At 40.4% G+C, this 115,343-nt stretch carries 110 protein-coding genes (2 of these 110 only partly in view); 88 read left to right on the forward strand and 22 right to left on the reverse strand.

Annotated features, from left to right (window positions below):
- The 10 genes from E4635_RS12770 to E4635_RS12815 form a co-directional block, all read right to left on the reverse strand.
- Window positions 1-679, reverse strand: the 5' portion of a protein-coding gene (locus E4635_RS12770; protein ID WP_135527090.1) for a TIGR01777 family oxidoreductase. Its footprint begins 236 nt before the window's first position; only the first 679 of its 915 coding nucleotides appear in the window; it begins with the start codon at window positions 677-679; its stop codon lies off the left edge, out of view.
- Window positions 676-1,503 (reverse strand): thiol-disulfide oxidoreductase DCC family protein, encoded by an 828-nt coding sequence (locus E4635_RS12775; RefSeq protein ID WP_135527091.1) that lies wholly within the window; start codon window positions 1,501-1,503, stop codon window positions 676-678. Before E4635_RS12775 ends, E4635_RS12770 begins: the two co-directional genes overlap by 4 nt.
- Window positions 1,500-2,201 (reverse strand): YqjF family protein, encoded by a 702-nt coding sequence (locus E4635_RS12780; protein WP_135527092.1) that lies wholly within the window; start codon window positions 2,199-2,201, stop codon window positions 1,500-1,502. The genes E4635_RS12775 and E4635_RS12780 overlap by 4 nt, the downstream gene beginning before the upstream one ends.
- 88 nt (window positions 2,202-2,289) lie before the next feature.
- A complete protein-coding gene (locus tag E4635_RS12785) occupies window positions 2,290-2,793 on the reverse strand; it encodes a GbsR/MarR family transcriptional regulator (protein ID WP_135527093.1) in 504 nt (167 codons plus the stop codon).
- Window positions 2,794-2,889: 96 nt separating this feature from the next.
- The gene (locus tag E4635_RS12790) at window positions 2,890-4,923 is read right to left on the reverse strand and encodes a M3 family metallopeptidase (protein WP_135527094.1); all 2,034 of its coding nucleotides are present in this window, start codon (window positions 4,921-4,923) and stop codon (window positions 2,890-2,892) included.
- A 189-nt stretch (window positions 4,924-5,112) separates the two neighbouring features.
- Window positions 5,113-5,592, reverse strand: coding sequence for a 5-(carboxyamino)imidazole ribonucleotide mutase (gene purE, locus E4635_RS12795; protein ID WP_135527095.1), 480 nt, complete (start codon window positions 5,590-5,592; stop codon window positions 5,113-5,115).
- 69 nt (window positions 5,593-5,661) lie between these two features.
- Entirely contained in the window at window positions 5,662-6,813 is a 1,152-nt protein-coding gene (locus E4635_RS12800) for a 5-(carboxyamino)imidazole ribonucleotide synthase (protein WP_135527096.1), read from the reverse strand.
- A 1,174-nt stretch (window positions 6,814-7,987) separates the two neighbouring features.
- Complete coding sequence (locus tag E4635_RS12805; protein WP_135527097.1) at window positions 7,988-8,698, reverse strand: response regulator transcription factor; 711 nt, start codon at window positions 8,696-8,698, stop codon at window positions 7,988-7,990.
- 141 nt (window positions 8,699-8,839) lie between these two features.
- Window positions 8,840-11,035, reverse strand: coding sequence for a T9SS-dependent choice-of-anchor J family protein (locus E4635_RS12810; protein WP_135527098.1), 2,196 nt, complete (start codon window positions 11,033-11,035; stop codon window positions 8,840-8,842).
- Between the two features lie 105 nt (window positions 11,036-11,140).
- Window positions 11,141-12,808 (reverse strand): tetratricopeptide repeat protein, encoded by a 1,668-nt coding sequence (locus tag E4635_RS12815; RefSeq protein WP_135527099.1) that lies wholly within the window; start codon window positions 12,806-12,808, stop codon window positions 11,141-11,143.
- 276 nt (window positions 12,809-13,084) lie between these two features.
- On the opposite strand from E4635_RS12815, the gene E4635_RS12820 reads away from it, so the two are divergent.
- The 5 genes from E4635_RS12820 (at window position 13,085) to E4635_RS12840 (ending at window position 18,030) form a co-directional block, all read left to right on the forward strand.
- Entirely contained in the window at window positions 13,085-13,453 is a 369-nt protein-coding gene (locus tag E4635_RS12820; protein ID WP_135527100.1) for a hypothetical protein, read from the forward strand.
- A 110-nt stretch (window positions 13,454-13,563) separates the two neighbouring features.
- Complete coding sequence (locus E4635_RS12825; protein ID WP_135527101.1) at window positions 13,564-14,406, forward strand: DUF3347 domain-containing protein; 843 nt, start codon at window positions 13,564-13,566, stop codon at window positions 14,404-14,406.
- Window positions 14,406-14,969, forward strand: a complete 564-nt coding sequence (locus E4635_RS12830) for a helix-turn-helix domain-containing protein (protein ID WP_135527102.1) — start codon at window positions 14,406-14,408, stop codon at window positions 14,967-14,969. Before E4635_RS12825 ends, E4635_RS12830 begins: the two co-directional genes overlap by 1 nt.
- 86 nt (window positions 14,970-15,055) lie before the next feature.
- Window positions 15,056-15,769, forward strand: coding sequence for a heavy-metal-associated domain-containing protein (locus tag E4635_RS12835; RefSeq protein ID WP_135527103.1), 714 nt, complete (start codon window positions 15,056-15,058; stop codon window positions 15,767-15,769).
- 2 nt (window positions 15,770-15,771) lie between these two features.
- The gene (locus tag E4635_RS12840) at window positions 15,772-18,030 is read left to right on the forward strand and encodes a multicopper oxidase domain-containing protein (protein WP_135527104.1); all 2,259 of its coding nucleotides are present in this window, start codon (window positions 15,772-15,774) and stop codon (window positions 18,028-18,030) included.
- Window positions 18,031-18,075: 45 nt separating this feature from the next.
- Here E4635_RS12840 and E4635_RS12845 read toward each other — a convergent pair whose 3' ends face one another.
- Window positions 18,076-19,842, reverse strand: coding sequence for an ABC transporter ATP-binding protein (locus tag E4635_RS12845; RefSeq protein ID WP_135527105.1), 1,767 nt, complete (start codon window positions 19,840-19,842; stop codon window positions 18,076-18,078).
- Window positions 19,843-20,095: 253 nt separating this feature from the next.
- Here E4635_RS12845 and E4635_RS12850 point away from each other — a divergent pair, with 253 nt between their 5' ends.
- The 10 genes from E4635_RS12850 (at window position 20,096) to E4635_RS12890 (ending at window position 31,730) form a co-directional block, all read left to right on the forward strand.
- On the forward strand, window positions 20,096-20,677 hold the full coding sequence (locus tag E4635_RS12850; RefSeq protein WP_135527106.1) for a TetR/AcrR family transcriptional regulator: 582 nt from the start codon (window positions 20,096-20,098) through the stop codon (window positions 20,675-20,677).
- A 281-nt stretch (window positions 20,678-20,958) separates the two neighbouring features.
- Window positions 20,959-22,089 carry an efflux RND transporter periplasmic adaptor subunit gene (locus E4635_RS12855; protein ID WP_135527107.1) on the forward strand — a complete coding sequence of 377 codons (1,131 nt, stop codon included), beginning with the start codon at window positions 20,959-20,961 and terminating at the stop codon, window positions 22,087-22,089.
- Between the two features lie 24 nt (window positions 22,090-22,113).
- Window positions 22,114-25,290: an efflux RND transporter permease subunit gene (locus E4635_RS12860; protein ID WP_135527108.1), complete on the forward strand. Its 3,177-nt coding sequence runs from the start codon at window positions 22,114-22,116 to the stop codon at window positions 25,288-25,290.
- A gap of 39 nt (window positions 25,291-25,329) precedes the next feature.
- Window positions 25,330-26,733, forward strand: coding sequence for an efflux transporter outer membrane subunit (locus E4635_RS12865; RefSeq protein WP_135527109.1), 1,404 nt, complete (start codon window positions 25,330-25,332; stop codon window positions 26,731-26,733).
- A gap of 312 nt (window positions 26,734-27,045) precedes the next feature.
- Window positions 27,046-28,062, forward strand: a complete 1,017-nt coding sequence (locus tag E4635_RS12870; RefSeq protein WP_135527110.1) for a hypothetical protein — start codon at window positions 27,046-27,048, stop codon at window positions 28,060-28,062.
- A gap of 7 nt (window positions 28,063-28,069) precedes the next feature.
- Window positions 28,070-29,707, forward strand: a complete 1,638-nt coding sequence (locus E4635_RS12875) for a thiol protease/hemagglutinin PrtT (RefSeq protein ID WP_135527111.1) — start codon at window positions 28,070-28,072, stop codon at window positions 29,705-29,707.
- A 57-nt stretch (window positions 29,708-29,764) separates the two neighbouring features.
- Window positions 29,765-29,893: a hypothetical protein gene (locus E4635_RS15905; protein ID WP_262710644.1), complete on the forward strand. Its 129-nt coding sequence runs from the start codon at window positions 29,765-29,767 to the stop codon at window positions 29,891-29,893.
- A gap of 17 nt (window positions 29,894-29,910) precedes the next feature.
- The gene (locus E4635_RS12880; RefSeq protein WP_135527112.1) at window positions 29,911-30,759 is read left to right on the forward strand and encodes a bifunctional helix-turn-helix domain-containing protein/methylated-DNA--[protein]-cysteine S-methyltransferase; all 849 of its coding nucleotides are present in this window, start codon (window positions 29,911-29,913) and stop codon (window positions 30,757-30,759) included.
- A gap of 11 nt (window positions 30,760-30,770) precedes the next feature.
- A complete protein-coding gene (locus tag E4635_RS12885; RefSeq protein ID WP_135527113.1) occupies window positions 30,771-31,484 on the forward strand; it encodes a 2OG-Fe(II) oxygenase in 714 nt (237 codons plus the stop codon).
- Window positions 31,485-31,487: 3 nt separating this feature from the next.
- Window positions 31,488-31,730 (forward strand): Ada metal-binding domain-containing protein, encoded by a 243-nt coding sequence (locus tag E4635_RS12890; protein WP_135527114.1) that lies wholly within the window; start codon window positions 31,488-31,490, stop codon window positions 31,728-31,730.
- A gap of 3 nt (window positions 31,731-31,733) precedes the next feature.
- Here E4635_RS12890 and E4635_RS12895 read toward each other — a convergent pair whose 3' ends face one another.
- Entirely contained in the window at window positions 31,734-32,273 is a 540-nt protein-coding gene (locus E4635_RS12895; RefSeq protein ID WP_135527115.1) for a hypothetical protein, read from the reverse strand.
- A gap of 118 nt (window positions 32,274-32,391) precedes the next feature.
- Here E4635_RS12895 and hpt point away from each other — a divergent pair, with 118 nt between their 5' ends.
- From hpt to E4635_RS12930, 7 genes are all read left to right on the forward strand, one after another.
- A complete protein-coding gene (gene hpt / locus E4635_RS12900) occupies window positions 32,392-32,925 on the forward strand; it encodes a hypoxanthine phosphoribosyltransferase (protein WP_135527116.1) in 534 nt (177 codons plus the stop codon).
- Window positions 32,926-32,960: 35 nt separating this feature from the next.
- Entirely contained in the window at window positions 32,961-33,533 is a 573-nt protein-coding gene (locus tag E4635_RS12905; RefSeq protein ID WP_135527117.1) for an adenylate kinase, read from the forward strand.
- Between the two features lie 37 nt (window positions 33,534-33,570).
- Window positions 33,571-34,860: a hemolysin family protein gene (locus tag E4635_RS12910; protein ID WP_135527118.1), complete on the forward strand. Its 1,290-nt coding sequence runs from the start codon at window positions 33,571-33,573 to the stop codon at window positions 34,858-34,860.
- A 201-nt stretch (window positions 34,861-35,061) separates the two neighbouring features.
- Window positions 35,062-36,069 (forward strand): GTPase ObgE, encoded by a 1,008-nt coding sequence (gene obgE / locus E4635_RS12915; protein ID WP_135527119.1) that lies wholly within the window; start codon window positions 35,062-35,064, stop codon window positions 36,067-36,069.
- A 175-nt stretch (window positions 36,070-36,244) separates the two neighbouring features.
- On the forward strand, window positions 36,245-38,395 hold the full coding sequence (locus tag E4635_RS12920; protein WP_135527120.1) for a S46 family peptidase: 2,151 nt from the start codon (window positions 36,245-36,247) through the stop codon (window positions 38,393-38,395).
- A gap of 97 nt (window positions 38,396-38,492) precedes the next feature.
- Window positions 38,493-39,491, forward strand: a complete 999-nt coding sequence (locus tag E4635_RS12925; RefSeq protein ID WP_246020788.1) for a hypothetical protein — start codon at window positions 38,493-38,495, stop codon at window positions 39,489-39,491.
- Window positions 39,454-41,682, forward strand: a complete 2,229-nt coding sequence (locus E4635_RS12930) for a hypothetical protein (RefSeq protein ID WP_135527121.1) — start codon at window positions 39,454-39,456, stop codon at window positions 41,680-41,682. The genes E4635_RS12925 and E4635_RS12930 overlap by 38 nt, the downstream gene beginning before the upstream one ends.
- A gap of 37 nt (window positions 41,683-41,719) precedes the next feature.
- Here E4635_RS12930 and E4635_RS12935 read toward each other — a convergent pair whose 3' ends face one another.
- Window positions 41,720-48,244, reverse strand: coding sequence for an alpha-2-macroglobulin family protein (locus E4635_RS12935; protein ID WP_135527122.1), 6,525 nt, complete (start codon window positions 48,242-48,244; stop codon window positions 41,720-41,722).
- 127 nt (window positions 48,245-48,371) lie between these two features.
- On the opposite strand from E4635_RS12935, the gene E4635_RS12940 reads away from it, so the two are divergent.
- The 7 genes from E4635_RS12940 to E4635_RS12970 all read left to right on the forward strand — a co-directional run bounded on the left by E4635_RS12940 (window position 48,372) and on the right by E4635_RS12970 (window position 53,662).
- Window positions 48,372-49,067, forward strand: coding sequence for a tetratricopeptide repeat protein (locus E4635_RS12940; RefSeq protein WP_135527123.1), 696 nt, complete (start codon window positions 48,372-48,374; stop codon window positions 49,065-49,067).
- 3 nt (window positions 49,068-49,070) lie between these two features.
- Window positions 49,071-50,426 (forward strand): UDP-N-acetylmuramate--L-alanine ligase, encoded by a 1,356-nt coding sequence (locus E4635_RS12945; protein ID WP_135527124.1) that lies wholly within the window; start codon window positions 49,071-49,073, stop codon window positions 50,424-50,426.
- Window positions 50,427-50,566: 140 nt separating this feature from the next.
- Window positions 50,567-51,259, forward strand: a complete 693-nt coding sequence (gene radC / locus E4635_RS12950) for a RadC family protein (RefSeq protein ID WP_135527125.1) — start codon at window positions 50,567-50,569, stop codon at window positions 51,257-51,259.
- 54 nt (window positions 51,260-51,313) lie between these two features.
- Window positions 51,314-51,817, forward strand: a complete 504-nt coding sequence (gene parS / locus E4635_RS12955; protein ID WP_135527126.1) for a type II RES/Xre toxin-antitoxin system antitoxin — start codon at window positions 51,314-51,316, stop codon at window positions 51,815-51,817.
- Window positions 51,817-52,275 (forward strand): RES family NAD+ phosphorylase, encoded by a 459-nt coding sequence (locus E4635_RS12960; RefSeq protein WP_135527127.1) that lies wholly within the window; start codon window positions 51,817-51,819, stop codon window positions 52,273-52,275. Before parS ends, E4635_RS12960 begins: the two co-directional genes overlap by 1 nt.
- Window positions 52,276-52,971 (forward strand): YjjG family noncanonical pyrimidine nucleotidase, encoded by a 696-nt coding sequence (locus E4635_RS12965; protein WP_135527128.1) that lies wholly within the window; start codon window positions 52,276-52,278, stop codon window positions 52,969-52,971.
- Between the two features lies 1 nt (window position 52,972).
- Window positions 52,973-53,662 (forward strand): hypothetical protein, encoded by a 690-nt coding sequence (locus E4635_RS12970; RefSeq protein ID WP_135527129.1) that lies wholly within the window; start codon window positions 52,973-52,975, stop codon window positions 53,660-53,662.
- Here the strand turns inward: E4635_RS12970 and E4635_RS12975 are convergent, their stop codons facing one another.
- Window positions 53,663-54,940: a replication-associated recombination protein A gene (locus tag E4635_RS12975; RefSeq protein WP_135527252.1), complete on the reverse strand. Its 1,278-nt coding sequence runs from the start codon at window positions 54,938-54,940 to the stop codon at window positions 53,663-53,665.
- A gap of 178 nt (window positions 54,941-55,118) precedes the next feature.
- Here E4635_RS12975 and E4635_RS12980 point away from each other — a divergent pair, with 178 nt between their 5' ends.
- Window positions 55,119-55,922, forward strand: a complete 804-nt coding sequence (locus E4635_RS12980; RefSeq protein WP_135527130.1) for a rhomboid family intramembrane serine protease — start codon at window positions 55,119-55,121, stop codon at window positions 55,920-55,922.
- Between the two features lie 76 nt (window positions 55,923-55,998).
- Here the strand turns inward: E4635_RS12980 and rlmB are convergent, their stop codons facing one another.
- The 6 genes from rlmB to E4635_RS13010 all read right to left on the reverse strand — a co-directional run bounded on the left by rlmB (window position 55,999) and on the right by E4635_RS13010 (window position 64,432).
- Window positions 55,999-56,733, reverse strand: coding sequence for a 23S rRNA (guanosine(2251)-2'-O)-methyltransferase RlmB (rlmB, locus tag E4635_RS12985; RefSeq protein WP_135527131.1), 735 nt, complete (start codon window positions 56,731-56,733; stop codon window positions 55,999-56,001).
- A 71-nt stretch (window positions 56,734-56,804) separates the two neighbouring features.
- Entirely contained in the window at window positions 56,805-57,293 is a 489-nt protein-coding gene (locus E4635_RS12990; RefSeq protein WP_135527132.1) for a lipid-binding protein, read from the reverse strand.
- A 12-nt stretch (window positions 57,294-57,305) separates the two neighbouring features.
- Window positions 57,306-58,043, reverse strand: coding sequence for an immunoglobulin-like domain-containing protein (locus E4635_RS12995; RefSeq protein WP_135527133.1), 738 nt, complete (start codon window positions 58,041-58,043; stop codon window positions 57,306-57,308).
- Window positions 58,044-58,054: 11 nt separating this feature from the next.
- Window positions 58,055-59,485 carry a SusD/RagB family nutrient-binding outer membrane lipoprotein gene (locus E4635_RS13000; protein ID WP_135527134.1) on the reverse strand — a complete coding sequence of 477 codons (1,431 nt, stop codon included), beginning with the start codon at window positions 59,483-59,485 and terminating at the stop codon, window positions 58,055-58,057.
- Between the two features lie 11 nt (window positions 59,486-59,496).
- Window positions 59,497-62,697, reverse strand: a complete 3,201-nt coding sequence (locus E4635_RS13005) for a SusC/RagA family TonB-linked outer membrane protein (protein ID WP_135527135.1) — start codon at window positions 62,695-62,697, stop codon at window positions 59,497-59,499.
- Window positions 62,698-62,779: 82 nt separating this feature from the next.
- Complete coding sequence (locus E4635_RS13010; RefSeq protein ID WP_135527136.1) at window positions 62,780-64,432, reverse strand: BamA/TamA family outer membrane protein; 1,653 nt, start codon at window positions 64,430-64,432, stop codon at window positions 62,780-62,782.
- Between the two features lie 177 nt (window positions 64,433-64,609).
- Here E4635_RS13010 and rpsL point away from each other — a divergent pair, with 177 nt between their 5' ends.
- The 40 genes from rpsL (at window position 64,610) to ctlX (ending at window position 93,189) form a co-directional block, all read left to right on the forward strand.
- Window positions 64,610-64,993 (forward strand): 30S ribosomal protein S12, encoded by a 384-nt coding sequence (rpsL, locus tag E4635_RS13015; protein ID WP_022828353.1) that lies wholly within the window; start codon window positions 64,610-64,612, stop codon window positions 64,991-64,993.
- A gap of 26 nt (window positions 64,994-65,019) precedes the next feature.
- On the forward strand, window positions 65,020-65,496 hold the full coding sequence (gene rpsG, locus E4635_RS13020) for a 30S ribosomal protein S7 (protein ID WP_023577312.1): 477 nt from the start codon (window positions 65,020-65,022) through the stop codon (window positions 65,494-65,496).
- A gap of 11 nt (window positions 65,497-65,507) precedes the next feature.
- On the forward strand, window positions 65,508-67,664 hold the full coding sequence (gene fusA / locus E4635_RS13025) for an elongation factor G (RefSeq protein WP_135527137.1): 2,157 nt from the start codon (window positions 65,508-65,510) through the stop codon (window positions 67,662-67,664).
- Window positions 67,665-67,674: 10 nt separating this feature from the next.
- Window positions 67,675-67,980, forward strand: coding sequence for a 30S ribosomal protein S10 (gene rpsJ / locus E4635_RS13030; protein WP_135527138.1), 306 nt, complete (start codon window positions 67,675-67,677; stop codon window positions 67,978-67,980).
- Window positions 67,981-68,091: 111 nt separating this feature from the next.
- On the forward strand, window positions 68,092-68,709 hold the full coding sequence (gene rplC, locus E4635_RS13035) for a 50S ribosomal protein L3 (protein WP_135527139.1): 618 nt from the start codon (window positions 68,092-68,094) through the stop codon (window positions 68,707-68,709).
- The gene (rplD, locus tag E4635_RS13040; protein WP_135527140.1) at window positions 68,709-69,338 is read left to right on the forward strand and encodes a 50S ribosomal protein L4; all 630 of its coding nucleotides are present in this window, start codon (window positions 68,709-68,711) and stop codon (window positions 69,336-69,338) included. Before rplC ends, rplD begins: the two co-directional genes overlap by 1 nt.
- A gap of 6 nt (window positions 69,339-69,344) precedes the next feature.
- A complete protein-coding gene (gene rplW, locus E4635_RS13045; RefSeq protein ID WP_135527141.1) occupies window positions 69,345-69,635 on the forward strand; it encodes a 50S ribosomal protein L23 in 291 nt (96 codons plus the stop codon).
- Between the two features lie 9 nt (window positions 69,636-69,644).
- Window positions 69,645-70,469 (forward strand): 50S ribosomal protein L2, encoded by an 825-nt coding sequence (gene rplB, locus E4635_RS13050; protein WP_135527142.1) that lies wholly within the window; start codon window positions 69,645-69,647, stop codon window positions 70,467-70,469.
- A gap of 6 nt (window positions 70,470-70,475) precedes the next feature.
- Window positions 70,476-70,754, forward strand: coding sequence for a 30S ribosomal protein S19 (gene rpsS, locus E4635_RS13055; RefSeq protein ID WP_073311710.1), 279 nt, complete (start codon window positions 70,476-70,478; stop codon window positions 70,752-70,754).
- 6 nt (window positions 70,755-70,760) lie between these two features.
- Window positions 70,761-71,171: a 50S ribosomal protein L22 gene (gene rplV / locus E4635_RS13060; protein WP_135527143.1), complete on the forward strand. Its 411-nt coding sequence runs from the start codon at window positions 70,761-70,763 to the stop codon at window positions 71,169-71,171.
- A gap of 5 nt (window positions 71,172-71,176) precedes the next feature.
- Window positions 71,177-71,920, forward strand: a complete 744-nt coding sequence (gene rpsC / locus E4635_RS13065) for a 30S ribosomal protein S3 (protein WP_135527144.1) — start codon at window positions 71,177-71,179, stop codon at window positions 71,918-71,920.
- Window positions 71,921-71,938: 18 nt separating this feature from the next.
- On the forward strand, window positions 71,939-72,364 hold the full coding sequence (gene rplP, locus E4635_RS13070) for a 50S ribosomal protein L16 (protein WP_135527145.1): 426 nt from the start codon (window positions 71,939-71,941) through the stop codon (window positions 72,362-72,364).
- Between the two features lie 11 nt (window positions 72,365-72,375).
- The gene (rpmC, locus tag E4635_RS13075) at window positions 72,376-72,567 is read left to right on the forward strand and encodes a 50S ribosomal protein L29 (protein ID WP_135527146.1); all 192 of its coding nucleotides are present in this window, start codon (window positions 72,376-72,378) and stop codon (window positions 72,565-72,567) included.
- 18 nt (window positions 72,568-72,585) lie between these two features.
- Complete coding sequence (gene rpsQ / locus E4635_RS13080; RefSeq protein WP_135527147.1) at window positions 72,586-72,843, forward strand: 30S ribosomal protein S17; 258 nt, start codon at window positions 72,586-72,588, stop codon at window positions 72,841-72,843.
- Window positions 72,844-72,845: 2 nt separating this feature from the next.
- On the forward strand, window positions 72,846-73,214 hold the full coding sequence (rplN, locus tag E4635_RS13085; RefSeq protein WP_129436249.1) for a 50S ribosomal protein L14: 369 nt from the start codon (window positions 72,846-72,848) through the stop codon (window positions 73,212-73,214).
- 12 nt (window positions 73,215-73,226) lie between these two features.
- Window positions 73,227-73,541 carry a 50S ribosomal protein L24 gene (rplX, locus tag E4635_RS13090; RefSeq protein WP_135527148.1) on the forward strand — a complete coding sequence of 105 codons (315 nt, stop codon included), beginning with the start codon at window positions 73,227-73,229 and terminating at the stop codon, window positions 73,539-73,541.
- Window positions 73,542-73,543: 2 nt separating this feature from the next.
- A complete protein-coding gene (gene rplE / locus E4635_RS13095; protein WP_135527149.1) occupies window positions 73,544-74,095 on the forward strand; it encodes a 50S ribosomal protein L5 in 552 nt (183 codons plus the stop codon).
- Window positions 74,096-74,098: 3 nt separating this feature from the next.
- On the forward strand, window positions 74,099-74,368 hold the full coding sequence (gene rpsN / locus E4635_RS13100; RefSeq protein ID WP_135527150.1) for a 30S ribosomal protein S14: 270 nt from the start codon (window positions 74,099-74,101) through the stop codon (window positions 74,366-74,368).
- 79 nt (window positions 74,369-74,447) lie between these two features.
- Window positions 74,448-74,846: a 30S ribosomal protein S8 gene (rpsH, locus tag E4635_RS13105; RefSeq protein ID WP_135527151.1), complete on the forward strand. Its 399-nt coding sequence runs from the start codon at window positions 74,448-74,450 to the stop codon at window positions 74,844-74,846.
- A 15-nt stretch (window positions 74,847-74,861) separates the two neighbouring features.
- Entirely contained in the window at window positions 74,862-75,407 is a 546-nt protein-coding gene (rplF, locus tag E4635_RS13110; RefSeq protein WP_135527152.1) for a 50S ribosomal protein L6, read from the forward strand.
- A gap of 11 nt (window positions 75,408-75,418) precedes the next feature.
- A complete protein-coding gene (rplR, locus tag E4635_RS13115) occupies window positions 75,419-75,772 on the forward strand; it encodes a 50S ribosomal protein L18 (protein ID WP_135527153.1) in 354 nt (117 codons plus the stop codon).
- 6 nt (window positions 75,773-75,778) lie between these two features.
- Window positions 75,779-76,303 (forward strand): 30S ribosomal protein S5, encoded by a 525-nt coding sequence (gene rpsE / locus E4635_RS13120; protein ID WP_091476826.1) that lies wholly within the window; start codon window positions 75,779-75,781, stop codon window positions 76,301-76,303.
- Between the two features lie 12 nt (window positions 76,304-76,315).
- Window positions 76,316-76,498 carry a 50S ribosomal protein L30 gene (rpmD, locus tag E4635_RS13125; protein ID WP_135527154.1) on the forward strand — a complete coding sequence of 61 codons (183 nt, stop codon included), beginning with the start codon at window positions 76,316-76,318 and terminating at the stop codon, window positions 76,496-76,498.
- Window positions 76,499-76,509: 11 nt separating this feature from the next.
- A complete protein-coding gene (gene rplO, locus E4635_RS13130) occupies window positions 76,510-76,962 on the forward strand; it encodes a 50S ribosomal protein L15 (RefSeq protein ID WP_135527155.1) in 453 nt (150 codons plus the stop codon).
- Between the two features lie 13 nt (window positions 76,963-76,975).
- The gene (gene secY / locus E4635_RS13135; RefSeq protein WP_135527156.1) at window positions 76,976-78,322 is read left to right on the forward strand and encodes a preprotein translocase subunit SecY; all 1,347 of its coding nucleotides are present in this window, start codon (window positions 76,976-76,978) and stop codon (window positions 78,320-78,322) included.
- A gap of 1 nt (window position 78,323) precedes the next feature.
- Window positions 78,324-78,539, forward strand: a complete 216-nt coding sequence (gene infA / locus E4635_RS13140; protein WP_007136545.1) for a translation initiation factor IF-1 — start codon at window positions 78,324-78,326, stop codon at window positions 78,537-78,539.
- A gap of 6 nt (window positions 78,540-78,545) precedes the next feature.
- Window positions 78,546-78,662 carry a type B 50S ribosomal protein L36 gene (gene ykgO, locus E4635_RS13145; RefSeq protein WP_084139925.1) on the forward strand — a complete coding sequence of 39 codons (117 nt, stop codon included), beginning with the start codon at window positions 78,546-78,548 and terminating at the stop codon, window positions 78,660-78,662.
- Between the two features lie 2 nt (window positions 78,663-78,664).
- Window positions 78,665-79,039 carry a 30S ribosomal protein S13 gene (rpsM, locus tag E4635_RS13150; protein ID WP_135527157.1) on the forward strand — a complete coding sequence of 125 codons (375 nt, stop codon included), beginning with the start codon at window positions 78,665-78,667 and terminating at the stop codon, window positions 79,037-79,039.
- Window positions 79,040-79,050: 11 nt separating this feature from the next.
- Complete coding sequence (gene rpsK / locus E4635_RS13155; RefSeq protein ID WP_135527158.1) at window positions 79,051-79,434, forward strand: 30S ribosomal protein S11; 384 nt, start codon at window positions 79,051-79,053, stop codon at window positions 79,432-79,434.
- Window positions 79,435-79,523: 89 nt separating this feature from the next.
- Window positions 79,524-80,129 carry a 30S ribosomal protein S4 gene (rpsD, locus tag E4635_RS13160; protein ID WP_135527159.1) on the forward strand — a complete coding sequence of 202 codons (606 nt, stop codon included), beginning with the start codon at window positions 79,524-79,526 and terminating at the stop codon, window positions 80,127-80,129.
- A gap of 22 nt (window positions 80,130-80,151) precedes the next feature.
- Window positions 80,152-81,144: a DNA-directed RNA polymerase subunit alpha gene (locus E4635_RS13165; RefSeq protein ID WP_135527160.1), complete on the forward strand. Its 993-nt coding sequence runs from the start codon at window positions 80,152-80,154 to the stop codon at window positions 81,142-81,144.
- A 62-nt stretch (window positions 81,145-81,206) separates the two neighbouring features.
- A complete protein-coding gene (gene rplQ / locus E4635_RS13170) occupies window positions 81,207-81,713 on the forward strand; it encodes a 50S ribosomal protein L17 (protein WP_135527161.1) in 507 nt (168 codons plus the stop codon).
- Window positions 81,714-81,801: 88 nt separating this feature from the next.
- A complete protein-coding gene (carA, locus tag E4635_RS13175) occupies window positions 81,802-82,911 on the forward strand; it encodes a glutamine-hydrolyzing carbamoyl-phosphate synthase small subunit (RefSeq protein ID WP_135527162.1) in 1,110 nt (369 codons plus the stop codon).
- 46 nt (window positions 82,912-82,957) lie between these two features.
- Complete coding sequence (eno, locus tag E4635_RS13180; RefSeq protein ID WP_135527163.1) at window positions 82,958-84,250, forward strand: phosphopyruvate hydratase; 1,293 nt, start codon at window positions 82,958-82,960, stop codon at window positions 84,248-84,250.
- Window positions 84,251-84,446: 196 nt separating this feature from the next.
- Window positions 84,447-86,435 (forward strand): tetratricopeptide repeat protein, encoded by a 1,989-nt coding sequence (locus E4635_RS13185; RefSeq protein ID WP_169630267.1) that lies wholly within the window; start codon window positions 84,447-84,449, stop codon window positions 86,433-86,435.
- A gap of 58 nt (window positions 86,436-86,493) precedes the next feature.
- A complete protein-coding gene (locus E4635_RS13190; protein WP_135527165.1) occupies window positions 86,494-87,255 on the forward strand; it encodes a LytR/AlgR family response regulator transcription factor in 762 nt (253 codons plus the stop codon).
- A 122-nt stretch (window positions 87,256-87,377) separates the two neighbouring features.
- A complete protein-coding gene (locus E4635_RS13195; RefSeq protein ID WP_135527166.1) occupies window positions 87,378-89,705 on the forward strand; it encodes a DUF7619 domain-containing protein in 2,328 nt (775 codons plus the stop codon).
- Window positions 89,706-89,897: 192 nt separating this feature from the next.
- Entirely contained in the window at window positions 89,898-91,181 is a 1,284-nt protein-coding gene (locus tag E4635_RS13200) for a citrate synthase (RefSeq protein ID WP_135527167.1), read from the forward strand.
- 110 nt (window positions 91,182-91,291) lie between these two features.
- On the forward strand, window positions 91,292-92,206 hold the full coding sequence (locus tag E4635_RS13205; protein WP_135527168.1) for a dimethylarginine dimethylaminohydrolase family protein: 915 nt from the start codon (window positions 91,292-91,294) through the stop codon (window positions 92,204-92,206).
- A gap of 38 nt (window positions 92,207-92,244) precedes the next feature.
- Window positions 92,245-93,189: a citrulline utilization hydrolase CtlX gene (ctlX, locus tag E4635_RS13210; RefSeq protein WP_135527169.1), complete on the forward strand. Its 945-nt coding sequence runs from the start codon at window positions 92,245-92,247 to the stop codon at window positions 93,187-93,189.
- A gap of 63 nt (window positions 93,190-93,252) precedes the next feature.
- Here ctlX and E4635_RS13215 read toward each other — a convergent pair whose 3' ends face one another.
- The gene (locus E4635_RS13215; protein WP_135527170.1) at window positions 93,253-93,876 is read right to left on the reverse strand and encodes a MarC family NAAT transporter; all 624 of its coding nucleotides are present in this window, start codon (window positions 93,874-93,876) and stop codon (window positions 93,253-93,255) included.
- Between the two features lie 124 nt (window positions 93,877-94,000).
- Between E4635_RS13215 and E4635_RS13220 the strand changes: the two genes are divergently transcribed.
- Complete coding sequence (locus E4635_RS13220; protein ID WP_135527171.1) at window positions 94,001-94,366, forward strand: CoA-binding protein; 366 nt, start codon at window positions 94,001-94,003, stop codon at window positions 94,364-94,366.
- 134 nt (window positions 94,367-94,500) lie between these two features.
- Here E4635_RS13220 and E4635_RS13225 read toward each other — a convergent pair whose 3' ends face one another.
- Window positions 94,501-96,003 (reverse strand): sodium:solute symporter, encoded by a 1,503-nt coding sequence (locus E4635_RS13225; RefSeq protein ID WP_135527253.1) that lies wholly within the window; start codon window positions 96,001-96,003, stop codon window positions 94,501-94,503.
- Between the two features lie 150 nt (window positions 96,004-96,153).
- On the opposite strand from E4635_RS13225, the gene recR reads away from it, so the two are divergent.
- From recR to E4635_RS13310, 17 genes are all read left to right on the forward strand, one after another.
- Window positions 96,154-96,774 (forward strand): recombination mediator RecR, encoded by a 621-nt coding sequence (gene recR, locus E4635_RS13230; protein WP_135527172.1) that lies wholly within the window; start codon window positions 96,154-96,156, stop codon window positions 96,772-96,774.
- Between the two features lie 75 nt (window positions 96,775-96,849).
- Complete coding sequence (locus tag E4635_RS13235; protein ID WP_135527173.1) at window positions 96,850-97,641, forward strand: polysaccharide biosynthesis/export family protein; 792 nt, start codon at window positions 96,850-96,852, stop codon at window positions 97,639-97,641.
- 9 nt (window positions 97,642-97,650) lie between these two features.
- A complete protein-coding gene (locus E4635_RS13240) occupies window positions 97,651-100,101 on the forward strand; it encodes a polysaccharide biosynthesis tyrosine autokinase (RefSeq protein WP_135527174.1) in 2,451 nt (816 codons plus the stop codon).
- Window positions 100,101-101,081 carry an SDR family oxidoreductase gene (locus tag E4635_RS13245; protein WP_135527175.1) on the forward strand — a complete coding sequence of 327 codons (981 nt, stop codon included), beginning with the start codon at window positions 100,101-100,103 and terminating at the stop codon, window positions 101,079-101,081. Before E4635_RS13240 ends, E4635_RS13245 begins: the two co-directional genes overlap by 1 nt.
- A gap of 4 nt (window positions 101,082-101,085) precedes the next feature.
- Window positions 101,086-102,357, forward strand: coding sequence for a nucleotide sugar dehydrogenase (locus E4635_RS13250; RefSeq protein ID WP_135527176.1), 1,272 nt, complete (start codon window positions 101,086-101,088; stop codon window positions 102,355-102,357).
- A 54-nt stretch (window positions 102,358-102,411) separates the two neighbouring features.
- The gene (locus tag E4635_RS13255; RefSeq protein WP_135527177.1) at window positions 102,412-103,797 is read left to right on the forward strand and encodes a UDP-glucose 6-dehydrogenase; all 1,386 of its coding nucleotides are present in this window, start codon (window positions 102,412-102,414) and stop codon (window positions 103,795-103,797) included.
- Window positions 103,798-103,809: 12 nt separating this feature from the next.
- Complete coding sequence (gene rfbB / locus E4635_RS13260; RefSeq protein ID WP_135527254.1) at window positions 103,810-104,856, forward strand: dTDP-glucose 4,6-dehydratase; 1,047 nt, start codon at window positions 103,810-103,812, stop codon at window positions 104,854-104,856.
- Between the two features lie 3 nt (window positions 104,857-104,859).
- Window positions 104,860-105,738 (forward strand): glucose-1-phosphate thymidylyltransferase RfbA, encoded by an 879-nt coding sequence (gene rfbA / locus E4635_RS13265; RefSeq protein WP_135527178.1) that lies wholly within the window; start codon window positions 104,860-104,862, stop codon window positions 105,736-105,738.
- Window positions 105,739-106,044: 306 nt separating this feature from the next.
- Window positions 106,045-106,527, forward strand: coding sequence for a hypothetical protein (locus E4635_RS13270; protein ID WP_135527179.1), 483 nt, complete (start codon window positions 106,045-106,047; stop codon window positions 106,525-106,527).
- A gap of 104 nt (window positions 106,528-106,631) precedes the next feature.
- Entirely contained in the window at window positions 106,632-108,527 is a 1,896-nt protein-coding gene (gene asnB / locus E4635_RS13275) for an asparagine synthase (glutamine-hydrolyzing) (RefSeq protein WP_135527180.1), read from the forward strand.
- Window positions 108,528-108,548: 21 nt separating this feature from the next.
- The gene (locus E4635_RS13280) at window positions 108,549-109,685 is read left to right on the forward strand and encodes a hypothetical protein (protein WP_135527181.1); all 1,137 of its coding nucleotides are present in this window, start codon (window positions 108,549-108,551) and stop codon (window positions 109,683-109,685) included.
- Window positions 109,686-109,730: 45 nt separating this feature from the next.
- On the forward strand, window positions 109,731-111,098 hold the full coding sequence (gene wzx / locus E4635_RS13285) for an O-unit flippase-like protein (protein WP_135527182.1): 1,368 nt from the start codon (window positions 109,731-109,733) through the stop codon (window positions 111,096-111,098).
- A gap of 5 nt (window positions 111,099-111,103) precedes the next feature.
- A complete protein-coding gene (locus tag E4635_RS13290; RefSeq protein WP_135527183.1) occupies window positions 111,104-111,745 on the forward strand; it encodes a CatB-related O-acetyltransferase in 642 nt (213 codons plus the stop codon).
- On the forward strand, window positions 111,745-112,911 hold the full coding sequence (locus tag E4635_RS13295; RefSeq protein WP_135527184.1) for a hypothetical protein: 1,167 nt from the start codon (window positions 111,745-111,747) through the stop codon (window positions 112,909-112,911). The genes E4635_RS13290 and E4635_RS13295 overlap by 1 nt, the downstream gene beginning before the upstream one ends.
- Window positions 112,886-113,983: a glycosyltransferase gene (locus E4635_RS13300; RefSeq protein ID WP_135527185.1), complete on the forward strand. Its 1,098-nt coding sequence runs from the start codon at window positions 112,886-112,888 to the stop codon at window positions 113,981-113,983. The genes E4635_RS13295 and E4635_RS13300 overlap by 26 nt, the downstream gene beginning before the upstream one ends.
- A 20-nt stretch (window positions 113,984-114,003) precedes the next feature.
- A complete protein-coding gene (locus E4635_RS13305) occupies window positions 114,004-115,095 on the forward strand; it encodes a right-handed parallel beta-helix repeat-containing protein (RefSeq protein ID WP_135527186.1) in 1,092 nt (363 codons plus the stop codon).
- A 1-nt stretch (window position 115,096) separates the two neighbouring features.
- Window positions 115,097-115,343: the 5' end (the start) of a glycosyltransferase family 2 protein gene (locus E4635_RS13310; RefSeq protein WP_169630268.1), read on the forward strand. Its footprint extends 647 nt past the window's final position; the window shows 247 of its 894 coding nt (coding positions 1-247); its start codon is at window positions 115,097-115,099; its stop codon lies off the right edge, out of view.

The following is a 115,343-nucleotide window of genomic DNA, read 5'->3' on the forward strand; positions in this document are numbered from 1 at the left end:
GTGAAACAATATTCAGGATTCCGGCAATCTTTTTTTCGATAATGAAATGGATGGCCCGGGCAAAATCTTTTTCATGTATCCAGCTGATAAATTGATTTCCGTTTCCCTGTTTTCCCCCAAACCCTAGCCTTGTCAGGTTTTTTATAGGTAAAAAAGCACCTCCGTTTTTGCCTAAAACAATAGAAGTCCGCAAAGCTGTTTTTATTGTTTGAGGTGTTTCGGTCCCAAAAAAGGCTTCTTCCCATGCTTTGGCCACATTCATAGAAAAATCATCGCCTATTTCTCCATTGGTTTCATCCATTTGCTGGTCTTCAGAATGCCTGTATATGGTTGAGGTAGAGGTGTTCAGCCACTGTTTTGGCGGGTTTTTGCAGCCGATGACAGCCTGGTTCAGGATTTGGGTACTTTGTATCCTGGAAGCGAGGATTTCGGCTTTGTTCTCCTCCGTATAACGGCAATCCACAGATTTTCCTGCAAGATTGATTAATACGTCGGCATTTTCCAGCTCGGTTTCCCATCCGGTCATGGTTTGGGCATCCCAGTTTACATATCTTACCCCGCCGATTGTTTTTGATTTCCCTCTGGTAAGGATGACTATTTGGTCAAAAGCATTTTTGAAATGATCGGTGAGGACCTGGCCCAGGAAGCCTGTGCCTGCAGCAATTATCAGTTTGTTCATAGTGATGTGTTTAAGATGAAAAATAAAGCGATTAGACGGTACAGTATCCAGGTCAGGGAAAGGTATTTCGGAAGGTTAAGAAGCCCTATTCTTCTGTAATGTTCTTTTAGCATGAGCAAAACCGTTATTCCAAACCAAGCCAGGACAACATATTCGTTAACGGCGATTATGGTATTTAGCAGGAGAATAGGGAGCAATAACAATGATCCGAAAAGAGAGACGGTCATTAAATTGCCCCAATAGGCCACAATTGTTTTTTTGTCTTTTTTAAGCAGGAAAACGCCTTGGAAAATGAGTTGCCCAGCGGCCAGGATACATTCCCTTATATAATTGCCGTGAGGGAGCAACGGAAGCATTTTAAAATACTGGAATAAGGCAACACTGGTCATAACCAGGGCAAAAACAATATAAAGAAACCTGTACCCGAAATGGAAAGTTGGCTCACACTTCAATTTTGTATTTGTTGCATAAGGCCCCGGAATAATGGCTTTTCGGTTATAGGAAATAAAAGAATAGAATTTCCGTAAAGCCAGGTGAACAGGTTTTGTTTTCCCGATGGTTTCTACCAGCGGAAACGAATTGCCTATTACTTTCAATAAGCTGTCAATCCCGTAAAGGGCTGTTTTGTTTTGGGTGTCGATCAAGGCAATTTCATTGGCAGCCCTTTCAATATCAATAAAAAGGGATTCTTCCTGAGTAATTTCTGTGAACGGTTTTTTACCGTTTTTATCCAGCATCCCGGTTTTTATAAAACCAGAAGTATAGGCCTGGCAAAGAGGGCAGTCCTGGTCATACAGCAAGGTTTGGTGTTTGAGCGTTTTCATAGCGTTATTTTTCGTTTGTTTTCAACTGAAATTTCAGAACCGTCGACCAGAAAGACCGAATTGGGTTGCATTTGATTCAAAAATTCAAAATCACGGCCGTAAACAGCGCTGAAATCAACATTGATAGCATAATTCTTGATATGGTATTGATTCCATTTGGGATGTTTCACTTCGTATTCGTAAGTTGTTTTTGAATCGTATCGGGTGTACCCGAAATAATGTTCTGCGATGAATTCTGCTTCAGGATCTGCATCGATTGCCGTAGCGAAATCATATGCATTTACGCCGATGGAATAGTTTTCCCAATGATAGATAACCGTTCGTATTTCCGCTTCCAGCTTGTTTGTATGTTCCATGGAAAATGTCTGGTAATTTTCTTTGTAAAACGTATTGGCTATAAAAGTGACCGCTGCTTTGGGAACAATCTCCTTGATAAAGACAACGCCGCGTCTCCAGGTGCCGTTTTCAAATCGTTTTACATAAAACCGAAGGTTTACTTCTTCAAAATCAGTATGTTTTGGGATTTTAAACCCTAAAACTTTTGTGTCTTCAAACCTAAAACCGACTAAACTGACATAACATTTATTTTCCCATAAATCGATTTCAGTGCCGGCGGGCAGGTATTTTGTTACATGATCAGGATTGATGACATAATTTGCCATAATCAGGTTTTTCCATTTTGCAGATAAGAAACTCATGGTTTTAAATTTTATTGTTTATTTTAAACTTTCAGAAAAAAATGAAAGTTTGATTTAAATTTTTTTAGCAATAAGTTGTCAATACGAACTATTTCATGATTTTTACAACCAGCTTGGTCAGCCAATTGTCTTTGTATTCCGTGATTTTGTCCAGGACATTGTCGGCTTTTAAAACAAAATCATACAATTTTGTGGTTTGGGCTACAAAATGCCTTTCTTCTTCCGTTTGGTTGGCTTCAATGGAGGAAACTTCCTTGAGCACCTTAAGTGCCGGTTTGATTTCCCTTTTGCTCCTTTCCCGCGAAATTTTCACCGCCAGTTCATCCAAATCTTTTTCAGCTGTAAAAAACTCCCTGCGTTCGCCGGCTTTGTATTCTTTGTAAACAATGCCCCAATCCATCAAAGCCCGGATATTCATACTGGCATTTCCCCTTGAAATCTGTAATTCTTCCATGATATCTTCCATAGAAACCGGTTCGTTGGAAATCATGAGCAGGGCATGGATCTGGGCCATCGTTTTATTGATGCCCCATTGTGAACCTAGAGCGCCCCATGTTTGTACAAATTTATTTTTGGCTTCGTTGAATTGCATAAGTCAAAGGTAAATAAAAGTTTTTAAACTTTCAAAAAAAAATGAAAGTTAATTTGAAAAAATAAAGCCAAAGCACTAATGCCTTGGCTTTGAGTGTTATGAAGCGATCAGTCCAGCCCGTTTCAATAAGGCTTCCGGCTTAGGTTCCTGGCCCCTGAAGCGTTTGTATAATGTCATAGGATGGTCTGTGCCGCCTTGCGAAAGCACATTGTCTTTAAATTTGTCTGCTACTTCTTTATTGAAAATTCCCTTCTCCTGAAAATAAGCAAAAGCATCAGCATCAAGGACTTCTGCCCATTTGTAGCTGTAATAGCCAGACGAATAGCCTCCTTGGAAAATATGGGAGAAAGAGACGCTCATGCAGTTTTCTGCTACATCTGGGTATAATGCGGTATCTTCCATGGTGGTTTTCTCAAATGTTTTGACATTTTGAATGCCACTCGGGTCTTTGCTGTGGAAAGCCATGTCCAACAACCCGAAACTCAATTGGCGCAATGTGGCCATGCCTTCCAGGAAACTGGCGCTTTCCTTGATTTTTTCGACATATTCCTGCGGGATAATTTCGCCTGTCTGGTAATGTGTTGCGAACAAGGCCAAAGCTTCAGGTTCGTAACACCAGTTTTCCATAACCTGGCTTGGCAGTTCCACAAAGTCCCAATATACGGAAGTGCCCGACAAGCTTGGGTAAGTCGTGTTGGCCAGCATACCGTGGAGCGCGTGCCCGAATTCGTGGAATAAAGTGGTGACTTCGTTAAAAGTCAGAAGGGAAGGCTTGGTTTCTGTTGGTTTGGTAAAATTGCAAACAATAGAAACATGTGGCCTTTCGTTATGGTTGCCTTTTTTGTATTGAGGTTTGAAAGAAGTCATCCAGGCGCCGTTGCGTTTTCCTTTTCTGGGGAAGAAATCGGAATAGAAAACCGCTACCAGGCCTCCATTGGCATCGGTTACTTCAAAAGTATGCACATCTTCGTGGTATTTGTCAATATCGAAAACCTCGGTAAAGGTAAGCCCGAAGAGTTTGTTGGCAATGGTAAAAGCTCCATTCTGGACATTCTCCAGCTTGAAATATGGTTTTAGTTTCTCATCATCGAGGTTGAAAAGCTCCTGTTTGAGTTTTTCGGCATAATAAGCGCCGTCCCATTTCTGCAGCTGATCGATATTGTCAAGTTTTTGGGCAAAAGCGGTGAGTTGGGAGAATTCCTTTTCGGCAGCCGGTTTGGCCTTGGTTAACAAATCATTCAAAAAAGAGGTTACTTTTCCGGATGTCTGTGCCATGCGTTCTTCTAAAACAAAATGGGCGTGGGTCTCGTAACCTAATAAATTGGCGCGTTCGTGGCGAAGATTGGCAATCTTTAAGACATTTTCCTGGTTGTCATAAGCATTCCCCTGGAAGGCTTTGCTGCCAAAAGCAATGGCTATTTCCTTGCGCAGTTCCCGCTGGTCGGCGTAGGTAACAAAGGGTAGGTAACTTGGATGGTCCAGGGTAAAGATCCAGCCTTCTTTTTCGTGGCTTTTGGCCAAAGAACGGGCGGCTTCTACAGTTCCTTCGGGCAAACCTTTCAAATCGGCCTCGTTGGTAATGTGAAGTTGGTAATTATTGGTTTCAGCCAAAACATTTTCGCCAAAAGTCAGCATTAGTTTTGCCAATTCGGTATCGATTTCGCGCAGGCGGGACTTTTTTTCTTCCGCCAGGAGCGCCCCGTTCCGGGAGAAACTTTTGTAACTTTTGTCCAAGAGCATGTTTTGTTCGGTATTCAGGCCTAGGCCGTCTTTTTGGTTGTAGACTGATTTTATACGTTCGAATAAGGCGCTGTTTAAAGTAATGTCATTGCTCAATTCTGTTAGCAAGGGAGAAATGTCCTGGGCTATTTTCTGCATTTCATCACTGGTTTCGGCCGAATTCAGGTTAAAGAAAATGCTGTTTATCCTGTCCAGGGTTTGCCCTGAGAACTCCAGGGCTTCCACCGTATTTTCAAAAGTAGGCGCTTCAGGATTGCTGGTAATAGCGTCTATATCCTTTCGCGTCATTTGGATGGCTTCTGTAATGGCAGGGGCAAAATGTTCGGTTTTGATCTTTGAGAAAGGCGCCGTATTGTGCTTTGTATCAAAGTATTTGGTAAGAATATTCATAATTTTACGTATTTCATCGATTTTATTTGTGGCATGTCGAAAGTAATTTTATATTTGAATAATGATAGTCAATTCGTTACTATTTAATTACATACGAATCTAAAAAGACGAGTAGATACCGATTTAACCCATCGATATTTAGTTTGTGTTTCCTAAAAAGCTCCAATACCACTTTAGGAGCTTTTTTTATTATTTAAGGTTGGCAGAAGCCGTAATCACAGCTTGCTTGAGCTCTTCCTTATAACTGATGATCTTGTTTAAAACGGATGCTTCATGGCTGCCGATAATCTGTGCGGCCAATATGCCGGCATTCTTCGCGCCGTTCAGGGCCACTGTGGCTACAGGAACACCACCGGGCATTTGCAGGATAGACAGGACGCTATCCCAGCCGTCAATGGAATTGCTTGATTTTACCGGTACGCCAATAACAGGAAGTGGGCTCATCGAAGCGACCATTCCGGGAAGATGCGCTGCTCCTCCGGCTCCGGCAATAATTACCGAAATGCCACGTGTATGTGCGTTTTTACTGAAATCAAACAGTTTTTCAGGTGTACGGTGTGCTGAAACGATGTCAACTTCGGTTTCGATGTTGAAATTTTTAAGGATGTCGATGGCTTCCTGCATGACAGGCATGTCGGAAATACTGCCCATTATTATGGCTACTTTCATTGGCTTGTTTTTGAATTATAAATTTTTGAATGTAAAGATTCATTTAAAATTTAAAATGGATACTGGTTTTTAAGAAATGACTCTTATGGTGTTTTTTACTTCTTCGGCAATCTGCCTTGCTTCTGCCATATTTTGATTGACAATGGTTACATGCCCCATTTTCCGGAAAGGACGCGTTTCCCTTTTCCCGTAAATATGGGGCGTTACTCCGTCTATGGCCATGATCTTTTCGATATTCTCATAAATAACCTGGCCGGAAAACCCTTCGGCACCGACCAAATTTACCATAATTCCGGCAACTTTGCTATCGGTATTTCCTAACGGAAGGTTCAATATGGAACGCAAATGGTTCTCGAATTGAGATGTATAACTGGCTTCAATGCTGTAATGGCCTGAGTTATGCGGGCGCGGGGCCACTTCATTGACCAGGATGGCATCGTCTTTTGTCTGGAACATTTCGACTGCCAAAAGGCCAACATGCTGGAATGCTTCAGCGGTTTGCAAGGCTACTTTTTGCGCTTTTTCGGCGATTTCGGTACTAATCCTGGCCGGACAGATGACATATTCGACCTGATTGGCTTCGGGATGGAATTCCATTTCCACCACCGGATATGTTTTGATTTCCCCTGAAACGTTCCTGACTACGATAACTGCCAGCTCGTTTTTGAAAGGGACCATTTCTTCTGCAATGCACTCCACTTCCGGGAGATTGCTTAAATCGGCTGCGGTGCGGACAATTTTTACACCATTGCCATCATACCCGAACCGGGCACATTTCCAAACAAAAGGAAATGCCAAAAGGTTTTTATCAAGGGATGTTTTGAGATGGGATAAGCTCTCAAACCGCTGGTGTGGTGCGGTAGGAATGTTATGTTGGACATAAAAATCCTTCTGGGTGCCTTTGTTTTGGATCAGGCGCAGTGTTTTGGGAGATGGAAAAACCGGCAATCCTTCTTTTTCCAGCTGGTCTAAAGCGTCGAGGTTTACATTTTCAATTTCGATAGTAAGCAAGCTGGCTTTTTTGCCGAACTCGTAGACGGTATCGTAATCCATTAGGCTGCCTTGTTGGAAAAGGGTACAGCTAAAGCGGGAAGGAGCTTCATTACTGGGATCAAGGACAAGGGTTTGAATGTCCAGTTTCTGTGTTTCCGCCAGGAGCATTTTGCCTAACTGCCCACCGCCGAGTATGCCTAATTTGAAATCGGAAGAGAAATAATTCATTGTGTTGTTGTTTAGGCAAAGATACTTACTCCATTGATAATTAACAATTGTACCGGGATAATTTAGGAACATATTTGGATTTGGCTGATTGTTGGGGCTATTGGAAAAGCAGTTGGTTGGCAGTATGGATGCACTTAGGGATACTACATCCATACTAGATCCATACTACATCCTGCACTCTAAGTGTGCTTTAGCTGCATTCAAACGGCATTCTAGTTGCGCTTTAAGTGTAAGTTGTAATGTATGGTAAAAACGATGTGGGATTGTGCTGTTAGGGCGAAGTGGAGTGTTTGGAAAGATTGGGGAGTATTGTAAACTAAACTATCCATAATCTTGTGATGTTGATGAAGGAAACATCTCTTTACACTTGTCATTCCGACGAAGGAGGAATCTCTTAAAACTTATTGTTTCTTAATGATGTCCTCTTTCTTCTTGACTCTTTCTTCTTGACTCTTTCTTCTTGACTCTTTCTTCTTGTACTTTGTCTTGATACAAAGTACCAAAAATCAAGCCTGATTGTTTTTTATTTTTCTTTTGTCTTGACACAAAAGAAACAAAAGGTCAAGTCTTGCATTCTCGGCGGTCAGATACGTCTTGCATCCTAAAAGAAATGAACTCGCTTCGCTCAGACAGCATTTCTTTTTACGGATACTTCGACTTTCTGACGCTCGCCTACGAATGCGAGGACGAAAGGAGGACTTGGAAAGATTGGGGAGGTTTACCTCGTCAGTTCTTTACGCTCGTGCCTCCTTCGTCGGAATGACAAGATTACGCAACGTTTGTCATTCCGACGAAGGAGGAATCTCTGTAAACCTTTACTTTCTTGTACTTTGTCTTGATACAAAGTACCAAAAATCAAGCCTGCACAGCACAATCCTGAAAACTACCGCGTCATTGCGCTCCACGTCCCGAACCGCTCGTCGTTCCGACTCGACTATGCGGAACGCTGCCGCTTCATGACTTGTTGTTTTCTACGGATTATGCTGTGAGGGCGGGATGGAGGACTTGGAAAGATTAAGGAAGGAGCTATGTCTTTGTTCTTTGTTCTTTGTTCTTTCTTCTTCTTAAATGAAGAAAGGCAGGACCACCCCCATTAAGTGGCCCTACCTTCTGTTAAACACCAAAAATTATTTGTTAAACTACCCGGTGTTTTAGGGATTATCGTGAATGTCTGTCAGACAAGGACATTTTCGGTTGCAAGGCAGAATCCTTCTCCGTGGATGTTAAGGATTTCTACATTTTGGTCTGCTTTAAGGTGCTTGCGTAATTTGGCTATGTACACGTCCATGGACCTGGAAGTGAAATAATTGTTGTCTCTCCAGATTTTGATTAGTGCCAATTCCCGTACCATCAGGCTGTTTTCGTGAAGGGCGAGCATTTTTAGCAATTCGTTCTCTTTTGGAGATAATTTTACGGGTTCTTTTCCTGTAAAATGCAAAAGCCTGTTGCTTGTATTTAATACGAATTCACCAATCTTAAATTCAACATTATTCAATTTCCTCCTGGATTCCAAAAGTTTATATTGTATGATGGTTTTGATTTTTGTGACTAACACGTCAGAATCAAAAGGTTTGTTGATAAAATCATCGGCATCAGCCTTGTATCCTTTCAGGACATCTTCCTGTACCGATTTCCCCAAAAGGAAAATAATTGGCACTTCCTTGTTTTTTTCATGAACTTCCCGGGCTAATGTAAAGCCGTCTTTATAAGGCATCATCATATCGATAATGCATAAATCATATTTGTTTTTCCGAAACATTTCGAATCCATCCATTCCGTTTTTGGTTAAGGTAACGTCAAAACCTTTTGCTAAAAGATAATCTTGTAATGCTGAGCCAAAAATTGTGTCATCCATTACCACTAATAGTTTTTTGCTTATTTCCATGCTATTCTGTTTGATTTAATCCTGCAGGGTGTTTTTCTTAAGAAACCTGCAGGATTGGTCATTATATTTTAAAATGAGAAGCATCAGGAAAATAAGAATCTTCATTGATGCCCATCATTTTAGACACTAAAAAAAAATAAATTAATTTGATTTTACGATTTTCAGGGTTTTCTGCAAACCATCTGCTTCCGCTTTTACTAAATAGGTGCCGCTGGCCAGTTTCGATACATCGACCTGCGATTGAGCTGCATTAATGTCCTGCCTTAAAACTTCCTGGCCCAACAAATTGTATATGGCAATTTTTGAAATGGTGGAAGAATAGGATAGGTTCAACACGTCTTTCACAGGATTTGGATAAGAAGATAAACCAGGAGCATTGGTAAAGTCTGGAGTGCTTAAAGAAGCATCGTAGGCGGCAATCCCGAATTCTGCTACGTTATCGTTGAAGTATTCGAAGACACGGATATATAAAGTCGATCCGGGAGTTTGGCCTGTAAGTGATTTTAAGGAATACGATCCTGTATCGGCACCGTCATCGTCACAATCTATATGGGTTAACGATCCGCAAGTTCCGGAATATATTGAAATTACAGAATCAAATGCCGGGGCACCTCCTGCTGTGGTATCACCTGTTTCAATGGTAATATTGCCGCTTGGCGGAACAACAACGCTATACCAGAGATCTCCTCCGAACAATCCAAAACATGTAGTGCTTGCTTCTGAAGAGGCTGTCGCTGCCGCGTTGGATCCGTTTACGATATGGTCCAGGTAATTGGCGCCAGGAGTAAGGGCTATGGCATTGGAACATTCGTCATTTGTCGGAGGGCAAGCCTCGTAGCTGATTGTTCCCAAAGGGATATTGCAAACCGCATTGCTGCCATGTTGTAATGTTAATGTAACCGGTGTCCCGAAAGGGAAAGGACCTACCTGCATGTTGCCGGTTGCTGTTACCGGCCAGTTGGTGGTACCGTCGGTTATGGAAGGCGTGCCGCTTCCCAGTGCTGTGATATTTGCCTGAACAAAGAATTGATTGTTAGGGCAATCGAAAGTAACTGTTTTGGTTGCAGCGGGTGGAGTACAAGTGGCTACGGTTACATTGATGGTATAATCTTCAAAAGAACCGTAACTTTCATCATAGCAAGGGATTACCGGACCGCTGTCCTGGCCTCCAATCCTCATCCTGTGGTGGCCTAAAGGAGCTGAAGCAGGAATGATGTAAGGGACAGTCAGTGTGGTCGGGATATCTGCGGAAGAAGTGCCGGAATAGACTTCTTCACCGGCATCTTCAAAATCATAATCATTGTTCCAGTCAATCCAGATTTTTGTTTCATAGGTGTAGCCGGTCTCGTAAGTAATAGCGATTGGCATGCTTAAACCTTGGTATGCATCGGTAATCATGGCACTGTAATCCCCGTAATTATTGGTTTCTGTCGTAGTGGTGTTGTTTATGGTCCCCATGGTCACATTGGTTATCCCTGAACCGTCTACGGAACTTGGATTAGGAGCACAATAGCAAGGTGCTGCGGCTGTAGTAAAACTGTTGGCAGGGCATCCTGTTGACGGGCCGATAATGTTGTAAGGAACCGCTTTCCAATAATAGGTGGTATTGGGAGTTTGGTTGTTTAGTGTGTAGGTAGTGCTTAAACCCACGTCCTGGCTGTTTACAATATCCGTTCCTCCCGGAGTAGTACCGATAGTCAGGTAATATCCGTCTGCATCGGTTGACGCGTCCCATGCAATCGAAGAGGCAAAATTTCCACAAGTAGGATTTATGGTTGAAACCGGATTGGTAATGCAGGCAGGAGGGGCTAAAGGTATAGCATTGACCGTAATGTCGTCCAGGTACAGTTCATTCAGGTTGGTCGTAGTGGAACGAAAGGCGATATACACTGTTTGCCCTAAGTAAGCATTCAGGTTATAGGTGTATTTTTGCCATGTTTGTGTAGGAGGAGTAACTCCTGAGGTGATAATCCCGGCAAAATTAGCAGGGCTCGTTCCTGTTGTTGAAATCAGGATGTCGAAATTTTCAGGAAACGTATCGGAAAGATTACTGCCCCATAACGACAATTGGTTGCTTGCCGCCGTTACTGTAAATTGAGGCGTGATCAAATAATCATCGTGTGCGTCTGAAGAATAGCTTATCCGTACAATATGGCTCCCGGTATGGGCGCTAATTGGCAGTGTGTCATCTTCCCAGGCTTCCCATCCGTTTGCATCGCCACCGTTGATGACGGTCCAGGAGGAAAGGATCCCAGCCTCGAAGCTGTCGCTGAATTGTGCATAGCCATGATAGGCAAACGCCAAAAATGACGTCAACAATAAAGTAATTTTTTTCATAGTCTAGTTGGTTTCGGTTATAGTTGCCCAAATATTGAAATAACCAAACAAACAACCTTAACTTAGAGCAGTATAATTTGTGACACAAGGCCGGATAAATTGTGACTAATGTAGCGAAGCCAAGTAATCATAAAGGTTTACGCTGTCCGGCAATTCCATTTTTGAGGTGATCCTTTCCTTCCTTTTTCGGGAAGAATCCTGGGAAATATTAAGCATGGAAGCAATTTCCTTGTTGTTCAGGTTCATATAAATATACGAAATATAGCGGATATCATTTACGGAAAGATTGGTGTGTTTTGTTTTTAGGGCAGTGAGGAAACCTTGGTTGACTTCTTCAAAATGCGTTACAAAATCATTCCAGTCATTGTTAAGGTCAAGATGGCTCCTTAATGATTCCATTTGCGTAATCAGTACGTTGTTTTTGGAAACCTGTGCCAATCGTGAAAGCTCGGAGAGAATGTTCTCGATCATTTGGTTCCTTCCGGATAAATATAACGCTTTAACAGATAATTTCCTATTTTTTAGCTCTATTTCTTTTTTCAGCCGTTCTTGTTCAGACAGCAAAATGGTTTTGTTTTCGCTGCATTCTTTTTCAAATTGCAGGGATTCGTTGTTCTTTTTTATGAGTTCCAGTTCGAGAATCTTGCGGTCCCTTTCGGCAATGATTTTCCGCTGTTTGTATTTGATGGATAAACTTCTCAAAACCCAAATAACGGAAATCACGATAATTAAGATACCTGCAATGATAGAGTAGAATATTTTCCGTTCGTTGATCCGCCTGTTTTCATTAACGGTCAATTGGTTTTTATAATTGATGATCCCCAGCTTTACTTTGCTGTTTTCATAGAATTTGCTGTTTTTGGCCTTGTCGAGGTTTTTATTGGTCTTGATAATGGAATCTTTGTACTGAAAAGCAGTCTGGTAGTTCTTTTTCCGGAAATGGATTTCAGACATCACCCCAAACGCATCCAGTTTCATTTTAGGGCTTGGGTTAAGGGAGAGTACTTTGGCTACATAGGCCTGGGCTTTGTCAAGTTTGTTTTCATTAAGGTATGCTCTTGCGATGACTGTGTACAGTAAAATTCCGGTTTCATTGAAATCCAGGCTTTTGGCCGTTTTGAGTAATTCTTCCGCAGATTTCCTGGCCTGTTCCGACTTGCCGTCATTGAGGTCACAGGCGCAGAGCCCTATTTTTGCCAGGGTGAGGAATTCTTCTTTTCCGGTCAAAAGAGGCAATGCTTCATTAAAATAAGCCCTACCCAGTTTGTAATTGCCGGTACCGTTGGCCGAATTTCCCAGGTTTACGGCATACAACCCTATTTTTACAAAGTCTTTGCGTTCTTTGGCGATTTTGTATGCTCTTTTAAAATAATCATTGGCTTTGGGGTAATCTTCTTCTTCAAAATAAAGAATGGCAATATTGTTCAATACGGTCATTTCTTCTTTTGTCCCTAATTTTTTTATGGCCAAAGTATAGGCCTCCAGATAATAATTTAGCGCTTCGCCATGTTCGAGCAGCATATAATAATTTGCTCCAATATTGTTTAATGCCAGGAATTGCTGCCTGCCCCAATCGTTCTTTTTGGCCAGGTTAAGCGCATCTGTCAGTAATTGCAGTGAGCGGGAATACTGGTTTTTGTTAAGCGCTTCCTTGCCTTTTTCGATTAAAGCCTCGCATACTATTTTCGAATTTCCCTGCGCTATGGATATAGTGGGGAGCAATAGCAGGAAAACGAAGGTTAAGAACCTGAATTTGCATTTGTTTTTGAACATGACTTTGGGGTTGTAATGTTTCAGCCAAAGATACGGATAATTGAAAAAAAACAATAGTATTGAATAAAATGTTATTGTTATTTTAAAGAAAGAGCAATTTGGTTGCTAATTTACTTTTGTCAACAAAGTGTTTTGGAGTGTGTTTTGCCAGGATTTTTAGTACTAGGAGAAACCAGGATGTTTTTTCAGTGCGTGGGAAAAGCCTTGTTTTTTTTAACTCATTTTTAAGGCTCTATTGGTATAATTTTTCTAATTTTGTGTCGTTATTGGTACCAAATGAAAAAGTTTCACACCTTAGTATTGCTGTTGCTGCTGGCTGTTTTTTTGCTGCCCGGCGTGAGTTATGCGTGTGGGGCAAAAATCGAAAAATCCTGTTGCAAAAAAGAACAGAAAGCCACACCACAGAAAAAAGACTGCTGTAAAAAAAGCAAAGAATCCGGCCAAGGCCAGAAAGGCTGTGAAGGAAAATGTGGGCAGTCAAATTGCACAACTTCCACAATGCAGTATAGCGTACTATCTTTTAATGATATAGAAATCAAAGGCAATTTCTTTGGTTTCGTTACTGAGAAAAAAGTATTTTACCACCACGAAGCCACTCTTTCTTCCGGTTTCCATTCTCTTTGGCTTCTGCCAAAAATAGCGTAATTTTATTCCTGTACAGCCATAAGTCTGTCGTATTGAAGGTAAAACCTTTCAGAAAAACAATTACAAATAAAGTACGGAGCAGAAACAACTCCTTTCAAAAATTAAAAATAATGTATAGATCAATATCAAAAATATTGGTGGCAATGGTTGTATTGCTATCATTCACGGCATGCGAAGCCCAAATTAAAGATGCAAAAACAGCTACTGTAAAGATTTACGGCAACTGTGATATGTGTAAAGAAACGATCGAAAAGGCTGGGAATAGCAAAAAACTGGCTAAAGTAGATTGGAATACCGATACTAAAATGGCAACATTTACATACGATGCACAAAAGACTAACCCCGATGAAATCTTAAAACGGATTGCCTTGGCGGGGTATGACAGCGACAAATTCCTGGCTCCGGATGAGGCCTATTCGAAACTTCCGGAATGCTGCCAGTATAAAAGAGAAGTAAAGCCGGTAACCGCTACAGCGCAGCAACCAGTAAATCCTGAAACTCCAAAACCACAAATGCAGGAAAAAAATGAGTTGCAGCCTGTTTTTGAACGTTATTTTTCTCTGAAAGACGCTTTGGTAAAAACCGACGGGAACAATGCTTCCGAAAGGGCGAAAGAGCTGGTCAAAGCAATAGGTGCCGTAAAGATGGGGCAATTGGAAACAGATACCCACATGGTTTGGATGAAAGTAATGGCCAGCCTGAAAGAACATGCGGAGCACATTGCCGATACCAAAGATATCCAGCACCAAAGAGACCATTTTATGGACCTGTCCCAAAACATCCATGACCTGGTAAAAGCCTCAAAACTGCAGGCGCCGGTCTATTACCAATTTTGCCCTATGGCCAATAATGGCAAAGGCGCCCATTGGTTAAGCAAAGAAAATGCCATCAAAAACCCGTATTACGGAGCCAAAATGATGACATGCGGCAAAACCGTGGAAACGATCCGGTAATGAAGACGCTTTATATCAAAAATATGGTATGCGGCCGTTGTAAAATGGTAGTAAAGTCCGAGTTTGAACAACTCGGGCTTCCCGTTGTTTCGGTTGGTTTAGGCGAAGTCGAACTGGAAGAAGAGCTAACAGGAGAACAGAAACAGGCCTTACTGCAAAGGTTGCATGTATTGGGTTTTGACCTGATTGACGACAAGAAAAGCAAAACGATTGAAAAGATAAAAACGCTGATAATTGATTTGGTCTACCATCAAAACAACGAACTCAAGACCAACCTGTCCGATTATTTATCCAAAAACCTGCTGCAGGACTACAATTCGCTGAGCAATCTTTTTTCGGAAGTGGAAAATACCACCATTGAAAAATATTTCATCCACCAGAAGATCGAAAAGGTAAAAGAACTCATTATGTACAACGAGCTGACATTGAGCGAAATTGCTGATTTGCTGAACTACAGTAATGTGGCCCACCTGAGCAACCAGTTCAAGAAAATAACGGGTTTTACGCCTACTTATTTTAAACAGCTCAAGGACAAAAAACGCCAGCAGATCGAGCTTTTGTAAATCTTGTAAATCATTCCCAAAATTGTACAACACAAAAATAAGGGAGCTTCGGACATTTGCATTGTATAATTTAAAAACACAAAACAATGACTCACCGATATCAAATAACAGGAATGACATGCGGCAGCTGCGAAGCAAAAGTAAAATCAGCTTTAGTAATGGTTGAACATGTAACGGACGTGCAGGTTTCAAAAGAAACCCATTCGGCAACCATTACTATGGACAGGCATATTCCGCTATCGGATTTCCAGAAAGCACTGGACAGCAAATACCAAATTTCGGCTGACGGCCATAATGAAACTACCGAGCAGGCAAGGTCATGGCTGGAAACGTATGCGCCTATATTGCTGATATTTTTTTACATCAGTTTGGTCACCGTCCTGATCCAATATAAAAATGAAAGTTTTAACGGCATGGAATGGATGCGCCACTTTATGGCAGGCTTTTTCCTGGTGTTTTCTTTTTTCAAGATGCTGAACCTAAAGGGTTTTGCGGAAAGTTATGTCATGTACGATGTACTGGCCAAAAAACTTCCGGCCTGGGCCTATGCCTATGCTTTTGTGGAATTGGGCCTGGGTATTGCAAACCTTGTCAATTTCAATCCTATAGCGACCAACAGCATTACGTTTGTTGTGATGTCTATCAGTATCATCGGCGTATTGCAATCGGTACTGAACAAAAAGAAAATACAATGTGCGTGCCTTGGTGCTGTCTTTAATTTGCCTATGAGTACCGTCACTATTATTGAAGACGCTTTGATGATCGCCATGAGCGGTATCATGCTCTTAACACTACTTTAAAAATGAATAGTACAGAAAATAAAAATATAAGAAATAGTATTTTGATCGTCGTGCTGTTTTTGGTCCTGCCGGAATTGCACGCCCAAAAAACAGTACGGTACGATTTGTATGTCAGGGATACGATTGTCACTTTTTCTGGTGAAGCCAAAAGAGCGATTGCCGTCAACGGGCAAATACCCATGCCGACACTTACTTTTACCGAAGGTGATACCACAGAAATCTACGTCCATAACGAATTGGACGAAGAAACGGCAATGCATTGGCACGGTTTGTTCCTGCCCAATAAAGAAGATGGTGTGCCGAACCTGACACAAATGCCGATCATGCCGCATACGACACACAAGTACACTTTTCCGATTATCCAGCACGGCACTCATTGGTATCATAGCCATTCGGGTTTGCAGGAACAAATCGGGATGTACGGCTCTTTTATCATGAATAAAAAACCGGGCAGCCCGGATTTCAGGAAAGGTATCGATGATGTGCCTTCCATCCCGGTAATTTTGAGTGAATGGACCGATATCAATCCCGAAAATGTACACCGGATGCTCCATAACGCCACGGATTGGTTTGCTATCAAAAAAGGGACCACGCAAAGTTATGCCGAAGCCCTGCAGCAAGGGCATTTCAAAACCAAACTGACCAACGAATGGAAGCGCATGAACGCCATGGATGTGAGCGATGTGTATTATGATAAGTTCCTGGTTAACGGTCAGGCCGAAAGCCAACTCTTCCAATTTAAAGGTGGGGACAAGGTCAGGCTCCGGATCTCGAATGGCGGGGCGTCTTCCTATTTTTGGCTCACCTATGCAGGCGGTAAAATAACGGTCGTGGCCAATGACGGCAACGATGTAGAACCTGTAGTGGTAGACAGGCTGCTTATTGCTGTTTCCGAAACCTATGATGTCATCGTGACCCTTCCGGCTGATAAAACCGCTTATGAATTTTTGGCTACCGCCGAAGACCGCACCAAATCAGCCTCTTTATATATAGGAGCCGGCATTAAGCAATTGGCCCAACCGCTTCCTAAATTGAAATATTTTGAAGGGATGAAAATGATGAACGATATGATGAAAATGAACGGTGAACTGGATGATATGGGCATGCAGATGTCCCTGAACCAGATGGATATGAATGTGGTCATGTATCCTGAAATTACTGGAGAAGAAAAAAAGCAAGCCCATCAGCATACGGCAGATGCCATGAAAGCGGGAGCATCACAATACGACAGCAACGGCCTTTCGGACATGGTTACCCTGAATTATGCCATGCTCAAATCGGTAACAAAAACAAACCTTCCGGAAAATGTGCCCGTAAAAGAACTGCGTTTTGAATTATCGGGAAATATGAACCGTTATGTGTGGAGCCTGGATAATAAAGTGGTTTCCGAAACGGATAAGATCCTTATTAAAAAAGGCGAAAATGTCAGGATCGTACTCTACAACGGATCGATGATGCGCCATCCGATGCATTTGCACGGGCATGATTTTAGGGTGATTAACGGCCAGGGAGAGTATGCGCCGTTGAAAAACATCATTGATATTATGCCAATGGAAACCGACACGATCGAATTTAACGCTAATGCAGAAGGCGACTGGTTTTTCCATTGCCACATCCTTTACCATATGATGGCTGGGATGGGCAGGATTTTTACCTATGAAAACCAGGCGCCCAATCCTTTGATCCCGAATCCTAAAATAGCGCGTCGCAAGTTGTTTGCCGATGACAGGGAATTTCATTTTATGGCCGAAAACGATTTTGCCACCAACGGGAATGACGGAGAAGCCATGCTGGGCAATACCAGATGGAGTATCGGAACCGAATGGCGGTTGGGCTATAACGAAATGCACGGTTATGAAACGGAAACCCATATCGGGCGATATTTGGGGAAAATGCAGTGGATTATGCCTTTTGTCGGTTTTGACTGGCGGTACCGGAAAATGGACGAAGAGGAAATGGAGAAAAACCTGTTTAACCAATCCAATACCAAAGACAATAGGGCCGTGTTCAGCGCCGGTATCGAATATACGCTTCCGATGCTGCTTAAGGCCCAGGCTGAAGTATTTACAGACGGGAATGCCAGGATACAGTTCGAACGTATGGACATACCTATTTCCAAACGGCTGCGCATGGACCTTATGTGGAATACCGACAAGGAATATATGGCGGGGCTTCGGTATATTGTGCGGAGGAATTTCGGGATAACCACCCATTATGACAGTGACATGGGGCTTGGTTTTGGCATCAACCTCAATTATTAGGCATAAAAAAACCAGCTATTGTTCAGCTGGTTTTTTTATATACTATTATCCTGCAATTTCTTCCAGGTCCTTTTCGCCAATTTGCTGCCTCCACATGGCATAATACAAGCCTCGGAGTTTTACTAATTCCTCGTGGGAACCGTTTTCTACGATTTGGCCTTTTTCCAATACGAAAATATTGGTGGCATGCATAATGGTGCTCAAACGGTGTGCGATGACAATGGTCAGGTGGGTTTTGTCTACCGATACCTCGCGGATAGTTTCCGAAATTTCTTCTTCCGTTAAGGAATCTAAAGAAGAAGTAGCTTCATCAAAAACCAAAAGGTTCGGATTGCGCAACAAGGCCCTGGCAATGCTCAAACGCTGTTTTTCTCCTCCGGATACTTTTACGCCGCCTTCTCCAATGAGTGTGTCCAGGCCTTTATCGGCACGGTCCAAAAGCGTATGGCAGGCTGCTTTTCTCAATACATCCAGGCATTGTTCGTCGGTAGCGGCAGGATTTACGAATAGAAGGTTTTCCCGGATGGAACCCGAAAAGAGTTGTGTATCCTGTGTTACAAAGCCTAAACGTTTGCGGAACTGATCGAAATCGATTTCGTCAAAATTATGCTCATTGTACAATATTTTTCCTTCTTTAGGTTTGTAAAGCCCTACCAGCAGTTTTACCAGAGTGGATTTCCCGGAGCCTGAAGGTCCTACAAAAGCAATGGTTTCGCCCCTGCTTGCCTTAAAGGTAATGTTGCGCAGAGCATCTTTGGTCGCCGATTGGTGTTTGAATTTGACATCCTGGAATTCAAGAGTGTCGATATTGATGATAGGATACGGATTTTCCGGTTTGACTTCAACAGGGATTTTGAAAAGATTCTCGAAATTCTGAAGCGATACTTCTGCCTCGCGGTACGTATTGACCACATTCCCGATTTCCTGTAACGGCCCGAAGAGGAAAAAAGAGTAGATATTTAATGAATAAAATTCACCAAGCGTTATTTTTCCTTGGTAGATCAGGTAAATCAGGACCAAAACCATCAGCGTCCTCAATAGGTTCACACAAGTGCCCTGCACGAATGACATCGAACGGATGTACTTGACTTTTTTGAGTTCGAGTTTCAGGATTTTTTGGGTGGTGGCATTCAATTGTGCAATTTCCTGCTTTGCCAAACCTAAGGATTTAACCAGCTCGATGTTTCGGAGCGATTCGGTTGTGGTTCCTGCCAGGCCTGTTGATTCTTTTACGATCTGGATTTGTATGGTTTTGATTTTCCGGCTCAATACCGAACTGATCCAGGCAATCAGCGGGCCCGTAGCCAAAAATAAAGGCAGGATCGACCAATGCACAGAATAGGCATAAATCGAAATGAAAATCAAGGCGATGATAGACTGGAACAGGATATTGATCCCGACAGCGATTAATTTCTCAACATCTGTCCTTACTTTTTGAAGTATGCCCAAAGTTTCCCCGGAACGCTGGTCTTCAAAAGATTCATAAGGCAATTCCAGCGAATGGCTAATCCCGTCCGCATATATCTGTGCTCCAACACGCTGGGTTATCGTATTGATGTAATAGTCCTGGAAATTCTTGGCGATCCTACTAACAAAAGCAACCCCTACGGAAGCTGCCGAAAGAGGCAAAATGGCCCGGAAAAATTGGTCAGGGGTATGGATGCCAGCCTTGTATACGGTTGCCACATCATCGATGATTTTCCGGAAAATGAAAGGATCCAGCAAGGAGAAGATTTGGTTAATGGCAGCCAAAGCCAATGTCAGCAAAACGGTTGACTGGTATTTTTTGAGGTAACGGAGTAATATTTTCATAGTTTTTAAAGAGAAAAAATTCAGGGTTAACTGTTTTAGCGTAATGCATTATGCTGAAATAAAGATACTGTTTTGCCACTTTATCCCGACATGTCTGGAACATAAACCAATCAACCGGAAAAAATAATTGTATTGAAACCCTTTGATTTTATTGGGTTTTGAAAAAATCTGATGCAAATATAAATAAAAAAACATCTTTTTGAAACAATCGTTTCAAAAAATAATATATCTTTGTCCCAGAAATATCCATACCATGGGGCGCAGTGTAGAATTTAATGAATGTGAGATTATAGAGAAAGCGATGAATGTCTTTTGGGAAAAAGGCTATCATGCGACTTCTATGCAGGATTTAGTCGATGCTATGCAGATCAACAGAAGCAGTTTGTACAATACCATTGGTGACAAGCACTGCCTGTTTATAAAATGCGTCACTACATATGCCGAAGCAGGATTGCGTGAAACCAGGGAAAAAGTAGCTAAGGAAAAATCGGCGTTGCAGGCTTTGGTGAATATTATCAGGGATAAAGCTGCCTGGGTCGTGGATTGTGAAAAAGGCTGCCTCGGGGTGAAAACCATATTCGAAATCGCACCTGAAGATGTTGAGGTACGAAAAGTCCTGAGCCGAAACAACGAGATGTACCTGGAACTGTTTTCCGGGATCATTCAAAAAGCGATTAATGATGGCGAACTGGATGCTTCGGAAGATGCTTCCCTGATGGCCGAATATATCCTGACCACTTTTACCGGTTGGAAACAAGCATACATCCTGCACCAGGATCCTATCAAGATTAAAAAAATGTCAGAATACCTGATTAAGAATATTACGCGCAAGTAGTATTTTTTTTACCGAATTCTGGAATAAACATTTCAAAAAAACATACCGATAATTTTTATAACCAGTTCAAAATCAGCTTTAATTCTGAAATGAACGTTTCAAAAAAATAAAAACAAATGAGAAACCATCAAAATCTATCTTATTATATGTTAAAGTCATTTTTAATTCAAAACCAGCTCTAATTCTGAAACGTTCATTTCAAAAAAACAACAAAAACCATGGAAAAAACAGCAACAATCTCATTACAGCAACAATCAATAATTAACAACAAATCAAACATCATGAAAATTTTTATCACTTTAAGTCTCATCACAGTGTTATTAACGGGCTGCGGCAACAGTAACACAAACGCTCCAGCGCCTGTAGCGGCAACGCTTCCGGTATTAAGCATCAACGAAACCACAGCGCACACCGAGTCAGAATTCCCGGCAGCCATAGCAGGAACCACCGACGTGGAAATCAGGCCGCAGGTAAGCGGGACATTGGATAAGATATTTGTAGACGAAGGCGCTTATGTGACCAAAGGACAACCTTTGTTTAAGATTAACGACCGGCCTTACCGCGAACAGCTCAACAATGCCCTGGCCAGTCTCAATGCTGCAGAAGCAGCCGCTATAAACGCGCACCTTGAGGTAGAAAAACTTACGCCTTTGGTACAAAATAAAGTCGTTTCCGATTATCAGCTTAAAACTGCCAAGGCAAGCCTTGCCATCGCTAAAGCCAATGTGGCCCAATCCAAAGCATTGGTTGGAACAGCGCGGATCAGCCTTGGGTATACTGTAATCCAGGCTCCGGTAAATGGTTACATCGGAAGGTTGCCTAAAAAACAAGGAAGCCAGGTCAATCCTGCAGATCCTGAAGCACTAACCCAATTGTCGGATATCAAAGAAGTGCATGCTTATTTTTCTTTGGGAGAAAATGATTTTATTGCTTTCAAATCCCAATACGAAGGGAATACCATTCAGGATAAACTTAAAAAACTACCGCCGGTATCTTTAGTGCTAGCTGACAATTCGGTATACGCAGAACCGGGAAGAGTAGATATGGTTGACGGGCAGTTTGACAAAACAACCGGGGCCATTACCTTAAGAGCAACCTTTCCCAATTCAAAAGGATTGCTGCGTTCCGGGAATACGGGGAAAATAAAACTCAGCATGCAACACAAAAACAGTTTGCTGGTACCTCAGGAAGCCACTATGGAAATCCAGGACAAGATATTCGTATTCCTTTTAGACCAAAAAAATGCGGTAACCAAACAACCCGTTTCAGTAGGAGGAAAAAGCGGAAGCAATTACCTGATTACAGAAGGGATCAAAACCGGGGACAGGATCGTGGCCAAAGGGTTTGAAAGCCTTGCCGACGGCGCAGTCATCATTCCTGAAAAAGAGAAAAAGGCCATTGCCAAAATCTAATTACACTAATCACATACAAAAATTATGTTACAAAAATTTATTGACAGGCCCGTACTGTCAACAGTTATCGCTATAATCATAGTCATCCTCGGGACCATCGGGCTGACAACCCTTCCGTTGCAGCAATTCCCTGATATTGCACCGCCGGCTGTACAAGTTACCGCTTTTTATCCCGGTGCCAATGCCGAAACCGTTTTGCGTTCGGTAGCTCCTTCGCTTGAAGAAGCAATCAACGGGGTGGAAAACATGAGCTATATGAGTTCTACGGCCAGTAATGATGGTTCTTTAGTCATCACTGTAAACTTTAAGCTCGGTACCAATCCGGATCAGGCGGCCGTAAATGTGCAAAACAGGGTGTCCCAGGCAACCAGCCAGCTTCCGGTAGAAGTGGTACAGGCCGGTATTTCCACTGTGAAACAACAGAACAGCCTTTTAATGGTTGTGGATTTGTATACCGAAAATGAAAAACAATACGACCAGACTTTTTTGGCCAATTACGCACAGATCAACCTTGTTCCTGATATCAAAAGGATTCCGGGCGTAGGCCAGGCCTTGATTTTCGGAAGCAGTAAGGATTACTCCATGCGCGTTTGGCTGAATCCTTCTAAAATGGCCAGTTACAATCTGACACCAAGAGAAGTCATGGCGGCCATCCAGGACAAAAACCTGGAAGCGGCACCCGGGAAATTCGGCGAAAGCAGCAAAGAAGCCTTTGAATATGTAATCAAATATAAAGGGAAGCTCAACAAACCAGGAGAATATGAGAATATTATCATCCGTTCCAACAGCGACGGTTCTGTGTTGCGCCTGAAAGATATCGCCAGGATCGAATTCGGTTCCTATACCTATGGAAGTACCACACAAGTAAACGGTAAATCAGGACTGAATATCGCAGTATACCAATTACCAGGCTCCAATTCGAGCGATGTACAGATTGCCGTAAAGGAAATGATGGAAAAAGCTTCTAAAGATTTTCCGAAAGATGTCAAACACCTGATTTTATACAATACCAAAGATTCACTCGATTTATCGATCCAGCAGGTTAAATCTACGCTGATTGAAGCTTTCATCCTGGTATTTATCGTAGTGTTCCTTTTCCTTCAGGACATTCGTTCTACCTTGATTCCGGCTATTGCGGTACCGGTTTCCATTTTAGGGACTTTCTTTTTCATGGATATTTTCGGGTTTTCGATTAACCTGCTTACGCTTTTCGCATTGGTACTTGCCATCGGGATTGTTGTGGATGATGCCATTGTCGTGGTCGAGGCGGTACATGAGAAAATGCACAGCAAAAAGCTTTCGCCAAAATCAGCCACTACATCTGCCATGAGCGAAATAACAGGTGCGATTATCTCGATTACGCTTGTCATGTCGGCCGTTTTCCTTCCGGTTGGTTTTATGGAAGGTTCCACAGGTGTTTTTTACAGGCAATTTGCTTTTACACTGGCTATTGCCATCGTGATCTCGGCAGTAAACGCCTTAACCTTGAGCCCAGCTTTGGCGGCTTTGTTCCTGAAAGATACCCATAACGAAGAGCATGGAAAAAGTGAAGCATCCAAACCTAAAAATTTCAAGGAGAAGTTCTTTGTCGGGTTCAACAGCGGATTTGAAAAATTAACCAATAAATATGTCAACAGTGTCCGTTACCTGATAAAATTCAGATGGATCAGCCTTGGCGGATTGGTAGTAGTCATCCTGGCGACAGCTTATATGGTGAAAACCACACCAACCGGATTTATTCCTTCTGAAGACCAAGGTTTTATAGCTATTTCCTTGTCTATGCCTGCAGGCGCTTCCCTGGACAGGACAAAAACAGTAATGGCAGAAGTAGAAGAGGTACTTGGAAACATGGAGTCCAAAAAAACACTGATGAAACTTTCCGGATTCAATATGCTTACCCAATCGAGCAGCCCGTCTGCCGGAGTGGCGTTTGTTTTGCTGAAACCTTCCAAAGAAAGGGGAGAAATAAAAGACATCAACGACATCATGAATGAAGTACGTGGGAAATTAAGCAGCGTGAAAGGCGCGAATTTCTTTGTCTTTACCTTCCCAACCGTACCCGGATTCAATAATGTCGACGGACTGGATATTGTATTGAAGGATAAAACCGGAGGCAGCATCAGTAAATTCAGTGGCATCAGCAATGCTTTTGTTGGCGAACTGATGAAACAACCGGAAATTGCGGTGGCCTTTACCAGTTTCAAAGCCGATTATCCGCAGCTGGAAATGGAAGTGGACGATGTCAAGGCAGAGCAATTAGGTGTAAATGTGAAAGAAATATTGCAAACAATGCAAACCTATTTCGGAAGCACGCAGGTTTCGGATTTCAACAGATTTGGAAAATATTACAGGGTTATGGTGCAGGCTGAAGCCGAATCCAGGGCCAATCCGGAATCAATGAACGGAATCTTTGTCAAAAACAGGCTGGGGGAAATGGTGCCTATCAATACCTTGGTAAAACTGAAAAGGATCTATGGTTCGGAAACTGCTTCCAGGTACAATTTGTTCAATTCCATCAGTGTAAATGCCATTGCCAAACCGGGAATCAGTTCAGGAGCTGCTATCAAAGCGGTTCAGGATGTTGCCGAAAAAAGCCTGCCAGCCGGTTACACTATTGAGTTTTCAGGGCTTACAAAAGAAGAAATCTCTTCAAGCGGCCAATCTGCCATTATATTCGGGTTGAGTTTATTGTTTGTGTTCTTCTTGCTCGCGGCCCAATACGAAAGTTACATCCTTCCGGCAGCGGTTATCCTTTCAATACCTACGGGGATTTTCGGAGTCTTCGCCGCGATTGGCCTGGCGGGCATCGAAAACAATATATATGTCCAGGTAGCCTTGGTGATGCTGGTCGGGTTATTGGCCAAAAATGCCATCCTGATTGTAGAATATGCCGTTCAGAGAAGACAGGCCGGAAAATCGCTGTTGGCTTCGGCTATAGAGGCGGCAAAACTTCGCCTTCGTCCTATTATCATGACCTCACTGGCCTTTGTGGTTGGGCTTACGCCGATGATGCGTGCCACCGGGCCGTCTGCTTTGGGTAACCATTCGATCAGTATCGGTGCAGCCGGCGGTATGGTTTCAGGAGTTGTTTTGGGAATTTTTATCATCCCTGTATTATTTGTGGTGTTCCAATACCTGCAGGAAAAAATTTCGGGCAAACCGTTGGCAGTAATCCATAATGAAGAAAAATCCGGCCATTAAATCTTACGGATCACAAGATTCATTCTAAAATATATGATTATGAAAAAACAGATGAAAAAATATAGCGCCCTCTTTTTGTTACTGACGGTTTTTGGTTCTTTCGCCCAGGAAGTCAAAACTCCAGCTGTTCCTGAAAATTTCAGAAATGCAACAGTTCGGGATACGGCCACAATAGCAGGCAAGCCATGGAAAGAATTTTTTACCGAAACAGACCTGGTACAACTCATAGAAGGTGCCTTGGCCAAAAACAATAGCCTACAAGTCGCTGAAGAAAACATAAAAATTGCGAACCTACAATACAAACAGTCCAAATGGGGCAATGTACCGCAGGTGAATGCTTTTGTCAACAGCAGTTACAGCAGGTTGTCCGAGAATAGCCTCAACGGAAGGAATGCACAGCTGGCGTTAGGCCAAAACCATATTGAAGATTATTCAGCTGGGATCAACCTATCGTGGGAAGTTGGGATCTGGGGCAAAATCCGGAACCAGAAAAAAAACGCCCTAGCGGTGTATATGCAAACGGCCGAAGCCAAAAAAGCATTGCAAACTACTGTTGTAGCCAATGTTTCCAAAGGGTTTTACGATTTATTGATGTTGGATGCCCAGCTTGATATTGCCAAAAAAACACTGATGCTCAATGACAGTACTCTTTTTATGGTTACCCTTCAGTTTGAAGCAGGACAGGTTACCTCATTGGCCAAACAGCAAACAGAAGCCCAGCGACTGGCTTCTGCCCAACTGATTCCGCAATTGGAACAGAATATTCTGCTTCAGGAAAATGGGTTGAGTATCCTTACGGGGACATTTCCGGAAGCAAAGGAAAGAAACAGCAGGCTTCATTTACTTGAGGTAAAAGAAAACCTTTCCACAGGGATTCCTGCCCAATTAATCAGCAGAAGGCCGGATGTAAAAAGTGTTGAACTTGCCTTGAAAGCGGCCAATGCCAAAGTCGGGATCACAAAAGCAAATTTGTATCCTTCCTTAAATATTACTGCAACGGCCGGTGTCAATGCTTTTGAGGCCAGCAATTGGTTTACCATTCCGGCTTCATTGTTCGGTTCGGTGGCCGGTGGTTTGACGGCGCCTCTGTTACAAGGCAAAAAAATCAGGACACAATACGAAATCGCCAAAATACAACAGGAACAGGCTACTATCGAATTCAGGCAGGCTGTATTGGTCGCGGTAGGAGAAGTATCGGATGCTTTGGCTAAAATAGACAAGCAGTCTGCACAATATGCTATTGCCAGCCAGCGCGTGGAAACACTTAAAAAAGCGGTTGCCAATGCCCATATGCTTTTCAAAAACGGTATGGCAACCTATCTGGAGGTCATTGTTGCCCAAAGCAATCTTTTAGCCGCAGAATTGGAATTGGCTACTATTAAAAAAGACAGATTATCATCAAATGTCGAATTATACCGTGCGCTTGGGGGTGGATGGGAATAATTGATTGGAGATGAGGTTTGTTGTTGAAATCCCGGGGTGATGGCCGGGATTTTTTCGTTTTTATAAAATAACGAAATTTTGGATTCAATCATATATGTAAGTTTTTTCTGTTTAATTTTTTAACAATTTTTACGTGAAAACCACACACGCATGCAAGCTTATATGGTGACCTTTATGCCGTTTTATGCTTAAAATATATTTTGTATCTATTTGATTTATATTGATTTAATAGTTTGAAAATACACGAAAACATAAAATGGCAGACCCGGAAAAGCCTCAATAGAGTACGGAAAACCTAAACAAAACAACAACATGAAAAACGTAAAAATTTTAGCCACAGCTTTTTTTGTAGCTATGGCAGCCAATGGTGTAAAAGCACAGGTTATTACAGGATCGTCTCTTTTTTCTCCGTCTGCGGGTGGAGCGAGGATACTTTCTGCCCAAGGAAATACAGCGGCGAATCCGGCGATAGGATTTCAAAGTGCAGTGTCTACTCCGGCAACTGCCCAGAATGATGGTGGAGGCGGTAACGGGATATTTCGTCCTTTGGCGAATACCATGGCTTTTTCCACAGCAAGTGTAGAAAGGATGCGTATCAATTCCGGTGGGTTTGTAGGGATAGGCACTGCTAACCCGGTTCAGGCCCTTCATGTAAACGGTAACGGATATATAGAAAACGGTGCTTTGACCGTAGGTTTGTCGGCAGCCTCGAATACCTTTTCAAAATTCCAGGTACATAACGGAGCGATGATGGTTTCAGGTGCCAATGGAGCTGGGGGAGCGATGGTCGTTTTTAGTGATAACGTCGCACCTACTGCCTATCCAAATGGACGTTGGGGAATAGAATATGTGCCCAATACAGGTTTGAATTTCTGGAAACCCTGGAACCCAAGTACCGGTGGTGGCGGAAATTTTTTTATGCTTCTCAAGGATGATGGCAAGATAGGCATGGGAATCGACCCTGCAAGCTGTACCAATGCTTTTGCAGGCGGATACAGGCTGTATGTCAAAGACGGTATTTTGACCGAGAAAGTAAAAGTGGCCAATTATTGCGCTTCTAATTGGGCAGATTATGTTTTTGATGCGAATTATGCATTACGCCCGCTTTCAGAAGTGGAAGCTTTTGTAAAAGAGAACAAGCACCTGCCAAATATCCCTTCGGCTGCAGCTATTGAAAAAGAAGGCCTGGACCTTGCCGATATGCAGGCCAAACAAATGGAAAAAATCGAAGAGCTTACGCTTTATATGATTGAAATGAAAAAAGAAATAGAAATATTAAAAAAGGAAAACCAGGCATTAAGATCTTCTATTGTTTCACCTTCTAAATAATAGAACCATGAAAAAATATATCTTATATTCCATTATTTCGCTGCTGTATTGCTATTCGTTGTGGAGTGCGCCTGTGTCTCCGGAATCCGCAACCTTAGCGGCGAAGAATTTTGATATTTCCATGAACGGAAATACTCAAAGGCCAAATGTTGAATTGGCCTATACCGGAGTGACCCCAAGAGGCACAAATGCTTTTTATGTATTTAATATCAATAACCTGAGATTTGTTATAGTGGCTGCTGAAGACCGTCAGGAACCTATATTGGCGTATGATTTCAACGCTCCTTTCGATGTTCGCAACCTATCGCCGGAAGTCCTTTATTTTTTTGAAAATTATGGTGAAGAAATACAATTTATCATCGATAATAATTCAGAGCCTGAAGCCACAACGGCAGAACAATGGCAAATCCTTCTCTCAAATTCAGATGTCCCTCCGGCAATCACGCATCGTTCCACTACGGTAGGTCCTTTATTGTCAACCTGCTGGGGACAAGGATGGCCGGATAATTCGCTTTGCCCGGTTAGCGGAAGCTGCCAGGCGGTTTCAGGATGTGTGGCAACAGCTATGTCCCAAATTATGAATTATTGGCAATATCCCCTTAGCGGAAACGGATCCAACTCTTATTCCATAGCGCCTTACGGGACTTTGACGGCTAATTTCGGTGCTACCACCTATGGCTGGACGGGAAGTGCGGCAGACCGCGGAAGAATCATGTCTGATACAGGTATTTCGGTAAATATGCAATACACTTGTTCCAGTAGTGGTGCTTGGGTATTGCTGAATGACCAGTCAGGATTCCATCCGCGGGCAGCACAAAATGCATACACCAGCCATTTCAGGTATGATACCGGAATCCAAGGCGTGCGCAGGACTAATTATTCGTACAACAACTGGAAAGACCTGCTACGCGACGAACTCAATAACAGCCGACCGGTGCAATATGCAGGCTGGGGCAGCAGCGGTGGCCATACTTGGGTATGCGACGGATACCACCAAAATTTCTGGGGTACAAAGTTTCACATGAATTGGGGCTGGAATTGCAGTAACAACGGGATGTACCGCTTGGGAGGCATCGGAGGGAACCAAAGTGATTTCCCGAGTAACGAACAGGCACTTATCAATATAAAACCTGCACCATGTCCTTCAAATGTTAGCATTTCAGGAACCTATTCCAACACAATTACACAGTCGGGAACCTGGATTGTCAGCAACAGCACCACTATTATCCCTTCCGGAGCTACGGTACGGTTGGATGCAGACCCGTCCAACGGTTTTGTACTGCTCAACGACGGGTTTGAAACACAACCTAATGTCTTGTTCATTGCCCAGGCTTTGGACGGATGTGGAGCAGCACTCCCAAGCCGCCCGGTTATAGAAGTGTATGATACGGCTGATGAAATCGCCTCTAAAGACATAACGGCTTCTACAATCAGGGTATATCCAAACCCAACAAACGGAATGCTGAATGTTGAATATCCTATGTCAGTGAAGGAATTGAAACTATATGATATTGTCGGGAAACTGCTCCTGGCCAAAACTGTTGGTAAAGAAGGACGCGCTTCATTGGATCTAACAGCCATTCCGCCTGGTATTTACTTCCTGAGTTTTGACGGGCAGACCACCAAGAAAATAGTAAAAGAATGATTTCAAAAGTGATTTTATAATCCTTTTGGGATTTTGAATAAAAAGGCAATTGCAACGATGGAATTTACCGTCTTGCAATTGCTTTTTTGCATTACTTTGGTAAAGATTCAAAGCGAAGGGAATGTCCTGAAAATAAAATACAGCAAGTTTCGGATTTCGATCCACGGAAAAACGACAGATCTTTGACTTGAAAACATAACGCCATGAACGAACAGCAAAATATCAATTACAACCGGATCGCAGAAGCGATAGAATATATCACGCAAAATTTCAAAGAGCAGCCTAATTTGGACGAAGTTGCCGAAAAAGTACATTTGAGCCCGTTTCACTTCCAGAAGCTTTTTACGGAATGGGCAGGGACAAGTCCTAAGAAATTCCTGCAGTATATCAGCATCGGCCATGCCAAGAAATTACTCAAGGAAACCCAGTCGAGTTTGTTTGATGCCGCTTATGAAACCGGGCTTTCAGGCACAAGCCGGCTGCATGATCTTTTTGTGACCATTGAAGGGATGACACCGGCCGAATATAAGAACGGAGGCAAAAACCTGCTCATAAACTATAGTTTTGCAGAAAGTATTTTTGGGAATATTATGGTGGCTTCGACGCCAAAAGGGATTTGCCATATGGCTTTTTATGAAAATGAAACCGAAGCACTCGAAGTCCTCAAAACAAGATTCCCGAATGCATCATTTAACAGGAAACCGGACCTGATACAACAGGACGCTCTTTTTATTTTCCAGAATGACTGGACTAAAATGAACGAGATAAAACTCCATTTAAAAGGAACTGACTTTCAATTGAAAATTTGGGAAACCCTGCTGAAAATCCCAATGGGGCAAATGGCTACTTACGGAACCATTGCCAGGCAAATCCACAAACCCAATGCTTCAAGAGCAGTAGGAACCGCCATTGGGAGCAATCCTGTCGCTTTCCTGATTCCGTGCCACCGTGTGATACAATCGACAGGAGCTATTGGCGGCTACATGTGGGGCACAACACGGAAAACCGCCATATTAGGATGGGAAGGAGTCCAAACAAACCCTCAACCATAAATCCAGGCCCAATGTCAGCTATACAATTAAAAATAAACAGCATTCGCTGGGCGGGGATCATGGAAGAAATGCATGACAAAGGATTTGCCATTATTCCAAAGTTGCTCGACGAAACCCAATGCGAAACCCTCAAAGAGAATTATACCAATCCGGTCAGTTACAGGAAGACAGTAGTAATGGAACGTTACCGCTTCGGTTTAGGGGAATATAAGTATTTTGATTATCCGCTTCCGGCACTTATCCAAACCATACGGGAAACGGTTTACCCATACCTTGCACCCATTGCCAATGCCTGGATGAAAGCACTGCATATAGATACTTCTTTCCCTTTGCAGCATGAGGAATTGCTACGGAATTGCCATCAGAACCATCAAAACAAAGCTACCGTCCTGATTTTGAAATATGGGCAAGGCGGATTCAATACCTTACATCAGGATTTATACGGAGAGGTGTATTTCCCGATTCAGTGTGTCTTGTTTTTAAACGAACCCGGCCAGGATTTTACCGGAGGCGAATTTGTATTGACCCAGCAAACACCCAGAGCACAATCGAAAGCTATGGTGCTCCAGCCTAAGAAAGGAGATCTGCTGATTTTTACCACCAATTTCCGTCCGGTAAAAGGAACGAAAGGCTATTATCGGGCGAATATGAAACACGGTGTAAGCGAAGTTCTTACCGGAGAACGACACACACTCGGGATTATTTTCCACGACGCATTAAGCTGACAGATGCTGTACCATTCTGAAAATAGCGATCGCGAGGTCCGCAAGCAAATCAGAGGCAAAGGCATTTGCTTTGGTGGCAACCTAAAGCTGAAGATTTATGGGATGCTGCACTGTAATTCGGGCAAAAGGATGAAAAGGGAAAACAGGGTCTTTTTTCTTTCGTCAGCAGAAGCGAAGGAAAACGGTTTCCGGCCTTGCGGGCATTGTATGAAAGCGCAATACCGGCAATGGAAGGGATTGCCGTGAATTTTAAGAGCGCTGTTTTTTCTTCAAAACTTCTCTCGCCGCCGCTTTATAGGCAGCTGATTGCTCTGCATAATCCTTATCGATAATAAGGTGCAATTCGTCTTTAATCCAGGGATGTTTCCGGGAAAGATGGTGCAGTGTTTTCATAGCGTATACTTTACAGGCCACACGTTCGTCCCGAATGAGCCAATCCAGGCAAATCTCAATGATTTTTTCCTCCTGTGTTTCGGTAAGGGTTATTTTTGTTGTCGTTCCGAGGAAAAATGCCACCCGTGATATACCTCTTATTGCGGAATCGTTTTTTATGGAAACAAAACTGCTGCAAATATGATCTACATAATCGGAGAGCAATTCAGTTTGTTTTTCGGCAATCATTTCCAAAATCCAGACGCCTTTGTAATGATTTTTATATTGGATGTCAAGGGCGATGGCACAAAGTTCCCCGAGGTATTCCGGATGCTGCAAGATAAAATCCCGCAATCCGTTCCTGCAATTTGTACTGGCATTACTGCTGTCGATCCTTTTAAAAAAAATAGTTTCCATAAATTACCTCGTCTGTCCGGGCTTTGGCCTTGAGCCAAAAATAAATAAAATCTCCGAAGGTAAGATTAACAACTGAACACTAATTTATTATCTTTGCGAATTATTCTATAAGATACATATGGAAATCAAACTACACGACAAATATTTTGTTCCTTTCATTTCGGCACAGGAATTGGATTTCGCCATTCAAAACATGGCCAAGCAGATTGAAGATGATTTTGCAGAGGAAATACCTGTTTTTGTTGGTGTCCTTAACGGTGCCTTTATGGTGGTTTCCGATTTTATGAAGCATTATACGGCTCCTTGCGAGGTGAGTTTCATCAAAATGGCTTCGTATGAAGGGACTTCTTCGACAAACGAAGTGAAGCAGCTTATCGGGATCAACCAGGACCTTACCGGAAGGACGGTTATCATTATTGAAGATATCGTAGATACCGGAAATACCGTAGAAGAATTAAAGGAACTTTTCAAAAAACAAGGCGTGAAACATTTTAAGATCGCCACACTTTTCTTCAAACCGGAAGCCTATAAAAAGGACATTAAATTAGATTACATTGGTATCCGCATCCCGAACAAATTCATAGTGGGGTTTGGACTGGATTACGATGGCCTGGGCAGGAACCTGCCGGAAGTTTACCAACTTAAAGACTAACACACAACTCAATTTATAATTCACAATTCACAGTAATGATTAATATCGTTTTATTTGGAAAGCCGGGAGCTGGAAAAGGAACTCAAGCAGAATTTTTAAAAGAAAAATACAATCTGACGCATCTTTCCACAGGGGATATCTTCAGGTTCAATATGAAAAACAATACGCCTTTAGGGGTTGAGGCCAAAAGCTATATCGACAGAGGTGATTTGGTACCGGATGAATTGACGACCAATATGCTTATCGCAGAAGTTGAAAAACACCAGGACACAGACGGATTCTTGTTTGACGGTTACCCAAGGACACTTTCCCAATCGGAAGCTTTGGATCGGTTTTTAGCCACTAAAAATCAGGAAATCACCGCTACTATTGCTCTTGAGGCTGATGATGAGATTTTAGTAAAACGCCTTTTGGAAAGAGGGAAAACATCCGGAAGGATTGACGATCAGGACGAAGAAAAAATCAGGAACCGTTACCAGGAATACAACGAAAAAACAGCTCCTTTGATCAATTATTACAAAGACCAGCAAAAATTCCATGCGGTAAATGGCATCGGGACCATTACTGAAATTACAGAACGGTTAAGTAATGTGATCGAAAATTTGTAATTTAGTAGCAACTATACAATAACCAAAACAAAATACGTTGGAAATACTCATAATTTTCTTTTTAATACTTCTTAACGGTGTTTTTTCCATGTCGGAAATCGCCTTGATTTCTGCCCGGAAAAACCGTCTGGAATCGGCAGCAAAAAAAGGAAATACCAGTGCCAAGACCGCACTTGACCTTGCTAATTCACCCAATAAATTCCTTTCAACGGTCCAGATCGGGATTACCCTGATTGGAATCCTGACGGGTATTTATTCTGGCGATAAGGTAACGGATGATGTGAAACTATTTTTGGACGGATATACTTTTTTCCAGCCGTATTCGGCAAGTCTTTCCGTTGGGATAGTAGTCGTGATCCTGACATTTTTCTCCTTGGTTTTAGGAGAATTGCTGCCTAAACGGATCGGCCTGAATTACCCTGAAGCAATTGCCAAAGGAGTTGCCGTACCCATGAAAATAGTTTCGATCGTAACGGCGCCTTTCATCTGGTTGCTGACAAGTTCTACGGATTTCATCTTAAACGTCCTGAAAATAAAACCCACCGCAGACGGTAAAGTGACCGAAGAGGAAATCAAGGCTATCATCAAGGAAGGAACCGAAGGCGGGGAAGTACAGGAAATCGAGCAGGATATTGTGGAGCGGGTTTTCCATATCGGTGACCGGAAAGTGAATTCCTTAATGACCCACCGCAAATCGTTGGTGTACCTTTCGATAGAAGATGACGATCTGAAGTCGCTTAAAGCCAAGGTTTTGGATGAATTGCATTCCGTTTATCCGGTTTGCGAGGACAATCTTGATGAAGTAGTGGGCGTTGTTTTGCTCAAAGACTTATTTGCCAGTTTCGAAAAAGGGAAATTCGACCTGCGGGCCATCACCAAGGAACCGGTTTATTTTATAGAACATACTTCAGCCTATAAGGCTTTGGAAATATTCAAGAAATCAAAAGTGCATTATGCTTTGGTTACGGACGAACATGGTATGATCCAGGGGATTATCACTTTAAATGACATCCTGGAAGCCCTTGTGGGTGATGCCTCAGATTTTTATGAAGAAGAATTCCAGCTGGTAGCCCGCGAAGACGGAACCTGGCTGGTTGACGGGCATTATTCACTGCACGACTTCCTGACGTATTTCGATATGGATGACCTGATTAACGATTACGATGTTACCACTGTCAGCGGATTGATTATGACCGAATTGTCGTATATCCCGAAAGTTGGTGAAAAACTCATTTGGAATAAAATGGAGCTGGAAGTGATTGACATGGACGGAATCAAAATCGATAAGGTTTTGGTGCGTTCCTTAAATAATAAGGAAGCGAATTAAAAGAAGCAGTCACGTGTGCTGAAATTAAATATTAAGAAGAAGAATACAATGACAGAAGATTTGAAATTAAAAGGAGGACAGCCGGTGGCTGCCAGGTACTTTTTAAAGTCTTTTGGATACTAATAAAGATTTGAAATTAAAAGAAGGACAGCTGGCTGGTGGCTGGCAGGTACTTTCCAAGTCTTAATAAAGAAAAGAATAATGACAGAAGGCAATTTCGTAGATTACGTAAAAATATATGTTTCTTCCGGAAAAGGAGGGAAAGGATCTACGCATTTACACAGGGAGAAATTCATTGAAAAAGGAGGCCCGGACGGAGGTGATGGAGGCCGTGGCGGACACGTATATTTAGTAGGTAATAAAGGATTATGGACGTTGTTCCACCTGAAATTCGCACGTCATGTCAAAGCAGGGCATGGAGGAGACGGGGGAAGTTCGCGCAGTACCGGCCATGACGGGGAAGATAAATTCATTGAAGTGCCTTTAGGGACTGTAGTCCGCGATAAGGATACCAATGAGATTTTATTTGAAATTACAGAAGACGGAGAACGAAAAATCCTTGCTGAAGGAGGAAAAGGAGGCCTTGGAAACTGGCATTTCAGAAGTTCGACAAACCAAACACCACGCTATTCGCAACCGGGAATGCCGGCACAGGAAGCCGATGTGGTTCTGGAATTAAAAGTCCTGGCCGATGTCGGTCTTGTAGGGTTCCCAAATGCAGGGAAATCTACATTATTGTCCGTGCTGACTTCCGCAAAACCCAAAATCGCCGATTATCCGTTTACGACTTTGAAACCTAACTTGGGAATCGTGGCGTACAGGGATTTTCAATCTTTTGTAATTGCAGATATCCCGGGGATTATTGAAGGAGCAGCCGAAGGTAAAGGTTTGGGGCATTATTTCCTGCGCCATATCGAACGGAATTCGACTTTATTGTTCCTGGTTCCCGCCGACGCAGACGATATCAAGAAAGAATACGACATCCTTTTGGACGAATTACGCCGTTACAATCCGGAAATGCTCGACAAAGACCGCTTGATTGTTGTTTCCAAGTCGGACATGCTCGATGATGAGCTCAAAGCGGAAATGAAAAAACAATTGGACAAGGATTTTAAAGGAATCCCGTACCTGTTCATATCATCTGTAGCACAACAAGGGCTGACAGAACTGAAAGACAAATTATGGCAAATGCTCAATACCGAAGCATAAACAAATAGGGTACCCCAAAGGGTGCCTTTTTTATTGGAGTTAAGTCTGGGTTATGTTTTTGAGGAATTAACATAAAAAGTTAAAATTTCCTTAACAAAAGAATTTACAGACCTTTATTTTTCAGCTAATTGCCAAAAAAAAGTATATTCGCACCACTAAAAAAATGAAACCAATTATGAAAAAATTACTTTTATCCTTAATCGTGGCCATTATGCTTGTTCCAACAAGTGTCAAAGCCGACGAAGGAATGTGGTTTTTAATGTTCATCGAGCGTTTGAACCACAGAGATATGGAAAAAATGGGATTGCAGCTTACCTCTGAAGAGATTTACAGCATCAATCACCATAGTTTGAAAGATGCCATCGTTCAGTTCAACGGAGGATGTACGGCAGAAATGATCTCAAAAGACGGTTTGGTACTGACAAACCACCACTGTGGTTATGATGCTATCGCCGAATTGTCTTCTGCGGAAAAAAATTATTTGAAAGACGGCTATTGGGCAGGAAGCAGAAAAGAGGAAATGAAACCGTCAAGCTTATTTGTCCGTTTCTTTGTCCGAATGGATGATGTTTCGAAACGTATTTTGTCAAAAGTGAACGATCAGATGACAGAATTGGAAAGGGAAAAAGCCATCAACCAGGAAATCGCAGTTATTGAAAAGGAAAACAATGAAGGTGGGAAATATACTGTTTCCGTTCGTTCTTTTTTTCAAGGGAATGAATACTATTATTTTGTTTACCAAGATTATAAAGATGTTCGTTTGGTAGGTACGCCACCTGAAAGTTTAGGGAAATTCGGCGGGGATACAGACAACTGGGAATGGCCTCGTCATACGGCGGATTTCTCTATGTTCCGTGTGTATGCAGATGCTAACGGGAATCCGGCAGAGTATTCTCCGAACAATGTTCCGTTACAGCCAAAACATTATTTGCCTGTAAATATCGGTGGTGTGAAAGAGAACGATTATGCGATGATTTTAGGATATCCTGGACGTACCAACCGTTGGATGCCGGCAAGCGGAATCGAACAAAACGTAAAATTTGCGTATCCTGCATGGGTTGAGGCCTCAAAAGTAGGGATGGACAATATGAAGAAATACATGGATCAGAGCGAAGCTTTAAACCTGGTATATGCTTCAAAATATGCAGGTGTTGCCAATTACTGGAAAAACCGCCAGGGAATGATCGATGCGTTGACTAAATTCGGTACTGCCAAAACAAAAACAGCACAGGAAGCAAAATTCAATACCTGGGCGAACCAACCTGAAAATAAAGCCAAATACGGAAACGTGGTGGCAACCATTAATAATTTCTACAAACTTACCAACGAGAAAGCACGCCATGATAATTACCTGAATATTTTATTCAGGACTTCAGCTATGGCTCCAGTTGGAAGGACTATCGGGAAACAATTGGAAAATTACGTAAAAGCAGATGTTGCCAAAAGAGCTCAAATGGCTCCGGCTATTATGGAAATGGCTGACGAATTTTTCAAGGAAATCCATATTCCTGCCGAAAAAGACATCCTTGCGGCCCAACTGCATTTGTATGCTACAAAATCTACAGGTTATGCCATTGCTCCTTTGGTTCAAAAAATGGGTGCAGCAAATGGCAATGATTTTGCTAGAGATGTAAACACGATCATTGACGGTAGTATTTTTGCTTCCAAAGAAAAAATCAAATCGTTCTTAGATATGCCAAGTGCCGAAGTATTGGAAAAAGATCCTTTATATGTGCTTTCTAACGACATGTTGAAACATTTGGTGTCAAAATCGGATGAAGTGGCAAAAGCGCAAAACGATTACGGAGCGGCTTTCCGTAAATTGGTGGAAGGTTTAAGAGAATCCAAAATCGGTGAAATCAAATACCCGGATGCCAATTCTACTTTACGTTTAACGTATGGTAAAGTGCGTTCGCTTCCGGCAGACAAGCGCAATGATGCCAAAATCAATAATTATACAACATTGCAGGGTCAAGTGAAAAAATACAAAAAAGGAGATCAGGAATTTGATTTGCCGGCACGTGTCCTTGAAATGAACAAAAACAAAGAGTTCGGGCGTTTTGGAGACAAAGACGGTTCCTTACACGTTAATTTCTTGACTGACAATGATATTACTGGAGGAAATTCAGGATCGCCGGTATTGAACGGAAAAGGCGAATTAATCGGTTTGGCATTCGACGGAAACATCGAAGCAATGGCCGGTGACGTTATTTTCGACAAAAAACTGCAAAGAACCATCAATGTAGATATCCGTTATGTATTATGGGTAATTGAGAATTTCTCCAATGCAAAACATATCGTTGACGAGATGACCCTTATAAAATAAAACCGTTTTTAATGGTAAAAGCCGCTGCGATGATGTCGTAGCGGCTTTTTTATTACCTGTATTTTTTTACCTTTACGGAGAAATTACTTCAGAAATAATGAAAAGAATATTAGTAATGTGCTGTTTTGCCTTGTTGTTTTCGTGCGGGAAAAAGCAATCGCCTGATGTATCGTTTTATTATTGGAAAACAGCATTCCGGCTTTCGGCTGCAGAAAAGGAAATATTGTCAAAAAATGAGGTAAGCAAACTCTATGTCCGGTATTTTGATGTCGCTTTGGTCGACAATAAACCATTTCCTATAGCGCCGGTACGTTTCGTGGAAAACCCCAAAAACTATAGAATTGTCCCGGTTGTATTTATCAAGAACGAAGTTTTCCTGTCCAGGGATATCTCTTTGGAAAAGCTTGCCGGGCATGTCTTACAATTGATCCGCCAGATTGACCAGGCCAATACGATTCAAAACACCGAAATACAGATTGATTGTGACTGGTCTTTAAACAGCCGGGATAACTTTATGGAATTCCTCCGGATATTAAAAAAGAAATACCCTAAAACAATTTCGGCAACCATACGTTTACACCAGGTGAAATATTTCAAGGAAACCAAAGTCCCGCCGGTAGATTATGGCGTTTTAATGTTTTATAATATGGGTAAGCTGGGAGATGGGGAATCAAATTCCATATACGATCCGGCCATTGCAAAACGTTATTTGCCGTCGTTAAAAGAATACCCGCTCAAACTGAAGGTGGCGCTGCCTGTTTTTTCATGGATCGTGCATACCCGGAACCATAAAATCGTGAACCTGATTTCGAAAATAGAAATGGAAAAATTCAGCCATAACCTTAATTTTGAACCGACAGGTGACAATGTGCTCCGGGTGAAGGAAAATACATTGTGCGAAGGGTTCTTTTTTAAAGAAGGAGACCAGCTGAAAGCGGAAAAAATCACACCGGAGGATTTGCATGAAATGAGCCGGCTGCTAAAGGCCAATCTTTCTCAAAAACCAGATGAAATCATTTATTACGATTTAGATAACAACAATATTAAAAGAATTCAAGATGAGTATTTTTTCAAAGCCAATAGTGCAAATTTCTAGTGCTGTTTTCGTAGCTGCCGTTTCCGTTCTTTCGTTATGTTCCGACGGTGACTGGGATTGGGTTGGCGGCTATTCCAGTTTTGCGCCTGAAGCCTATGTGCAGGATAAAAGTTATGAGAAACTGTTCTATACAACCAATATGTTTTATGGCGAAACAGGCTACGATGACGCGCATTCCGGCCGGTTTTCCAATACAGTTGCAACAGACTGGAAGCATTACCTGAACGGAAAAATAAGCGATAAACAGCTGGATTTCTTGATTTTGAATGATTCTGCTGACACAGAAGCCAAGGAAGTATTCAATGCCATTACCCGTAAAAAAGAAAATAAATGGTCCCGGAAATACGATTTGAAAAATGATAAGGTGAAGAATTTTTTCGTGTTCCTGAATTTGGCCAAAACCATAGAAACCTATGCAAACACAAGATTGAGTTGGAATTATGATGAAGGCGGTTACGGCCAACAAGAGCGTATGGCGACCGGCCAAGCCAAAAAAATCGAAGCGGTTTACGATGCGGCCAAAGATCCTTTCCTGAAGAACAGGTATTGGTTCCAGGCCATGAAGGCCCATTTTTACAGCGATAACAAGAGCAACGCCATCCTGTTTTTCAATAAAACCCAAGCCACATTGGACAGGAATGAACTCTACTACCGAGGTTTGTCTTATGTCGCAGGTGCTTTATATAAAGCTAAAGATTACAGCCGTTCCAATTTCCTGTACAGTATTGTTTTTGATAATTGCCCACAGCTCAGGACGGTAGCAACGTATTGTTTCCATCCGCAGCAACAGGCAGATTTCAACCAGTCTTTGGACCTGGCTAAAACCAACCAGCAAAAAGCCGCTTTATGGGCTTTGTATGGTTATTATGCCGATGAAGTTTCGGCAATCGAGAACATATATGCCCTGGATGCCAAAAACCCGCACCTGGATTACCTGTTGAGCCGGGCCATCAATATTGCCGAATCCAAAATGAATTCATCAGACTGGAATTACGGGTACGGTAGTAAAATCAACACTGATAAAAGCCGCCTGAATGATAAATTATACCAAATCATCAGTAAGGCAGCTACTGAAAAGAAAGTGAACAATCTGTATCTCTGGCAGATTGCCGTAGGCTACCTGGAAGTGATAAAAAGCAATCACACGGCAGCGTCCAATTATTTCAACCAGGCGGAAAAGAACATCCCAAATACCGAACTGGCTAAAGATCAATTGCACCTGTTTAAAGTGTTTAACGAAGTGGCTTCGGTAAAAAAGATTGACGCTGCCGCAGAAAACAAACTGCTTCCTCATCTGGAATGGTTGTTTTCGTTGGAAAAATCAAACGGCTACACTTCTTCCCTACGTTATAATTTCCTAACGAGCTGGACTAAAAATTACCTTTCCCTTTTGTATAAAAACAAGAAAGAAGATGTCCTTTCCGAACTGTTTTACAGGCAGAAGGATTTTTACCTGAACCCGAAAAGAGTAAAAGATATGGAAGCATTTTTTACTAAAAGCCAGAAGTCAGATTGGGAAAAATTAGCCATGTCCCTCTATACTGTCACCCTGGATGATATTTACGAGTTCAAAGCCATACAGCATACTTATAATAATGAAATCGATCAGGCGATAGTGCAGCTGGAAAAAACGATGAAGGCTAAAAACGATACATTGCCCGGGAATCCTTTTAACGGGAACATAAAAGATTGTAATGACTGTGATCATGTGGCGTATCAGAAAACCAAATTTACAAAATTGTCCTTCCTGAAGAAAATACAGGAAATGCAGAAAAGCTTGGCTTCCGGTACAGATAATTACAATAACAGCCTTTTGTTGGGCAATGCCTTTTATAATTTGTCCCACTATGGTAATGCCAGGGCGTTTTACGGCAACAAGATAGTGGACCAGTATGGCAATGATATCGAAGAACATTACCAACCGATGCTAATGAACAATCAGTTATCGGGTGTGTATTATCAAAAAGCATTCGAAAATGCCAAAAATGACGAGCAAAAGGCGAAAATGACCTATCTTTTGTCCAAAATTGAAAGGAATGAATTTTACAAAACATCGCAATTCAAACCGGATGAAGTAGATTTTACCGCCTGGAACGGATTCAAAAAACTCAAAAAAGAATATTCCAAAACGAAATATTATCAGGAAGTAATCGAGGAATGCGGTTATTTTAAGAAATACCTGGGGAATTAAAGGTAAAAAAAGGCCGGCAACAATAGCCGGCCTTTTCCTATTCGGAAGCTGTTACCCTGATACCTGCCGTATGACTGCTATATTCAGGGGCATACATGCTTTGTATCGTTGTAATGCCATTTGAGAAATTGCCAGCATTATTTACTCGGATTTCGTATTCCAAAACATAAATACCTTTGTTTATTTTGTCAAAAAATAAGTGGGTCGCTGTGTCTTTCGTACTCATATAATAGCCTAATCCGTTTTCATATTTATATTCGGATAAAACAGCTACAGGTTCAAAACAGGAGGCACGCATGTCTTTTAAATGGATGAATTCAACATCTTCTTTACTGGAAATAATTAATCTGGCAGTTACTAAATCTCCAACTTTCAATGAATTACCGGCAGTGATTTTTTGCAGCACATCTTCTTTGCCATTATTTTTTTTGAGGTATAATTCTTTTGAAACCGATAATGCTCCATCTGAATTGGTTTTTATTTTGTCCAGATCTTCAAAATATTGCCAATAAGCACCGCCAAAACCAGGAACTTTTGACTTGTTTTCAATTGTGATTGTTGCCATTTCTTTTTTAATCTCATCAGCTTTCCAGGTAAGTTTCAAATATCCGGTTTCTGTTTCTGTTTCGTTTTCGGCCATTTTTTTGGTAATTATTTTCTCATCGCCAATTTTTATAACGGTATTGTCTTTTACACTCAACCAATCGGTGCCTTGAAGCAATAGAGCGTATATGGCTTCTGTTGTGGATTTGGTAGTGGGCCAGTTTTTGGTCTGTTTGTTTTTTATTAACCAGACTTTCATGGCATCAACCGATTTGGTGTCATTGCTAACTTCGGAGAAAGCTTCTATCAATAAAGCCTGTGTTTCAATAGGAGCCTGATACCAGTAGCATCCTGATTTATTGGTTATCCAATACATTCCCCAATCCTCATTGTTTGAAGCGGTTTCTTTTAAACCTTCAATGATTTTTTTGGCCGCAGCTGCTTCGTCAAAACGATTCAGGATTAAAGCTGCCATTCCTTTTTCATACAAGGAATAACGGATCCAGTTTTCTTTAATATTCGTGATGTATACTGGTATGATTTTCCTCAGATTGTCAGAAAGCGGGTATTCAGCCAGGTAAAAGCTTCTGGTGTATAGATAATGCAGATCGGAATTCGGGTCAAGCCAGGTCAATTTGTTTTTTCCGTTTAATTGGTCGGTTCTTCTTTTGTGGGCTTCCAGGAATTTACCATCAATAAAGGAAATCCCGGTCTTTGCTATCTTATCTGCTTTGATTTTCAGATCCGTGTTTTTTGATAATTTTTTCAGGTGCCCAAAACCGGCCAGGATATGGCGTGTAATGTATTCATTTTCTTCCCCGCCAGTAAACCAGGCAAATCCTCCTGATGTTTCTTGTTTTTTTTCCAATGTGCCGAAAATCTCTTCTGACGAGTTTTTCATTTTATCTAAATCGAAAAGAAGCCCAAGGTTTGTTTTCTTTTCATCTTCGTCCCGGGCATCAAGCAGCCAGGGTGTTTCTGCAAGCAGCGCTGATTTCAATTCCTTATTTTGCTCTAGTTTGGAGGTAAGTTTCTCATTTTTTCTCCAGGATTCAAAAACGGAAGCGATCTTTGGATTGCTGTTGATGATTTCAGTAGCTAATGTATTGGCATAAAAACGGGCAAAAGTCTGTTCTGCACATTCGTGTTCGTATTTCATCAGATAAGGCAAGGACTGGATGGCCAGCCAGGTTGGGTTCGATGTGTATTCAAAGGTAAACTGATGGTTGCGTAATGTTGATGAAGTATTGTTTTTTAAATTTTCAAAAGAGTATTCTTTTTTACTGTTTTCACGAACCCAGACCGGAATGCTTTGTGTAACAAGAGTATTGTTGGTCAGGATTGGCAGTATGTTTTCTTCTCCATCCGAAAAATTGCCTGCTTTGGCCAAGACTTTATATTGAACACCTTGCATACCTTCCGGAACGGTGATTTTCCAGGTTACTGTGGTGTTGCCGAAAGCCGGGATGGTAAAGTTCCTTGTCGCATCGGAATTCTTCATTTTGTCATCAGACGATAATAAAGTTGAAGCATCAAAAAGCTGTAGCATTGCGATTCCGGTTTTGGCTTCAGCCGTAATATTTGCAACTTTAGCAGTCAGTATAATGGTGTCTTTTTCCCTGAGGAAACGAGGGAAATTTGGGGTAACCATGAGTTCTTTCTGTGTGAGGACAGTACTTTCGTAATATCCTGAAGTTGCCTTTTTATTGTGGGACAGTAATCGTAATTTCCATTGGGTCAAAGCTTCGGGAGAATGGAATACAAAATTAATTTTCCCTTCTTTATCGGTTTTAAGCTGTGGAAAGAAAAATGCTGTTTCGTTAAGGTTGCTCCGGGCTTGGATATGTGTTAATTCCTGTAGTGCTTTTTTGGTTGTGATGACAATAACCCCGTTTGCACCCCTGGCGCCGTAAAGGGATGTTGCCTGTGCTTCTTTTAAAACAGTGACCGAAAGGACGTCAGCAGCATTTATTCTGGATAATGCATCTGCATCGCTGATAACACCATCAATAACAGTCAGGGCTTCGTTGTTTTTCCCGACGGAACCCAAACCACGTATGATGATTTTTGTGGAAGCACCGGTTACTCCGTCTGGTTTTGATATTTCAATGCCTGCGGCCATTCCGGGAAGGGATTCCAAAAGGGTGGTGTTAAAATTACCCTGGGACAGCACCGTTGCCGTAGTGTATGACAGCGATTTTTTTGCTTTTATTGTGCTATAGCCCATTGCCACTACTACTTCAGACAATTGTACATTATCATCCTTTAAGGACACATTATGGACCTTGGAATTTGTTTTTATTTCTTTGTCAACCATTCCCATAAAAGAAAAAACCAATTCTTCTCCCTGCACTGCATCTATTTCATAAGACCCGTCAAAATCCGTTTGGGTTCCTCTGGCTGTTCCTTTAACGATGACATTTACTCCAGGAAGAGGTAAGCCTTGCATGTCAGTTACCATTCCGGTAATGGTCTGCGCATTGGAAGGGATTTTGGTTTTACCTTTTTTTAGCATCAATTCATATTGCCTCTTGCTGTAATAATTATTTGAGTTGGCAAGATTAAAGCCAAACCAAAGCAAGCCGGTTTTTGTTTCATTTATAGGATGATAATAAAAATCGTTATTTAAGTATCGTAAAGACATATGGAACGTGTCAAATCCTAATGCTGATTTTCCACTTGCACGATTGTTGTAATAACTGTTGAAATCTAAAAATTGCCAATCCTTTTTTGTGAATTGATCAAGAGAACTGTCATACATGGAAGCTAGTACTTCCGCTTCGTTTTTAGGGCTTCCTTTGATTTTGAAAATCCAGTTTTCCTTACTGTTCGGTTCTAGTTTGTTGCGTAAATTTTCTACTTCAAACTGAAGTTTTGCCGGTACTTCAAATAACGAAACTGGGAAATCCTTATTAATACTCTTGTTTTCAAAAACAGCCTGAAATTGTATTACGATCCCACTTTTAAAGCTGTTTTTAATGGGAATACGTATTTTGGCTTTGTGATCCTGTAATAGGATGCCTGTTGTGAAATATGCCGCATTATCATAAAAAGCACTTGAATTTATATATAAATTCCCGAAATTTGAATTAATTTCAAGCAACGCAAAACCATCTTTTTTAGGGTTTTCATTTAACAATTTAAAGGTAAAAAGCTCTTCAGAAGGAATTTGTTTGTCATTCTCTTGCAATAATTTAAATGTTGAAATGTGCTTTATAGGATTTCCGAAAGAATCGTTGGCAGAAAAAACCACTTTGTAATTCCCGGTTTTCCAATAAGACATAAAATCCAGCAAGATTTTTTTATCTGTTTCAGTATCCACGGATTTTGTGAATACCAACGTTTCCTTATAGTCAGTTTTTGCAGGATCTTTTTCATACGGGAATAATCGTCCGAATTCAGTGTCAGAAATAGCTTTGATTTCCGGGTATGCAAAAGCCCTATCCTTCCATTTATTATTGATTGGCCCGATAAAGAAAAATTGGAGCTGCCCTTTAACCGGGACAAATTCATTATTCAGGTTCTCGCTGGTCAGGAGTGCGGTTTCTTTTTTGCCGGTTTCGACTATTGCGGGTAATTCCGCCTTTAAATTCAAAGTATTGTAGCCTACTTTAACAGAAGTTTCATTCGCTCGGGTTTCCCCATTACTGTCTGTTACTGATACGGAAACAGCATAGTTGAAAACAGGTGATGATGCAGGTGTGAAACCTTCTTCGGGCTCAGCCGTAAAAACTATGGTAAAATTACCCAATGCATCTGTTTTTCCTTCTCCTTGCAATAGGGTCGTAGCGTTATCGCGATCGTAATCCCAGTAACTATTGTATGATTTCCGGTCTATTTTGTAGGTTATCTTTGCGTCAGACAAGTTACTTCCTGCAAAGGCTTTGGCGCTTCCGGACACTGAAACTTTTTGGTTAATAATATATGTTTCTTTTATAGGGTTAAATTTTATTTCGAATTTTGGGCGTTTGTATTCTTCTACTTTAAAAGTGATTTCCGATTCATAATTCTCCATATTGTCCCAAAAAGGATGCTCTTTTTCTTTTGCATCATACAGAAGGTCTTTCTCCACGTTGTCAGGTTCTTCCGCAATAATGCTAAAATCGCCGGTTAGGCCTGTTTTGGGTAAGATAAATTCCCCTGAAAAAGAACCAAATTCATTGGTGGTCATTTCTAATTCTTTTATATCGTCCTGGTCAGCGTCTTTGAGGGTGATTTTTACCCGAAGGTTAGGCATCACTTTTGATTGTTCTTTTTTCTGCATCAATGCAATGCCTTTGTAATACACGGTTTGCCCAGGCCTGTAAATTGCCCTGTCTAGATAAAACTCTATCTTTGATTTTATTTTTCCATCATCATCATCGTTGTCATAGAAATGCTGTATGTAAGGGTTTTTTATCGATAAAGAATCCTGCTCTTTGGAAGCCAAAATGTTATTTACATAATAGTGGTTTTTTTGAGTAAATTGAGCTTCGGCTTTTCCATATTCATCGGTCATTAAAGTATCCTCATCCGTTTGTATCTTGACGTCTTCAATTGGCAAGCCGCTTTTTCTGTCCAAGGTCTGAAAGTATATCTTATCGTTCTTGATATAGCTCAGCAAAGATAAATCAGTTACGGTAACTGTTTCATAAGCGAAAGGTTTTGTCTTTGTTGAATCGTTTTCCTGAGCACTTTCCATATATACTAAATAATGCCCGGTTTCCAGTTGTGGCAAAAGGACTTCGGTTGTATAAGTAAAGTAATCCTTCTTGTTTTCCAGAGTATAAGAAATCTTTTTCTCGGGTATTTTATTCTTGGTTAAGGTAGCCACAATACTGTCTTTTCTCCATGAGTCAGGCTCTTTGTTATTGAACCGGTTTTGATTTATTCTATAAAAGGAAAAAGTGATATTATCTACATTTTTATAAGAGATGAAAGCCCTTGTGTTTTCATTACGGTATACTTGTTTTAATAGTTTCAGGTCAAGGTGTTTCGATGTAACCTGGTTTTTTGCAAGTATCGCTTTTTTTCGTGTTACGGAATGGCTTAAGCTTAAAATGCTGTCATAAAGCCGGACCGCAATAATCTGGTTGTTGGGGAATTTGTCTTTCGATGCTGTACTTTGATATATTTCTGCTTTTTCGAAAAGCACTTTCTGAAGGACTTCATTATACAAATGGACCTTCTGAAATCGGGAAAGTGTTTTTAAGTAATAAGTATCGTCACTGTATATATGGTCTTTGCAAAACACTAATCTGTTAAACTGATGTTCTTGTTTTGTTTTGCCGTTTTTTTCGAGTTCTTGGTATAAGGAAAATATGCGTCTTACGTTTTTGTCCGGTATAAAATCGAAAGAAGCAGCTGTAAAAGCCCCTGAAGTGTCAAACAATAAATCTTTCTTGTTTTGGTAAACATCCTGATTATTAGCTTTGTTTGAAATGTTACTGGTGTAATATGATATTGCTTCGGTACCAAGAAAATCAAAAACTGTCAATTCTTTAAAATCGTCGTATTTTAGAAAATCAAAAATAGATTCGTAATTGAGTAAAGGTGTTTTTTGAATTATTTCTTTATTGGCAATGCTTTTCTCATAAGCATTTTTAATTTCGGATTCCAGGGTTTTTATGGGCCAGGTCCTAAAATCATTATTGTAAATACTGTCAGTTGCCGCTAGTTTTTTTATGTTGTAGTTGTTTTGTGACAAATGGCTCTCAAGGCTTTTCGCATAAATGTACTGTAAGATAGATTGGGAGGGAATGCTTAACTCCGCGATCTCTTTTTTTAAATTGGACATTATTTTAGCCTGGGCATCTTCATCTAGCTTTTGTAAATATTTTGAAGTATAAAAAAAAGTTTTGATCACTTCAGATTCTACTCCTTTCTGTTTTGCCTTGTCATAAATTTTTTGAACCTCTTCATTCGCTGACTTTATTTTATCGGCACTTTCCAATGCAATGACCTTACTCCAGTTTTTCTCAAAATCCTGAGCAAATAAGGAAGAAGAAATAAGAAAGAAAGTAAAAAATATATTTTTCATGAGCTTGTTTTAGACTATAGAGGCGTTATTTGAAAAAAAGGTTGGGAAGGGATATGGCTTTTTGCTACAAAATACAAATTCCGGATAAAAATAAAGCATACTTCCTGCATTTTCTTATTTTTGAAGCATGAAAAGACTGGCTGGGATTTTTTTGCTGTTTCCAATACTAATTTGGTCGCAAACCCCATTCCTTAAAGCGGAAAAACTTTTTGGAGAGGGAAAATATGCCTTGGCAAAACCTGTTTTTGAAAATTACCTGAAACAAAATCCCAACGATTCCAAAACGATGGAATATTTAGGTGACATTGCCGGCCATCAGAAACAATGGGACGATGCAATTTCGTATTATAAAAAACTGAAAACACGTTTCCCGCAAGAAGCCGGTTATTATTACAAATTCGGGGGTGCTTTAGGGATGAAAGCCAAGGAAAGCAGTAAATTTAAGGCATTGGGCATGATTGATGATATTGAAGAAGCCTTCCTCACGGCAGCAAAATTAGATGGCAAACACATCGAAACCAGATGGGCGCTGGTCATGCTATACCTCGAATTGCCGGGTATTGTGGGAGGAAGCGAGGCAAAAGCCAAAAAATATTCCGATGAATTGTTGAGGATTTCCCCGGTAGATGGCTATTTGTCCAAAGGCTATATTTTCGAATATGTCAAAAAATACAAAGACGCAGAAAAACAATATACCAAGGCCATCGAAATAGGCCAGTCAAAAACAGCCTATCAAAAATTAGCGGATTTGTATAAAAACAAAATGAATTCGCCCGAAAAAGCGAAACAAATATTAGATTTGTACCAAAAGAAAAAAACATAGAGGATGAGGACTCATTTCATAGCCATTGGCGGAGCTGCCATGCACAACCTGGCATTAGCATTACACGGAAAAGGATATAAGGTCACCGGAAGTGACGACGCTATTTTTGAACCGTCAAAATCACGATTGGAAAAAAAAGGCTTGCTGCCAAACGAATTTGGATGGTTCCCGGAAAAAATAACCTCCGACATCGAAGCAATCATCCTTGGGATGCATGCCAAAGCGGACAATCCCGAATTATTGAAAGCCCAGGAACTAGGCTTGAAAATCTACTCGTATCCTGAATTTTTATACGAGCAGTCCAAAAATAAAACACGTGTTGTTATTGGTGGTTCCCATGGGAAAACAACCATTACGTCCATGATTTTGCATGTCATGCATTATCATAACATTGAAGTGGATTATATGGTGGGAGCACAGCTGGAAGGGTTTGATACGATGGTACATCTTACGGAGAAAAACGATTTTATTGTGCTCGAAGGCGATGAATATTTGTCTTCACCAATGGACAGGCGGCCTAAATTTCATTTGTACCAACCCAATATAGCGCTGATTTCAGGAATTGCCTGGGACCATATCAACGTTTTTCCAACTTATGAGAATTATGTAGAGCAATTTGAGGTTTTTATCCAGAAAATAACCAACGGCGGGATTTTGGTTTACAATGAAGATGATCCTGAAGTGAAAAGAGTGGCGGAAGCTGCGGCTAACCCTATCCGGAAAATCCCTTACCACACGCCGGAATATACTGTTGAAAAAGGTGTTACATTGTTAGCAACGCCTGAAGGACCCATGCCGATCGAAGTTTTTGGAGCCCATAACCTGAACAACCTGGCCGGTGCCAAATGGATCTGCCAGAACATGGGTGTTGATGAAGCTGATTTTTATGAAGCGATAGCCAGCTTTAAAGGAGCGTCCAAACGATTGGAGAAAATTGCCGAAGGAAAAACCAAAGTAGCCTATAAAGATTTTGCCCATTCGCCAAGCAAGGTTTCTGCTACGACCAAAGCGGTAAAAGAGCAATATCCGGAGAGGAAAGTTGTCGCTTGCCTCGAATTGCATACCTACAGCAGCCTTAATGCTGCATTTTTAAAAGAATACGAAGGCGCATTGCAATATGCCGATGTTGCGGTTGTATTTTATTCGCCCGATGCCGTAAAAATCAAACAGCTTGAAGAGGTAACTTACGAACAGATTGCTAAGGCTTTCAATAGGGAAGACCTTATAATTTATACCAATCCGGCCGATTTTAAAGAATACCTATTCAACCTTAATCTGGAAAATACAGCATTATTGCTAATGAGTTCCGGGAATTACGGAGGCCTGAATTTTGATGATGTGAAAGGACTGATCGAATAGCATTTGGCATATCTCCATCTTGAGAAATATATAAAATCACCGGCGGTTTGCGTTTGGTGATTTTTTTTGCCGTAAAATGTAAAATGATTTCAGTATTTTAGTTTTTTCATACCACGATAAAATCAATATAATTATTAGCCATGGAACAAACTCCTTTCTCAATCAAACATTGGGCAGAAGACGACAAACCGCGTGAAAAACTAATCCTCAAGGGGAAACAATCTTTAAGCGATGTCGAGCTCATTGCCATCCTTATCGGTTCCGGGAGCCGCAGCGAAAGCGCAGTAGCCTTGTCCAAAAGAATCTTATTCAGCGTAAACAACAACCTTAACGCATTAGGTAAATTATCGGTAAACCAGCTAATGGCTTTTAAGGGGATCGGCCAAGCCAAAGCCATTACCATTGTTGCCGCTTCCGAACTGGGCCGCAGGAAAAGGGCAGAAGCAGCAACACAACTCAGGCAGGTAACCTCCGGAAAAGCCGTTTTTGATATCATGCAGCCCATCATCGGGGAGTTGCCGCACGAAGAATTCTGGGTGCTCTACCTTAATAATTCCAATAAGATCCTTTATAAATCCCAAATCAGCAAGGGCGGGATTTCCGGTACTTTGGTAGATGTCCGGATTGTCTTCAAAACAGCCCTGGAACACAACGCCACATCCATAATCCTGGCCCACAATCATCCTTCTGGAAAGCTACAGGCCAGCAGTGCCGACAAACAGGTGACCCAAAAGTTGAAACAAGCCGGGCAACAACTGGATATTCCTGTCCTGGACCATGTTATCGTCACTGAAAACCACTATTTGAGTTTTGCAGATGACGGAATTTTGTAAATAATTAGGTTTTTTGAGACAATTGTCGTAATATTACAGACAAATGTCAAAGTTATGTCAAAGTTAGTCGCAAATTCTGATGTCCAGATAGACAAAGCAGTCCGTCTTTATGTTTCTAAAGTTGAAAAAGATGCCAATTATCAATTGATTGATAAGGATATCACCTATAAGAAATTCCTGTCCAACAGGATGCTGATCGTGCATTCCATCAGAAGGGGCTTGCCTTATGAATTGTATGACCTGATCAAAAAAAGAACTCCTTTCAAAGAAGACGAATGGGCAGATTTTTTAGGTGTGTCTACCAGGACTTTGCATCGTAACAAATCAAGAAAAGACTTTTATTTTGATTCGATTCCTTCGGAAAAAATATTGGAGCTCGCTGAAGTGACCGCTTTGGGAATTGAGGTTTTCGATTCGGAAGAACATTTTTACAGTTGGCTCAATACGCCTTCGTTTGCTTTAGGCAGCCTGAAACCTATAGAATTGCTCAAAGATTCTTATGGTAAAGAAATGGTTTTGAACGAATTGTACAAAATCGACCAGGGGATTTTTATCTGATGGATGGCTTTAGGTTAGCGCGTAAAAAATATGCGATAGAATTATCGGGTAAAGGAGCTTCAATTGCCGGAGCCCGATGGAATTCAAAGGGAACGGAAATTATTTATTGTGCCGAAAGCAGGGCGTTGGCCATGGCTGAAGTGGTGGTCCATCTTTCCTTGGCCACTTTGCCATCGGATTTTGTCATGCTGAAAATTGATATTCCTGACGGTATTTCGATGGAAACCGTTGATGTGTCTGACCTGGAGCTTAACTGGAGTGTTTTTCCTTTTAGTTTTTCCACCCAGGTAATTGGAGATGATTTTGTGCGAAGGAACCAGGCTTGTGTCCTTAAAGTGCCTTCGGCTGTGGTTAAAGGCGACTTTAACTATTTGATCAATCAGTACCATGAGGATTTTAAAAAGATTGCTATTGTAGAGCAGATGGATTTTCCGTTTGACAAAAGGATATTTAAATAAATGACAGTGCAAAAAAACGCTATAAAACATATTTTTTTCGATCTGGACCATACGCTGTGGGATTTCGACAGGAATTCGGAGCTGGCTTTCGAGCGTATTTTACAAAATTATTTTCCTCAGGTGGAACTTCGGGAATTTATCAGGGTATATGCGCCGATCAACCAGGTTTGTTGGAAATTATACCAAAAAGATGAAATCACACACCAGGAATTGCGCTATAAAAGGTTAAAGGATACTTTTGATATCCTGGGCCAGGAAATTTCAACACAATTGATCGATGCGATTTCGGAGGAATACATTCAGTATTTACCCGATTTCAATCATTTGTTTGACGATGCGGTCCCGGTTTTGGAATACCTGAGCCAAAATTACGAACTGCACATTATTACCAATGGTTTTGCGGAAGTGCAATATAAAAAAATCAACAATTCCAACATTGGGCATTTTTTCAAAACCATTACCAATTCGGAAACGGCCGGCACCAAAAAGCCGAACCATGGTATTTTCAGCCATGCCCTGAAAGAAGCGAAAGCCTTTAAAAACGAAAGCGTCATGATTGGCGATTGCCTCGATGCAGATGTCAATGGTGCACTTGATTTCGGTATTGCTGCCATTTTTTTCAATTCCGGGCAAATCGATGTCGATAAAAATATCCGTCAAATAACTACCTTAACAGAATTAAAAAATATTTTTTAAAATGAAGAATACCTTGTCTTTACTTTTACTCCTTGTTTCGGCATTTGCCATAGGCCAAACATCGGTCAATGAATACAAATACGTCCAGATTCCTGCAAAGTTCGATTTCCTAAAAACCAAAGACCAGTATGGGCTCAATACGATTACCAAAGTCTATTTTGAACAAAAAGGATTTGGGGTTGTGTATGATAATGAGATCATCAACGATGCATTTTTGCTGGATAACTGCAATAAACTATATGTTGACGTTCTGGAAGACAGGACTTTTTTTGCCACCAAACTCACTGTTGTAATCAAGGACTGCACCAATAGGGTAGTGTATACTTCCGAAGAAGGTACCAGCCGAAAGAAAGAACATGCATTGGCCTATAATGAAGCGCTTAGGACGGCATTGAAATCTTTTGACAAGCAAAATTACACTTACACTGGCAAGGTCGCTAAAACACCGCTGCAAACGGTTCAGCCGGTTAAAACGGAAAATCCTGTGAACAAAACAGAAGCCGCAGGAAATGTTACAGTGGAAAAAGTAGTTACAATCCAAATGTCCATCCAGAAAACATCTGATCCTAATGTTTATATTGCTTCTTCGGGAAATAAAAACGGGGTCGTGCTGAAAAAAGGAAACGAATGGTTTTTCGAATACTATCAAAATGACCAATTGCTTTCCGAAAAAGTCAACCTGAAATTCTAACTAGTAACCGTATTTATCCTGCCAGCGGTTTTTTAAGAACTGCCGCAATTCTTTTTCCCTTGCGTTGTTCCCCGGTTCATAAAAGGCAGTATTGGAGAGGGAATCCGGCAGGAATTCTTGCTCAGCAAAATTATTGGCAAAATCATGCGAATATTTGTATTCATCGCCATATCCCAATTCTTTCATGAGTTTGGTAGGCGCGTTACGCAGGTGTATGGGAACAGGCAAATCCCCGGTCTGCTTTACCATTTGCTGTGCTTTATTGATGGCCATATAACTGGCATTGCTTTTTGCAGAAGTAGCCAGGTAAACAGCACATTGGCTCAGGATAATGCGGCTTTCCGGATACCCAATCGTAGTTACGGCCTGAAAGGTATTATTGGCCATTATCAAAGCTGTAGGATTGGCGTTCCCAATATCTTCCGAGGCCAGGATCAGCATCCGCCGGGCAATAAATTTCACATCTTCACCGCCTTCGATCATCCGGGCAAGCCAATAGACCGCACCGTTTGGGTCGCTCCCCCTTATCGATTTGATAAACGCAGAAACTATATCATAATGCTGTTCTCCGGTTTTGTCATACAAAACAGTGTTTTTCTGCACCAGCTGCATGACTTTTTCGTTTGTAATTTCAATGGAATCACTTTCAGAGGCATTGATGACCAATTCAAAAATATTCAACAATTTTCTTCCGTCGCCACCGGAAAGGCGGAGCAGGGCTTCCGTTTCCTTAAGATCGATGTTTTTAGTTTTCAATAGTTCGTCTGAAACCATCGCCCGGTGCAATAAAGCTTCCAGGTCGTCTTTGGAAAATGGGTTTAGGATGTACACCTGACATCTTGACAACAAAGCGGGAATCACTTCAAAACTAGGATTTTCAGTAGTGGCACCTATTAAAGTCACCCATCCTTTTTCAACGGCAGCCAATAAGGAATCCTGCTGTGATTTGCTAAAACGATGGATCTCATCGATAAACAAGATCGGGTTTTTGGCCGTAAACAAGCCACCGCTCTGTTTCGCTTTGTCTATCACATCACGAATATCTTTAACGCCTGAATTTATGGCGCTTAGCACATAAAACGGACGCTTGCTTTCCTGGGCCATGATCTGGGCCAAAGTGGTTTTTCCGGTTCCAGGAGGTCCCCATAAAATCAACGAAGGGATAATACCGCGGGCAATCTGGTGTGTTAAAGAACCTTGTTCCCCAACCAAATGCGACTGGCTGATGTATTCCTGTAAATTCTGCGGGCGTATGCGTTCTGCCAAAGGTGCTTCCATACTGTAAAAATAATATTTTTTATTTGAAGCCATTCCAGCTCTCCACTATATCTTTTTATTTTTAAAGGAAAAATAAAAAGGATGCCGTTGCGATCTGGGCTAGGGCATACCTATTTGGATGAACTATGACAAAAGTTCACGACATTAGTTTTGGTTAGGTTTTTGACATCTCTTTTTTATGAAAGATACAGATTTCAGGTTTTCACCGTCAGTCCTGGTATGGCCATTGTATTTGGTCTTGGCCTTATGGATCGTTTTTTGGATAGAAGTACAATTTAAGGTCAGCCTCACCGAATTTGGCATTTACCCGAGGACGTTGTCGGGCCTGAAAGGAATTGTTTTCAGCCCTTTCCTCCACGCCGATATATCGCATCTGTACAATAATTCGATACCGCTTTTTTTATTGGTGGCGGCACTTCGTTTTTTCTATCGAAAACAATCTTTGGAAGTATTGGTATACGGTATCTTGTTTTCGGGTTTCGGTACCTGGCTTATCGGAAGGGATAATTTCCATATAGGAGCCAGTGGCTTGATTTACGTTTTGATCAGTTTTATATTTTTCAAAGGTATCCAAACCAACTATTACCGGCTGGTTTCGCTGTCTCTTACCATTGTGGTCTTGTATGGTGGTATGATTTGGTATGTTTTTCCGAGTGCCGAAGCTGAAATTTCCTGGGAATCACACCTATCGGGTTTTATTACCGGTTTTTTGCTGTCCTTTTTTATGAAAACTTCAGTATACCAAAGGCCTATAAAATATGATTGGGAGCATCCGGATTTTGACCCGACCCAAGATGAGTTTATGAAACATTTTGATGAGAACGGTAATTTTGCGCCCAAGCCAAAAGAAATCCCGCAGGATGATGTTTCACTGTTTTTTACGTCCAATTATCCTATCGTTTACGAGATTGTTCCCGCTGTGAGTCGTCAAAGCAATCCCGAAGCTACTGAATTAAATGAGTGGAATAGGGAAGAAGAGTAGGGGATTGTTTTTACTAAAATAAAAGCCCGGATAAAAATTTCCGGGCTTGTTGTTTTATGCTATTCGTGTTAAGGAATTAACTCCTTTGTCTTACGGTTTCATATAAAAAGGCACCACAGGCCACCGAAACATTTAAAGACTCAATGGTCCCAAACATGGGTAATTTAGCTTTTTCATCTACAATTTTCAACACAGAAGGGTTTACGCCGCGATCTTCGCTTCCCATGATAATGGCTAGAGGTTCGTTTAGCTGCAGGTCGTAAATGTTGTTTTCTGTTTTTTCAGTTGCTGCTACCGTTTTTATCCCGGAACCTTGTAAATAGAAAATGGCGTCTTTGATGTGGTCCACTTTACAGATCGGAACATTAAATACAGCGCCGGCAGAGGTTTTTACCGTGTCGCCATTTACCGGGGCGGAACCTTGCTTTTGAATGATGATGCCGTCCACTCCGGTGCATTCAGCGGTACGGATTATCGCTCCAAAATTACGGGCATCTGATAATTGGTCCAAGATGAGGAACAATGGGACTTTGCCGCTTTCCACAACCGTATCGACCAAGGTTTCAAGTTTGTGAAACGTAATAGGCGCAATAGTCGCCACAGCACCCTGATGGTTGTTTGCCGTCAGGCGGTTTAGTTTTTCAACGGGAACATAAGAAAAATTGATGCTGTTTTTTTTCATCGATTTCAGTAGCTCCTGCATCAAATCACCTTGTGCATCACTTTGGATAAACACTTTGTCGATTTCTTTTTTTGCATTGATGGCTTCTATAATAGCCCTTATTCCAAATATCTGGTTCTCTTTTTCCATGCCGCAAAGATATAAAAAAAAACCATCGAACATTGTTCGATGGTTTTTTGAAATTGAATCAAATATATTGATTAATATTCATCTTCCAAGAATCCGGTTCTTTTGTGACCGTCAAAATGTATGATATTTCCTGGATCGTAGCTGAATTCTGCATCAAAAGTGATTTTGTCAACAGTGTGACCACCTCTTGAAACGGCACCACCTGAAATGATTTTACCGTTAGTAACAGTTACAGTTCCAGAATCACCAATGTTATCAGAATTTGTTACAGAGAAAGTACCATCCTGGTTCATGTTGATTTTACACTTAAGTGCCCAACCATTTCCATGGTCGTCAATCCACATAGTGTTGTCATTAGCAGATGTATTGTAAGTAGAATGCAAAGCATGCTCTACTTGATCAACTCCGCCTTCACTAACTGTGATAAACCAATCTCCTGCAAATTGTCCAGTGTTTGTTTTTCCTGGGTCTGGATCTCCACCCTCATCGCATGATGAAAAACTTGTGATTAGAATTAATCCAAAAACAACTTTTAGAAGTTTACTTTTTAATATACTCATTTTGGTTTTTAATTAAAGTTGAACTTGAGTTAATGTTGCAACAAAAGTGTAAGCTGTTGGAGCCAACCATGAAGTTGTCATAACTACTTTTTTAGTTGCTGGAGTAACAGTCAATCCTGTAATGTTAGCTGTACCTCCAAATCCTGTATTTGATAATGGGTTACCTGGGAATGTGAAAGTATTCGCAGGAATACTAACTGCATTGATAGTTCCACCAGGAGTGATGTATCCTAATCCAAGAGCTCTTCCATATTGGTACCATCCTCCGAAAGCATCAGAAATTTCATAAGTACCGTTTGCGTTTTTCCAGATATAAAGGTATTTTATGTTCATATAAGCAGCACTCGGAGTTGATCCATTTCTGCTGATAGTACAAGTGTAAACACCTTCAATGCTGTTAACTAGATCACCAGTTTTGTAAACGATAACTTTACGTGAAGCACTGGCTTTAAAGCCATCTTTATTGGTAGCAGTATACGTAATCGTGTACTCGTCAGTGATGTTAGTATTAAGTGTGGTTTCGTGTCTGTAATTACCCGCTACTGTAGTCGTAGTAGGAATAACAGTTTCTCCTTCTTTTGCAATAACTCCCGGATCGGTAAAAGTACCACCTTGAGGAACAAAGATAGGATCTGCTCCTAATACTTCAATTGTAGGGTAGTTAGTTACGGTAGATACATTGTCAGTATCTGTAGTACAAGAGGATAATAAACCGCTTGCAATAACTAATGTCAAAAATATTTTTTTCATAATTTTCAAATTTAATCCCACCAAACTGGTGAAGTGATAGGTTGTAAAGTCGGTGCGTTTGGATTTGCATTTCTTTCAGAAAGCGGGTATACAATTCTTCTTGGGAATAAACCGGCAGTTGTTCCGTTTACTGCATATGCAAATTGACCAGCTACGTAACCAGCATTAGATTGAGGAACAGCTGAAGTTACAGGGAATCCAGTTCTGTTTTTCTCGAAAAATCCTTCAAAACCATTACCAGGGAAACTTGCGATCCATTTTTGAGTGATGATAGCTTCTAATTTTTGGCTAAAAGTACCAGCAGTAGGATAAGCATAAGCTCCAGTTAATAATGTGCCAGGAGTAAGACCGTATCTTGCAAAGTTTGCAGTAACAGCAGCATTATATAATGCCTGAGCACCAACACCGCCGTTGTATCTCTCCATAGCTTCAGCTTGTAAGAACAAACTTTCTTCTTTACTCATGAAAAGTACCGGAGTAGTAGCGTGTAAATCTACAACTGCAATTGTTCCAGCTCCAACAGGATTTGTATAATCTCCTTGGTTAAGAGCATTACCAGCTAGGTAATATTTAGCTCTTCTTGGATCTGAGTTGTCATCTAATTGAGAGAACATTGTTGTACTCATTCTTAAATTAGTTGCAACGTTCAATCTTCTGTTGTTGTATTCAAAAAGTGGGTTACTTTGGTTGATTGCATCAGCGAATTGAGTCATTGCTGCATCTACATCTAAAAACGCAACACCGCTAGTTAACAATTGATTGATACCGGCATCAGCAATAGCAGATCTTGAACTGTTAGTCTGTCTCATGTAGATTTTCAACTTCATAGTGTTGGCGAATTTAGTCCAATTTGCCATGTTACCACCAAAAATGAAATCGTCAGCACCAGGAGTTTCACCTACTGATTGAGATAAATCTTTTGATAAAGCGTCATTTAAATCTTCGATCATGAAAGTGTATACTTCCTCACCAGTATTAAATGCTGGAGCTAAAATGTCCTTGTTATTGGCTTCTTTGTAAGGAATGCTACCATAGTAATCCGTAAGGATTTGAGAAGCCTGAGCCTCCAAAGTAGTTGCGATTAGGTAATATTTCCAGTTTCCTTCGTTTGCAGCTCTTCTTTTTACATTTCGGATATCTCCTAATGCATCATACATAGCATCCCAAGCAAAATTATAATCAGAAGTACCAATGCTGTAATTGTCAATGTCTTTGTATTGATTTGCAGCATTACTTTGTGTCCAATATTGAGACCACATACCTCCGATGATCGCTAACGAAGCACCTTCACCTCCGGCTAATCCAGAAATACCTGCAGGTAATTGAGCAGAAAAAGGAGCTTTATTTGGATCTAATAAATCCGGGTCTCTATTGATGTCTAGATCAGTACAAGCTGTAAATGTAGCTGATATAGTCAATAAACTTATTATTAATTTTTTCATGTTTATTCTATTTAAAATGTTAATTTGATGCTAGCGCCATACGATCTTTGTGAAGGATTCGCGCCAAATTCTCCTTGCTCACTTAATAAACCATCTCCAAATGTTGATAATTCAGGATCGATATAAGGATTTTCATCTGGTGTCCATAGCGCTAAGTTTTTGCCATAAACAGTGAACGAAATATTAGACATACCCATTTTATCAACTAATTTAGATGGGAAGTTGTATGTTAAAGATGCATCTCTTAATCTAACAAAAGTTTTGTCAATTACGTGACCTTGCTCAATTCCAGGGTTGTTACTTGGATTCCAGTAGTCAACATAGTTTGTAAGGCTAACTGGAGTTGTGTTCTCATCATAACCGATAACGTTACCACCACCGTCTAATACCTCTACAACAGAGTTAGGAATGATGAAAGGATTTCTGTCGTTATAAGTTGTTTCAATACCGTTTCCTGTAAAGTGAGAAAGACGTTTTGTGTAAGAATACATTTCACCACCTTGTTTCCAGTCAATTCCAAAAGAAAGTACTAAATTTTTGTAAGTGAATTTGTTTTTGAAACCCATTACGAAATCTCTTTGAGAATCACCAACTTTTTGCTCATCATCAGTTACTTTATAGTAACCTGTTGCAGCATCAACAATATATTGTCCTTGAGCATTTGTTTTAGGTACGAAAGTACTGAATACACCTAGAGGTTGGTCTAGAACTGCGTTAAAACTAACTCCGTAGTTTGAAGCCAATTGAAGTTTTTGTACATCACCAACGATGTGATCAACATTAGATTCGTTTTTAGTGAATGACGTTGTAAAATCCCATTGGAAATTAGTCATTTTCACAGGAACAACGCTTAATACTAACTCAACACCTTTGTTGCTTACATCAAGGATGTTAGCTGTTTGAGATAAATATCCTGTTGATGTTGGTAAAGGTCTTTGGAATAATAAATCCTTAGTTTTTTTGTTGTAAACAGAAGCGTCAAGGTTTACTCTTTTTGAGAATAAATTTGTTTCGAAACCGAACTCAATCTCTGTAGTTCTTTCTGGTTTTAAGTTTGAGTTACCTAAGTTTCCGGCAAATTCATAACCGTTAACTCCACCTACTGGTAAAATGATGTTACCAAAACCTAAACCTGCATTTCCTTGAACCATTCCTGATTCAGTAGCATAAGCTCCTGTATCGTTACCGATTTGAGCAAAACCTCCTCTTAATTTCAAGAAGTATGAATTGTTATCGATTACGATTCCACTTGCACTAACAGATGGATAGAAGTAAGAATTCTCACCTTGTGGTAAAGTAGAAGTCCAGTCATTTCGTCCAGTTAATGTCAAGAAAACTCTGTTTTTGTATGAAGTTTCAAAAGAAGAGAAAACTGCATATGATTTTCTGATTGTATTGTTTTGGAAAACAACCGGTTTGATTGATGAGTTAGATAACTCATAGAAATTAGGAATATCCAAGTTTGTGATAGAAGCTCCTAAAGTAGAGTTCAATCTTTGGTTGTTGTTGAAACCTACTAAAGCATTGAATGTAACATTTTCGCCAAAAGTAGTGTTATAGTTGAAGTTTAAGTTGGTATCAAACTCGATGTTCTCGTTAGTTTGTTCTGTAACCCCTCCAACTACTGCGTTAGCACCAGCTAAATCCTGGATAGATCCTTCTTCGAATCTGATAACAGCACCATAAGATTTTACTTTTTCAACTCGGTAATCACCCCCTGTTTGTAAACTGGCAGAGAATTTTTTGTTGAAGTTATAAGAAAGGTTGATGTTACCAAATAAACGGTTTCCTTCAATGTTTGTTCTATTTTCTTTTACAGACCAGTAAGGGTTACTAGTATATGGAGAGAAATAGTTACTGTTCGTGTTGAAAGGATTGTTCATGTCCTCTAAATCTACCACACTAATATCTCTAGGGATCTGAAGTAATTCCTGAGAAGCTGTATTTCCTTCACCTGCGTCAGCACCTTGTCCTGTATTTACTGCGTATTGGTCTTTTTTAACGTAATTTGCGTTAGCTCTGAAGCTTAGTTTTTCTCCAGTTACACCACCATTAACACTAAGAGTTCTTCTGTTGTATGAATCAGCATCCGTTGGCACGATACCATCTGAATTAACGTCAGTAAAGCTTAAAGAGAAGTTAGAGTTTTCTCCACCTCCACTTAATCTTACAGAGTTGGTATACGTGTGTCCAAGTTCGAAGAAATCTTTAATATTGTCTTTAAGCGCAACGTATGGTTTGATTTGCTGAGAATTGTTTACAATTGTTCCCCAAGGACGGATCTCACCGTTGAATGCAGGACCCCAAGAACCATTTTCGTTACTTGCAGTGTTTCCACTGTTACCGCCAGCCCAGCTAGACCATGATTGACCTGCCCATCCCTGACCGAATTGGTTTTGTAAGTGAGGTACTCTTGCAACTTGTGAGAAATCAGTTGAATGCATTAATTCAACTGCTACCTTAGATTTGTTTTTTCCAGATTTTGTTGTGATGATGATAACACCGGCACCAGCTCTAGAACCATATAATGCAGATGCAGCAGCACCTTTTAATATAGTCATGCTCTCGATGTTGTTCGGGTCGATATCACCGATACCATTACCAGCATCATAACTTCTTGTGTTTCCAACACCACTTGAGCTGTTGTTTGTAATTGGCGTACCATCTACAACATATAAAGGGCTACTTGCCCCGGCAGATAACGAGTTGAATCCACGGATGATAACTTTTGAAGATGCTCCTACCTGTGCAGGTGCAGAGATGTCAACACCGGCAACTTTTCCTGATAAAGATTCGAAAACGTTTGTGTTGGCTACCTCAGTAAGTTCTTTGTTGCTTACCGTTGAAGTCGCGTAACCTAATGATTTTTTTTGTTTTTTGATACCTAAGGCCGTTGTAACTACAACTTCGCCTAAAGCAACTGAGTCGTCAGACAATTTAACACTCATGTTTGATGAAGCGCTTAATTCTCTGGTTTTCATTCCCATGAAGCTGAAGACAAGGGTTTCGCCTTGAGCTGCTTGGATTTTAAATTTACCATCAAAGTCAGTTTGTGTCCCCTTGGCGGTTCCTTTAACTAAAACGTTAACACCAGGTAAGGGTAAACCGCTTACATCTGTAACTACACCAGACGCATATTTCTCTTGCGCCAATGCCAATTGTGATATTAGTGCGAATAATAGCACTAAAAATCGATTAAACTTTAATTTCATAGAATTTATTTTAATTTAGTTATGGCAAATATGAGAGTTATTTGTGTTTTTTCCTAATTAAATATTAAAAAAATGTTCAATTTTAGTTAAATTTTGCTCGGAAGCTGATGTGTAAAATCGAATTGGAGAGTTTTATGGGTTGATTTTTTGCGCTTCCGTTTGCGTAAACCAGATTTAAAAGGCCGTTTTTTGTTAAAATCCCAAACCCGAAACCGAGTCCGATCAGGCTGTTTGAAGTGTTTGAAGTTTTGTCCTGATAGTAACCGTAATCTATGATCGAATGCAGGTACATATTTGGTGTCGCGGCGTATCGATATTCGGTTAGAAGTGATGTAAATACATTGCCTTGCAGGCTGTTTTCGGTAAAACCCCTTATCGAATTGATTCCTCCAAAACGATGCAGTTCGTTGATGATGTAAGAATCGCTTTTAAGGTAGAAATTCTTACTTGTTATGTTAATGCTGTTTTTTTTGTTCAGGTAAAAATTATGGCTGGCATTCAAAGCGGCAAAAAATTGATCGTTCCCGTTGATTTTAGACTTTCTGTTGCCGGCACCTATTTTGAAATATAAAAGTGTTTTGTCGGGAAATAGAAAGTCGTCCGGATTGTAAACCGAAAAATCCAGGTGCGAAGTGAGGAAAGAATTTTTAAAATCGCTTATGCTGGAATTGTTACTGTTTTGGATGTCGCTCGACTCGGTGCTTTGATAGCCCAAATATACTCTTGTGTTGTAATTGAAATAATAACCCAGGTCAATCCCGGTTAAGGTGTTTTGGAAAATACTGTCCTGCTTGAAAATATTCAATTGCGCTTTTAATCCTAACGGGCTCTGGAACAAATAAGGAATTTCAATGGCGCCATTGAATGTTTTTTGGTTTTTGCCATCACTTTTCCAAAACACATTGAATTTTTCCCCGCCGTTTAAAATATTCTGGAGCTGCAAGTCAAGATAGCCGTTTATGACGACTTTTTTTTCATCGTCGTTATTGAAGCCGATAAATCCGTCAAAAGTATTGGGTTTTGCTTTTTCGAGATACACATATACTTTGGTAGAATCTTTGCTGAATAGAATCTCGGGATATTTTGTCTGGCTCGCAAATCTGAATTTCTCAAAATCGGCATGGAGTTTTTTCAGGTTTTCCTGATTGAATATTTTTTTGCGGTACAATCGCTGTATGTTTTTTGTGTGGCTGGCTGGGAATTTTGAATACCCGTTGATGATGATGCCGTCGAGTGTCCTGATTTTTTCGGCCTGGAAATTCAAATCGGCAAAAAGTTCATGGTCCCGGCTTTTGAAATTCACCAATTGCAATTTTGCCAGCGAGTACCCTTTTTTTTCCAATAATTGCAATGAGGAATCCATGAAGTTCCCGGTTTCGGAAATAGGCAGTCTGAGGCTGTCTTTTTCTAAATTCAATAACCTGAAATCTTTTCCGATGCGGATATTGATGAATTTTTTTTGTGGCCCAAGGCGGTACAGGAATAAAAAAGTAGTGTCATTTATTTTTTCGGCCTTGTCGTGTTCTGCTTCCAAAAAACCGTTGGCCAGCAGTTTTTCTGAAAAACGGTTGGTTTCGTCCAGGAGCGATTTGGTTGTGGTGTGTGTTTTGGAATACCCTATCGAATCGATTGTTTTGTTTTCGGCCTCCGAGCCGGATTGTATGCGTAAATATAAATCCTGCGCCGAAACACATTGACAGGCAATCGAAATAAAAAGTAAACAGAGGAATTTCAACTTGATTTTTTTAATTAATGAAACGCAAAAAACGATTGTTTCTTGTGAAAAATCAAATGTATAATAATATCCTTGAAAATTAATGAATTAAGGTTTGTTTCCTTAAAAATATTTTATACATTTGCAACCCCGTAAAAAGCGGGAATTTTATAAACAAGTAATTTTTAGTATTTAATTATGCCAACAATTCAACAATTAGTAAGAACAGGAAGAACCCAAATGACTAAGAAGTCTAAATCGGTTGCTCTGGATTCTTGTCCTCAAAGAAGAGGTGTTTGTACGCGTGTTTATACAACGACACCAAAAAAACCAAACTCTGCAATGCGTAAAGTAGCGCGTGTACGTTTGACAAATGGTAACGAAGTAAATGCCTACATTCCTGGAGAAGGACACAATCTGCAAGAACACTCGATAGTATTAGTTAGAGGTGGAAGGGTAAAAGATTTGCCAGGAGTAAGATACCACATTGTGCGTGGTGCGCTTGATACATCAGGTGTAGCAGGAAGAACACAAAGAAGATCTAAGTACGGAGCAAAACGCCCTAAAGAGGCTAAAAAGTAATTTTTAAAAACTTTTAAGAAAAAGACATGAGAAAAAGAGCGGCAAAGAAAAGACCACTTTTACCGGATCCAAGGTTTAACGATCAATTGGTAACACGTTTTGTAAACAACTTAATGTGGGATGGTAAAAAATCAACAGCGTTCAAAGTATTTTATGATGCTATTGACATCGTAGAGTCTAAGAAACAAGATGCAGAAAAATCATCACTAGAAATTTGGAAAGATGCCTTAACTAACGTTATGCCTCACGTAGAAGTACGTAGCCGTAGAGTTGGTGGAGCTACATTCCAGATTCCAATGCAAATTCGCCCGGACAGAAAAATTTCTATGGCGATGAAATGGATGATTCTTTATGCAAGAAGAAGAAACGAAAAATCAATGGCAGGAAAACTTGCTTCAGAAATTTTAGCTGCTGCTAAAGAAGAAGGAGCTGCGGTTAAGAAAAGAATGGATACTCACAAAATGGCAGAAGCTAACAAGGCTTTCTCTCACTTTAGATTTTAATTCATAAAGAAATGGCTAGAGATTTAAAATACACAAGGAATATAGGGATTGCGGCTCACATTGATGCTGGTAAGACAACAACAACGGAGCGTATCTTATTTTATACTGGAAAGTCACATAAAATTGGTGAGGTGCACGATGGTGCTGCAACAATGGACTGGATGGCACAAGAGCAGGAGAGAGGTATTACCATTACTTCAGCTGCAACAACTTGTACCTGGAACTTCCCAACTGAGCAAGGTAAAGTTTTGCCAGAATCATTACCATACCATTTTAACATTATAGATACTCCTGGGCACGTGGATTTTACCGTAGAGGTAAACCGTTCTTTGCGTGTACTTGATGGTTTGGTTTTCTTATTTAGTGCGGTTGACGGTGTTGAGCCTCAGTCAGAAACTAACTGGAGACTTGCAGATCAATATAGAGTTCCTCGTATGGGATTCGTTAATAAAATGGACCGTCAAGGGTCTAACTTCTTGGCTGTTTGCCAACAGGTTCGTGATATGTTGAAATCAAACGCTGTAGCGATTACTTTGCCAATTGGTGAAGAAAATGATTTCAAAGGTGTTGTGGATTTGGTAAAAAACCAAGCTATTATCTGGCATGATGCTACTCAAGGGGCGACTTTTGATATCGTTGACATTCCAGCTGATATGGTTGCTGAAGTAAAAGAATACAGAGATATCCTTATTGAAGCGGTTGCTGATTATGATGAGAACTTGCTTGATAAATACATGGAAGATCCGGATTCTATCACTGAAGAGGAAATCAACAATGCTTTAAGAGCTGCCACTATGGATATGGCTATCATTCCTATGATTGCTGGTTCTTCTTTCAAAAACAAAGGAGTTCAATTCATGTTAGATGCAGTTTGTAAATATTTACCATCTCCTTTGGATAAAGAAGGTATCGAAGGTATCCATCCTGATGATGCTGATTTGTTGGAAGAAGATCAAACTAAAATCTTGCGTAAACCAGATGTAAAAGAGCCGTTTGCTGCTTTGGCATTTAAGATTGCTACTGACCCATTCGTAGGTCGTTTGGCTTTCTTCCGTGCATACTCTGGCCGTTTAGATGCTGGTTCTTATGTTTTGAACACTCGTTCTGGAAACAAGGAAAGAATTTCTCGTATTTACCAAATGCACGCTAATAAACAAAATCCAATTGAATTTATTGAAGCTGGAGATATTGGTGCTGCTGTAGGATTTAAAGATATCAAAACCGGGGATACATTGTGTGATGAAAAGCACCCGATTATTCTTGAGTCAATGAAATTCCCTGATCCGGTAATTGGTATCGCTATTGAGCCTAAAACTAAAGCTGACGTTGATAAAATGGGTATGGCTTTGGCGAAATTAGCTGAAGAGGATCCTACATTTACTGTTAGAACAGACGAGGCTTCAGGTCAGACTATTATCTCGGGTATGGGTGAGCTTCACTTGGATATCTTGGTAGATAGAATGAAACGTGAATTTAAAGTTGAAGTGAACCAAGGTGAGCCTCAAGTTGAATATAAAGAAGCATTTACAAGAGCTGCTTCACACAGGGAAACATACAAAAAACAATCTGGAGGTCGTGGTAAATTCGGTGATATCGTATTTACAATTGAGCCTGCTGATGAAGTTGACGGTAAAGTTCCTGTTGGATTGCAATTCATCAATGCTGTAAAAGGTGGTAACGTTCCTAAAGAATATATCCCTGCTGTAGAAAAAGGTTTCCGTGAAGCTATGAAAACTGGTCCGTTGGCAGGATATGCTGTGGATAGTTTGAAAGTGACTTTAACGGACGGATCTTTCCACCCGGTGGATTCTGATGCTCTTTCTTTTGAATTAGCGGCAAGAATGGGTTATAAAGAGTCTGGAAAAGCTGCTGGAGCTGTTATTTTAGAGCCTATCATGAAAATCGAGGTTATCACTCCAGAAGAAAACATGGGTGATATCGTAGGTGACTTGAACCGTCGTAGAGGTCAGGTTAATGACATGGGTGATAGAAACGGAGCGAAAACGATCAAAGCAGATGTGCCTTTGGCTGAGATGTTCGGTTATGTAACTACATTAAGAACATTGTCGTCAGGTAGAGCAACATCTACAATGGAGTTTTCTCATTATGCAGAAACACCTTCTAATATTTCAGAAGAGGTAATCAAAAAAGCAAAAGGTAACGCTTAATTTTAAGAAAATGAGTCAAAAAATCAGAATAAAATTGAAATCTTACGATCACATGTTGGTAGACAAGTCTGCTGAAAAGATTGTAAAAACTGTAAAAAGTACAGGTGCTGTTGTAACTGGTCCTATTCCGTTGCCAACGCATAAAAAACTTTTCACTGTATTGCGTTCTCCGCACGTTAACAAAAAAGCGAGAGAGCAGTTTGAAGTGATGTCATACAAAAGATTGTTAGATATTTACAGTTCTTCTTCAAAAACTATCGACGCTCTAATGAAGTTAGAGTTGCCAAGTGGAGTTGAAGTTGAAATCAAAGTCTAATTAATTAGATAAAAAGTATTTAGGGATTAAGTTTTGTTATTCAAAACTTAATCCCTACTTTTGCACACTCAAAAAAAATAAAGTTTTAGTAAATAATTAATAATTAGTAATATGTCTGGGTTAATCGGAAGAAAAATTGGCATGACTAGCATCTTTGACGAGAACGGGAAAAACATCCCTTGTACTGTTATTGAAGCAGGACCATGCGTAGTTACCCAAGTCAGAACCAAAGGTGTTGACGGGTATGAAGCTCTGCAACTTGGTTTCGATGACAAAAACGAGAAACATTCCACAAAAGCTGACTTAGGTCACTTTAAGAAAGCGGGAACTGTAGCTAAGAAAAAAGTCGTTGAATTCCAGGATTTCGCAAACGAGCACAAATTAGGTGATGTAATCACTGTTGATGTATTCTCTGAAGGAGAATTTGTAGATGTACAAGGTGTGTCTAAAGGTAAAGGTTTCCAGGGTGTTGTTAAACGTCACGGTTTTGGTGGTGTTGGACAAGCTACTCATGGTCAGCATAACCGTTTAAGAGCGCCAGGTTCTGTGGGAGCTTCGTCTTATCCGTCTAGAGTGTTCAAAGGAATGCGTATGGCCGGAAGAATGGGTGGAGACAATGTAAAAGTACAAAATCTAAGAGTTTTGAAAGTAGTGGCTGAAAAGAACCTACTTGTTATCAAAGGATGTGTTCCTGGATGTAAAGACTCTTACGTAATCATTCAGAAGTAATGGAAGTAAAAGTTTTAAATATCAACGGAAAAGAAACTGGAAGAAAAGTTCAACTTTCTGATTCAGTTTTCGCAATCGAGCCTAATAAGCATGCGGTATATCTTGATGTTAAGCAATACTTAGCAAATCAAAGACAAGGAACTCACAAAGCTAAAGAAAGAGCTGAAGTTGCCGGAAGTACTCGTAAGATTAAAAAACAAAAAGGTACTGGTACAGCTCGTGCCGGTAGTGCAAAAAACCCTTTATTCAAAGGAGGAGGTACTGTTTTTGGACCTAGACCTAGAAGTTATTCATTCAAATTGAATAAAACGGTTAAGCGTTTAGCAAGAAAATCAGCTTTCTCTATCAAAGCGCAAGAGTCGAATATTATAGTAGTAGAAGATTTCACATTTGAAGCTCCAAATACTAAAAATTTCATCAACGTTTTGAAAGCGTTAGGGTTAGAAAACAAAAAATCCTTATTCGTGTTGGGCGATACAAATAAAAATGTATATTTGTCGTCACGTAATTTAAAGGCGTCTAATGTGTTAACTAGCTCAGAATTAAGTACTTATGCGATATTACACGCAAATAATTTAGTTCTTTTAGAAGGATCTTTAGAAGGAATTGAAGAAAATTTAAGCAAATAATAGGCCATGAGTATCATAATTAAACCTATCGTAACAGAAAAAATAACCAAAGACGGTGAAGTATTCAACCGTTTTGGTTTCGTTGTAGACAAAAAAGCAAACAAAGTACAAATTAAGAAAGCTATTGAAGCTGCTTATGCTGTTAAAGTTGTAAATGTTAATACAATGAATGTACGTCCGGACAGATCGACTAAATACACTAAAAGTGGATTGATCACCGGTAAGTCAAATGCTTACAAAAAAGCAATTGTACAAGTACAAGAGGGAGAAACAATAGATTTTTACAACAATATCTAATAAAATAAGATGTCAGTAAGAAAATTAAAACCTATTACCCCGGGTCAGCGTTTTAGAGTTGTTAATGGTTTTGACGCTATTACAACTGATAAGCCGGAGCGTTCATTGATCGCACCGATAAAAAACTCTGGAGGTAGAAATAGTCAAGGAAAAATGACCATGCGTTATACAGGCGGTGGTCACAAACAAAGATATCGTATCATTGATTTCAAAAGAACTAAAGCTGGAATTCCTGCTACGGTTAAATCAATTGAGTACGATCCAAACAGAACTGCTTTTATCGCATTATTGGCTTATGCTGATGGTGAGAAAACGTATATTATTGCTCAAAACGGATTGCAAGTAGGGCAAAAAGTTGTTTCAGGAGAAGGTTCAGCGCCGGAAATCGGAAATACTTTGCCATTAAGCAAAATTCCATTGGGAACTGTAATATCTTGTATTGAGTTGCGTCCAGGTCAAGGAGCTGTTATTGCTCGTTCGGCTGGTACATTTGCTCAATTAATGGCGAGAGACGGTAAATACGCTACAATTAAAATGCCTTCAGGAGAGACAAGATTAATCTTGCTTACTTGTTCTGCAACAATTGGAGCTGTATCTAACTCCGATCATCAATTGATCGTATCTGGTAAAGCAGGTAGAACAAGATGGTTGGGTAGAAGACCTAGAACTAGACCGGTAGCGATGAACCCTGTCGATCACCCAATGGGTGGTGGTGAAGGACGTTCTTCTGGAGGTCATCCACGTTCAAGAAAAGGTTTACCAGCTAAAGGTTATAGAACTCGTTCTAAGCAAAACCCAAGTAACAAGTATATTGTAGAACGTAGAAAGAAATAATAAGATATGGCACGTTCATTAAAAAAAGGACCTTTCGTACACTATAAATTAGAAAAGAAAGTACAAGAAAACATAGAAGGCGGAAACAAAGGAGTTGTTAAGACTTGGTCTCGCGCATCTATGATTACTCCAGATTTCGTAGGACAAACAATCGCTGTTCACAACGGCCGTCAGTTTGTTCCGGTTTATGTAACTGAGAATATGGTAGGACATAAATTAGGAGAATTTTCACCAACAAGATCGTTTAGAGGTCACGCTGGAGCAAAAAACAAAGGTAAAAAATAAGAAGCAATGGGAGTTCGTAAAAGAGAAACAGCAGACGCAAGAAAAGAGGCTAATAAGACTCTAGCTTTTGCAAAGTTAAATAACTGCCCTACTTCACCTAGAAAAATGCGCTTAGTAGCAGATCTAGTAAGAGGTCAGAAAGTGGAAAGAGCACTTAATATTTTAAGATTCAGCTCTAAAGAAGCTTCAAGAAAATTAGAAAAACTATTATTATCTGCAATCAACAACTGGGAGCAGAAAAATAGTGAAGGTAATGTGACTGAAGCAGGCTTATTTATCAAAGAGATCAAAGTAGATGGTGGTATGATGTTAAAAAGACTTCGTCCAGCTCCACAAGGTCGTGCACACAGAATTAGAAAACGTTCTAACCACGTAACAATCGTGTTGGGAGCTATTAATAACACACAAAGCAATTAATAAAGATGGGACAAAAGACAAATCCAATCGGAAATCGCCTTGGTATCATCAGAGGATGGGATTCTAACTGGTATGGTGGTAATGACTACGGTGATAAAATCGCCGAAGACTACAAAATCAGAAAGTACATTCATGCTCGTTTATCAAAAGCTAGTGTATCTAAAGTAATTATCGAGAGAACTTTAAAACTTGTAACCGTTACTATCACTACTGCAAGACCTGGTATCATTATCGGGAAAGGTGGACAAGAGGTAGACAAGTTGAAAGAGGAACTTAAGAAAGTTACTGACAAAGAGGTTCAAATCAACATCTTTGAAATCAAAAGACCTGAGTTAGATGCTTATCTAGTTGCGACTAGCATCGCTCGTCAAATCGAAAGCCGTATCTCTTACAGAAGAGCTATTAAAATGGCTATCGCTGCATCTATGAGAATGAATGCAGAAGGAATTAAAGTTTTGATTTCCGGTCGTTTGAATGGTGCTGAAATGGCACGTTCAGAAGGTTTCAAAGAAGGAAGGATTCCTCTATCAACTTTCAGAGCCGATATTGATTATGCTTTGGCTGAAGCACATACTACTTACGGTAGAATGGGTATCAAAGTATGGATCATGAAAGGTGAGGTGTATGGAAAGCGTGATTTATCTCCACTTGTTGGAATGGATAAAAAACAAGCTTCAGGTGGTAAAGGTGGTGATGCTCCTCGTGGAGGAAAGCCAAACGGAAAACCAAATCCTCGTAAAAGAAAGTAATTTTTAAATTAAAGAAAAATGTTACAGCCTAAAAGAACAAAATACCGTAAGGTACAGAAAGGTAAAATGAAAGGTAACGCTCAAAGAGGGCACGAACTTTCTAATGGAATGTTTGGAATTAAATCTGTTCATGAAGATGGAGCTTTCTTGACGTCTCGTCAAATCGAAGCTGCTCGTATCGCTGCAACTCGTTACATGAAACGTGAGGGGCAATTATGGATCAAGATATTCCCGGACAAACCTATAACAAAGAAACCTCTTGAAGTACGTATGGGTAAAGGTAAAGGTGCAGTTGAATACTGGGCTGCTGTTGTTAAACCAGGAAGAATTATGTTTGAAGTTGGTGGAGTTCCTTTGTCAGTTGCAAAAGAGGCGTTACGTCTTGCAGCTCAAAAATTACCAGTTAAAACTAAATTCGTCGTTGCTAGAGATTTCGAAGCATAATCAATATTATTATGAAACAATCAGAAATTAAAGATCTATCTGCAGCTGAGTTACAAGCTAAATTAGTTCAGTTAAAGAAAACGTACGCCGACCTAAAAATCGCTCATGCTATTTCTCCAATCGAGAATCCGCTTCAAATTAGAAGTTTAAGACGTTCAGTGGCAAGAATTGCAACTGAAATTAGCAAAAGAGAGCTACAATAATTGTATTCTGCTGAAAAGATGGAAAAAAGAAATTTAAGAAAAGAAAGAATTGGTGTTGTAACTAGTGACAAAATGGACAAGTCTATTGTTGTTTCTGAGGTACGTAGAGTAAAACACCCATTATATGGTAAGTTCGTGTTAAAAACTAAGAAATATGTTGCACACGACGAAACAAACGACTGTAACATCGGAGATACGGTAAAGATCATGGAAACAAGACCTTTGTCTAAATCTAAATGTTGGAGACTAGTTGAAATCATTGAAAGAGCTAAATAATTATGGTACAACAAGAATCAAGACTAAGAGTAGCAGACAACACGGGAGCTAAAGAAGTTTTAACTATCCGTGTGCTTGGAGGAACGAAACGTCGTTATGCCTCTGTTGGAGATAAAATTGTAGTTTCTATCAAAGATGCAACACCTAACGGAAACGTTAAAAAAGGTGCTGTTTCAACTGCAGTTGTTGTACGTACCAAAAAAGAAGTACGAAGAGCCGATGGTTCATACATCAGATTTGACGATAACGCTTGCGTATTGTTGAATGCTGCTGGTGAGATGAGAGGAACTCGTGTTTTTGGTCCGGTTGCAAGAGAACTTCGTGAAAAACAATTCATGAAAATTGTATCATTGGCACCTGAAGTGCTTTAATTTTTCAGTAAGATGATAAAGCTAAAAATAAAATCAGGAGACGTAGTTAGAGTGATTGCCGGTGACCATAAAGGTTCGGAAGGTAAAGTTCTAAAAGTGGATCGTGAAAAGAACAAAGCGATCGTTGAAGGTGTAAACATGGTTTCGAAACATACTAAACCAAGTGCAAAAAACCCTCAGGGAGGAATCGTTAAGAAAGAAGCTCCAATACAAATTTCCAACATCGCTCTTATAGATCCTAAAACAAAGGAAACTACAAGAGTTGGAATTAAAGTTGAAGGAGATAAGAAAGTAAGATTTTCAAAAAAATCTAATCAAGTATTATAGTAATGGCTTATATACCTAGACTTAAAGAAGAATATAAGAGTAGAGTTATCTCTGCTCTTAAAGAAGAATTCGGTTACAAAAACGTTATGCAAGTTCCTAAATTGGAAAAAATCGTTTTGAGTAAAGGAGTTGGTGCGGCGGTATCTGATAAGAAACTTATCGATTATGCTGTAGAAGAGTTAACAAAAATTACTGGACAAAAAGCGGTAGCTACTATCTCTAAAAAAGACGTTGCGTCTTTCAAATTGAGAAAAGGAATGCCAATTGGAGCTAAAGTAACTCTTCGTGGAGAAAGAATGTATGAGTTCTTAGACAGATTAGTGACTTCGTCTCTGCCTCGTGTAAGAGATTTTAACGGAATTAAATCTACAGGTTTCGACGGTAGAGGAAATTACAACCTAGGAGTTCTTGAGCAAATTATCTTTCCGGAAATTGATATTGATAAAGTGAACAAAATCTCAGGTATGGATATTACTTTCGTAACATCTGCTACTACAGATAAAGAAGCACAATCATTATTGTCTGAATTAGGTTTACCTTTTAAAAAGAATTAAGATATGGCTAAAGAATCAATGAAAGCCCGTGAGGTTAAAAGAGAAAAAACGGTAGCTAAATACGCAGAGAAAAGAAAAGCTTTGTTAGAAGCTGGAGATTATGTATCTTTGCAAAAATTACCGAAAAATGCTTCTCCAGTTCGTTTGCATAATCGTTGCAAATTAACAGGAAGACCTAGAGGTTACATGCGTCAATTCGGTATTTCACGTGTTACATTCCGTGAAATGGCTAACAGTGGATTGATTCCAGGAGTTAAAAAAGCTAGCTGGTAATATAATAAAGTTTATAAATTGGTCAAAGGTTCAGCTAATGAGTATTAGCTGAAAACCATGACCGCAAATTAATACATATATGTATACAGATCCAATTGCCGATTATCTTACGAGAGTTAGGAACGCAGTGAAAGCAAACCACAAAGTGGTGGAGATTCCTGCTTCTAACATGAAGAAAGAGATCACAAAGATTTTATTCGATCAAGGGTATATTTTAAGTTACAAATTTGAGGACAACGCTGTTCAGGGTTCAATCAAAATTGCTCTTAAGTATGATAAAGATACTAAAGAGTCTGTAATTAAAGATATTCAAAGAATTAGTAAACCAGGTTTACGTAAATATGCAGGTGCATCTAACCTACCAAGAATCTTAAATGGTTTAGGTATTGCGATTGTTTCCACTTCTAAAGGTCTTATGACTGGGAAACAAGCAAAACATCTTAATGTTGGTGGTGAGGTAATTTGTTACGTATACTAATAATAGACTACTGAAATGTCAAGAATAGGTAAAAATCCAATTGCAATTCCAGCAGGAGTAACTGTTGAAATTAAAGACGCTGTAGTTACAGTAAAAGGAAAATTAGGGCAACTTACACAAGACTATACTAACAACGTAACCGTTAAGGTTGAAGAAGGTCAGGTTATTGTAGAAAGAGCTGCTGATAGCAAACAAGAGAGAGCTCAACACGGTTTGTATAGAGCTTTAATCAATAACATGATTACTGGTGTATCTACTGGTTTTACAAAAGAGTTAGAACTCGTTGGAGTAGGTTATAGAGCGTCTAATCAAGGACAAAAACTTGATTTGGCTTTAGGGTACTCTCACAACATTGTTTTAGAAATTGCCCCTGAAGTTACTTTAGAGACTGTTTCTGAAAAAGGGAAAAACCCGATTGTAAAATTAACTTCATTCGATAAACAACTTTTAGGTCAGGTAGCTGCGAAAATCAGAGGTTTCCGTAAGCCTGAGCCGTACAAAGGAAAAGGTGTTAAATTTGTAGGTGAAGTATTAAGAAGAAAAGCAGGTAAATCAGCTTAAAAATTAAGATTATGTCATTAACAAAATCTGATAGAAGACAGAGAATACAGTACAGAATTAGAAAGATTGTTAGCGGAACTGCTGCAAGACCTCGTTTATCTGTATTCAGAAGTAACAAAGAAATCTATGCTCAACTTATAGATGATGTAAACGGTGTAACATTATTGGCAACTTCTTCTCGTGAAAAAGGAGTAGATGCAAATGGTACTAAAATTGAAGTGGCTGCTGCTGTTGGGAAACTAATGGGAGAAAAAGCTTTAAAAGCAGGTATTGAAAATGTTACTTTCGATAGAGGTGGTTATTTATACCATGGTCGTGTGAAATCATTAGCTGAAGGCGCTAGAGCGGCTGGATTAAAATTCTAAGAAATTATGTATCATAAATACAAAAACGTAGAGTTAGTAAAACCAAGTGGTCTTGAATTGAAAGATCGTTTGGTAAGTGTGAATCGTGTTACTAAAGTTACAAAAGGTGGTAGAGCTTTCGGGTTCTCTGCAATTGTAGTTGTAGGAGACGAGAACGGAGTAGTTGGACACGGACTTGGAAAATCTAAGGATGTTTCTGAAGCAATTGCGAAAGCAGTGGAAGATGCTAAGAAAAATCTAGTGAAAATTCCTTTGAGCGGTCAATCTGTTCCTCACGAGCAAAAAGGTAAGTTCGGTGGTGCAAGAGTATTCTTGATGCCAGCTTCCCATGGTACTGGAGTAATTGCCGGTGGTGCTGTTCGTTCGGTTCTTGAATCTGTAGGTATTCACGATGTATTGTCAAAATCTCAGGGATCTTCTAATCCACACAACGTGGTAAAAGCTACTTTCGATGCATTATTGCAAATGAGAAGCGCTTACACGGTGTCAAGACAAAGAGGAATTTCGTTAGAGAAAGTATTTAAAGGTTAATTCAAGGAAATTATGGCTAAAATATTAGTAAAACAAGTAACAAGCAAAATCAATTGTCCTCTTACACAAAAGAGAACATTGGAAGCTTTAGGTCTTCGTAAAATGGGACAGGTTGTTGAGCATGATGCAAGTCCTGCAATCCTTGGAATGGTAAATAAAGTTAAACACTTAGTTTCTGTTGTAGAAGCTAAATAACAAACACTGTTATGAATTTAAGTAATTTACAGCCAGCTGAAGGGTCAACACACAATCAAAATAAAAGATTAGGTAGAGGAGAAGGTTCTGGAAAAGGTGGTACTGCTGCACGTGGACACAAAGGAGCTAAATCTCGTTCTGGTTATTCTAAAAAGATTGGATTTGAAGGAGGTCAGATGCCACTTCAAAGACGTGTACCTAAATTTGGTTTCAAAAATATCAATAGAATTGAATACCAAGGTGTAAACCTTGACAACCTTCAATTGCTTGTTGATAATGGTTTAGTTACTGATACTGTAGATATGACAGTATTTGTGACAAATCGTTTGGCTACTAAAACTGAAGTTGTTAAAATTTTAGGTAGAGGTGAGCTTAAAGCAAAATTAAAAGTTAGTGCACATAAATTTACTGCTACTGCAAAAGCTGCTATCGAAGCTGCTGGAGGAGAAGCTATAGAATTGTAATTTTCTAAACACGATGAAAAAATTTATTGAATCGTTACAGAACGTTTGGAAAATTGAGGAACTTAAAAACAGAATCCTAATTACATTAGGATTTCTGTTAGTTTATCGTTTTGGTACTCAAGTGCCGTTGCCAGGAATAGATGTTTCCAAACTGCAAAATTTAACTAACCAGACTGATAGCGGTATTGGTTGGTTAATTGATGTTTTTACAGGTGGGGCATTTTCTCAAGCTTCAGTGTTTGCACTAGGTATTATGCCTTACATTTCAGCGTCTATTGTAGTTCAGTTGATGGGAATCGCTATTCCTTATCTTCAAAAACTTCAAAAAGAAGGTGAAAGTGGTAGAAAGAAGATGAATCAGATTACAAGATGGTTGACAATCGGTATTACACTGGTTCAAGGGCCTGGTTATATCTATAATTTATATAGAACATTGCCGGCAGACGCTTTCTTGTTAGGGTTTAATTCATTCTCATTCTTATTTTCTTCAGTAATCATCTTGTCTACAGGTACAATTTTTGCGATGTGGTTGGGTGAAAAAATTACTGATAAAGGTATTGGAAATGGTATTTCGTTATTGATTTTATTGGGAATTGTTGCAAGAATGCCACAGGCTTTCATCCAGGAGTTCTCATCAGTAGTAACTAATAATAATGGAGGTCCAATGTTGATTGTACTTGAGGTTATTATCTGGTTATTAATAATCATCGCTTGTATTTTAATGGTTATGGCTGTTCGTAAAATCCCTGTTCAATACGCTCGTCGTTCGGTTTCCGGAGACTTGGAGCAGGATTTGATGGGAGGAAACAGACAATTCATTCCGTTAAAGTTAAATGCATCTGGAGTTATGCCAATCATTTTTGCGCAGGCAATTATGTTTATACCAGCTGCTGTTGCCGGATTATCACAATCTGAAACAGCGCAATCTGTTAGTGCAAGATTCAAAAATGTATTCGGGTGGGAGTACAATATATTATTTGCTTTGTTAATCGTTATTTTTACGTACTTTTACACCGCAATTAGTGTTCCTACTAATAAAATGGCTGATGATTTGAAAAGAAGCGGAGGTTTCATACCAGGTGTTAAACCAGGAGTTGAAACGGCTGATTTCTTAGATAGAATCATGTCTTTGATTACTTTTCCAGGATCATTATTCCTTGCTTTGTTAGCTGTGTTCCCAGCGATTATTGTAAGTGTAATGAGTGTTCAGTCACAATGGGCACATTTCTTTGGAGGAACATCATTATTAATCTTGGTTGGAGTTGCAATCGATACGATTCAGCAAATCAATTCATACTTGTTGAACAAACATTATGATGGTTTGATGAAAAGTGGTAAAAACAGAAAAGCAGTAGCTTAATATGGCAAAACAATCAGCAATAGAGCAGGACGGATCTATCATCGAAGCATTGTCAAATGCGATGTTCCGTGTTGAATTAGAAAATGGGCATATCGTAATTGCTCACATTTCAGGAAAAATGCGTATGCATTACATCAAATTATTACCTGGTGATAAAGTGAAACTTGAAATGAGTCCTTACGATTTGTCAAAAGCAAGAATTACTTATAGATACTAAACTAATATGAAAGTAAGAGCATCAGTTAAAAAGAGAAGTGCCGAATGCGTTATCGTTCGTAGAAAAGGCAGATTATACGTTATTAACAAAAAGAATCCTAGATTTAAACAAAGACAAGGATAATTATGGCAAGAATAGCAGGGGTAGATATTCCCAAAAATAAAAGAGGAGTCATTGCATTGACCTATATCTTCGGAATTGGAAAAAGCAGAGCTATTGAGATTTTAGAGAAAGCTCAAGTTAGTCAAGACAAAAAAGTACAAGATTGGAATGATGATGAGATCGGTGGTATCCGTGATGCAGTTTCATACTTCAAAATTGAAGGTGAATTGCGTTCAGAAATTTCATTAAACATCAAGCGTTTAATGGATATCGGTTGTTACAGAGGTATTCGTCACAGATCTGGACTTCCATTAAGAGGTCAAAGAACTAAAAACAATTCTAGAACAAGAAAAGGTAAGAGAAAAACTGTTGCTAACAAGAAAAAAGCAACTAAATAATAAGTAGTAATATGGCGAAGGCAAGTACAAAAAAACGTAAAGTTATAGTAGAGTCAACAGGTGAAGCTCATATTAGTGCGACTTTTAACAACATCATCATTTCTTTGACAAACAAGAAAGGTGAAGTAGTTTCTTGGTCATCAGCTGGTAAAATGGGCTTTAGAGGTTCTAAAAAGAATACTCCGTATGCTGCTCAAATGGCTGCTGAAGATTGTTCTAAAGTTGCATTAGAGGCTGGATTGAAAAAAGTGAAGGTTTTTGTTAAAGGACCAGGAAACGGACGTGAGTCTGCTATCCGTTCTTTGCACAATTCTGGAATCGAAGTAACAGAAATCATTGACGTTACTCCACTTCCACACAATGGATGTCGTCCTCCAAAAAGACGTAGAGTTTAATTTTTTATATTTAAGTATAACTAGGTAGGACATAGATTATCGGAGGATTTGACCTGAATTCATAATCTCTACCTTAATAATTTTTAGAAATGGCAAGATATACTGGTCCAAGTACTAGGATTGCTCGTAAATTTGGCGAGGCAATCTTCGGTGATGATAAATCATTCGAAAAAAGAAATTACCCTCCAGGGCAACATGGTTTGGCCAAAAAAAGAGGAAAAAAATCTGAATACGCTGTCCAATTGATGGAAAAGCAAAAAGCTAAATATTCTTACGGAATTTTAGAAAAACAATTCAGAAACTTATTTGAAAAAGCAGCTGCTTCAAAAGGTGTAACAGGTGAGATCCTTTTACAATTATGCGAAGCGCGTTTAGACAACGTAGTTTACAGAATGGGTATCGCTCCATCAAGAAGAGCGGCAAGACAAATCGTTTCTCACAGACACGTAACTGTAAACGGTGAGCTTGTTAACGTACCTTCATACCATTTAAAACCTGGTGACAAAGTTGCTGTTCGTGAAAAATCTAAATCTTTAGAAGCTATCGAACGTTCTTTATCAAATTCAAGTCATGTATATGAGTGGATTACATGGAATAACGACACAAAAGAAGGTACTTTTGTTTCTGCTCCTGCAAGATTGCAAATCCCAGAAAACATTAAAGAACAACTAATCGTCGAATTGTACAACAAATAATAATTGACATCAGTCGAAATTTATGGCAATATTTAATTTTCAGAAGCCCGATAAAGTTATCATGATCGATTCAACCGATTTTGAAGGTAAGTTTGAATTCAGACCTTTAGAACCTGGTTACGGATTGACTGTTGGTAATGCACTTAGAAGAGTTTTACTTTCTGCATTGGAAGGTTATGCTATCACATCTATCCGTATAGAAGGTGTTGATCATGAATTCTCTACTATTTCCGGAGTGGTTGAAGATGTTACCGAAATTATCCTTAATCTTAAACAAGTACGTTTTAAACGTCAAATTGAAGATGTTGATAATGAATCTGTATCCATTTCAATCTCTGGAAAAGATCAGATTACAGCTGGTGATTTCCAAAAATTCATTTCTGGATTTCAAGTTCTGAATCCGGAATTGGTAATCTGCAATCTTGATAGCAAAGTGAACCTTAACATGGAGCTTACTATCGAAAAAGGTAGAGGTTACGTTCCTGCAGAGGAAAACAAAAAACAAAATGCTGCGATAGGTACTATATTTACTGATTCTATCTTTACACCTGTAAAGAATGTGAAGTATGCAATTGAAAATTTCCGTGTAGAGCAAAAAACAGATTACGAAAAACTGGTTTTTGAAATCAAGACAGATGGTTCTATCCATCCTAAAGATGCTCTTACTGAAGCTGCAAAAGTATTAATTCACCATTTCATGTTGTTTTCTGACGAAAGAATTACACTTGAGGCTGATGAAATTGCTCAAACAGAATCGTATGATGAAGAATCATTACATATGAGACAACTGCTTAAAACCAAGCTTGTTGATATGGATTTGTCTGTAAGAGCTTTAAATTGCTTAAAAGCAGCTGAAGTTGATACATTAGGAGACTTAGTATCGTTCAATAAAAATGATTTAATGAAATTCCGTAATTTCGGTAAGAAGTCGTTAACAGAGCTTGACGAATTAGTTGCCGTTAAAAATCTAACTTTCGGAATGGATTTAGCCAAATACAAATTAGATAAAGAATAATTTGCTTCATATTTTGCTCTCCAAAGAGGATTGAAGCAAGATGAAGTTAAAAAAAACACGTCATGAGACACGGAAAAAAATTCAATCACTTAAGCAGACAGACTGGACATAGAAAAGCTATGTTGGCTAATATGGCTTGTTCTCTTATCGAGCACAAACGTATTAACACTACAGTTGCTAAAGCTAAAGCGCTTAAACAATTCGTTGAGCCGCTTATTACAAAATCAAAAGAAGATACAACTCACAATCGTCGTATATGTTTTTCTTACTTACGTAGCAAATATGCCGTAACTGATTTATTCAGAGACGTTGCTGCTAAAGTAGGAGACCGTCCGGGAGGATACACACGTATTATCAAATTAGGTAATCGTTTGGGAGATAATGCTGATATGGCAATGATCGAACTGGTGGACTTCAACGAACTATACAATGGAGGTAAAAAAGAAGAGAAAAAAGCGAAAAGCCGTCGTGGTGGAAAAGCTAAAAAAGCGGAAACGCCTGTAGCTGAAACTCCAGCTCCTGAGGCTCCGGCAGCATCTTCTGAAGAAACTACTGATAGTGCAGAATAATATGAATCTTACTTCATAAATATTAAGGATAAACTTTTACTAGTTTATCCTTTTTTTTTGAATTATTTTTGCAAAATAAATAACTACAATGCAACACACAACAAAACAAAAAGCCATTTTATTACTAAGCGACGGAACAATTTTTCACGGCATGTCCATTGGGATCAGCGGGACTACTTTTGGCGAAGTCTGCTTCAATACCGGGACAACCGGTTACCAGGAAATATTTACGGATCCGTCCTATTTTGGGCAGATTATGGTGGCTACCAATGCCCATATCGGGAATTACGGCGTTAATGCTGACGAAGTAGAATCGGAAAAAATCATGATTTCTGGCCTGGTTTGCAAAAACTTTTCCACCAATCATTCCCGACCAAATTCAGAAAGCGATTTATTCGATTATTTCAAAAAACAAAACCTGGTGTGTATTTCCGATGTGGATACCAGGGCCCTTGTGAGTTATATCCGTGATAACGGCGCCATGAACGCGGTCATTTCTACAGATGGTACTCCAGTAGAGGAATTGAAAAAGCAATTGGCCTTGATCCCGGATATGAACGGATTGGAATTGGCTTCAAAAGTATCTACGACAACTCCTTATTTCTTTGGAGATGAAAAAGCAACTTATAAAATATCGGCTTTAGACCTCGGGATTAAGAAGAATATCCTGAGAAACCTGGCCAAACGCGATTGTTATATCAAGGTTTTCCCGTATAACGCAACTTTTGAGGAAATGAAAGCTTTTAATCCTGATGGTTATTTCCTTTCCAACGGACCTGGAGATCCGGATCCTTTATTTGGGGCGATTGCTACGGCAAAAGAAATAATTTCGGGGAATTACCCGCTTTTCGGGATTTGTTTAGGGCACCAGGTTATTGCTTTGGCGAATGGTGTTTCTACATACAAAATGTTTAACGGCCACCGAGGCATCAATCATCCGGTGAAGAACCTGGTGACAGGAAAAGGCGAAATTACGTCACAGAACCATGGATTCGCAGTTAATAAGGAAGAGCTTGACAATCATCCTGACCTGGAAATCACGCACTTGCATGTCAATGATGAAACGGTTGCAGGAATGAGGATGAAATCCAAAAACTGCTTTTCGGTACAATACCATCCGGAAGCCAGCCCGGGACCTCATGATTCTTCTTATCTGTTTGATCAATTCATTGAGAATATAAAATCATCGAAACAATAATCAGGCATACATTCAATAGTATATCCAACATTTAAAATAATAAAATATGAGCATTATTATAAAAATACACGCAAGACAAATCCTTGATTCAAGAGGAAACCCGACCATCGAAGTAGATGTAATCACTGAAAACGGTGTTTTAGGCCGTGCTGCCGTTCCTTCGGGAGCTTCTACGGGAGAACATGAAGCGGTGGAATTGCGTGACGGAGGCAAAGCCTTTATGGGCAAAGGAGTATTAAAAGCTGTTGAAAATGTTAATGTTGCCATTGCCAACGAATTGCTCGGGACTTCGGTTTTTGAACAGAATCTTATCGACAAGACCATGATTGAATTGGATGGTACACCAAACAAATCAAATTTAGGGGCTAACGCTATTCTTGGTGTTTCCCTTGCAGTGGCCAAAGCGGCAGCAAATGAACTTGGATTGCCGTTGTACCGCTATATCGGAGGAGTTTCAGCAAATACCTTGCCTGTTCCTATGATGAATATCATCAATGGAGGCTCGCATTCTGATGCACCTATCGCTTTCCAGGAATTTATGATCATGCCGGTAAAAGCCACTTCTTTTACACATGCGATGCAAATGGGAACGGAAATTTTCCATAATCTTAAAAAAGTGCTGCACGACAGGAATTTATCTACAGCAGTAGGGGATGAAGGAGGTTTTGCGCCGAATTTGGCCGGAGGGACCGAAGATGCTTTGGATTCCATTAAAAAAGCGGTTGAAAATGCAGGATATACTTTTGGCGACGATATCATGATTGCCCTGGATTGTGCTGCTTCTGAGTTTTATGTAAACGGAAAATACGATTATACTAAATTTGAAGGAGAAACCGGAAAAATCAGGACTTCTGAAGAACAGGCCGATTATTTGGCGGAATTAACCCAAAAATACCCGATCGTATCCATTGAAGACGGTATGTACGAAGACGATTGGGCCGGCTGGAAATACCTGACAGAAAAAATCGGAGATAAAGTACAATTAGTAGGGGATGATTTATTCGTAACCAATGTACAGCGTTTGTCACGAGGTATCTCGGAAGGAATTGCCAATTCTATCTTGGTGAAAGTAAACCAGATCGGAACATTGACAGAAACCATTGCAGCAGTAAATATGGCGCATAATGCAGGGTACACTTCAGTAATGTCACACCGTTCGGGCGAAACGGAAGATAATACCATTGCAGATTTGGCAGTGGCGTTAAATTGCGGGCAAATCAAAACCGGTTCTGCCTCGCGTTCGGACCGTATGGCCAAGTACAACCAATTGCTCCGTATTGAGGAAGAATTGAATGATGTAGCGTACTTTCCTGGTGTAAAGGCTTTTAAAACGAAATAATCCCGGATTACAGATACTATAAAATGCACCCGTTAGCTCAAAAAGCCGGCGGGTGTTTTTTTTTATGTTTAAAATGAATGGAGCAATTAAAACTGTCTATCGAATTCTCATTCAAAACCGTCAAATTCTCATTTGTATTTTGCTGTATAGATCTAAAGGTTATTTTTGTTTATCCCATTTTGGTAAAAAACTAGTTATGAAATTATACCATTACCTTCTACTCCTATTCCTCGCCGGAAGTACCCAGGCCATTTCCCAGCACAAAGCTGCCGATAGCCTTATCAAGGCTTTCCAGAATGCCAAAAACGATATTGACAAAGCCGAATTGCTCAATGCCATTGCCAGCGAATACCGTGCGGATAATCCGAACCAAATGCTCAACTATGCAGGCAAGGCTTTGCAATTGTCGCAAAAAATCCAGCACAGGCTGGCCGAAGGGAACGCTTACCTCAATAAAGGGAATGCCTATATTATTATGGGTGATTATGTTTTGGCACTGCAGAATTTCTCCAATGCCCAGGCTGTTTTTGAAAATGAAGCCGAGAAAAGGGCCGGAGAAGAAAAAACGGAAGTCAATAATGGTTTGGCCAGGGCTTACGGAAGTATCGGGATTGTTTTTTCCGAGCAAAGCAATTATGCCAAGGCACTTCAATACCACCTGAAAGCCTTGAAGATTTATGAAGAAACCAAAAGCTATGAAAAACTTGCCCGGGTGTACAACAATGTAGGTATCGTCTATAAAGCACAGGGTGAAGACTTCAAAGCGTTGCAGTATTTTATAAAATGCCTCAAGATCCAACAAAAAATAGAAGACAATACGATAGGGATTACCATGACGAATATCGGGAACATCTACCTGAACCAGAAAAATTACCCGAAAGCTTTTGAATATTATACCAAAGCGGAACAGTTGTTCGGGAAATATCCTAACAGCAGAGGGCTTGGCGAATTGTTCAATAATCTTGGATTGTACTATAAAAAGAATGGCAACCTGCCAAAAGCATTGGAAAATTATTCGAAAGCATTAACGCAGTTTCATTCGATTGAAGATAAATTCGGCGTGTCCGACACTTATTTTTACATAGGCGAAGTGCATTATGAGCAAGGCAAATACGATGATGCTTTGGAAAACACCTCCAAATCCCTGCAACTGGCAAGAGCTCTAGAAATCACCGAACAGGTAGAACATGCCGAAAAAAGGCTGAGCGAGATTTATGAAAAGTTAGGCAAATCTGCGGAAGCGTTACAGCATTATAAATTATACAGCATTGCTCGGGACAGCGTGAGCAACCATGAAAGTATCCGGAACAGTGTGCGCGCAGAGATGAATTTTGAGTTCGAAAAAAAAGAAGCCATACAGAAAAAAGAACAGGAAAAGAAGGAAATCGTCTATAAGGAACAGGTAAAGAGGCATCGCCAGCAAATAGCTTTTACCGCACTGCTGATATTACTGTTATGCGGGATTGTGTTTTTGGTGTACAACAGGCTGCAGCTTAAAAAGCACCTGACCCTTCAGAAAGAACTTGCCGAATACGAGCAAAAAGCACTGCATTTGCAGATGAATCCGCATTTCGTGTTCAATTGCCTGGGGTCCATTTCGAGTTTTATTGTCCAGAACGGGACCGATTCGGCCATTAAATACTTATCCAAATTTTCAAAACTGATGCGCCTGACTTTGGAATATTCCAAAGAATCCCTGATTCCGATCGACAAGGAAATCGAAAGCCTTCAGAATTACCTGGAATTGGAACAGCTGCGGTTTAACAAAAAATTTGAATTCACCATTACCAAAAGCAACGAAATCGAAGATGATATGGGGCTGCCGCCCTTACTTTTACAGCCGTTTGTGGAGAATGCCATCATCCACGGGCTGATCCCGAAGAAGGAATCCGGAAAAATGGATGTTGATTTTTCACTCCAGGGCGAAAACCTGATTTGTACCATAACCGATAATGGGATTGGTTTCAATAAATCAAAAGAACTGAAGGAAAACCTGGTGAGCGTCCATAAATCCATGGCGCTGGATATTACCAGGAAACGTTTGGAAATGATGGAAGCCTATACTTCCAAAAAAGCCAAAGTAGATATCGAGGAACTTACAGGGAATGGAATTATTCTCGGTACCAAAGTAGTCCTGAACCTGCCGATACAGTTTGTCGGGGAAGAAGGCAAAGGGAAGAAATAAGAACTTCCGCAACCAAAAAAAACGAATAAATTAATGCTATTTAGCCTAAAACAACCATATGATAACAGCTTTATTGATAGATGACGATGCGAATTTGAGGAACGGGATGAAAAGCCTCCTGGAAAGATATGCACCGGAAATAAAGATTATTGGGGAAGCTGATAGTGTCAAAACAGGCATTGAGACCATGCAGTTGCTGAGTCCTGAAGTGGTTTTCCTGGATATTCAGCTGGGCGACGGCACAGGATTTGATATCCTGGAGGAAATTGCCAATAAGAAAGGAAAATCGACCTCTCATATCGTTTTTATCACGGCCCATGAGCAATATGCAGTAAAGGCTTTCCGGTTCAGTGCACTTGATTTCCTGCTAAAGCCGGTTGATCCCGAAGAACTGGAAAAAGTTGTGGTAAAGCTTAAAAATGTCCTGCATAAAAACGACAGTTATGCCCATATCGATTTATTGCTGGAAAATATCCGCAAGAAAGTGGATAATTTCAGGAGGATTGCCCTCTCGACTTCCGATGGGATTCATTTGTTTGAAATCAGCGATATTATCAGATGTGAAAGCGAAGACAATTACACCAAGTTTTACATCAAAAACAGCAAACCCATACTGATCTCGAAAACGCTTAAAGAATATGAAGACATGCTGACCGAACACGGGTTTGAGCGCATCCACCAATCACACCTGATCAATCTTTCTTACCTGAAATCCTATATCAAGAAAGACGGTGGTTATGTGGTCATGGCCGATAACAGCAATTTGCCTATTTCGCAGCGGAAAAAAGAACGATTGCAGGAATTATTAAAGACTATATAGCAAATTCTAACCGAAAACAACCGAATACTCAATTGCAGGAATAAACCATTTTGAAGTTTCTATTTTTACAACAGAGAACCAAAACAAAAAAACAACCAACCCAAAAAAATACCTTTATCATTATGAAAAAAATACTACTCTTGCTTTTTTTGCTAACCGGTATTGCCCAGGCCCAGATCGTAAATATTCCCGATGCGAATTTTAAGGCAAGGCTGTTATCGGCCAGCCCAGCGGTGCATGTAGGATCGAATGTGAATCCTGACAGTTCCGCAACTCCCGGCATTTATACTACCATCGATACAAACGGAGATGGGGAAATCCAGGTAACTGAAGCGCAAAACATCATCTACCTGAGATTGGCGACATTAGGCACCGGTGCCACGAACCACATTGCCAGCCTGCAGGGGATCGAAGCTTTTACGAACCTGCAGACGCTATATTGCAGCGACAACCATTTGACTACTTTAAACCTGGATGGAATGGCTAACCTGAAGTTTGTCAACTGTAGCAAGAACTGGCTGACTTCTATAAGTACGGTAGGCTGTACGGCGTTAACCGGGCTTTCGATACAGAACAATGCCCTGACCGGTATTGACGTGACCACTATCCCGAACCTGCAGACATTGACGATAACCCATAACAGCGTGACGTCCCTTGATCTTAGCAGCTTGCAGAATCTCTGGATCGTAGAAGCCGGATTCAATAATATGACTTCGTTTTCACTTTCAAACAAAAATTTCCTGACGACCCTTAATTTGGGATACAATCAGCTGACAAGCGTTCAACTGACGGACCTTCCGCATTTGTATAAGGTAAACGTCCAGAATAACCAATTGACAGAACTGGATTTATCCACAGTCGCTTACATGCCTTACATCAATAATATCCCACAGGCTTATTTGTATGAGATAGAATGCAATAACAATACGGGGCTTAACCATATCAACCTAAAAAACGGGTACCTGAACCAGGATATTGACCTGATGTCCAGCAGCCTTGCCGATAATATGCAATACATCTGTAACGATGATGGCGAAACCTTCAATTATTTCTTTGCCAATACAGGTTCTTTGGTGTCCACTTATTGCAATTATACTCCTGGAGGGAATTACAATACGATTTCAGGAAATATGATTTTCGATTCCAACAATAACGGATGCGACCTGGCCGATTTGCCTCAATCGTTCATTAAAGTGAAAATCAACGACGGAACAAATGAAGGAGCGGCTTTTGTAAATGAGTTTGGGGATTATATCTTTTACACACAAGCCGGTAATTTTACCCTAACCCCGGATGTGGAGAACCCGGCGTTCTATACTTTTTCGCCTCCGAGCGCCCTAGTGAACTTCCCGGATAACAATAACAATACGGCAACGGAATATTTTTGCATCACGGCCAACGGAATCCATCCTGACCTGGAAATTGTAATTGCGCCAATTACACCTGCAAGACCTGGTTTTGACGCTGTTTATAAAGTAGTCTACAAAAACAAAGGGAACCAGGTAATGGCACAGTCTTATGGTATCAATTTTATGTACAACCAGAATGTGATGAATTTTGTTTCGGCTTCACAAACTCCGGCTTCACAAGGACCGGGTGCTATCAGCTGGGATTATGCCAACCTGATGCCTTTCGAATCCAGAAGCATTACCATTACAATGCATGTGAACAGCCCTACGGCATCTGTCCCGGTAAATATCAACGATATCCTGCAACTAACAGCTACTGTTTTACCGATGGCGGGAGACGAAACAACGACAGATAACCTGTTCCAGTTCAATCAGACGGTTGTAGGTTCTTTTGATCCGAATGACAAAATATGTATAGAAGGCGTAAGCATTTCGCCGATAAAAATAGGAGAGTACCTGCATTATGTGATCAATTTTGAAAATACAGGGACAGCGCCGGCAGAAAATATCGTGGTAAAAGATATTATCGATACCGATAAATACGACGAGAAAACGCTACAGGTTTTAGATAGTTCCCACCCGGTGACGGCAAGGATTTCAGGAAACAAGGCGGAATTCATCTTCCCGAACATCAATTTGGGTTACGGAGGACATGGGAACATTCTGCTAAAAATCAAAACAAGGGATAACCTGGCAAATGGAGATGCAGTAGAGAACAAAGCCGATATATTCTTTGATTATAACGCTCCGATTGTAACCAATGTGGCCCGGACGACTTTTCAGTCATTAGGTATTGATGAAAATACGTTAGACAACCCAATAACGGTTTACCCTAACCCGACCGATCATATGGTTCATATAAAATCATTGAGCACGATCCAGAGCGTCCAGCTTTTCGATGTGCAGGGAAGGCTGTTGATGGCCAGGGTTTCGGGCGAAACACAAACGGCAATCGATCTGGCTTCAAGAGCTTCAGGGGTTTATTTTGTCAAGATCATTACCGAAAAAGGAACTCAAGTAGAAAGAATAGTTAGAAAGTAAATAATTTGTTTTAAGTTGGAAAAGGCTCAAGAGCATTGCTTTTGGGCTTTTTCATATTTTAGGCCATTATCAGCATAAAGTGCTTTTTTGAAAGAATTAACTAAAACCTTACGTCAAAATTTTTTTATTTGGTGAAGAATTTATTAGATTTGTTACATTATATTTTTTTAAGATTAATTCCCAAATTATATTATGTCAAAAACAGCAATATTAGAATTTGATGGCAATAAGTATGAGTTTCCGGTTTTAGTAGGAAGCGAGAATGAAGCAGCTATCGATATAGAAAAATTACGTGCCTTAACCGGCGCAATTACGCTTGATCCGGGCTATAAAAATTCAGGATCATGTCAAAGTGAGATCACTTTCCTTGATGGAGAGGAAGGGATCCTTCGTTACAGAGGTTATGCTATCGAGGATTTAGCGGAAAAAGCAAATTTCCTGGAAGTATCCTACCTGGTTATCTTCGGGGAATTGCCTACCAAACAAGAGTTGGCGCAATTTGAAACCGATATCAGGAAATACACTTTGGTAAACGAGGAGATGAAAAACATCATCGACGGTTTCCCGAAAACAGCTCACCCGATGGGCGTTTTATCTTCATTGACCAGTGCACTGACTGCTTTTAACCCAAAAGTTGTCAATGTTGAAAATGAAAAAGAAATGTATGAAGCAGTATGCAAAACAATGGGTAAATTCCTTGTTATCGCTACCTGGACTTACAGAAAATGCATGGGTTACCCATTGAATTATTATGACAACACCAAAGGGTATGTAGAGAATTTCATGCGATTGATGTTTGAGTTGCCTACAGGCCCTTATGCTGTAAACCCGGTAGTTGTTGATGCTTTGGATAAATTGTTCATCCTTCACGCTGACCATGAGCAAAACTGTTCGACTTCTACAGTGAGAATCGTAGGATCGTCGCATGCTGGCTTGTTCGCTTCTATTTCCGCAGGAGTTTCTGCGCTTTGGGGGCCGCTTCACGGTGGAGCCAACCAGGCAGTGCTTGAAATGCTGGAAGAAATCCAGAAAAACGGAGGAGATGCCGATAAATACCTGGCTAAAGCCAAAGACAAAGACGATCCGTTCCGTTTGATGGGCTTCGGTCACAGGGTATATAAAAACTTTGACCCTAGGGCGAAAATCATTAAAAAAGCCGCAGATGAAGTATTGGCTACTTTAGGAGTTGACGATCCGATCTTGGGAATTGCCAAAAGACTTGAGGAAGCAGCTTTGGTAGACGAGTACTTCGTGTCCAGAAAACTATACCCGAACGTAGATTTCTATTCAGGGATCATTTACCGTGCTTTAGGAATCCCTACCGATATGTTTACCGTACTTTTCGCTATTGGCCGTCTTCCGGGATGGATCGCGCAATGGAAAGAAATGCGTGTTAACAAAGAACCAATCGGTCGTCCTCGCCAGGTGTATACAGGACACCCGTTGAGAGAATTCACTCCAATGGATAAGAGGTAAATAATCAATTAAATATAAGAAAAGCTTCTCCTAATCGGGAAGCTTTTTTATCTTTGCTTGCATACAAAATGTCAGGAAACCGACAAGAAACAAAAGCCAAAAGCTATTTTATGTTACAATTAAATGTTAAAAACGAATCGTCTAGATTAAGGGCCGTAGTGTTGGGTTCGGCCGTAAATAACGGGCCAACGCCTTCCGCAGCCGAAGCATATGATCCAAAATCATTGGAGCACATCCTGGCGGGAACTTATCCGGTAGAAGCCGATATGGTTGCCGAAATGGAAGCCTTCAATACCGTATTTGAAAAATATGGCGTTACGGTTTTCCGCCCTCAAATGATCGAGAATTACAACCAGATTTTTGCCCGCGACATAGGATTCGTGATCGATGATATTTTCATCAAAGCCAATATCCTGCCGGACAGGGAAAGGGAACTTGACGCCATCCAATATGTGATAGACCAGATTGACCCGGTTAAAGTAGTCCGCCCTCCGGAGGAAGTCCATATTGAAGGAGGAGATGTAATTGTGCACAACGAATATATTTTTATCGGAACCTACAAAGGAAGTGATTATAAAGATTACATAACTGCCAGAACCAATATGCAGGGTGTGGAGTACATCAAAAACCTATTCCCTCATAAAATCGTCAAGGAATTCGACCTGGTAAAATCCAAAATTGAAGCCAGGGACAATGCTTTGCATCTGGATTGTTGCTTCCAGCCGGTAGGGAACGGAAAAGGGATTATCTATAAAAGCGGTTTCCGTGAAGAAGCGGATTATATGTTTTTAGTGAATCTTTTTGGTAAGGACAACCTGTTCCATATTACAAGGGATGAGATGTACCACATGAATTCGAATGTGTTTTCCATTGCGGCAGACGTCGTGGTTTCCGAAAAAAACTTCACCAGGCTAAACAATTGGTTGCGCGAAAACGGATTTACCGTTGAAGAAATCCCATATGCCGAAATCGCCAAACAGGAAGGGCTGTTACGATGTTCCACCTTGCCTTTAATTAGAGATTAATTGCCGCTTCACCACTGAAGGGTATTAAATATACTAAAATGAAACAAACTACAAATTCAATATTGATGATTCGTCCGGTGGCTTTCCGCATGAACGAACAAACAGCTGTAAATAATTACTACCAAAAAGTATTGGACGGACTGTCACCTGCTACAGTAAATGCCAAAGCGCAACAGGAATTTGATGTTTTTGTTGAAAAGCTCAGGTCTGTAGGTGTAGATGTAACCGTGGTTGATGACACGCTGGATCCGGATACGCCGGACAGCATTTTCCCGAACAACTGGATTTCATTCCATGAAAACGGGGATGTGGCTTTGTATCCGATGTTTGCCGAGAACCGAAGATTGGAACGCCGTGAGGAAATCCTGGACCTGCTGGAAGACAAAGGTTTTGTGATTGAGAATATCGTAGATTATACTTCTGCCGAAGAAGACGGGATATTCCTTGAAGGAACCGGAAGTTTGCTTTTGGACAGGGAAAACGGAAAAGCATATTGCGCCCTTTCACCAAGAGCTGATGAAGAACTGTTTATCGAGTTTTGTGAAGATTTTGAACTCACGCCAGTCATTTTTGAAGCCTTCCAAACCGTAAACGGAGAACGCAAACTAATTTACCACACCAATGTCATGATGTGCCTGGGTGAAACCTACGCGGTAATTTGTGCCGATAGCATCGATGATAAAAAAGAACGTAAAATGGTATTGGACAGCTTGCGCGGAGATGAAAAAGAAGTGGTACTGATTACCGAAGACCAAGTGAATAACTTCGCCGGGAATATGCTTGAGGTTAAAGGCGCTAACGACAGAAGGTATTTGGTTATGAGTGCTTCAGCGCATCAAAGCCTGACCAAAAAGCAAATTGCCCAGTTGGAAGAACATGTAACTATCATCAGTTCCAGCCTGGACACTATTGAAGCTTGCGGTGGCGGAAGTGCCCGTTGCATGATGGCGGAAATTTTCCTGCCTAGGGAAGAGGAAGAATAAAAAACGAAACATACAAACGCAAAAAAGCCCGTCTTTACCTAAAGATGGGCTTTTTTATACGATTTATATTCCTCTTACAATACTTAAGATAGAGCTGATAATGTATTGGATTCCAATGGCAATGGTCAGGAAGCCTACAATCCTGGAAATGGCTACAATTCCCGAAGCGCCTAATAATTTTGACAGGTAATGGGCACTTCTTAACACCAGGTATATCCCGAAAGATACCGCAATGATCGCCAATGAAGAAACAATCATTTCATTGGGCGCATGGTGTTCCTGGTAAAAAGCAATAAGCAGCGATATGGATCCCGGTCCGGCAAGCATAGGCATAGCCAAAGGAGTCAGGGCAATATCGTTACGGCTTTGGACTTCGGTAGTCACTTTTTTGTTGATCCCTTTCTTTTTGCTGAATTTTCCCGAAAGCAATGAAAACCCCGAACTGGCAATGATGATGCCTCCCGAAATCCTAAGCGCATTGATGGTAATCCCGAAAAAAGACAATACATATTGGCCGATAAAGAAAGAAATGATAAGGATAATGCTCACATTAATCGAAGTCCAGAGCGAAATGCGCGAACGTTCCTTTTTGTCGTCGTGCTGTGTAAGGCCCACAAAAATAGGGACTGTCCCGATAGGATTTAATACTGAAAATAAGGCGAAAAAGAGATAGATGAATAATTCCATGTTTTTTTGCAAAATTATAAGTTGGAATACGATTGGCTATTACGAAATTGTCAATAATTTATAAAGATATAGATTTTAGTTTAAAGCAGCAATTTTGAGTACTTTTGTAAAAAGAATAAAAGAAATGAAGAATAAGAAAACTGTAGTGCTTGGGGCTTCCACAAAACCGGACCGTTATGCTTTTATCGCCATCAACAAACTAGTCGAAAAAGGCCATTCGGTTATTGCCATAGGCCAGAATGCGGGTGAAGTGGCTGGTGTCACGATAAGGACAAAAAATATCCCTTTGGCCAATATCCATACGGTAACGCTGTATCTCAACCCGGTCCGACAGCGCGATTACTATAATTACATCCTGGAAACCAAACCCAAACGTGTCATTTTCAATCCCGGTACCGAAAACCCGGAATTCTATCAGTTGCTTAAGGCAAACGGAATTCAGGTAGAGGTTGCCTGTACCTTGGTTTTATTGGCTACAAATCAATATTAAAAGAGTTAGGAGCTGTTACTTCGTCAGTTCGCTTCGCTCGTGTCCTGCTATCGTTACAATCTGTTATTGCAGGGAGCCTGGTTTTTAAAAATTGGGCTTTTTTTGCACTAACAGGATTTCCACTACTATCAGGGCTAGAACCTGGTTTCAGAAGTGGCAGGTTTGCTAATAAGCAATAATCCGATAAAAGTGATGATTCCGTTAACGATGATGATTTCATACGAGAAAACATAACCGTTAAACCATTTTGCCGAATGGTCATTAAGGATAAAAGTCAGCATTGGCGCTACCACGCAAATCACGGGAACCAGTTTGTCAGTAACTGTTTTGGACTTCATAAACAACCCGAAGGCATACAATCCCAAAAGCGGCCCGTACGTATAGGTCGCGACCGTAAAAATCATACTCACCACCGAACTGTCGTTCACCATATTGAAAATCAGTATCACTAAAAACATCAGGAGTGAAAAACCGATATGGACAAAATGCCTGGTCCGTACGATATTAGGTTTGTTGAGGTTTTCCGCCTTATCCATCCCAAGGAAATCCACGCAGAAGGACGTTGTCAGTGCCGTCAGCGCCGAATCGGTAGTGGCAAAAGTAGCGGCGGTAAGCCCTAATAAGAAAACGATAGCCGGGAATAAACTCAAATGATGGAAGGCAATTTCAGGAAACAGCAAATCTGTCCTTGGTTTGCCTGTGACCAAATCTGTAGGGACTTCGATACCGTTTTTGGCAGCATACATATACAACAAAGCGCCCACACTCAAAAAGAAAATATTGATAATTACAAAAATACCGGTAAAAGTAAACATGTTTTTCTGTGCTTCGCCAATATTCGCGCAGCTCAGGTTCTTTTGCATCAAATCCTGGTCCAGGCCGACCATGGCGATTGTTACGAAAATCCCGCCCAGGACCTGTTTCCAGACATAATTGGCCTTGAGGTAATCTTCAAAAAAGAAAATCTTAGAATAATTACTGTTCTTGACTTGTTCAAATGCCGAAAAAATACCCAAATCCAAGCTTTGGCACACAAAATAAATGGTCAAAAATACAGACGATACCAGGAAAAAAGTCTGCAAGGTATCGGTAATGATGATTGTTTTCAATCCGCCACGGTAGGTGTAGGCAAAAATAAGCAACAGGGAAATCAGGACAGTAGCGGCAAACGGGATTTTATAATGGTCGAAAACATACCGCTGCAGTACAATAACGACCAGGTACAGCCTGAAAGCGGAACCGATAGTACGGCTGATCAGGAAAATAGTGGCTGCCGTTTTGTAACTCACTACGCCTAAACGATGTTCGATATAACTGTATATAGAGGTCAGGTTCATCCTGTAATACAACGGAAGAAGGACTTTGGCGATAATGATAAAACCGATGGCATTCCCTAAAATGAACTGGAAATATTTAAACTGAAGTTCAGGATTGCCCACTTCGCCCGGTACGGAAATAAATGTCACACCCGAAAGGGCAGTTCCGATCATCCCAAAAGCCACCAAATACCATTTGGAATTTTTATTGGCCTTGAAAAATGCATCGTTACCACTGTTTTTTTTGCTGACAACATGAGAAATAAAGAACAATAAACCGAAATAAATTACGATAAGTAACAAGATGGCAGCTGGCGTCATTTTGGATAAGATTTTTAGTTGTGCCAAAATACAAAAAATAACGTCATCAGGATATCGGGTCATTTGTTTATTTGGAAAGAACTTTGGCAGCGGCTTTTTTAAAATATAAAAACCTAGGTGTCTAACCATCTAAATAACTACTTTTGTACCATGGAATTTTCGTCAAAATTATTGGAAAACGCAGTAAATGAAATGTCCCAGTTGCCGGGCATCGGAAAAAGGACTGCCCTGCGGTTGGTTTTGCATTTGCTGAAACAGCCTAACGAACAAGTTAGTTTTTTGGCCGAATCGCTGCTGAAAATGCGGGAAGAAATCAAATTCTGCAAAAGCTGCCACAATATTTCAGATGTGGAAGTATGTGAAATTTGCCGCAACGAAAGCCGCAACCATGCCATTGTTTGCGTGGTCGAAGATGTACGCGATGTGATGGCTATTGAAAATACAGGGCAATTTAGAGGCATTTATCACGTTCTTGGTGGTAAGATTTCGCCTATTGATGGTGTCGGGCCGAGCCAATTGAACATAACATCGCTGGTGGAGAAAGTAAAATTGGGAGGCGTGGAAGAAGTTATTTTTGCCTTGAGTTCCACTATGGAAGGCGACACGACAAATTTTTACATCTATAAGCAGATCAAGGAAACCGGAGTGGCCACTTCCTCGATTGCCAGAGGGATTTCGGTAGGGGACGAGCTCGAATATGCAGATGAGGTAACCCTTGGCAGAAGTATTGTAAATAGAATTCCTTTTGAGAATTCTTTCAAAAATAATTAATTGAATTAAATAGATTTAGGGTTTTATTTTTGCAAATGAAAAACCTATATTTGTTTCCCAAAATTGTTGCTAAAAATGAATAAAATATATAGTTTTCTGGGTGTTGTTTTTCTTTTTCTGATTACATCGTGCGTATCGAACAAAGAGCTGGTTTACCTGCAAAAAACAAACGATTCCGGACAACAGTCAGCGGTTGAGCCTATTAATTTAAAGCCCTATCGCGTCCAGGTAAATGATATCCTGACCATAAAAATAAAAGCGCTTGATCAGAAACTGGTCGAAATGTTCAACACTTCCCAAGGCAATGCCGCGCAGGCTGTCACGCAGGATAAGTTGTATTTTGACGGGTTTTCGGTAGATGACCACGGCAATATACGCGTGCCGGTTTTAGGTGAAGTAGCCGTTATCGGACTGACATTGGACGAGATCCGGATTAAAATCGAAAAGCAACTGCTGGACCAATATTTCAACAAGGAAGCCGATATTTTCGTTTCTGTAAAACTGGCCGGGATGCGCTTTACCGTTAATGGGGAAATAAGCAGCCCGGGGACCAAGACACTCTACCAGGATAAAGTGACAATCCTTGAAGCGATAGCAAACAGCGGGGATATTACAATTGTAGGGAACAGGAAGGACGTGATGGTCATCCGGCAATATCCGCATGGTACCGAAATGCATTCGTTGGATCTGACCAATGCCGATGTCATGAAATCGCCGTATTATTACATCCAGCCAAACGATTTTATATATGTTAAGCCCCTGAAGCAGAAAACATGGGGTTTCGGAGTGAACGGGCTACAGTCGTTTACAACCATTTTAAGTGCTTTTACACTATTGGTAACCACCTATTTTTTGATAAAAAAATAATTTCATCTGATGCTTGACACAAAAGACTTTTCTTTTTTCGAATCACAAAACAGTTTTGATTTCAAAGCCTTTTTTACAAAAATACTAGGGTACTGGAGCTGGTTCCTGGTGAGCTTAATCATTGCTTTTACTATTGCGTACCAGGTAAATATCAGGAAACAGAAAATATATGGTGTTTCTACGACCATTGCCTATAAAGAAGAAAACAATCCTTTTTTCACGTCCAATACCAGCTTGGTTTTTAACTGGGGTGGAACGTCGGACCAGGTCCAAACCCTGACCACGACCATAAAATCCAGGTCACACAATGAAATGGTGGTAAAGGAACTGAATTATTTCATCGAATATTTAAGGCAAGGGAAATACAATATTGAAGACGCTTACGGCGAAGTGCCATTTTATGTAAATATCAATAAAAACCTGCCGCAGCTCAAAGGACATCTTATCAACATTCGGTTTGTAAGCCAGAATGAATATGAGATGACCATCAATTTTGAGGAACCTTCCGTTGCACTGCTTAATTATACTACCGAAACAGAAAGTAAGACAAATGTAGTGGTTGGCGAATTCAAGAAGCGATACAAAATCGGGGAGCAAGTGTCATTGCCTTTTTTGCATTGGAAACTGGAACTCACGGATAATCCCGGTTTTTATGACGGGTCAAGCCACATGGTACGGTTTGCAGATTTTAATGCTACCGTAAACAAATACAAAGACATCGATATCCAGACGGATGTAAAAGGTGGCGCCATCCTGGAACTGAACCTGCAGGGGACAAACAAGGCCCGTATGGTAGATTACCTTAACGGGACGGTAAAAAAACTCATCAGCAGGCAATTGCAAGCCAAGAACCAGTTCGCGACCAACACCATTGCTTTTATCGACAGTACTTTGGTGGCGATGGAAGGCCAATTGAAAAATACCGAAGACGAACTGAAAAACTTCAGTAAGGACAAAAATATATTCGAAGTCGAATTGGGCGGCGAAAAATACACCAGCCAGATTACAGATCTCGATGTTGAAAAAGACCTGATCAACCGCAAACTGGCCTATTACAATACATTAAAAACTTACCTGGTCAACAGTGTTGATTTTTCAAAGTTGCCTGCGCCATCAGTAGCCGGGATTGATGATCCTAATATCGTTGCCAATGTGGCAAGGCTTACGGCATTGTCGGCCGAGCGTTCGGAAATGTCCTATGCGGTTAAAAACGATAAGAAATTCAAAGACTTCGATTCGCAGATGGAAGCGCTTAAAAAAGTATTGCTCGAGAATATCTCCTCGGCAAAAGGAGCGATCCAATATGACCTTTCAGCGGTTAACAGGAAAATCGGGTTTGCGGAAAATACCATCAAGCGATTGCCGGAACAACAACAGGAATTGGTTAAAATCAACAGGAAATACGATTTAAACAAAAATGTATACAATTCGTTCCTGGAAAAAAGAAGCGAAGCAGATATTGTAAGGGCTGCCAATTTATCGGATATCCAGTTTATCGATTCTGCAAAGGATACCGGCGGTGGGCTCATGGGGCCGAAAACAAGCGTAAACTATGTGTTGGCTTTGTTTTTAGGACTGTTGGTGCCGCTTTTATTGGTTTTTGGAATTACCATAATAGACAATACCATTAAAAATACCGATGATATCACTAAACTGACCAAAATCCCTATCCTGGGTGTTGTAGGCAAGAAAAATACAAGAGGCAACCTGTCTGTGTATGAGAAGCCTAAATCAGCTTTGGCCGAAAGTTTCAGGGCAGTAAGGTCCTCATTGCAGTTCTTGTATAAAAGGCAGCAGGCAGGTTCCAAGACCCTGATGCTGACTTCTTCCATAAGTGGGGAAGGAAAATCGTTCTGTTCGATCAACATCGCTACCGTTTTTGCCTTGAGCGAAAAGAAAACCGTTATTGTCGGGCTTGATTTGAGAAAACCAAAAATCTTTGATGATTTCAATATTGAAAATACCATCGGGGCTGTCAACTACCTGATTGGCCAGAAAACACTCGATGAAATAACGCAAGCCACTCCAATCCCTTACCTGGATTTTATCCCGGCCGGGCCGATACCTCCTAATCCTGCCGAGCTGATTATGGGCGAAACCATGAAAGAGATGCTGGACGAGCTGAAAGAAAAATACGATTACATTATCCTGGATACGCCGCCTGTCGGTTTGGTATCCGATGCCTTGGAACTAACGCCGTTTTGTGATGCAACATTGTATATAGTGCGGCAGAATGTGACCAAAAAGGAAATGCTATCGTTGGTCAATAACAAACATAAAAGAGGAGAGCTAAACAATATCAGCATCGTATTTAACGATTTCGAGCAAAAAGCGAAATACGGTTATGGTTATGGCTATGGTTATGGTTACGGAAACTATTCGAATGGGTACCATGAAGTCGAAAAACCGGAAAACCCAATACGGGCGCTATTTGAAAGGCTATTCAAAAAAAATCGCTAATGCAGGAGATAAAGAGTACAATATTAATAACAGGCGGGGCGGGTTTTATCGGCTCGAACCTGTGTGACTATTTTTTAAACAAAAACTATAAGGTTATTTGCCTGGACAATTTTGCAACAGGACACCGCCATAACATTGAGCATTTATTGGGTAACGAGAATTTTACCTTAATCGAGGGCGATATCAGGAATTACGAAGACTGTAAAAAAGCGGTCGAAGGCGTTCAATATGTATTGCACCAGGCTGCATTAGGATCGGTACCGAGGTCTATTGCAGATCCGATTACTTCCAACGAGGTAAATGTTTCCGGTTTCCTGAACATGTTGTCGGCAGCTAAAGAAGCCAATGTGAAACGATTCGTGTATGCGGCGAGTTCTTCTACCTATGGCGATTCCGAATCATTGCCTAAAGTCGAGGGCATTATCGGAAAACCGCTTTCCCCTTATGCCATTACAAAATATGTAAACGAGTTGTATGCCGATATCTTCAGTAAAACCTATGGTATCGAAACCGTTGGCTTGCGTTATTTTAACGTCTTCGGAAGAAAACAGGACCCAAATGGCGCCTACGCTGCGGTGATCCCAAAATTCGTAATGCAGTTCATGAAGCACGAAAGCCCTGTTATTAACGGTGACGGCAATTATTCACGGGATTTTACCTATATTGACAATGTGATCCAGATGAACGAACTGGCTATGACTTCGCAAAATCCGGAAGCAGTCAATACGGTTTTCAATACGGCGTATGGAGACAGGACGACATTGAACGACCTGATTCGGTATTTACAGGACGAGCTGGCTGTTTTCGATCCAGAAATTGCCAATGTAAAAATAATTTACGGGCCTAACAGAGCAGGAGATATCCCGCATTCTTTGGCCAGTATAGATAAAGGAAGAAAAATATTAGGTTATAACCCACAATTCTCTTTACAGCAGGGATTACGGGAAGCTGTACAGTGGTATTGGGATAATTTAAAATAAAAAAATGAAAATAGGAGTTATAGGATTAGGATATGTAGGCTTACCGTTAGCCAGGTTATTTGCCACAAAATACGATGTGGTCGGTTTTGATATTAATGCCAAAAGAGTAGCGGAACTCAATTCGGGTTTGGATGCTACTTTGGAAGTCAGCGCCACTTTGCTTCAATCGGTTCTGAAAAATGAAAACTCATCGGAAATAGGCTTGTACTGCTCTACTTCCATTGACGATATAAAAGACTGCAATTATTATGTAGTGACGGTTCCCACGCCGGTAGACAAGAACAACAAACCGGATTTGACCCCGCTTTACAAATCGAGCGAAACGGTTGGGAAGATCCTAAAAAAAGGAGATATCGTTATTTACGAATCTACGGTATATCCTGGTGTAACCGAAGAAGAATGCGTGCCGGTCCTGGAACGGGTGAGCGGATTGAAATTCAATGTTGATTTCTTTGCAGGTTATTCGCCCGAGCGTATCAATCCGGGAGATAAGGAACATACTGTCGAAAAAATCCTGAAAGTGACCTCAGGATCCACTCCTGAAATTGGTATAAAAGTAAACGAACTATATAAATCGGTTATTACTGCCGGAACACATCTGGCGCCTACCATCAAAGTGGCGGAAGCGGCAAAAGTGATTGAAAATTCACAGCGTGATATCAATATAGCCTTCGTAAATGAATTATCTAAAATATTCAATATCCTGAATATCGATACCCAGGATGTTTTGGAAGCAGCCGGGACAAAATGGAATTTCCTGCCGTTTAAACCCGGATTGGTTGGCGGGCATTGCATTGGGGTTGATCCGTACTACCTGGCTCAAAAGGCCCAGGAAATGGGATACCACCCTGAAATTATCCTGGCCGGAAGGCGCCTTAACGACAGTATGGGAGAATATGTTGCTTCGCAGGTTGTAAAACTGATGATCAAAAAAGGGATCAGTATTAACGGGGCGCATTTGCTGATGCTCGGGATTGCTTTCAAGGAAAATTGCCCTGATGTCCGAAACACTAAAATCGTAGATGTCATTGCCGCTTTGAAAGAATACGGGATAGAAGTTACCATTTACGACCCATGGATAAATCCTGAGGAAGTCCTTCATGAGTATGGGCTGGAAACGACAACCAAATTGCCTTCGCAGACTTTCGACGCCTTGGTTTTAGGGGTTGCCCATAAAGAATTTCTAACAACCGATTTAAAATCGTTGCAGAAACAAAATTGTGTTTTATATGATGTTAAAGGGATTTTAGGCAGCCATGTCGACGGAAAACTTTAATTTTGCTGAAATTTTAAAATAAATCTGAAGTTTGCTTCAGAAGAAAATATACTGATGAAAATTAATTCTATTTGTTGTATTGGAGCAGGTTATGTAGGAGGTCCTACCATGGCGGTTATTGCTCAAAAATGCCCGGGTATAAAAGTTACGGTTGTCGATTTGAATGAAAGCAGGATCGCGGCCTGGAATGACACTAATTTAGAAAATTTGCCGGTTTACGAACCTGGCCTGGATGAAGTTGTCGCTGAAGCGAGAGGAAGGAACCTGTTTTTTTCCACAGACGTTGACAAAGCGATTGAAGAAGCCCAGATGATTTTTATTTCGGTAAACACACCTACTAAAAATTACGGAGCCGGAAAAGGGATGGCTGCCGATTTAAAATACATTGAATTGTGCGCCCGTCAAATTGCCAGGGTAGCCAAAACAGATAAAATCGTGGTTGAAAAATCGACTTTGCCGGTACGTACGGCTGAAGCGATCAAGACCATATTAGACAATACCGGAAACGGTGTGCAGTTCCAGATATTGTCCAATCCGGAATTCCTGGCGGAAGGAACTGCGGTGCAGGATTTGCATAATCCGGACAGGGTACTTATCGGAGGGCATCAGTCCCAGGCCGGTAAGGAAGCAATCCAGGCATTGGTTGACATTTATGCGCAATGGGTGCCACAGGACAGGATTTTAACCACTAATGTATGGTCTTCGGAGCTGTCTAAATTGACCGCTAACGCATTTTTGGCACAGCGTGTATCTTCCATAAATGCTATTTCTGAATTATGTGAAAAAACCGGTGCCGATGTTTCTGAAGTGGCTAAAGCTATCGGGATGGACGCCAGGATCGGTTCCAAATTCCTGAAATCGTCCGTTGGTTTCGGAGGGTCTTGTTTCCAGAAAGACATCCTGAACCTTGTGTATATTGCAAAATCATACGGACTGCACGAAGTGGCTGATTACTGGGAACAGGTTGTGATCATGAATGACCACCAGAAGAGCCGTTTTTCCAAAAATATTGTCAAAACACTTTATAATACGGTTTCCGGTAAGAAAATTGCGCTTTTGGGCTGGGCTTTCAAAAAAGATACCAACGATACCCGTGAATCTGCGGCAATTTCCGTAGCGACCGATTTGATCGCAGAACAGGCGCAGGTTGTCGTATACGACCCGAAAGTCTCTGAAGGACAGATTCTTTCCGACTTGAATTATTTGGAAAAAGAAGATTTACAACATATCAAAGTTATAGCCAATCCTTATGACGGCTGCAAAGAAGCTCATGCTATTGCAGTGCTGACGGAATGGGACGAATTCAAAACATACGACTGGCAGAAAATTTACGACAGTATGCTCAAGCCGGCCTTTGTTTTTGACGGAAGGAACATATTAGACAAGCAGCAAATGAAAGCCATTGGGTTTACGTATGTTGCCGTAGGAAGCTCTTCATAAATAGAAGGAATGATGAAAAATATACTAATCACAGGAGGAGCCGGTTTTATCGGTTCGCATGTTGTCAGAAGGTTTGTCCTGAATTATCCGGAGTATCATATTTTTAACCTGGATGCCCTGACGTATGCCGGAAACCTGGAGAATATCAAGGATATTGAAAATGCCCCGAATTATACTTTCCTGAAAGGGGATATTGTAGACGAGGCTTTTATCAATACTATTTTCGACAAATACCGATTTGACGGTGTCCTGCACCTGGCCGCGGAATCGCATGTAGACAGGTCCATAACCGACCCGTTGTCTTTTGTGAAAACCAACGTTATCGGCACCATGAATTTGCTTAACGCTGCCAAAAACCTCTGGAAGGATAATTTTGAAGGGAAGCGTTTCTACCATATCTCTACCGATGAGGTTTACGGTTCACTTGGTGCCGAAGGATTGTTTACAGAAACAACTCCTTATGACCCAAATTCCCCTTATTCGGCTTCTAAAGCCAGTTCGGACCATTTTGTAAGGGCTTATGGCGAAACCTACGGGCTTCCGTATGTACTGACGAATTGTTCCAACAATTACGGCCCTTTTCATTTCCCTGAAAAACTAATTCCTTTATTCATCAATAATATTATCCATAATAAACCGCTTCCGGTATACGGAGACGGGAACTATACCCGCGATTGGCTTTTTGTGAAAGACCATGCGGTGGCCATCGATTTGGTTTTCCATAAAGGGAAAAACCATGAAACCTATAATATTGGCGGTTTCAACGAATGGAAAAACATCGACCTGGTAAAACTCTTGTGCCATGTAATGGACCAAAAGTTAGGGCGTCAGGAAGGCGAGTCGGCACAATTGATCACTTACGTGAAAGACAGGCCGGGCCACGATTTGCGTTACGCTATCGATGCTTCCAAAATCAATGAGGAACTAGGCTGGAAACCGTCGGTGACTTTTGAAGAAGGCCTGGAACAGACCATTGACTGGTATTTAAGCAATACCGAATGGCTGCACAATGTGACATCAGGCGAATATGCTAAATATTACGAAAAACAATACAGTTAAGGTATGAAAGGAATTATATTAGCAGGAGGCTCAGGGACAAGATTGCATCCTTTGACCCAGGTGGTTTCCAAACAATTGCTGCCTATTTATGACAAACCGATGATTTATTATCCCTTATCGGTGCTGATGCTGGCGGGAATCAATGAAATCCTGATCATTTCCACACCACAGGACTTGCCTAATTTCAAGAGGTTGTTCGGTGACGGAAGCCAGATAGGACTGAAATTGTCGTATGTGGAACAGCCTTCCCCGGATGGTTTGGCGCAGGCTTTTATCTTAGGCGAGGAATTTATCGGTAATGACGATGTCTGCCTGGTTTTGGGCGATAACATTTTTTATGGAGCCGGATTGCAGACTTTGCTTACCAATTCTGTGAATATCGTTAAAGAAAAGCAGGAAGCCGTTGTTTTTGGGTATTATGTGGATGACCCGGAACGTTACGGAGTGGCTGAGTTTGATAAGGATGGCAAAGTATTGAGCATCGAAGAAAAACCGCTCGAGCCAAAATCTAATTTTGCCGTGGTAGGATTGTATTTTTACCCGAACTCTGTAGTGGAAATTGCCAAAAACGTAAAACCTTCGCACCGTGGCGAATTGGAAATCACTACCGTGAACCAGGAATACCTGGAAGACCAGAAACTAAACCTGCAACTGATGGGCCGCGGATTTGCCTGGCTGGATACCGGAACGCACGAATCCCTGACTGAAGCTACCGAATTTGTCAAAGCTGTGGAAAAAAGGACCGGGCTTAAAATTGCTTGTATCGAGGAAGTGGCTTTCAGAAAAGGCTTTATAGATGCGGAACAATTTCAAAATTGCGCCAGTAACCTCGGAAAAAGCAGCTATGCGGACTACTTAAGGAAGATTTCCAAAAAAGGTTAAAAAAATATACTCTTCAAAAAAGCTAATAATCATCGGTTGTTAGCTTTTTTTTTGCCTTGAAATTTTAATAATATGCAATGTTTTGATGAAAATCAATTGGATTTTTATCTTTTATGTATTTGTTTATAAATTTTATGATTTATTTAACGGGTAATAGTGGTATTCTTATTTTATTTTTATATTTTTCCTGCATGATTTATTGGGGTTGAATACAATCCTGAACGAAAAATAATCGGATTTCCTACTTCTTGAAGAAAAGGCTCGCTCCGGTCTTATTTTTTTAAAACACGATTAACCGATTGATGAATGAGTTGGATTAAGAATTTCTTTATGGTGGCGCTGATGATGGTTTCATCAGTCCATTTTGTTAAAATCTATGCCAAAGGCTCTGAAGGCAGTATAAAATGCCAACAACTTGTTCTGACAGGGTCCGGTAACAGGATTGCCCTATCCAATACAAACGGAGTCAAAGCCATTGAAAATGCATTGGATATTCCACAGGATGCTTTCCGTTTTTCAGATTTTATTATCGCTTCACAGGAAACCGGGGCTGTTTTTGGAAGCCAGGGATTCAACACATACTATCATCATTTAGCAAAGAAAAATACAAAGGTCAAGAGAAAAAGCAGCAAATTAAGCAAGGCAAACTTCCAGTCTTATGCAGGAAGCAGAGAGGATCTGATACGGGATGAAATTGCCGTTGAGATACCTTCGAGGCATGTGTCCAACCTGGAAGGGTATAAAATACAATTCGAACGTTTTTGTAGTATTGAAATTACACCTGATTAACCTACTTAGAAAAGCAGCGGCGTTTTAAATCGCTGTGATTCAATGGTGTGTTTCATTAAAATATTAATTGCAAATGAAAATTTGCTAAATATAATTACAATCTAATGTGTGGTATAAACGGTTTTATTACGAACCTCGAATTAAATAAAAGCAATGGGCTGTCGGTTTTAGATGAAATGAACCATCTGATCCGTCATCGTGGCCCGGACGAAGATGGGAGCTTTTTTGACCAAAGCGATTCTTACAGCGTAGGGATGGCCATGCAACGCTTGTCGATTATTGATTTGTCGACAGGAAAGCAACCCATTTTTTCAGAAGACGGCCAGAAAGTGATCGTATTCAATGGAGAGATATACAATTACCCGGTTATAAAAGATGACCTTTTAGAGCGAGGCGTCATATTTACAACTACTTCGGATACGGAAGTAATCCTTAAGCTGTACGAGCTGGAAGGACCTTCATCATTTTCGAAACTGGACGGGATGTTCGCCTTCAGCATTTACGACAAAACTATCGGGAAGCTTTTCATCGCCCGGGATTATTTTGGCGAAAAGCCATTGTATTATACGGTTCAGGGCCAATCGCTTTATTGGGCTTCCGAATTGAAATCGATTGTAAAAGTCCTGCCGAAAAAAATGGAAATCTGCCATAAAGGGCTAAACCTGTTCTTCCAGCTCAGTTATATCCCGGCTCCTTTTACTATTTATAAGGGAATCAAAAAACTCAATGTAAACCATTACCTGGAAATTGACTGTAAGAATTTATCGGTAAAAGAAAAGGAAATTCCGGCTGTTACACATACGGATTATAAAGGGATTTCAAAAATTGAAGCCATAAGCCTTACCGCCAGGAAGGTGCGCGAAAGCGTAAAAAGCCGTTCCATTGCGGATGTTTCCTTGGGGACATTTCTCTCAGGAGGTGTGGATTCTTCCATTGTATCGCTTTGCCTGGCCGAACAATCGAGCCAGAAAATCGACACTTTTTCCATTGGGTTTGAAAAAAAGGAATTTGATGAATCGGAAAAAGCCAGGGCCGTATCAAAACTTATCGGTAGCCAGCACCACGAATTGATCATTTCCGAAAAAGACCTGGAAAAAGACCTTTATAAAATCATCCTGAATTTTGATGAGCCTTTTGCGGATTCTTCGGCTTTGCCAACTTATCTGGTATCACAGCTAGCATCGGGAAGTGTTAAGGTCGCCTTGACCGGTGATGGTGGAGATGAGGTGTTTGGAGGCTATAATAAATATTTTATGGGCCGCCTGAACCAGAAGTATACGAACCTTGTCCCTAAAGCGGTGCATCATTTCGGTCAGGATAAAGTACAAAAATTACTAAGGGTACATGAGGATAGCCGGGGCATTAAGTTTAAAGTGAACCGATTGGTGAAAGCGATCAACTATGAAGGCGATTTTTACCTGAATATCATTTCATTGGCATTCCAGTCAAACGAACTGCCTAAAATCCTAAAGCCAGATTACTTACTGGAGGACAGTTTCAATTATTATAAGGAAAGTATTGGTGACCAGAACAAAACACTTACGGACTTCAGGAATATTGACCGAAGGATGAGCCTTGAAGGCGATTTGTTGGTAAAAGTGGACCGGACCAGTATGCTGAATTCCATCGAGTGCCGATCACCTTATCTTAATCAGGAGCTGTGGCATTTCACTTCTCAATTGCCAGAATCGTTCCTGATAAAAGGATGGGACAAAAAACATATCCTCAAGGAAGCCTTTAAAGAACATTTCCCTAATGATTTCCTGGATAAGAACAAAAAAGGGTTTGGTGTTCCGGTAGGGGATTGGCTGAGGACACATTTGCAGAAAGAACTGCTTTCCTACATTGATCCCGGATTTATTAAGAAACAACAGATTTTTCAGTTGGAAGCGGTTTCAAAATTAGTGGAACAGCATATTTCAAAACAAGTTGACAATACATTTAGGGTTTGGACATTTTATTGCTTTCAATTATGGTATAAAACTACTTTTCAAGATTAATTTTTACAAAAAAACAAGTGAATGAATTTCATTCTTCTTCCCGCATTATTGCTCTATATCGGTTATGTAACTAAATCGTATTACCAAAGCCAAAAACAGCCTTGCCAGAGGTTGTTTTTGGCTTTGCTTTTTATAATTCACTATTCCGGGGTTTATCTTGCTTACAAACATACTTACGGAGTAGTGGGTACAGATGCCTTTTCTTTTTATGTTAATGCATCACAAGCCGATTCCTGGTCTTCCTTGTTTAGTGTAGGCAGCCGGTTTCTTTCGTTCCTGATTTATCCTTTGGTTAAGGCAGGCGCTTCGATGTTTACCCTTACGCTTTTCTTCGGAACATTAAGCTACCAGGCGTTTTTGTGGTATTTTAGGCAAATGGCCAAAACCGCCACTACCTATTTTACAGTAATAGGCATTCCTGTTACACAATGGATTTTGCTGTTGCCATCGTTGCATTATTGGTCCGGTTTTTTGGGTAAGGATGCCTTGGTGTTTTTTATTTTAACCTATTTGCTGTTTCGGTTTAAAGAAGTATTATACTACAATTTCATAGATATTTTGCTTTTGTTGGTCCTTGCCGTTTTAAGGCCCCATGTTTTTACGGTAATGTTGGTGGTTTTAAGCGGATTCTATCTGACGAATCCCCAGATTGCGAGAAAAATCAAGCTCCGGCTAATGCTTGGAACGTTGTTGATAGCAATCGCCATTATCCCTGCCTTAATGCGGCTTATTAAGATGAAAGCCTTTACCTACGAGGCTTTTTTACAGAAATTAAATGATCTGAACACGGTTGCTGTTGGTAGTGGCAGCGGTATACATTTTTCGGATTCTTCCTTTGCGGAGCGAGTATGGCTATTGCTCTTCCGGCCTTTGTTTTATGATGCAAATACAGTATATCAGTATGTAGTTTCAGTGGAAAACACAATAGTGCTCTTATTTTTCTCCTGCATAATAATTATTTTATTTACGAACAGATATAAGGTTGTTTCTTCAAAAGATATTAAATTTGCACTGCTTTTAGGAATTGGAATATTCCTGATGATTGCCTCTTATATATATAATCTGGGTTTAGCCAGTCGTATGCGACTCATGTTTTTGCCTTTTTTATTTTATGCCATTAACCAAATGATTAATTTGAAAAGAACGGAAGCTGTGTAAAGATTATTTGATGTGGGTACTAAACAATGATTAAGTAAAAATTATATGATAATAACGAAACATGATGTGCTGTGGAATTACGGAGCCACTTTTCTTAAAATTGCATCTTCCATTATCATACTGCCTTTAATATTAAAGATGATGCCTCCTGAAACGGTGGGTATTTGGACCGTATTTACCACTATTACCACATTTGCCAATTTGCTTGATTTCGGGTTTAACCCTTCTTTTGCCCGAAATGTCACATATGTATTTAGCGGTGTAAAAGAATTAAATGTAAACGGTTTCGAGAAAATAGATTCCTGCGGTACAGTCGAAGTAAATTACGGATTGCTCAAAGGCGTGATAAGCGCCATGAAATGGATTTACCTGCGGATGGCTTTAGTATTGCTTGTAATATTGTCCACAGTGGGAACCTATTACATGTATACGATACTTCAGCATTACAAAGGCGATACCCGTGAAGTGTATATTGCCTGGGCTTTGTTGTGCATTATCAATACCTATAACTTATTTACGCTTTATTACGATTCGCTGCTCCAGGGAAAAGGATTGGTAAAAAGGTCCAAACAGATTATCATCATTGGTTATGTTGTGTACCTGGCCATCGCGATGCTTTTTATTTTGCTGGGCTTCGGGCTGATAGCCATAGTGACGGCACAGATATCTTCGACCATCATTATCAGGATATTGTCCCACAGGGCTTTTTTTACTGCCGAGATGAAGGAAAACCTGGCCCATTCGGTGCCAAGGGATAAAAAGCAGATTTTAGATATTATTTATCCTAACGCGCTAAAGGTTGGCCTGACTTCGCTGGGTGGTTTTGTAATCCAGAAATCGTCCATGATTATTGGGGCCTTGTATTTGTCGTTGGAAAATATAGCGTCATACGGGATTAGCATGCAGTTTATCGCAGTGATTTCTAGCCTGGCCAGCATTTATTTAGCTACATTTATACCCAAAATAGTCCATTTGAGAGTAATGGAAGATATCAGGGCCATTCGGCGTATTTATCTCCAGGGCGAATTGGTACTGATTCTTTCCTATGTAATCGGAGGAGGAATGTTCCTGTTGATAGGCCCGTTTTTATTACATCTAATCGGAAGCCGGACACAATTAATGCCTCTGGGCTTATTGGCCCTGGCCTTATTGCTTTCCTTTGTGGAAACGAACTTGAGCAACGCAGGGAATATCCTGCTCACGAAGAATGATGTGCCTTTTTTTGTCTCATCACTGGTTTCAGGGGTTTTCATCATCGTGGGGCTGTTTATTTCCCTTCGGTACATGCAAGCGGGGTTAATCGCTATTTTAGTGGTCCCTTTGGCGGTAAATTTATTTTACCAGGGATGGAAATGGCCGGTAGAGGTGATGAAAGATCTAAAAGTGGATATGCTAGGTTTATTTAAAAAATAAGAAAAATGGTTTTAAGTTTTATACTTTCCAAAATAAATACCATCCGGTTCCGTTTACAGTGGAAGCGTTTAAACCAGCACAATTATACTGTCCCGTGTGCTATTTTCCCCATGGAGAAAGTACGTGTGGGCAAAATGAGTTACGGCCCTTTGGATATCAAGTCTTTCGGGAATGCCCAGGAAAGCCTGACCATTGGGGATTATGTTTCTATTTCAAGCAATGTGGTCTTTATTTTGGGAGGAAACCATCAAATAGGGACTTTTTCAAACTATCCTTTGCATTCCAAACTCATTGGGCTTTCGCCTGAAAAGGATGCCGGGGTAAAAGGTCCGATTGTGGTAGAAAATGAAGTTTGGATAGGAACCGGTGCGATCATTTTATCAGGGGTGACACTCGGCAAAGGCTCAATTATTGCTGCCGGGGCAGTGGTTTCGAAAGATGTGCCGCCGTATGCCATTGTGGGTGGGAACCCGGCAAAAATCATCCGGTACCGGTTTGAAGAATCGCTAATAGCACAATTAAAGGATTTGTCTGTGTCCGATTTTGACCACGATACCCTAAAAGCAAATATGGACGAATTTTACAGGCCCTTGACCGAAGGGCAAATTACAATATTGAAAAACCTAAAGCAACAACAGAAGCAGTAATGACATCAGAGAATACTTTTATTTCGAAGGTTAAATGTATCGTCTTGGCTTTATTGCCCGTGCTGGGGATGTACCATTATTTGGCCGGGATTTCTTTAGGGCTTTTTATCCTGCTGCTTTTTGTTCCCATTGATTTTATTTTTGGAAAAGGGCAATGGAAGATGAACTGGAACATTATCGGTTTGGTTTCGGTTTTTATCATCGTGAATATTTTTTCGTACCATATCAACTATAAGCATATCCAGTACCAGGCTTTTATCAATAACCTGTTGTATTTGCTGTTTTTCATGCTTATTTCATCGTATTATACTTCAAAAGAGATCAATGTTGCCTTTTTTGAAAAAGTATTGCTCTTTCTGGGAGTGGCATTCAGTATCATTGTTCTGATCCAGGCTTTTAATTTCCTGATCCGCCATGAATCAATCAGTTTCCTGTTGCCCCTTGAGACAGACCTGGAGGAAAATGTAGATTCCATACAGTTCAACGGAAGACCGAATTCGGTATTCCAGGAGCCTGCGCACTTTGCTATATTTATGATTCCATTATTGTACAACGTGTTGAGTAAGAAGAAAGTATGGCTTACCGTCCTTTTTACGGTGAGTATATTTCTTTCCACCAGTACTTACGGATTAATGTTAACCTTGATTATATACCTGATATATGCTTTGCGGAATAAAAACGGTAAAATTTATTTCTTTTTGATCTTGATATTCTGTGCTTTGTTGTTTTTCTTTTTTTATGATTTCTTCCAGGCGGTGTTGGATACCAATATCAACAAAACCCAGGAATCAATGGATTTGACAGGGAATACCAGGTTTATGGGAGGAATAGAAAGTGTCGAATTTATGGATTTTTTCCAGCATCTGTTAGGCATCGGATACAACCAGACCAAAGATTTCATGGAATGGCATTACCTGGCAGGAGCTTCCAATTATTCGAATTCGTTCCTGTTTTCTTTTTATGCCGGAGGCCTGGTTGGTTTTTTGGCATTGCTTTATTTTTTAAAAAAAACGTATAAGATAAATATTGATAAGATTTATTTCCTGATATTTTTTCTGACCCTGTTGACTGACCAGATCATTTTCAATCAGAACTTTTTATACCTCTTGTTTGTTATTTATTTTATAAAACCTAATTATAATGAAAATTCTCCATCTGATAAATGATTTGGGATCCGGCGGTGCTGAAAAATTGCTTACAGACATATTGCCCATAATGAAAGAGGAAGGCCATGAGGTAAGCCTGATTATTTTGAATCAATACAACAGTTTAGGTGTTTATAAAGAAAAACTGAAAAATACCGGAGTTACTCTAATCGATTTTAAAAAATCATTTTACAGCCCGGTCAATATTTTTTACTTAATAAAGTTGCTCCGAAAGGAAGGTTACGATATTGTCCACGCACATTTATTCCCTTCTTTTTACCATTTGGCTTTAGCTTCACCGTTTCTACCTAAAAAAACGAAATTGGTCTGTACGGAGCATAATGTTCAGAACAACAGGAGGAAATATGGCTACCTGCGGCCTATTGACAAATGGGTTTACAACCGTTACAACAAAGTGATCTGCATTACGGATTTAGTAGAAGAAAGCCTGCACGAATGGCTGTCCCAATTCAGGAAGTCCATTGTGATTAATAACGGCGTGAATTTAAGGGAGATTTCATTGGCCCAGAAAAACATAGCAAAGGAAGACTATAATTTTATTAATTTTAATAAAAAAAATATCCTGATGGTCGGGCGTTTCAACCTGATCCAAAAAAACCATACCTCTTTAGTTGAGGCGGTAGCTTTATTGGGGAAAGAATACCACGTGTATTTTGCCGGTACCGGTTCAGATATGGATGCGATAAAGGAAATTGTTTCCCGGTTGGAAATAGAAGACCAGGTACATTTCCTTGGGCTCAGGACTGATGTGTATCAGTTGATGCACCTGATGGATTTAAATGTCCTTTCCACCCATTACGAAGGTTTGTCTGGAGTTACCCTGGAAGGGCTGGCCAGTGGCAGGCCGTTTATCGGTTCTGATGTGGAAGGCGTGAAAGATGTTGTGCCCAATGATGATTTTTTATTCCCTGACAATGAGCCTCAAGTCCTTGCCGATAAGATCCAAAAGGTGCTGAATGAGAAAAATGTCCAGGATTATTTAGTTTCGGAGGGATTGAAATTTGTTGAAAATTATTCGATAGATAAAATGGCATTGTCTTATCTTGCTGTTTATAAAGAATTTATCCATTAATTATTTAGTTTCAACCAAAGATGAATAAAGGTTTACTACTATTATTTTTGATGCTGTCTTTTTGTTCTTCACAAAAACAAGAACATTCAGACAAGCTACCTGCTAAATACCTTTCGCAGTTTAAGATTTCCGAAACAGAAAGAAAAACGGTAATCAGGAAGTTCAAACCTGTAGACCTAACCCGTTACCTCCCAAAAAAATACGTGACTGACGGTTCTGTAGACTATACAGAATACCTGCAAAAAGGCATAAATGAAAACCGGAATGTGCTGATGCCTGATTTTTCAATAAAGATCAATCAAAACGGGCTGCAGTTAAGGAGTAATTCCAAGGTCATTTTCAATAAGAAATCAAAGTTGGTCATCATGCCAAACGGTCAGACCAATTATGGGGTCTTGAGTTTGATAGAAAAGGAAAACGTATCCATCTATTATGCTACTATAACAGGAGACAAATTCTCTCATTTGAACCAAAAAGGAGAGTGGGGAATGGGCATCAATATCATCGGTTCTAAAAATATCACAATAAAATACCCCAGAATTGAAAAATGTTGGGGCGATGGGATTTATATAGATTCCCACAAAAATGTACTGGCCAAAAATATTACGATCTATAAAGGAATCCTTAATGATAACAGAAGGAACGGGCTGAGCATAATTTCGGGGGAATCCATACATGTCGATTACCTGCTGTCTGCCAATACCAACGGTACCAAACCAGAAGCGGGGATTGATATAGAACCGGATGACAATAACGGAATATTGAAAGACATCAGCTTAAACCATATTACGACCTATAACAATGGCAGTGACGGCATCCTGATCGCATTGGAAGCTCTGGTTGGCCCCGTTGCCAAAGATGTCAGGATCAATATCAGCAATCACCTGGACGACGGTTCTGCAACGGGAATGCATTTTTACCGTACCACTTACCAATTGCAGGAAAACGGCAAATTGCTCAATGGCACTATAAATGTCACCAATTCAGAATGGATAAACAACAGCAAATTACCTATTTGGTATGATACGGATAAGGTGAAAATGCCTCTTTCTTTTACATTGAAAAATACCAAATCAGGAAGCCGCATCCTTGATGATGCCTCAAAAGAATAGCATGGATGTTTCAGTAATAATAGTCAGTTATAATACCTGCGATTTGACACTCAGGTCAATCGAGTCGGTATACCAGTTTACCAAAGATGTCGCTTTTGAGATTATTGTGGTCGACAACGATTCTAAAGATCAAACCGTAAGCAAGGTAAAAGAACAGTTCCCTGATGTAATCCTGATAGAAAGCAAGACCAATGAAGGGTTCGGAAGGGCGAATAACCGAGGTGCCGCTATCGCGAAAGGTGAATTTG

It is taken from the genome of Flavobacterium humi, assembly GCF_004745595.1.
Lineage (GTDB): Bacteria > Bacteroidota > Bacteroidia > Flavobacteriales > Flavobacteriaceae > Flavobacterium > Flavobacterium humi.

Excerpts from the sequence above, each read along its gene's own strand:
- E4635_RS13225 (WP_135527253.1), bottom strand. The coding sequence starts at position 96,003 with ATGACGCCAGCTGCCATCTTGTTACTTATCGTAATTTATTTCGGTTTA.
- rpmC (WP_135527146.1), top strand. The coding sequence starts at position 72,376 with ATGAAACAATCAGAAATTAAAGATCTATCTGCAGCTGAGTTACAAGCT.
- E4635_RS13300 (WP_135527185.1), top strand. The coding sequence starts at position 112,886 with ATGAAAATTCTCCATCTGATAAATGATTTGGGATCCGGCGGTGCTGAA.
- E4635_RS12780 (WP_135527092.1), bottom strand. The coding sequence starts at position 2,201 with ATGAGTTTCTTATCTGCAAAATGGAAAAACCTGATTATGGCAAATTAT.
- E4635_RS12920 (WP_135527120.1), top strand. The coding sequence starts at position 36,245 with ATGAAAAAATTACTTTTATCCTTAATCGTGGCCATTATGCTTGTTCCA.
- fusA (WP_135527137.1), top strand. The coding sequence starts at position 65,508 with ATGGCTAGAGATTTAAAATACACAAGGAATATAGGGATTGCGGCTCAC.
- E4635_RS13220 (WP_135527171.1), top strand. The coding sequence starts at position 94,001 with ATGAAGAATAAGAAAACTGTAGTGCTTGGGGCTTCCACAAAACCGGAC.
- E4635_RS12855 (WP_135527107.1), top strand. The coding sequence starts at position 20,959 with ATGAAAATTTTTATCACTTTAAGTCTCATCACAGTGTTATTAACGGGC.
- eno (WP_135527163.1), top strand. The coding sequence starts at position 82,958 with ATGAGCATTATTATAAAAATACACGCAAGACAAATCCTTGATTCAAGA.
- E4635_RS13235 (WP_135527173.1), top strand. The coding sequence starts at position 96,850 with ATGAATAAAATATATAGTTTTCTGGGTGTTGTTTTTCTTTTTCTGATT.
- E4635_RS12895 (WP_135527115.1), bottom strand. The coding sequence starts at position 32,273 with ATGGAAACTATTTTTTTTAAAAGGATCGACAGCAGTAATGCCAGTACA.
- carA (WP_135527162.1), top strand. The coding sequence starts at position 81,802 with ATGCAACACACAACAAAACAAAAAGCCATTTTATTACTAAGCGACGGA.
- E4635_RS12860 (WP_135527108.1), top strand. The coding sequence starts at position 22,114 with ATGTTACAAAAATTTATTGACAGGCCCGTACTGTCAACAGTTATCGCT.
- E4635_RS13250 (WP_135527176.1), top strand. The coding sequence starts at position 101,086 with ATGAAAATAGGAGTTATAGGATTAGGATATGTAGGCTTACCGTTAGCC.
- E4635_RS12930 (WP_135527121.1), top strand. The coding sequence starts at position 39,454 with ATGAGTATTTTTTCAAAGCCAATAGTGCAAATTTCTAGTGCTGTTTTC.
- E4635_RS13190 (WP_135527165.1), top strand. The coding sequence starts at position 86,494 with ATGATAACAGCTTTATTGATAGATGACGATGCGAATTTGAGGAACGGG.
- E4635_RS12820 (WP_135527100.1), top strand. The coding sequence starts at position 13,085 with ATGAAAAAGTTTCACACCTTAGTATTGCTGTTGCTGCTGGCTGTTTTT.
- rpsG (WP_023577312.1), top strand. The coding sequence starts at position 65,020 with ATGAGAAAAAGAGCGGCAAAGAAAAGACCACTTTTACCGGATCCAAGG.
- E4635_RS12885 (WP_135527113.1), top strand. The coding sequence starts at position 30,771 with ATGTCAGCTATACAATTAAAAATAAACAGCATTCGCTGGGCGGGGATC.
- E4635_RS12790 (WP_135527094.1), bottom strand. The coding sequence starts at position 4,923 with ATGAATATTCTTACCAAATACTTTGATACAAAGCACAATACGGCGCCT.
- E4635_RS12775 (WP_135527091.1), bottom strand. The coding sequence starts at position 1,503 with ATGAAAACGCTCAAACACCAAACCTTGCTGTATGACCAGGACTGCCCT.
- E4635_RS12815 (WP_135527099.1), bottom strand. The coding sequence starts at position 12,808 with ATGTTCAAAAACAAATGCAAATTCAGGTTCTTAACCTTCGTTTTCCTG.
- E4635_RS12995 (WP_135527133.1), bottom strand. The coding sequence starts at position 58,043 with ATGAAAAAAATATTTTTGACATTAGTTATTGCAAGCGGTTTATTATCC.
- secY (WP_135527156.1), top strand. The coding sequence starts at position 76,976 with ATGAAAAAATTTATTGAATCGTTACAGAACGTTTGGAAAATTGAGGAA.
- rfbA (WP_135527178.1), top strand. The coding sequence starts at position 104,860 with ATGAAAGGAATTATATTAGCAGGAGGCTCAGGGACAAGATTGCATCCT.
- E4635_RS12905 (WP_135527117.1), top strand. The coding sequence starts at position 32,961 with ATGATTAATATCGTTTTATTTGGAAAGCCGGGAGCTGGAAAAGGAACT.
- rpsK (WP_135527158.1), top strand. The coding sequence starts at position 79,051 with ATGGCGAAGGCAAGTACAAAAAAACGTAAAGTTATAGTAGAGTCAACA.
- E4635_RS12935 (WP_135527122.1), bottom strand. The coding sequence starts at position 48,244 with ATGAAAAATATATTTTTTACTTTCTTTCTTATTTCTTCTTCCTTATTT.
- rpsL (WP_022828353.1), top strand. The coding sequence starts at position 64,610 with ATGCCAACAATTCAACAATTAGTAAGAACAGGAAGAACCCAAATGACT.
- rplV (WP_135527143.1), top strand. The coding sequence starts at position 70,761 with ATGGGAGTTCGTAAAAGAGAAACAGCAGACGCAAGAAAAGAGGCTAAT.
- rpsQ (WP_135527147.1), top strand. The coding sequence starts at position 72,586 with ATGGAAAAAAGAAATTTAAGAAAAGAAAGAATTGGTGTTGTAACTAGT.
- E4635_RS12825 (WP_135527101.1), top strand. The coding sequence starts at position 13,564 with ATGTATAGATCAATATCAAAAATATTGGTGGCAATGGTTGTATTGCTA.
- rpsM (WP_135527157.1), top strand. The coding sequence starts at position 78,665 with ATGGCAAGAATAGCAGGGGTAGATATTCCCAAAAATAAAAGAGGAGTC.
- E4635_RS13000 (WP_135527134.1), bottom strand. The coding sequence starts at position 59,485 with ATGAAAAAATTAATAATAAGTTTATTGACTATATCAGCTACATTTACA.
- E4635_RS13280 (WP_135527181.1), top strand. The coding sequence starts at position 108,549 with ATGAATTTCATTCTTCTTCCCGCATTATTGCTCTATATCGGTTATGTA.
- E4635_RS12800 (WP_135527096.1), bottom strand. The coding sequence starts at position 6,813 with ATGAATTATTTCTCTTCCGATTTCAAATTAGGCATACTCGGCGGTGGG.
- E4635_RS12830 (WP_135527102.1), top strand. The coding sequence starts at position 14,406 with ATGAAGACGCTTTATATCAAAAATATGGTATGCGGCCGTTGTAAAATG.
- rplN (WP_129436249.1), top strand. The coding sequence starts at position 72,846 with ATGGTACAACAAGAATCAAGACTAAGAGTAGCAGACAACACGGGAGCT.
- E4635_RS12845 (WP_135527105.1), bottom strand. The coding sequence starts at position 19,842 with ATGAAAATATTACTCCGTTACCTCAAAAAATACCAGTCAACCGTTTTG.
- asnB (WP_135527180.1), top strand. The coding sequence starts at position 106,632 with ATGTGTGGTATAAACGGTTTTATTACGAACCTCGAATTAAATAAAAGC.
- rpsS (WP_073311710.1), top strand. The coding sequence starts at position 70,476 with ATGGCACGTTCATTAAAAAAAGGACCTTTCGTACACTATAAATTAGAA.
- E4635_RS12980 (WP_135527130.1), top strand. The coding sequence starts at position 55,119 with ATGAAAGATACAGATTTCAGGTTTTCACCGTCAGTCCTGGTATGGCCA.
- E4635_RS12805 (WP_135527097.1), bottom strand. The coding sequence starts at position 8,698 with ATGGAAATAAGCAAAAAACTATTAGTGGTAATGGATGACACAATTTTT.
- rfbB (WP_135527254.1), top strand. The coding sequence starts at position 103,810 with ATGAAAAATATACTAATCACAGGAGGAGCCGGTTTTATCGGTTCGCAT.
- parS (WP_135527126.1), top strand. The coding sequence starts at position 51,314 with ATGTCAAAGTTAGTCGCAAATTCTGATGTCCAGATAGACAAAGCAGTC.
- rpsE (WP_091476826.1), top strand. The coding sequence starts at position 75,779 with ATGTATCATAAATACAAAAACGTAGAGTTAGTAAAACCAAGTGGTCTT.
- E4635_RS12870 (WP_135527110.1), top strand. The coding sequence starts at position 27,046 with ATGAAAAACGTAAAAATTTTAGCCACAGCTTTTTTTGTAGCTATGGCA.
- E4635_RS13005 (WP_135527135.1), bottom strand. The coding sequence starts at position 62,697 with ATGAAATTAAAGTTTAATCGATTTTTAGTGCTATTATTCGCACTAATA.
- rplO (WP_135527155.1), top strand. The coding sequence starts at position 76,510 with ATGAATTTAAGTAATTTACAGCCAGCTGAAGGGTCAACACACAATCAA.
- rplW (WP_135527141.1), top strand. The coding sequence starts at position 69,345 with ATGAGTATCATAATTAAACCTATCGTAACAGAAAAAATAACCAAAGAC.
- E4635_RS13255 (WP_135527177.1), top strand. The coding sequence starts at position 102,412 with ATGAAAATTAATTCTATTTGTTGTATTGGAGCAGGTTATGTAGGAGGT.
- hpt (WP_135527116.1), top strand. The coding sequence starts at position 32,392 with ATGGAAATCAAACTACACGACAAATATTTTGTTCCTTTCATTTCGGCA.
- E4635_RS13290 (WP_135527183.1), top strand. The coding sequence starts at position 111,104 with ATGGTTTTAAGTTTTATACTTTCCAAAATAAATACCATCCGGTTCCGT.
- E4635_RS12850 (WP_135527106.1), top strand. The coding sequence starts at position 20,096 with ATGGGGCGCAGTGTAGAATTTAATGAATGTGAGATTATAGAGAAAGCG.
- E4635_RS13295 (WP_135527184.1), top strand. The coding sequence starts at position 111,745 with ATGACATCAGAGAATACTTTTATTTCGAAGGTTAAATGTATCGTCTTG.
- E4635_RS13185 (WP_169630267.1), top strand. The coding sequence starts at position 84,447 with ATGAAATTATACCATTACCTTCTACTCCTATTCCTCGCCGGAAGTACC.
- E4635_RS12925 (WP_246020788.1), top strand. The coding sequence starts at position 38,493 with ATGAAAAGAATATTAGTAATGTGCTGTTTTGCCTTGTTGTTTTCGTGC.
- rpsJ (WP_135527138.1), top strand. The coding sequence starts at position 67,675 with ATGAGTCAAAAAATCAGAATAAAATTGAAATCTTACGATCACATGTTG.
- radC (WP_135527125.1), top strand. The coding sequence starts at position 50,567 with ATGGAACAAACTCCTTTCTCAATCAAACATTGGGCAGAAGACGACAAA.
- rlmB (WP_135527131.1), bottom strand. The coding sequence starts at position 56,733 with ATGGAAAAAGAGAACCAGATATTTGGAATAAGGGCTATTATAGAAGCC.
- E4635_RS12990 (WP_135527132.1), bottom strand. The coding sequence starts at position 57,293 with ATGAGTATATTAAAAAGTAAACTTCTAAAAGTTGTTTTTGGATTAATT.
- rpsC (WP_135527144.1), top strand. The coding sequence starts at position 71,177 with ATGGGACAAAAGACAAATCCAATCGGAAATCGCCTTGGTATCATCAGA.
- E4635_RS12970 (WP_135527129.1), top strand. The coding sequence starts at position 52,973 with ATGAAGAATACCTTGTCTTTACTTTTACTCCTTGTTTCGGCATTTGCC.
- rplB (WP_135527142.1), top strand. The coding sequence starts at position 69,645 with ATGTCAGTAAGAAAATTAAAACCTATTACCCCGGGTCAGCGTTTTAGA.
- E4635_RS12810 (WP_135527098.1), bottom strand. The coding sequence starts at position 11,035 with ATGAAAAAAATTACTTTATTGTTGACGTCATTTTTGGCGTTTGCCTAT.
- E4635_RS12875 (WP_135527111.1), top strand. The coding sequence starts at position 28,070 with ATGAAAAAATATATCTTATATTCCATTATTTCGCTGCTGTATTGCTAT.
- E4635_RS13305 (WP_135527186.1), top strand. The coding sequence starts at position 114,004 with ATGAATAAAGGTTTACTACTATTATTTTTGATGCTGTCTTTTTGTTCT.
- rpsN (WP_135527150.1), top strand. The coding sequence starts at position 74,099 with ATGGCTAAAGAATCAATGAAAGCCCGTGAGGTTAAAAGAGAAAAAACG.
- E4635_RS12835 (WP_135527103.1), top strand. The coding sequence starts at position 15,056 with ATGACTCACCGATATCAAATAACAGGAATGACATGCGGCAGCTGCGAA.
- rplX (WP_135527148.1), top strand. The coding sequence starts at position 73,227 with ATGATAAAGCTAAAAATAAAATCAGGAGACGTAGTTAGAGTGATTGCC.
- rpsD (WP_135527159.1), top strand. The coding sequence starts at position 79,524 with ATGGCAAGATATACTGGTCCAAGTACTAGGATTGCTCGTAAATTTGGC.
- rpmD (WP_135527154.1), top strand. The coding sequence starts at position 76,316 with ATGGCTAAAATATTAGTAAAACAAGTAACAAGCAAAATCAATTGTCCT.
- rplE (WP_135527149.1), top strand. The coding sequence starts at position 73,544 with ATGGCTTATATACCTAGACTTAAAGAAGAATATAAGAGTAGAGTTATC.
- E4635_RS12890 (WP_135527114.1), top strand. The coding sequence starts at position 31,488 with ATGCTGTACCATTCTGAAAATAGCGATCGCGAGGTCCGCAAGCAAATC.
- rplP (WP_135527145.1), top strand. The coding sequence starts at position 71,939 with ATGTTACAGCCTAAAAGAACAAAATACCGTAAGGTACAGAAAGGTAAA.
- E4635_RS12965 (WP_135527128.1), top strand. The coding sequence starts at position 52,276 with ATGACAGTGCAAAAAAACGCTATAAAACATATTTTTTTCGATCTGGAC.
- E4635_RS12880 (WP_135527112.1), top strand. The coding sequence starts at position 29,911 with ATGAACGAACAGCAAAATATCAATTACAACCGGATCGCAGAAGCGATA.
- E4635_RS12945 (WP_135527124.1), top strand. The coding sequence starts at position 49,071 with ATGAGGACTCATTTCATAGCCATTGGCGGAGCTGCCATGCACAACCTG.
- recR (WP_135527172.1), top strand. The coding sequence starts at position 96,154 with ATGGAATTTTCGTCAAAATTATTGGAAAACGCAGTAAATGAAATGTCC.
- E4635_RS12865 (WP_135527109.1), top strand. The coding sequence starts at position 25,330 with ATGAAAAAACAGATGAAAAAATATAGCGCCCTCTTTTTGTTACTGACG.
- rplQ (WP_135527161.1), top strand. The coding sequence starts at position 81,207 with ATGAGACACGGAAAAAAATTCAATCACTTAAGCAGACAGACTGGACAT.
- E4635_RS13270 (WP_135527179.1), top strand. The coding sequence starts at position 106,045 with ATGAGTTGGATTAAGAATTTCTTTATGGTGGCGCTGATGATGGTTTCA.
- E4635_RS13240 (WP_135527174.1), top strand. The coding sequence starts at position 97,651 with ATGCTTGACACAAAAGACTTTTCTTTTTTCGAATCACAAAACAGTTTT.
- ykgO (WP_084139925.1), top strand. The coding sequence starts at position 78,546 with ATGAAAGTAAGAGCATCAGTTAAAAAGAGAAGTGCCGAATGCGTTATC.
- E4635_RS13215 (WP_135527170.1), bottom strand. The coding sequence starts at position 93,876 with ATGGAATTATTCATCTATCTCTTTTTCGCCTTATTTTCAGTATTAAAT.
- rplC (WP_135527139.1), top strand. The coding sequence starts at position 68,092 with ATGTCTGGGTTAATCGGAAGAAAAATTGGCATGACTAGCATCTTTGAC.
- E4635_RS13195 (WP_135527166.1), top strand. The coding sequence starts at position 87,378 with ATGAAAAAAATACTACTCTTGCTTTTTTTGCTAACCGGTATTGCCCAG.
- E4635_RS15905 (WP_262710644.1), top strand. The coding sequence starts at position 29,765 with ATGGAATTTACCGTCTTGCAATTGCTTTTTTGCATTACTTTGGTAAAG.
- E4635_RS13205 (WP_135527168.1), top strand. The coding sequence starts at position 91,292 with ATGTTACAATTAAATGTTAAAAACGAATCGTCTAGATTAAGGGCCGTA.
- E4635_RS12785 (WP_135527093.1), bottom strand. The coding sequence starts at position 2,793 with ATGCAATTCAACGAAGCCAAAAATAAATTTGTACAAACATGGGGCGCT.
- E4635_RS12840 (WP_135527104.1), top strand. The coding sequence starts at position 15,772 with ATGAATAGTACAGAAAATAAAAATATAAGAAATAGTATTTTGATCGTC.
- E4635_RS12960 (WP_135527127.1), top strand. The coding sequence starts at position 51,817 with ATGGATGGCTTTAGGTTAGCGCGTAAAAAATATGCGATAGAATTATCG.
- E4635_RS13165 (WP_135527160.1), top strand. The coding sequence starts at position 80,152 with ATGGCAATATTTAATTTTCAGAAGCCCGATAAAGTTATCATGATCGAT.
- E4635_RS12975 (WP_135527252.1), bottom strand. The coding sequence starts at position 54,940 with ATGGAAGCACCTTTGGCAGAACGCATACGCCCGCAGAATTTACAGGAA.
- E4635_RS12940 (WP_135527123.1), top strand. The coding sequence starts at position 48,372 with ATGAAAAGACTGGCTGGGATTTTTTTGCTGTTTCCAATACTAATTTGG.
- rpsH (WP_135527151.1), top strand. The coding sequence starts at position 74,448 with ATGTATACAGATCCAATTGCCGATTATCTTACGAGAGTTAGGAACGCA.
- infA (WP_007136545.1), top strand. The coding sequence starts at position 78,324 with ATGGCAAAACAATCAGCAATAGAGCAGGACGGATCTATCATCGAAGCA.
- purE (WP_135527095.1), bottom strand. The coding sequence starts at position 5,592 with ATGAAAGTAGCCATAATAATGGGCAGTATTTCCGACATGCCTGTCATG.
- ctlX (WP_135527169.1), top strand. The coding sequence starts at position 92,245 with ATGAAACAAACTACAAATTCAATATTGATGATTCGTCCGGTGGCTTTC.
- rplF (WP_135527152.1), top strand. The coding sequence starts at position 74,862 with ATGTCAAGAATAGGTAAAAATCCAATTGCAATTCCAGCAGGAGTAACT.
- rplR (WP_135527153.1), top strand. The coding sequence starts at position 75,419 with ATGTCATTAACAAAATCTGATAGAAGACAGAGAATACAGTACAGAATT.
- wzx (WP_135527182.1), top strand. The coding sequence starts at position 109,731 with ATGATAATAACGAAACATGATGTGCTGTGGAATTACGGAGCCACTTTT.
- obgE (WP_135527119.1), top strand. The coding sequence starts at position 35,062 with ATGACAGAAGGCAATTTCGTAGATTACGTAAAAATATATGTTTCTTCC.
- E4635_RS13245 (WP_135527175.1), top strand. The coding sequence starts at position 100,101 with ATGCAGGAGATAAAGAGTACAATATTAATAACAGGCGGGGCGGGTTTT.
- E4635_RS13200 (WP_135527167.1), top strand. The coding sequence starts at position 89,898 with ATGTCAAAAACAGCAATATTAGAATTTGATGGCAATAAGTATGAGTTT.
- rplD (WP_135527140.1), top strand. The coding sequence starts at position 68,709 with ATGGAAGTAAAAGTTTTAAATATCAACGGAAAAGAAACTGGAAGAAAA.